This is a genomic window from Scytonema millei VB511283, assembly GCF_000817735.3.
Lineage (GTDB): Bacteria > Cyanobacteriota > Cyanobacteriia > Cyanobacteriales > Chroococcidiopsidaceae > Chroococcidiopsis > Chroococcidiopsis millei_B.
Map to the genome: position 1 here is coordinate 376,734 of NZ_JTJC03000001.1, position 115,343 is coordinate 492,076.

A 115,343-nucleotide genomic window follows, 5' to 3' on the forward strand; every position below is an offset into this window, starting at 1 on the left:
ATAATTCCTACTCCTACCATCAACCAATTCACGTTATTTATTTCTAGTCGTAGCATCAGCATTTTGGACAGAGTAGCTGTCAAAAACTGTGTTCCCCAAGCGATCGCCATCCCACTTAAAAAAATTAAACTCAAAGCGATTTTGAGCGGTGGAATGTCTGTGCTTTTTTGTTCTATAGCTGCTCTAGCAGTTAAATTTGCCCTTGCCAACGTTTCTGGCAAATTGACATATCTTAAAATAGCTGCCGCACCTAGCAATGAAAACGAACCAATCGCAAAAGCAAAAATAGTATTTAAATTTAACGCTAAATTGTGAGCAACTGGTCTAAAAGCTGTCAATAATCCGGCTACGAGAACTAACAAACTATTAGCTAGCACTAATCCCTCTGGAGGGGCATAATTTCTTAGTAAAGAGATAGCTGGGCTGCGAAATACTGTCATTGCTAAAGCCCAAGCTATCGATACCGCGATCGATACCCAACGAAATTCGCCTACACCCTTGCCAAAAATAACCACAGTTGGAATCGCTATGAAAAGAGTTGATGCTAGAACGATCCCTGCTGCTATGAGCGGAAAACGGCTACCAAACTGCTGTTTATCGCGATCGGACAAGCCTCCCATTAAGGGTTCTAGTACCATTGCCAATCCGTTTTCAACTACGAGTAGAGCAGTAGCAACTAGAGTTGGAAAGTTAAATTCTGTCAGCAATTTGGGCAAATACACGCTATAAATTAACCAAGTTAGCGCGATCGCTCCTTGCAATCCTGCCAATCCCCATACTTGCAACCACAATACTTGTACGGACAGCTCTTCCTCCTGTTTCTCCATGCTCTATATCCTTTGTGTCTCAGTCGTTAGATAAAATTCAACCACCTAAAATTCAACCACCTACAATATTTAAAGACACAAACTCACCAAAGCTTTTTCCGGCTAGATGCACTATTTTGTGGAAAAAATTTGGTAGCGATCGAGATTTTGATGCTCAATTGTTAAAGTCGATCTATCAACAAGGCTATTTCTCTTGTGGGCGATCGCAACTTTATTCTTTAGATATACCGTCTTCCCTCTTTTCTCTCATGGCTATAAAAAGTATTTCATTTAATGAATGAGTTGAATGTTTTTCCAAAAAATAACTTTCTAGAAAACTAAAAAGTAATAAATCGACTCATATTACTCAAATTATTGAACCGAAAATTGAAATTACTATCATTTACTTTAATTACAACTACCAACTACCAACTACCAACTACCAATCACCAATTACCAACTCATTGCTATCGCGGTAGCAATTGGTCTATTCTAGTAAAAGTGTTAAGTTTACGAAATTTTACATACTGCTCCCTGTGCGCTCATGCAATGTATAGTTAACCGCCGCGCTCAATTTTCCGCCAGCCATCGCTATTGGTTGCCAGAGCTGAGCGAAACAGAGAACCAGCAACAATTTGGCTTATGTTCCCGCTTTCCAGGTCACGGACACAACTACGTCTTGTTTGTTTCTCTTCTCGGAGAGTTAGATGAATATGGCATGGTGTTAAACCTGTCTGATGTCAAGCACGTAATAAAGCGAGAAGTGACTAGCCAGCTAGATTTTTCCTATCTCAATGACGTTTGGCAAGAATTTCAGCAAACACTGCCAACAACGGAAAATATCGCCCGTGTCATCTGGCAAAAGCTTGCCTCGCACTTACCGATAGTCAAAATTCAGTTATTTGAACATCCTCAACTTTGGGCAGAATATCAAGGAAATGGCATGGAAGCATACTTAACTATTAGCACTCATTTTAGCGCCGCTCATCGGTTAGCTCATCCCGATCTCAACCAACAAGAGAATACCGAAATTTACGGGAAATGCGCTCGTCCTAACGGTCACGGTCATAATTACCACTTAGAAGTGACTGTAAAGGGGGAAATTCACCCTCGTACGGGCATGATTGTAGATTTGAGTGCATTGAACCAAGCGATCGAAGATTTGGTTATTGAACCACTCGACCATACTTTTCTCAACAAAGATATTGCCTACTTTGCCAAAGTCGTGCCTACGGCAGAAAATATCGCCGTGTATATCTCAAATGTACTGCAACAGCCAGTGCGAGAGTTAGGTGCAGAACTACACAAGGTCAAGTTGATTGAAAGTCCAAATAATTCGTGCGAAGTCTACTGTACTTCAGATGATTCAATCAAGAGCGCGACTAGAGAGCCAGCGTTAGCCGAAGTTTAGAGAAGGCAGAAGGGAGAGGGTAGAAGGAAAAAGCCTTTCAGACACTGATAACTGACAACCGTTTACTGCTTCCAAGCTTGCGGTTGCTGAAAGGCATAGATGTCTGCAATGACTTGTACCCAACCATCAGCGACAGAGGCAAGGATGCGATCGCCTTTTTCTTTTGTCGCTATGGTTGGATCGCCTAAAATTCCTGTCTGCGTCAGATCGCGGGTTGCCCAAGCAAAAGGTAATTTCCCTTCCATTGAAAGCAGACTATTTTCAGGTAAGCCGTGAGGGTATTCTTTCACAGCGGCTTCCATTTTGACTTGTTCTGGTAAAATCGACAGCATCACACTGGTTTCAGCATCACCAGCATGGATACCAAACTCTTTCTCGCGATCGGAAAGTAACTCTCCGGCAATGTGAGGAACTCGCCAGGTAAAAAGTGGAAATACGAGAAAGTCTGCATATTTGACGTGCAAATCCCGTGCAGCAATTTCCATAATTTGAGGTTGTCCACCGTGGGAATTCATCAACACGAATTTGCGAAATCCGGCACGGTAAATACTTTCAGCAACTTCAATTAAAGTTGCAAGTAAAGTTGACACACTTAGGGTAATCGTGCCAGGAAAATGCCAATGTTCGTTCGATTTACCGTAGTACAAGGGTGGTAGAGCATAAGCGGGAATGCGATCGCTTAATTGAAACAAAGCCTTGCCTAAAACTGCCGTACCAATTGCAGCATCTACAATTAACGGTAAATGGGGACCGTGTTGTTCGATCGCTCCTACAGGTTGAATAATCACAACATTTTCTTTATCTGGCATCTTTTGAATGTCAGTCCAAGAAAGATAGGGAAAAAATCTGTTAGGGGGAATGTAACCGTGCATCAGTTGTCAGTTATCATTTATCAGTGAAGAATGGGGTGTAGGGTGTAGGGTGTAGGGTGTGGGGCGTAGGGGTTGAATTGTGACTTGTCTTCCTTGTCTTTCTTATGCCCTCACTCCTCACTCCTCGCTCCTCTAACCAGTAAATCTTCTGCTAAAGCGACTGCGCCCCAAAGTGGTGCTTTATCTCCCAAGGCGGCGGGGACGATCTCGAAGTGGACTTCGGGTAATGCGGTGGCTCGCGCTACACGATGGATAGCATTCCAAAAGCGATCGCCTGCTTTGGTGACGCTACCACCTAAAATAAACCGTTGGGGATTGATGAGGTTGGCGACGTTGCCAATCGTTACTCCCAAAGCCCAACCGGCTGTTTCTAATGCCTCGATCGCAATTTCATCTCCTTGGGTAGCGGCTTGACTGACTGTCAGTCCAGTAATCTCATCAAGGTTATCGTGACAAAGCGATCGCAGCACCTTACCTTTATCTGGATGTAGGTTTAACCGATCTCTAGTCTGTTGGGCGATGTAGGGACCCGAAGCTAGTCTTTCTACACATCCGCGCTTACCGCACAAACAAACAGGTCCAGCGGGATCGACGACGATATGCCCAATTTCCCCTGCCATTCCTTCTATTCCCCGCCAAGGGCGATCGTTGAGAATCCAGCCACCACCTACACCCGTGCTGACAGTGATATAGAGCAAACTGTTATAACCCATCCCCGCACCATAGCGATGTTCGCCCAAAGCTGCAACATTAGCATCGTTGTCCACACTGGCAGGAGCGCCAAATTCTCGCTCTAGGATCTCCTGTAAAGGCATATTCTCCCATCCGCTAACGTGGTGCGATAGTCTGACTGTACCGCTTGCAGCATCTACAGGTCCACCAAAGCTGACACCGATCGCCGATGGTTGTCTACCTGCTAACAGTTTCCGTGCCAAACTAAACATTATTTCTAGATCGGATTGAGCATGAGGATTTAGCGGCGAAAAAGCCTTTTTGTCACTCAGCTGGTGTTTTTCTCCTGAAGCTACCACCGCCGCCGCGTGTTTAGTTCCACCAAAATCTAGCGCCAGAATTAATTTCATTTAGTGGTAATTGGTAGTTGGTAGTTGGTAGTTGTTATTCTCCCCTGCCTCCCCTACTCCCTGCTCCCTACTCCCTCTTTATCGTTTCAATCTCAGCTGAACCGTCATCCTTGAGCCAAGCAATTTGTTGGATGCGGCGCTGGCGGGCGTAGGTGCGGATTTCCTCTGGTTGGCGATCGCCTAAGTCCATTTCGACTCGGATCGCTGGGGTATGGCGTAACTTTTCTGCATAGGCAAAAGCCGCCGCGTAAGCTGCTGGCGATCGAGCGACAACGAGCAGATCGCTCGCAGGTGTGGCTTGCGGTAAGCGATCGGCAGACAGCAAGGCTTGTTGTAAATCTTCCGTGTTCAGGACAAAGCCAATCCCCGGAATCGTTTTACCTTGGGGATGATACAGTCCTAAAAGTTGGTCGTAACGACCTCCTTGTCCTAAAATTTGCGGTTGAGCTATTGTATTGTCGATCGCTGCATTGCCGATGACTTCAAACACGATCCCCGTGTAATAGTCAAAGGTGCGAATCATGCTCAAATCTAGAATGACTGGAAAGTTTTGCGAGTTTTGGTTTGAGTCTACACTAAAGCATCGATTCAAAATCTCAACTAGCGATTTGAGTCGGTGTAAAGCTGCTTGTTGTGGTGCATCTAAACTTAATTTTGTGACTTTTTGCAATACATCTGCGGGATGTCCGCGCAAATCGAGCATCATTAAAGCTCTAGCTCGTAGATCTTCGCTTAAAGGTAGAGTTTCAAGCGTGACGCGATCGAGGTGAGCGATCGCCTGTCGAACGCGATCGCGTCCAGATGCGGGGAAAGGAGCCAATAGCGATTGGGTAATTTCCGCTTCGCCGAGAATCAGCTGCCAGTGGTGTAAGCCCAATTCATTCAAGCACTCAGCTAGGAGCAATAACACTTCAGCGTCAGCCAGTAATCCTTCGCTACCCAGCAACTCCACCCCAGTTTGATAAAACTCCAACTGGCGATTGTGGCTGCTATCGGGCGTGCGGCAAAAGACGTTAGCGTTGTAGTAGAGGCGTTGCGGAAAGGTCGCTCCTGCCATCCGAGTTACAGCAGTGCGAGCGATCGAGGCTGTCAATTCTGGACGCAACCCCAATTCTTCCTCGCGATCCTGAACTTGGATCACCGTCGATCGCTGAATTGCTCCTCCAGCCATCAGCGTATCTAACCGTTCGAGGGTTGAAGTAATGATGCGGTGATAGCCCCAACGATGAAATACCTGCTGCAACCGTTCTTCGACCCAGTGTTTCTGAGCCACATCTAAGGGTAATAAATCTCTTGCTCCCGCAGGCGATTGGTAGACCATTGATTTTTGTTTATTTTTTCTTGCCTCCAAATAGACCGCCAAACATTCCCCCACTTCCAGATGGTTCTGATGGTTTTTTCGACGCAGTTTTAGATGCAGTTTTATCAGAAGTGGCTGTTTGAGTGCCAGCTTTACTCGCCAGCCGATCTAACAGTTGTTTTCCTTCTAGGGCGATCGGATCTTTAGGGTCTAATTGTAGGGCTTTGTTAATATGTACCTTAGCCATAGTAGCCTGATTCTGCTTCAAATAAACCGTGCCAATTAAGCTATGACAGCGACTATTATTTGGCTCTAGTTTCAGCGCGTCTTTTAGCTCTACACTCGCTGGGGCGAAGAGATTCTTTTCCATCAAGGACTGGGCGCGACGAAGATAAGGTTCGGCTGGCGATGGAGGTGACTCTGGCTCAGTTGGGGGAGGCGAAGATGCTGTCGGTCGAGAATGTTGGCTGGGAACCACAGATGGCACAGTCGTTCTAGCAACCATAAACCCAGTACCACCTTTACGCCCTAAGTAGACTAGGTTTAATTCGCTGATTTGACTAATTGTAGGGATAATTCTTTCGAGAGATTCATACTGTTGTTTTGTCACTTCAGCGATCGCTTTTTGATATACCTGGTCGATATCTGTACTGTGTTGAAGTTGGATCGATCGTTCGTTTTTGAGCGAAATGCTAGTTGTATCCTGAGCTAACCGCTTGCCCATCTCCCGCAGCGTCACCATGTATTCAACACGACTGTAATCCTGGGATAATTTTTTATAAGCGGGATTGACAAGCTTGGACAAAATATGATTTGCCGCTTGTTTATCTGAAATACTTTTAGCCGTGCAAGTATCGGGATGCAAGCAGCGAGCAATAATCAGATAGCGTTTGCGAATTTCTTTAAAGTCGGCATCAATTGGAACGCCCAAAATTGCATGGCAATCTGTGAAGTCAAATAAAAATAATCCGCCATCAATCTTAAAAGACATATGTTTTTGTCTCACCTCTGCCTATTGCACGATCGCTGGAATGTGATATTAGCGTGGTTTGGTTATCACCACCGATCTAATAATTCCCAGATTGTGGCTAGGGATTATAATGACTCCAAGTTGATAGTGGTGGCACTTGAAGTAGTTCTTGGCTGAGACTTGGATGAATTAGTCCGTTTGTGGCTAAAATTCTGCCAGTTGCTAAGTCGATTGGGCTACCATCATAGGCACTGACTTGACCCCCTGCTGCTTTGAGAATGGCAATTCCAGCAGCAATATCCCATAGAGAAATTCCCCGTTCCCAGTAGCCATCAACGCGCCCGCTGGCAACATAAGCTAAGTCTAAAGCTGCTGCGCCGCTGCGTCTAACTCCTTGAGTCAGGTGAGTCAAATGACAGAATTCGGCATAGTTATTATCGGCTGTTTCGCGGCGATCGTAGGCGAAACCAGTTACCAGAAGACACTTACTCAGTTCGGCTGTGGTTGAAACGCTTATAGGTTTGCGGTTACAGGTCGCGATCGTCCCTTTTGCCCCTCGGAACAATTCATCACGATAAGGATCGAAAATGACTCCAACCTGTGGAACTCCAGCCACTAATAACCCAATGGAAATGGCGAAACAAGGATATTGATGCGCGAAATTTGTCGTTCCATCTAAAGGATCGATCGCCCAACAAAATTCGCTGTCTGCATTCCCCAGCTTGCCCGATTCTTCCGCTAGAATGGCATGGTCGGGAAAATGCCGCTGTAAGACTTCTAAAACTACTACTTCCGATGCTTTATCGGCAGCAGTGACTAAATCTCCACCCCGTCCTTTTTCTCTAACTTCTTCTAACTTACCTAAATAGCCCAGCAAAACTGCACCCGCAGATAAGGCGGCTTCTGTAGCAATATCTAGGAAGATTTGGAGTTGTCGATCGTTTGTCATTAGTAGTTGGTTGACGGTTAACGGTTGACAGTTGTTGGTTGATTCTTTTCCCCCTCAGCTTCCTCAGCTCTCTTTCCCCCGACTCCCGACCCCGCCATTTGCCGAAATTCAGCCGGGGTTTGCCGCATTGGTTGTTTCACATCCCACACGCCACGCCCGATAATTCTTGCCCAGGCTTGCGCTTTTTCCAAGCGATCGTCATACTTCCGATCGCGCGATCGCCCATCCCACAAAACGTATCCCTCTTTTAGGAGTTGCTCGTTCAACAATTTGCCATTTTGCCACACATAAGCCCACTGTCGCTCAAATTTATCTGGCTGTCCGTCAAGTTCTAAGGTAACTGTCTTCCCGTTGACCATTGCTTCTAACTGCTGTTTAGCTGCTTGTCCCCAAGGCTGTTGCTGGAGATCTGGGGCTTCAATTCCCGAAAGTCTCACCTTGAAAGCCTCCCCTCTACTTATCGCTTCTAGAGTTTGTCCGCTGACTACACGCACAACCTGCGCTTGCATTCCGTTATCGATCGCACGAGACTGACAACCCTGAATAAACAAGAGTGGGAGAAAAAGAAGGGAGACAAGGAAGACACGGGAGAAACTACTACTCACTAACTGATAACTGATAACTGATAACTGATGACTATTCTTCATCCAAAGGCAATCCTGCCCTAACTTTACCTTTGGCAAAATAACGCCCAAATTGCAGTTCGTAAACTTCATCTTCGTCTTGGGTTTCTACTTCCATGTCAGAACGGGCATAGCTGACACATAACAGAGCATAACCGCGATCGCGTAATTCTGGTGAAAGTCCCATTGCTTCTGGCTGATACACTTCTCCTGATAACACTCTGACAGCGCAAGTCGTACAAGCACCATTGCGACAAGAAAATGGTAATTCTACCCCTTGTTGTTCTGCCGAGCGCAAAATGTATTGGTCTGCGGGGACTTCGACAGTATGAATTGTACCGTTGGCGCGATCGTGTATCCGAATTGTGTGTGTCATGGGAAATTTTGAATTTTAGATTTTGGAGCCACTGCCTTGCGGAGGTTTCATCTGCTAAAGCGCGTGACACGATTTTAGATTGGTTTGAAAATATTCTTTTCTATTGTATGATGGGAGATCGCGACACCTGGAGAGGTGGCCGAGTGGTTGAAGGCGCAGCACTGGAAATGCTGTTTGGGGGCAACTTCAACGTGGGTTCGAATCCCACCCTCTCCGTTGAAATTTCATACGTCGATTAAAAGTAGGGGCGCACAACTGTGCGTCCCTACAAATTTACGTTCCACTAGAATTAATCTTTGGTATTACCGCATCAGCCTAGCTGACAACGCCCATTTCTTGTTGTGCTTTGGCTTTAGCAGCTTTGAAGTCGCTAGCCATTTGCTCGCTTTGGTCGCTACTGAGGTTGTTGCGAATTGCGGTAAACATGTCGAACTCTTCTTGACGAATGTGATCGCCAACAGCATCCATCAGTTGCTTAACTTTATCTTTGAACTGTGAATTAGAAGGATCGATCGCTTTAATCTCGTCTAATTTGGTTCTGAATTCAGCTTGCTCGCTGTAGAGTTCTTGAACTTTATCTTCTGGATAGAAAGCACGCACTCTAGGATAGACCACTTCCTCTTCGGCGATCGAATGAGCCAATAGATCTTTGTAGATTTGACCGAAGTACTCTTGGATCTTCTGAGGATTGTCACTCTGCAACAACTCAGTGAACAGTGTATTCACTTTGCTGTGATCTGCACGAATCAGATCTTGGACGTTCATATCCTTCTTATCAGAAGTTTGGGTAACGGCACTACCGACTACGCCAGAGAAAGCAGCAACCGCGTCTTGTACCCGCGCCCATAGCCCTTGATCTGCATCCTTACCAGTCAACTCACGAGTCCCAACTTGCTCTAATATTCCTTTGAGCTGTTCTTGGTGCGCTCTGTTTTCAAAGTTAACTGTATTTAAAGGACCGAACGCTATATCAACATCTGCACCTACGACTTGAGCAGCTTTGTGCAACATGATACCGGTCATTGCTTGTCCGTGTTTGAGCAGTTCGTGCTGAGCGAACTTATCATACAAAGACAATTCAGACCCTTGCATCATTTCCTTGGTCTTTTCGATTAGCTCCTGTGTAGCCTTTCTGGGTTCTCCCTGAATACCATATTGCACGATGACAGTCTCAATAACGCCCAAGTTCTTGCGATCGGAATCGAGCATTTCTTGCAGGCGCTTTTGAATTTCCGAATCGTTGATTTGTCCTAGCAGTGTCTCTTCGTTAGAAATTATTAACTCTTGTAGAGCTTTTACGTCAGCTAGTTTAACCGCAATAGCAGAACGCTTGGTATCGTCTAATGTTACGACCATCTTTTCCAGTTCCTCTCAATATTTTTGTATGTATCGGCTACATCTTTTAGGTTGTCACGCAGATTGCCCAATTCCATCTTTCTTTTGATGGATCGGTAGCATAGTTAGAAAAAACCAGTCAAAAGGTGGAAAAAGGCTCAGAGATACCTAATTAATTTGGCTTATAGGTGATATTTCTTGTCAGGCTTTTTGAAGTGAAAAAATTAAAATTTGTTTAAGGAAGATTTGTCTATTGGCTAAAAATCTACTGATGCCTTGATATAGGTTGACTCAACGTAGAATCTCCTCCACCACAAGACAGATACACAACGTTTGACAAATCGTTAGATTGACTCAAGAGGAGCAAACTAAGGGTATAAGATTCGGATGTCAGAACAACAAGGATTGGGAGAACAAGCGCTGAATAAAGCCGCAGAAATCGGGTTGTCTAGTCAACTCGATGAAGTAGAAAAGTTAAATGTAAACATTAAAACAGATCCGCTCAAAGCATTGCAAGGACAAGTAGACACGGTGGCGATCGCCGGTGAAGGAATGGTGATGCAAAAAGACCTGCGAGTAGAAAAGATGGATATGCAGGTGGATAGCGTTGCCATTAACCCCCTCAGCGCGGCAATGGGTAAAATCGAGCTGACTCAACCAACTCAAGGTAAGGCTCGCGTGGTTTTGACAGCAGCAGATATCAATCGTGCTTTCAACTCCGAGTACATCCGTCAGCAACTGCAAGCCACAAAAATTGATGTTAATGGGCAACAAATGACCGTAGTTCCCCAGCAGGTAGATTTCCAACTACCAGGTGAAGGAAAAGTGTCCTTGAATGCTAACGTCCGTTTGCAGGAAACTAACGAAACAAAGCAAGTGGCTTTTACTGCCGTACCGGAAGTTGCTTCCGGGGGACAAACTGTCACTTTACAAGATGTGCAATATGAAGACGAACAAGCACAATCTCCGGAGTTGACTAAGGCTTTAGTAGATGCAACCAGTGAAATTTTGAATCTGAGCAACTTTGACCTCGAAGGGATCTCTCTCCGTATCAAAAATTTACAGATCGAAGCAGGAAAGATCGCCCTAATTGCAGAGGCTAATGTCACACAAATTCCATCAGCATGACTTGTAATTCGAGGAATTAGGGGTTAGCACTAACCCCTAGCCCCTAACCCCTAACCCCTAACAACTCACTCCTATGGATACACAACAAAAAACAGGAACACCATATCCTGATATTCCCGCACTCGTAGAGAATGACGAGCGCGAATATCGCGACCCTGGTATTCCCAGCACAGTGGCAATAGTAGGTCATCCTCTGCATCCACTGCTTGTCACATTGCCAATCGCTTTTCTCGTTGGGTTAGCTGTAACTGACCTAGTTTATTGGTTGAATAAAGATCCCTTCTGGGCAAGAGCTTCTTTTTGGCTAGTGGTGGCTGGATTTGCTACTACCCTACCAGCAGCAGCTACGGGTTTAATGGATTTTTTGAGAATCGATCGCGTGCGTAAGCGCACAGCTGGTTTAGCGCATTTAGTTCTCAACATTACTATTATTGTCTTAACGGGGATTAACCTCTTACTCCGGCTTAACAATGTAGTAGGGGCTATCTTACCCACAGGCTTGACACTTTCACTCATTACCGCAACACTATTAGGGCTGTCCGGCTGGTATGGTGCAGAGCTAGTTTATCGACATAAAATTGCTGTAATTGGCAACACTAGCCGTTCAGAACCATAGCTAGTAAATTGCATTCCAGGGCTAAAGGTAAGTTAATACAGCGAGTCTAAACAATTTGTGAATTTTGCGTGTCGATGACTGACAGTTGACCGTTAACTGTCAGCCGTCAACTACCATAACAGTCGGTTCATGACTAAAATAGAATCGCTATATGTCAAATTAAATAACCTTTAGTCTTCAACTAAATGCGATCGCCCGCTACTCAAACTGCATACATAATTATTTCCTTGCTCGTCGTTACCACGATGGGCTTTCTTTTTAAGTTTTATACTGGCTTTGCCCAAGAGTGGTTTAATAATTACATAGCCGCAGTGTTTTACGAGATTTTCTGGTGTCTGCTAGCATTTTTATTTTGGCGCAGTAGCAATGCGATCGCTCGAATACCTATATGGGTTTTCACGATCACTTGTGGAATTGAATTTCTGCAATTGTGGCATCCTCCCCTACTAGAAAAAATCCGCTCCACTTTTATAGGAAGAACGCTACTCGGCTCCACCTTTTCTTTATGGGACTTTCCCCATTACGTACTGGGCTGTTTTTTAGGATGGCTGTGGTTGCAGCAATTAAAGGTAAAAGGACATGCAAAAAAGAGTTAAAGTTAAACCAAATTCCAAGCGACAGCAAGCATAGTCACCTTCCACCAAACGGTAAAATTAGGCGATCGCTGACAACTGATAACTAATAACTGTACGAGCGGGTTTAGCAAATAGATTAACCGCTTCAGTAAGTCACTCGGCGCTTCATGCGCGCCCAAACAATAACTGATAACTGTATTCCGTAGGATCGCGTAATCCTCTTAATATTACGGAAAATTAATAGAAAAATCAGTGAATTTAAGGATGCTCGCCTAACTGACACACAGTTAAATATAAAAGTTAAATATGTAAAACAGGAAACTTTGTAAGCTTTAACGCTATAAAAAGTTAGCCTCGCGCTAGAAACTACACGGAAGAATCACCCGATTTTTCATGCATAGGAGTATTTCTTAAATGGTTATCTCGTCCGACAATTTGCTCTTTTCTACTCACTCAAAACCAGGTACGCAAGCAGAATATTCCTTAAAGAAGAAGTATCCCCAAAAGCACGACCATTACAGCTTTGATGACTACTTCCAATTTCAACCGAACACGGGCATTGTCACCGATTGGCACGACCAGCGCCATCTATTTGCCACAGAAGACTTCATTGTAGGATTAATTGAGGGATTGGAAGAAGAAGTCGGTAGCGCTTCTACAGTCTTGATGTACAACATTGGTTTCGAGTGGGGAACCAGGGATGCCAAATTCTTTCAACAGTGGTTTGAGCGGGAATATGGCAAGAACGTCAAAGAAGTCAATTCCCTGTATATGCTAGAAGCATGGTGGTGGCCCTTCACCGCTCAAGGCTGGGGCAACTGGGAAGTCGATATGAGCGACCATAAAAACGGGTTCATGTTCGTCAACATCTTCGATTCTGCCGTAGCTAGAACGTTGGGCGATGTTGGTAAACCAGTTTGTCATATCTATGCGGGATTATTCGCTGGATTCTTCAGCGATCTTGTTAAAAAAACCTTGAGTTGCATTGAAATTCAGTGCTACTCAATGGGAGAAACATACTGTAAATTCCTCTTGGGTACAAAAGACCGAATTGATGCTGCTGCCTTCTGGCACAACGAGGGTGCTACAGCTCGCGATATTGAAAAGCGGCTGCGTCATGGAGAACGGTTAGGATGAGGAATCGAAATGTTTTGCTGTGCCAATCGGTACAGCAATTTTTGCACTCTTGTAACTGGGACGGACAAGAACTTGAGGATGCCGATTACCCGCAACATCAACTCAGCGAGGAATTTCTCTCTTCTTGGGAATGCCTGACAGTTCAACAATTCTTGCGGCTTTGTGGATGGGAAGGAGAACAACAGCCAGTCAAGAACGATTCGCCGATTCCAACGCCACTACAACATCAATCGCCGCAACAGCATTTTACTCCCATCGCCAATCCTCACGCAGCTTGGTTGCGGCTTTCAGTCAAAAAATTCTTCAGCCATTGCAATTGGCAAGGGCGACCAGTTGAGGATGTTAACTGGGGACAATTAGACCCCTATGCTCGGATGAAACAACGAGTTAAAGATTGTTTTGGGTATCTTCCTTGGGAAGGGAATCCAGAAATTGGAACTCTGCCTAGATCGGCAACTAAGCTACCTCCATCTTTAACTCCCGAACCGACCTTCTCAGACTTATCAGATCTATTCTAAAGCTGCAAATTTATGTACCCAGAAATCAGAGCCATACTTGATGATGCTGAAGAACGCTATCTTCGGCTAGAAGAAATTGTTGCTTTAAAGCATCATGTTTCCTCCCTTGCCCAACGCTTGCAAGTTTATGAATTGCTACGGGATAACGAAATTGCTATTTTTCAGCCGATCGCTGACCAACTGCTTGTAACTTTTCCCCAACACAAACAAGAAACCATCGAACGCGCCTTAAAAAATTGGCTGGGAACGCTACGTTACTGCGCGATGGCAATGTTGTTGAATAATCCCATGTTTCTCCAACATCGATTGCTGGAATGGCTGACGGACATCATTCAAGTTCACCAGACACAAGGCATTGATACAACTCTTTATCAGTTCCTCATAACTCGCTTGCCAGAAATTCTGGCTGAGGAACAAATGGCTTTGCTGCAACCGTTCCTAGCTCAAGTGGAACAAGCTGTCATGGGAACTTGTAGTGCAGCCACAGTGCCAGCATAAGCACCACTCGCCAGCATAACTCAATATTAAACAAGCAGAAGCAACAGACGAAATCATGATTACTGTCGCCGATTTAATCAAAGACGAACGCTTACCAGGAAATTATTTTGCCTTTGATGCCTACATTCAGGGTGATTTTGAATCAGGTTTACTGGAAAATCGCCACGGCGATCGCCTCATAGCAATTCCAGATACGCTCATTCAATCGATTTATGCCGCGCTTAACCAAGAAACAGGTCAAGCTTCCGGTGTAGTGCTTGCCAATTGCGGACGCTGGTGGGGCAAAAATTTCTACGCTCGGTTTGTCGAACAAGTTAGCAAGTACTACTCCAAGCCGATCAACGAAATGGAGATGGTTGAGTTTACCCAGTGTCTCAGACAGTGTTGGAAAGCTCATGGCTGGGGAACTTTTGAATTAGATTTGAGCTACTACCAACAAGGATTTTTGGTGGTGAAAACTCAGAATTCTCCCTACGCCAAGCAAGCACCTCAGAGCAAACGACCAGTGTGTCACTTTGAAGCAGGCATTCTCCGCGCTTTCTTCAGCCAACTGACAGGTCGAGAACTCCACTGTCTGCAAACAACCTGCGAATCGTTGGGAGCTGAGTACAATCACTTTGTTCTAGGTTTAGCACAACGAATCAAACCTGCTGAGGCTTGGTTAGAAGAACAGCAAGAGCATGAAATTATCATGCACCGACTTTGCAACAGTTCTAACCAATAAAGACACATCTAAATTGCATCAGAGCAATTGTCAGAAGTATTTAGATGTCAATGCCTCATTTTTGACTTTTGACTTTTAACTTTTGACTTTCTCAACGGTTAATTATTTACAATCGATAGACCGAAAAACATGGCAAAGACTGTCAGACTAGAACCAATCGGTGAAGAAACCTCCATTCAAACGAATGGCAACATCCTATCTGTTCTATTAAAAAACGAACTGAATGTGTTGCATGAGTGTGGCGGTCGAGGGATGTGCGCTACCTGCCATGTTTACATCAAAAGTGGCATGGAAGGCTTATCTTCACCCAGCCGACGCGAACGGCGTACCATTGAAGTGATTACTTCTGCTAACAATAATTCTCGCCTCGCTTGTCAAGCTTTAGTGATTGGTGAAGGTGTAGTCGTTGAATTACCTTCTGGTACGTATGTCAGTGCAATTGATGATATTGAGTCTCTCATCGGCACGCGGGCAGAACAAAATATCCTTCACCCTCTAGACGGTAGAATTCTCGTAGAAGCTGGTAAATTAGTCACTCGTTCGATGATTACTCAACTTCAAGATACTCGTACTGAGGTTGCTGAGTATCTGAATCATGCCAGCGATACCTAAGCGCCATACCATTTTAGATTTTAGATTTTGGATTGTAGAAATATTGCAGCTCGGTAATTTCAGCAATTCATACATAGCAAACCTAAAACTGAATGGTGTTATCACTAATTATTGCCCAGGAGTAGAAAAGTTTATGTTGAGTCAGTTAGCCCGCTTGACCGTAGAAGCGGACGGTCGCTACGCTACTTCAGAAGAACTCCAGTTTCTCAGAGATTACATTGAGTCTCTTGATTCTCGCGTCAGTACATATCAAAAAATTCAAGCTGCTGAGGCAGAAGTTCTCAGTCAGTTAGAGGCAAAGTGGGCTGCTAACGAGAATTTGTTTGGGCAAGGTAATAATAAGCTCAATGTTTCAACCTGCCAACGCGATCTGAAAAATATGATACGTTACACAGCCACAACTGTATTGAGTAGCGACCTCGATCGCTTGCGAGAAAGTTGTTTGCTTTGGTATCAAACTATCGTTCGTGCTTATAAATACGGACATATTGCTAACATCACTTATCCATTACTAAACGAGTTGATGAAACAGTTTCTATCTGCTGAAGAAGCAGCGCTTGCATCTCCAGTTTTAGGACTCAATCAAGTGATTTTGGGTAAAACATAACTGGTAGTTGGCAGTTGATAGTTACTAATGGCTAATTGTTCGTTGCTATTAGCTATTAGCCATTAACCATTACTCATTACCATCTAATTAATTGAAAATTCACAGTAAGTTACTATGCAAGATAATTTCACAGCACCAGCAAATAAATATCCTTGGTTAGAAAAGGTAGAAATCGCATCGGTAGTTGGTTCGATTGGCGGTGCGATCGCTTCTTTGATGCTAAATCAGGCAGCAGTTGCTGCAATTCCGCTCTCTGTCACTGTCGCACTCAATTTAACCAATCGGCGGATACTGTTAGATCATTTAAAACAACACAATCTAGCCACGATCGCTCAAGTACTACAAGAGCAGGTAAAAACTCAATCTAATCTGGAAAGACTGAGTGAAGAATTGGGAACATTTGAGCAACAAACAGAGAAAAAGCATGGTGAAGCTCAAGCTGGAATTAAGTTGTTAGACGAACATCTTCAGCTAACAAATAATAACTTGCAACAAACACGAGAAAACAGCGATCGCAGTCTTGCTCAACTCCAAGAGCAAGATGCAAACATTCAAAATCAGTTACAAACACAACTAGAAATGCTCAACCAGCAGCTAGAGCAGCTCCAGCAACAAACTAATATGCTGGTACAGGAGCAAAACAGCCGTTTGATGAACGAACAAGCTAAGATTGCCAGAACTGTAGATGCTTTGCGCGATATCGAGACTTGTACTCAAAGCTTGCGAATCAATCCAATTTCTGCCAATGCTTTCTTCAATCGTGGTTTGAGTTACCAACGCTTGGGCGATCGTGAAGCAGCAGTTGGTGATTTCACAGAAGCAATTCGAGTTAATCCTCAGTATGCAGAAGCTTTTCAAAGTCGCGGTCTTGCCCATGCCGATCTTGGCGATAAAAAAGCGGCAGTACGGGATTTACGCGAAGCCGCCAGACTATTCTTTGAGAGCGGTGAGATTGATAAATATCAAATTGCTCGCGACCTCGGTAAGAAGTTTCACGATTTAGATTCGCCTAGTGAAGCAGAAGCCCTCACAGAGGTGGCTTACGAAAGCTCAATGGCAGAATCGTTTGAAGACATTGCCTTAGAGTCTTTGTTCTCTTAATTTAGGTCACTTGAGAGGCGATCGCACGGTAACGAAATCCGGTATCGTTGCGATCGCCGCTAGCCATTAAGATATTTTTCACCCTAAAAATCATGAGTGAAACTTTACCAACTTCCTCCAAGTATCATGTTTTAAAACTAGTTGGACAAGGACAATTTGGACGAGTTTACTGTGCCATTGATAAAAAAAATGGTAAGACTGTAGCACTTAAAGAACTCGATCAACAACGTTTTCCCACGAAAAAGTTTCTACGAGAATTACACTTTTTATCTAGCTTACAGCATCCTAATATTATTTCTTTTCAAGGTATAGAGCATATAAAAAATGCAAGATTCCTAGTTATGGATTATTGCGAAGCTGGAACTTTGCGGAATTTCATGCAAAGCGATGACTTTAATCTCATTCACGGTTTGAAATTTATTACAGATATTCTTGCTGGACTAGAACACGCACACACTCGTGGCGTTGTTCACTGCGATATTAAGCCAGAAAATATTTTAATCAGTATAGGTTCTACTAGCTACTTAGCTCGGATTTCTGATTTTGGTTTAGCAAGAGTTTGTCAAGAAATTTCTACAGATAAAATTATTTGTACTGGTTCTCCTGCATATATGGCTCCAGAAAGATTTTACGGTAAATCTTCTCCAGCTTCAGATCTTTATGCCGTTGGAGTCATGCTGTACGAGTTGGTTTTGGGATTTCGTCCTTTTTCAGGAATGCCAGGAGAATTAATGACAGCCCACATGAATCAGGCTGTGGAAATTCCTAGCGCTGTTCCGCTCTTACTACGTTCGACAATCTCCACTGCCATGCAAAAATTCCCTAACAAGCGTTTTCCGTCAGCATCTGAGATGAAGAAGTCAGTTCAATTAGCAATAGAAGTAGAAAAAGTAACGTATGGTAATATTCCCCCTCTAAATCTACCTTCTAATATTCCTTCATTTTCTTATTTAAATAGTACGCAAGCTTAGCAAGCTAGTAAATTATCCAACTGCGATCGCTATATTTTCTATTTAAGAGTTTACTTATCTTTTTTGCAGCGTTACACAACCTTTACTATCAATTAATATCATGAGCTACTTAGTCAAGCCTGGGTTTTCAACTTGCTATTATATTCGGAAACTCCTACTTCAAAATGAAGATGAATTAAAAGCAATCTTGAGTCAAAAAACTGGTTTTTGCTTCAATACGCAAGAAACTTTAGAAAAGCTTCTAAGAGGAATTTATCTAGAAGAAACTATCGAGCAACTTTTACAAACTCTTTATGCCGATACCACTGAAATTTCTACTAAAGTTGAAAAACTAGAAGTTTTAGTAGCCAATCATCAAAGAATTTCTGTAGAAAGTCCCCATAACTATCAAGGATTAGGCGATATTAAACGCCAGATTTTATGGATTTTGGGTTTTAAGCGAGTAGCTGTCAAGATTGAAGATATAGTTCAAGCTCTGATTCAACTAAATGAATATAGTATCAATTACATAGGACGCACGTTGACTGTCAACACGTGGAAATCAACTCGTCCTGATTTTGAATGGCTCAATTTATTTGAGTTCGACCGTTTTGGCAAAATCACCTTTGCCGGACAAGGAAAGGATGTAGCCAATATCGAACAACTCAATTGGATACAAGAATGGATTGTTGGTTACGTCTGTCAAGTCGCTCAGTTCATCCGCGACTTTACAACTACAATTGAATATAAAAAAATTGGTGAATTACCCGAAGGAGTCTTGATTACTCAAGTTACTTCTTACTCTCACTGGGTTGCTGCAAAACCGCGGTCGGCGCAAGTTTGACAGCGATCGGTTATCAGTTATCAGCTGCCATCGACTAAGAAGCAAGTAAGAATGGTTTGGCTAGGACAAAACTAGCGATAGATTTAGCGTCTACTGATTGCCCGGCGAGAATGGCTTGTTCTAGTTCCTGGGGTGACATGAAGACAATTTCTAGATCTTCATCTGCATCTTGACTGGGAGGTACATCTAAGGGAACTAAATCTTGCGCTAAAAAACTATAAATAATTTCATCAGAATAACCAGGGGCGAGAAAAAACTGTCCTAGATTTTGCCATTTCTGAGCGCGATAACCTGTCTCTTCCTCAATTTCTCTTTGAATTGTTTCAAAAGGTGTTTCATTAGGCTCTACAGTCCCAGCCGGGAATTCTAAAATTCTGCCTTGTACGGCAAAGCGATATTGCCGCAATAGAATTAATTTACCTTCTGGAGTCACAGGGACAGCTAAAGCGCCTCCAGGATGGCGGACGCATTCCCAATCGCCTTCAACTTGGTTGGGTAAACGATAGCGATTGACTTCAAAGCTAAATTTACGCCCTTGGTAAAACAGGCGATGTTTGAGCAACTGTGGAGGTTCTTGCATCATATGAGGGAGTAGGGAGTGGCTGGTGGCTGGTGACTGGACTCTTTTCTAGTCACTAGTCACGAATAACTAGTCACTGATAACTGACTCCAGTACAGTCTACAGCTTGGAGTAGCGTGGCGATCGCTTTACCGGATACAGGATCGATCCAATTTGGGGCAATTTCTGCTAGTGGAACGAGAACAAAGGCGCGTTCTCTCATGCGGGGATGAGGAAGGGTAAGGCTAGGAGTGTCGAGAATGAGATCGTCGTACAACAACAAGTCAATGTCAAGCGTTCTCGCCCCCCAGCGTTCTTGGCGCACGCGCCCGAATTTTGCTTCGGTTATCAGTAGAATATCTAACAATGCCTGCGGTGACAGTTGAACTTGAAGCACTGCACAACCATTAATATAATCTGGCTGTGGTGGTCCTACTGCTTTTGTGCGATACCAGCTAGACTTTGACACAATTGCAATCTCAGGTAAATCTGACAAAGTTGCTAAAGCAGCCTCTACAATAGCCAAAGAATCACCAAGATTACTTCCCAGGGCGATCGCGCAATTAGTAATTGGTAGTTGGTAGTTGGTAGTTGGTAGTTGGTAGTTGGTCACTGATAACTGACAACTGATAACTGTTTAATAGTGTGTCACTTAAGACTCCATTCTTAAACAGGGATTAAAATATGCAAGACGGTTATAGCTTTGAAATGGGACTCGTAGTTGTTACGAGCGATCGCGTTGGTGTGATGGGATTTATCCGCTATTTTTAGGAGTGAACAACCAAAGCTGATGGAACCAGATTCAACAGGGCAAAGTTCATCTGGAAAATTTTCCGATCGCCACCAAAGTGGGCGATCTTCAGGTAGTTCCCAGACATCTTCTATTAAATCTCGCTACAAACCCCTCTACTTTCGGTTCTGGTTTTGGTTGCTTGTGGGTTTTGGCGGCGGGCTAGCAGCATTGAGTAGTGTTTGGTTATCTATAGAGAGTAGTCTACCACCTGCTGATGAGTTATCCGCTACCGTGCGGAGTCAAACGCTGACGATCGCGGCTGGGGATGGCACAATTTTACAGCAGCAAGGTCCAGCAACTAGAGAACCGTTGAAAATAGGGCAAATTCCCAAGCCTCTAGTTCAAGCTTTTATTGCTTCGGAAGACAGGCGCTTTTATCAACATCGCGGTTTCGATCGCCAGGGAATTGTCAGGGCAGTCTGGGCAAATTTGCGCTCTGCTAATTTAGTAGAAGGTGGTAGTACCATTACGCAACAACTGGCACGAATTCTTTTTTTAAACCAAGAGCGCAGTCTGTGGCGCAAGCTCAAAGAGATTCGTCTAGCGATGAAACTTGAAGAGAATTTGAGCAAAGACCAAATTTTAGAGCGTTATCTCAACTCAGTTTATTTGGGACAAGGGGCTTATGGGGTAGCAGACGCGGCTTGGGTTTATTTCAGCAAGTCAGTTAATCAGCTTACACTCTCTGAGATGGCGACAATTGCTGGACTAGCACCAGCACCCAATTTTTATTCTCCTACAGTGAATAAATCGGCAGCAATTGGGCGGCGCAACTTAGTATTGCAGCGGATGCAGGAGGATGGAGTCATTACTGCATCTGAGGCGATGGCAGCGAAAAATGCACCTTTAACAGTAAAAACAAGTTCTCCCAAACGGCTTCAAGCTAAAGCTTCCTACTTTACTACCTACATTCAACGAGAACTACCCAAATACGTTCCTGCGGATGTCCTTAAAGCAGGCGGGCTGACTGTAGAAACTAGCCTCAATCCTAAATGGCAGCAAGCAGCGGAAGCAGTTGTGTTAAAAACTGTAACCGAGAATGGAAAATGGCAAAGATTCGAGCAAGCCGCACTAGTAGCGATCGATCCTCGTAACGGCGAAGTGAGGGCAATGGTGGGGGGAACGGATTTCGGAAAACACCAGTTCAATCGCGCTACCCAAGCCCAAAGACAACCAGGATCGACATTCAAAGGATTTGTCTATACAGCTGCGATCGCTAGCGGTCTTTCTCCTTACAAACAATACCTCGACTCTCCCTTTAAAGTCGATGGTTACGAACCGAAAAACTTCAGCGAAAGGTTTCGGGGCGAAATGTCGATGCGGGATGCCCTCGCTGCTTCAATTAACGTAGTGGCAGTCAAGGTATTAATGGATGTAGGCTTCGATCCTACAATTAAACTCGCCCAATCGATGGGAATTAAATCGCCCTTAATCCCTGCCTATTCCCTAGCTTTAGGTTCGGCAGAAGTCAATTTGTTGGAATTGAGCAGCGCCTATGGTTCTTTAGCGACCGGGGGAATGCATACAGCAGCTCATGGCATCCGGCGAATTCGCGATCGCAGCGGTAATATTATCTACGATGCTAAGTTTACATCTCAGCGCGTTTTAGACCCAGATAGTGCGGCGATCGCCACTTGGATGTTAAGAAATGTCATCACTGCTGGAACTGGCGGTGCGGCAGCTTTGGCAGATCGTTCTGTCGCAGGTAAAACTGGTACATCAGACAAAGCTCGCGATTTATGGTTCGTCGGCTACATTCCCCAACTCGTTACCGGAGTTTGGTTAGGAAACGATAACAATCAACCCACAGCAGGTAGTAGCAGCACGGCAGCCTATGCCTGGAATCGGTTTATGGTGCAAGCCGTGGAAGGCATGGAAGTAGAGAAATTTGCTGCTTTACCCAACTTAGACAACCGCAAACCTAGTATTAAACGACAGCCAGTTAAACCCAGAAGAATATCGATTGGCAAAATCACCGACCAAAATAGCGAAGGTGGTTCTCTACGCCAAGGCGAAAACTCAGAAAATTACCAACCTACCCGCAGAAGACGCAGACGCGATCGACAAAGCCAAGAACTGCGTCACAGTCGCTGGCGATCGCGCTTGCAGCGTCAAACCCCCGCTGCCGACCCACAACGCTACAATCGACTCATGGATCGCTTGCGTCAAAATCGCATTCCTCGCCAACCAAGCCTATTTCCAAGCCAAGAAACCCCGACAGATCGGGAGTAGAGAGTCGGGAGTCGGGTTAAGAGAGCTGGGGGAGCTGGGGAGGCTGAGGGAGAAAAGAACCAATCAACTACCAACTACCACTCTTCACTGATAACTGATAACTGATAACCGATAACTGACGTTTAAGGAATTTGTAAGAGTCCAAAAAAACATGACGAGCTAGACTGAAGGGGAACTCTCCTTGGAAAGTGCAGAGCTTAGCGTAGAATCTTATGGCACAGCAAAGCTTTGGTGTGATTGGACTAGCGGTGATGGGTGAAAACCTTGCCCTAAATGTCGAGCGTAATGGTTTTCCCATCGCAGTTTACAATCGTACTCCCGAAAAAACCGATGCATTCATGGCGGAACGGGCGCAGGGCAAAAACGCCGTCGCTACCTACTCCTTAGAAGAATTTGTCAATGCCCTAGAACGCCCCCGCAAGATTTTGATCATGGTCAAAGCTGGTGCGCCAGTGGATGCCGTAATTCAGCAGCTCAAACCCTTGTTGGATGAAGGCGACATTATCATTGATGGCGGTAACTCGCTATATGAGGATACGGCACGACGCACCCGCGAATTAGAACCGGAAGGCTTCCGCTTCATCGGTATGGGTGTAAGCGGTGGCGAAGAAGGGGCATTGAATGGTCCTAGCTTAATGCCTGGGGGAACGAAAAGTTCCTACGAATATTTGTCACCGATTTTTAATAAAATTGCCGCTCAAGTAGAAGATGGTCCCTGTGTGACTTATATCGGTCCTGGGGGCGCGGGTCACTACGTCAAAATGGTTCACAATGGTATTGAGTACGGCGATATGCAGTTGATTGCCGAAGCCTATAGCCTTCTCAAAGATGGTTTGGGCTTGGATAATCGGCAACTGCACGAAATTTTTACCGAGTGGAATACTACTGACGAACTCAATTCCTACCTGATTGAGATTACCGCAGATATTTTCCGCTATATCGACCCCGACACTAAGAATCACTTGGTCGATATGATTCTCGATTCTGCCGGACAAAAAGGTACAGGGCGCTGGACGGTGCAAAGTGCTTTGGAGTTTGGGGTGTGTATTCCTACAATTACGGCAGCGGTAAACGCGCGCATTATGTCCTCGTACAAGCAAGAACGGGTAGCTGCATCCCAAATGCTACCTGGTCCTACAGGAACGTATCAGGGTGATGCGAAGGCATTCGTCAATATGGTGCGCGATGCATTGTATTGTTCTAAAATCTGCTCTTACGCTCAAGGAATGGCACTGTTGGCAACAGCTTCCAAAGAGTATGCTTACGACCTGAATTTGAGCGAAATGGCGCGAATTTGGAAAGGTGGCTGTATTATTCGCGCTGGATTTTTAGGTAAGATTCAGAGTGCTTTCATTGAAAATCCGAACTTACCCAACTTGCTATTGGCTCCAGAGTTTAAACAAACAATCCTCGATCGCCAAGATGCATGGCGGGAAGTTTTAGCAGCGGCGGCGAAACTCGGCATTCCCGTACCTGCGTTTAGTGCGTCGTTAGATTATTTTGACAGCTATCGACGCGATCGCTTGCCCCAAAACCTGACGCAAGCTCAACGCGACTATTTCGGCGCTCACACTTACGAACGTACTGACAAAGAAGGCTTCTTCCATACTGAGTGGACGAAGTTCTCCGAGGAATCGGTACAAACTTCTACCCCAGAACCGCTACAAGCGGATCAACCAACTACACCTCAACCAACAGGCAGCCGTTAGGAAAGATAAAGGGTGCGTTATCAACGCACCCTACAAGTATTTACTTAAAAACCAATCCTGATTTGCACGGAATTACGACGTGGATAGTAATATCGTCCGTGCTTGTAGCGGCGATGGTTTCTTCGACCATATCTGTATGGATCGTAAAAGCGATCGTACCCATACCAATCAGGACGATAAAGTCGATAGCGCGAACGGCGATGCCAATCGCGTCTGTAGCGTCGATGATAGTCGCGGTCGCGCCATCCAGAGGGAACGACAATAATTCCAGCGCGATCGCCGATCGTTACGCCAAAATCTACGTCAGTTTCGGCTTTAGCGGGTGCTGCGGTGCAGATTGTCAGTAATGCAGTCAGTGCGAGAATTTCAGCTTTCATTGCCACTCACCTCGAAAACCAGCGAGGATGAGAACGCGATTCAATTTATACTCTCAGTTTATCAGTTATCAGTTATCAGTTATCAGTGGTTAGTGGCTGGTGGCTAGAAAAGAGTCTAGTCACTAATCACCAGCCACCAACCACTCGCGATCGACCGTCAAGCGTCAACACATCCGTGTAGCGAGCGCGTTTACCGTCAACCGTCAACTGTCAACCAACAACGCTCGACCAAATATACAATAGATAAAATCTATCTTAGGGAAGATATAATGTATGTCCCTTGCTGCTGAGTTAGATGCGACTGAAGAAATTACTGTTATTAAAGTCAGGGGTGCGATCGCCCATGCAGTAGCGGGACGGTTGCGGGTGCGCTTGCTTCAACCAATTGAAGACATAGCTTATGCTCAATTGGAGCAACAAATTATGTCTTTGACATGTGTTGAAAGTGTCAGAGTCAATACTACAGTAGGATGTTTGACTATTACTTATGAGGTAAGTCAGTTTCCTGGTGCTGCTATTCCACCTGTGGAGTTACTAGCAGCGATCGCGCAGGTAAGCAGTCTACAAATCGATTTAGATACAAATACATCAAATAGTATTAATTTCGATCGCCAGCCCGACCCAGCTCAAATACAATTGAGAACATTCGGTGCAGCCTTGGTTGGTGGAGCGGTAGGAGATATGTTTGGCGGCGCTGTCGGTGCTACAGCGGGAGCAATCTTCATGGGACCCGCAGGCGCTATTTTAGGCGGTCAGATTGGTGTTTTTGTGGGTAGCATTATTGGCGCTCAAATTGGCGCTGAAACCGTGCAACAGGTTGACCAGTTTGTTTGGTTAGCTGATACTCAAGGAACTAAACTAACAGCAGAGCAAATTGCCCAAACTCTGCAAAAGAGAACCAGCGAAAAAATTGGCGAAACTACCGGACAAATTTTTGGCGCAGTTGCGGGGAAGGTGGTTTTAGGACCAACGGGAGCAATTTTTGGTTCAATTGTCGGTGGTGCTATTGGCGCTCAGCTAGGAGAAGACACGGCAAGTTCTGCAACTCTCCAGAAATCGCCAGCAACGACTCAGCAATGGTTGGTTAATACAACTCAAAAGTTTGTGGGTGAAACTGCCACAGCAACGGTAGGTGGGGCTGTTGGCAAGATAATACTTGGTTCTCCAGGGCAACAGATGGGTTTGCAGTTGGGCAAGCGGATTTCTAAAATAGTTGACTGGAATGCTACGACACACCAAGTTGTAAATATTACACCTACGCCACAGTTATCGGTAGAAAATCCTCAGAGCGATCGCTAACCCTGCTAGTTTTGTAAATTCAGCAGTAAGATTGGGGAGTCGATCGACTTTTTGACTGTGCTGGGCATTCTGATAGTTCTCCTATCTTCCTTTGTCTTATCGTTCCATAACATCACCGTTCGAGTTCTATTTGCAGAGCATCTCGTTCTCGGTTTATTTCTCTTGGGTGGATACGTCAAACCCGATTTGCCTAACTCGTTCTTACTGATGTTCATGCGAATGCTGCTGGTGGTTCCACTCATGGCATTTCTCGCACCCAAGTTGTACCCGTCTGCATGGAAAGAATGTATAAACTTATTTAACCGCGATCGCCGCGATGTTTTGGTGCAGGCATTTGGCTGTGGAGTATTGATGTTTGTCTATGTTGCTACGCTCTACGTTGCCATTGGTTTGATTCCAACTGGCATCGCCATGACGCTATTTTTCACCTATCCCATATTTACGGCACTACTAGCTTGGCAGTTTTTTGGCGATCGCCCGACGTTGTTTCGCTGGATCGTCATGGGCATCATTTTAGTAGGTAGCGCCTTGACCATTCCTCAATCTACACCGACTCAGAATAATTATGCAATTGCGATCGGTATTCTTGCCAGCGTCGGCTCTGGAGTCGTATATGCTCTTTATACGGTAATTGCTCAAAAATGTTTTGAAAAACTGCATCCAATTCCCTTCACTTGGATTAGTTTTGCTACCACACTACTGCTTTCTGGCGTGAGCTTGCTATTCTGGCAACTTCCCTATAACAATCTTGCCTGGACACCTCTATGGATTGGCGGGATATTTTCAGGATTAGTAAGTTTTCTCGGACACATTTTGAATAATATTGGTATTCGCGCGATTGGCGCAACAGCAGCCTCGATAATTGGCTCTAGTAGTCCGGCATTGACGGCATTAGTTGCTTGGATCGTAATTCACGAAACCTTAAATGCAATTCAGATTTTAGGTATTGGGATTGTTACTTTAGGTATTGCTTTACTGAGTGGAGAACGAGCTGTAATTAAGCGATCGCATCACCCTAATTGAAGCTCAAACATTATCAAAACTGTCAATAACCGAAAACCCTTCTGAATCTAATGTTCGATTGCCCAATCGCAGAGAAAAGAGCGTTTGCATTCCCGCCACATCAGCAGCTTTTAGTTCTGCTGTTACATCTGAAATAAAGAGAATTTGCCTTGGTAATATACCGATTGCCTGGGCAATTTTGCGATAACTTTCTGCTTCTTTTTTTGAGCCAGTTTCAGTATCGAAATAACCGCTCAAATACTGAGTTAAATCGCCTGCTTCAGAATATTGAAATAGCAATTTTTGTGCTTGAACGCTACCTGACGAAAAGATATATAATCGTTTACCTTCGCGAGTCCAACGTTCAAATGCAAGTTTAACATCAGGAAAAAGTTGCGATCGCAGAGTTCCATCTCGATAACCGCTTTCCCAAATTTTCCCTTGTAACGATTTGAGTCCAGTAGATTTGCGATCGCTTGCAATTAGGTAATGAATGTATGGTATGGCGGCGGTTGCCGAGTCATCTACCCATGCAGGTACAGTCAACCCCTGAGTAACATCGGCTGCGTACTCTTGCTGCAATCGTTTTAGATCTGCTTGTACTCCGCTGTCGCGATCGTGAGTTTGTAGAAATGATTCTACCTGCTTTTGAGCAAAGGGAAACAACACGCCGAAAACGTAATCAATCGGTGTCGTAGTGCCTTCAATGTCAAGTAAGATAATATCTGCACGAGCAGAATAGCGATCGGGCATAGTTACGCAAGACTCGTTATATGCATCAACGCGATCCAGTATACATACATGGAATAGAGATATGGCAGTCCTACCTAATTCATGAAACTCAAGCTTTTTTAGCTACTCCCTGCTATATTTGCTGACACACCCTTTTCGTTACAATGAGAATACCTGTTGCAATACTCCTCTATGAGTCAACCTGCTGCATCGATCAACATCAAACTCATTGACTCTCTGGCTCAAATTATCCTTTCCCTCACCGACGAGGAGCGCCAACTTCTAGCGCAAAAAATTCAACATTCACCGTTGTCTGATGAGGAGCATCAACATAAAAAAGAAGCTTTACAACGAGATATTACTTTGGGTGTGGAACAACTCAAAAACGGCGACTACACCGAGTATAATGATTCCTCACTACCCAACCTATTTGAAAATATCAAGAGACGTGGTAAGCAAAGACTTGGGCAGGAGCCAGCTCAGTGAATCGCTTCCGTCTTTCACAACAGGCAGAACAAGACTTGGAAGATATCTGGGCTTATCTAGCACAACAGGATGAACTTCTAGCGGACAAACAGATTGCCCAAATATTAGACCGATTTCCTATGTTGTCTCAATTTTCCAATATGGGTAAACAGCGTAACAATTTACTCCCTGGACTTCGGAGCTTTCCCGTTCAGCCCTACATCGTTTTTTATACTAAAATTGCGGATGGCATCGAAATTGTTAGAGTCTTGCACCAATCTAGAGATATTGACAGCCAGTTTTCGTAATTCGGCGATCGCATTAGTAGAGCGAGCAGCGCCTTCTACATTAATTGAATCAGTAACTTACTATAGGAGTGCGAATACCAGCCAGAGAAAAGTATGGTTGTTAAACATCAAGCCACTATTCCACGCTTAATTGAAGGTAGTATCGAGCAGTTACGAAAAAAAGGATTTCCTGAATGTAACACCGATGAAGAAATAGCAATGGCGATGAGAATTAGCGTCGAAAAACTGCGTTTTTTGGCTGGCGATCGCAACCTATCTTCTAATTCACTTTATTCCCGCTTCCAAATTTTCAAAAAAACAGGTGAAGCAAGAACGATTTCTGCACCAACACCTGAATTGAAAGCTGCTCAAAGATGGATTTTAAAGCAGATTCTAGAAAAAATAGAAATTCATGATGCAGCACATGGCTTTTGTCGCGATCGCTCTATTGTTACTAATGCTAGTCCTCATGTAGGTAAAGATGTAATAGTCAAGCTAGATCTACAAAACTTTTTTCAGTCAATTTTATATAAGCGTGTTAAAGAATTATTTTGCAGTTTTGGTTATTCTGAAACAGCGGCAACAATCTTTAGTTTAATTTGCACTGTCACAAAAATAGATATCAATGGAAAAAATAGCTGTAACGATATAGAAAAACGTCACTTACCTCAAGGTTCGCCAACTAGTCCTGCTATTTCAAATCTTGTGTGCGATCGCCTCGATACGCATTTAACTAAACTTGCTCATAATTTTGGATTTTGCTATACACGGTACGCCGACGATTTAACTTTTTCTAGTTTTGAGAAAACATCACGTCAAGTGAATAATTTAATTCATGGAAGCAAGTTAATCATTACTGAAGAAGGCTTTACAGTTAATCCTGATAAAATAAAAGTTTTGAGTAAATCCGTACAACAAGAAATAACAGGTATTATTGTCAATCAACAATTAAATTTATCTAGAAAAACGCTGAAAGCTTTTCGAGCCACTTTATATCAAATCGAACAAGAAGGTTTGTCGGGCAAAAAATGGGGTAATTCAAATAATTTAATTGCCGCAATTACTGGATTTGCCAACTATGTAGCAATGGTTAACCCCAGTAAAGGTGCAGAATTTCTAGCGTCAGTAGAACGGATTAAACAGAAATGCGATCGCTCCTAAGTTGTTAATAAAATATACGATTTGGGTAATTTCTCGCTTGCTACTCGCAGTTATTGTGTTAAATTTATACCGAGGTAGTCGTAAAGTTACAAAGCTGTAGTACGGGTTCTGCATACCCGACTGGTACGCTGACTCATAGTATAAGCGTATACCGCAAAGTACTTTAGCTATTTCACTGTTTGATTAGCTCAGTTGGTAAGAGCGCCTGCTGTATGCGGGATGTCGCAGGTTCAAATCCTGTATCAAACCCCCGAAAGTTAGCTCATTTGGTTAGAGCAATCGGTGTATCGCCGATTGGTAGCAGGTTCGATTCCTGTACTTTCTCCAAAATCCCCTCGTCCTGGGTACGGACACCTTGTTAGGGACAAGGCGGCTTCGCAAGAAGCAGTTAGCAGTGGGTTTTTCCCAATCAGCACTTAGTAGTGGGTTTTGCCTGGTACTAAATCAGTTGAGTTCGTGAATTACTCTGTCATGCAGGTGTTTTATTGCAGTCAAGGAGCCAGCGCAAATGTAATTCTCTCTAACTTGAGTATGTCCCTTCGTTTTCCCAATCCGTTTCTCTACGGAGACTCTGGAACTGGCAAACCGAACGGCGTATTTGAGCGTTGTTGACTTTGGTTGAATTACCTTCGGGTAGTTCTGGCAAGGTTACAGCAATCTTAATCCAGTTTTAGAGAATCTTTTGCCCGCACCGAGACTGTTAAACCCTGTATTGGCAGAGTAAAAAATATTTTTGTATTACATGTAGTATACTGAGGGTATTCTGCCAAGGGGTGTAAGCTCCTGGTTAGTAGCTAAAGCTGCCAAAAAGACGAATGTTCTTATCTAATCTTCTCCGACGGGTACAGTTGCCCAAATTATCTATTCAAATTTCTATGTGGAAAACCTTTTACATCAAACCTAACGAAATCGGAATTTTATATCACCGCAGCGATTTTAAAAAGATTTTGCAGCCAGGGACTTATACTTATTTTGGTCGCCATTGGCAAGTCAAAACTTATGACTTGAACCAACCAGAAACCAAAATAGAAAACTTAGAATTGTTACTCAGAACTCACGAAGCCGAGTTACAAGAGCATCTATTAATTATCAGAACAGCATTTAACCAAGCTGCTTTAGTACGCTGCGGTCAAAATTGGATAAGCGTCGCGCCAAATCAACTACGTGCTTTTTGGCGTGGATTTATTGAGGTAGAATCTCATATTTTCAATTTAGAAGAAAGTTTAGAACTCCCCGCCGAATTTGTCCAACAAATACGCAGCATAGCCTTAAACGGATTAAAAAAATTCCAAATTTCAGAATACGAAATTGGCTTGCTATACGTTCAAAATAACTTTGTTCGACCTCTCGAACAAGGGGAATATGCTTTTTGGACTGTAAATCGGGATGTTGCAGTCAGAACTCTCAGCCGAATCGTACCTAACCCAGACTTTCCCCTAGAAGACGTATTAATTGAAAAACATCCTGAGTTTGTCTCAGCTTACTGTGAAATCGTACAATTACAAGATCGACAAGTAGCAATTGTGCGGTATTTGGGTAAAGTTGTTGCTATTTTGTCACCCACAAGCCGCAAGTTGTTTTGGCAAGGTGTAGAAGTGGAAATTATTGATATTAGTAACGATGCCAAATTATCACCTAATTTAGTAGCAGAATTGCTAGCAGGGTCTAAAGACGTTTTATTACTGAGTCACAATAGTTTGCACGTTCGCGAAGTACCCGCGCAACATGTTGGTTTATTATATATAAATCAAGAATTTCAAGCGTTATTAGAGCCAGGAATTCATGCTTGGTGGTTATATGGACGCTCGTTTCAAACTGAAGTGATTGACATGCGTTTGCAAAATATCGAGGTATCTGGTCAAGATATTCTGTCGAAGGATAAAGTTCCTTTACGCTTGAATTTAACTGCTGGTTTTCGCATCCAAGATCCACTGAGAGCAAAAAATGGCTTGTCAGATATTTCTAGTTTCTTGTACAAAGAATTACAGTTTGCTTTACGTGCAGCAGTTGGTGAACAAACTTTGGATGCACTATTAGAAAATAAAGGTGCGATCGATCGCAGTGTTGCTGAATACATTCGCAGCAAAACCGTAGACTATGGAATTGAAGTTGATTCTGTCGGGGTGAAAGATATAATTTTACCTGGCGAGATTAAGACAATTTTGAGTAAAGTTGTAGAAGCAGAAAAAGCTGCTCAAGCAAACGTAGTTAGACGTAGAGAAGAAACCGCAGCTACCCGCAGCATGTTAAATACTGCAAAAGTGATGGAAGATAATCCTGTTGCTTTACGCTTGAAAGAATTGGAGGTATTAGAACGAATCGCTGAAAAGATCGATCGCATTCAAGTTAATGGTAGTTTAGATAGTATTTTGACCGAATTAATTCAGATTAATCGGCAATAGCCATATTGTTGTGGGTATTGTAGGGGCGGGTTCACCAAACATCTCCACACACATACGAGGAACTCCATAAACCCGCCCCCACTCGATCGATAATCGATCGCCAGAATTAATAATAAAATTTAGCAATTTTTTGGGCGATCGCACCCCATTTAGAATTTTGCGTCACAGCCGCCCAATAAGCAAACCCGCGAATTGCCATATTGTAGTCAACTGCTTTTACCTTACCAGTCCGTCCGGTTTCCTGCCCCGCAGTCCGAGTATTGCCCTTCGTACTAATTTCTCCTGAAGCTAAAACTCTAGTTTGCTGCCATGCCAAAGCTTTCTCAATCGCTGTTTTGACTTTTGGCGTGAGGGGATCGTCTGGAAAGTAAGTTACCCACCGCTGAGCATATACTACACCAACCATTTGATAACTACTGTCATGCCCGCCTTTTTCTGGATTAACGCCATTTGGACGCTGTAAAGCTAAGCCTTCTTGGAGTGACTGACGGGCATATTTCATCAACTCTGCATCCCCAGTTAATTTACTTGTCAACCCCAAGGCTACTGCAACTGCATATCGGCGATGAGTATAAGGTTGGTTCCGCTTCATTCCCTGTTTCCAGACATTTTGAGAAATCATCCAACGGGCAGCACGTCTAACCAAAGGCTTGTAACGCGATACTTGTGCTGCATACTTGTTGGCATGGGGAGATTGCTGAATGACTAGGAGAGTGTGAGAAACTGCTTGTACGAAGAACGAAGTACTGTGGAAAGGATCGCCTGTTCCCTTAAAACTGCCGTCCGCAGCTTGTTGTTTGAATCCCCAGTCAAACATTTTGAATCCCGCTTGGATAGCTTTAGGATCGTTGCTGACTAACCCACCGATCGTTAATCCTTCGCCATAGCGTTGCGCTTCAATATACCATTTATTTGTCCGGTGGCGTTCCCAGTCGATGTTGGCACTATGCGCGCCATTCGGTGATATTGCATTATATGACTTAGAAAGGCGACGATAGAGATAATTGCTAATGAGATTGGATGACTCGTAGCTAAAATCTGTACGTTTTTTGTTTGTTTGAGTCAGGGAAGTTGAAATCGGGCGTTTAGCAACATCAAATTGAGATATGCGATCGCGTGTATCTGCAACAATTAATGGAGAGGCGATCGCATTTTTTCCGATTGGTGCTGAGAATAGTAATAGAGTCGCCATTAATAAACTGCGTACTTTCACTTCCTACTCCCTACTTATTGCCTTGTCTAACTTGCTGAAAGCCTGTAGAATCCAACAGTAAAACAACTGCTCCAGGTAAACTTAACATCCAACCCAAGACTGTGATTGTGAGAGAAAGTAATAAAGCTTGTTCTACTGAAAGACCAATCCGACTAAATAAATAAGCCCATAATCCTTCTTTCAGTCCAATCCCACCTAGAGATATGGGTAGTAAAGTCACTACTACAATAATTGGAATAAAAACTAAGAGTTCCAAATAAGAAATTGGAATTTTTAACTGATGGGCAACTAAGTAATGATAGTAAACTATAGCTAACTGTAGTAATAGTGACAGCCCCATTGATAACAATAAAGCTTGGCGATGTTGGGCAAATGTGCGTAAGAGAATTTGAATTTTTGCAAACCGAGCCGCTACGTTACTTAAACGAAATTTAATCAGCCAAGGCTCTGCCCAAATTAATAACTTTGGACTTGCTATCAGTAAAACTGCTCCGACTAGCGAACCAACACAAGCTGCAAATAAGAGCAGAATATCCCAGCGTCCAATCAATTTAAAAGCAGGAACTAAACCGACGACTGCTAATCCAGAAAGAGCAGCGAGTCCGGTAAATCTTTCTAGAAAAACAGATACAAGTGCTACCTCTGAATCTTTAGTCGATTGCGCGACTCGATAAACTCGATAGACATCTCCGCCGAGTGCGCCTGGTAGGAAAATATTTAAAAACATTCCAGCAAAATAACTGCCGAGTAAATTGCTCATGGGTGCAGAATGTCCGCTAGACCATAAAACAACTTGCCAACGCCAACAACTTAATAATTGACAGCCCGTGTAGAATAGCAAAGCAAAGATAATAAAAGATGGAGATAGGTACTGAAATTGTACCCAGACTTGATAAAAGTCCATCCGAGTTAATACTAAAGATAGTACTCCTGCGCTAACAGTGACTTTGATTAGAAATATTGGTTTTATCTTCACTTAGTTACCTCAAACAATAATAATTAATAAGCTCCTAAATCTCCGCCTTGATACGGTACGTGTGGAAATACTCCATCTTCTGGTTTCCAGAGCCGTACCCGCGCTCCAAATGTTTCCATAATTGGTTGACCAAGGGTTTCTATGTAGTCGCGAAATACAGGTTCAAATCTGCCTTCTGTGTGGTTATCTACATGCAGCCAGACGCGCTTAGAATTTTCTAAAACATGACTCATTTGATCTAAATTACTAATTAATTTGCCACCACCCCAGCGATCGATTACCCGACCGTTATTCCAATAGAAAACATCGAAACGTATGTTGCCTGGAATGAAGTAATCTAGACCACCTAAACCAGTTGAAGCAGCAGCCGGAGAAGTCGAGATGACAACATCGCCTGGTTGTCTATGACTGCTAATATATGCAAATGCTTCATTGTTACGCCGAGTGAGTGCATCTTGATAGCTAGCTAAAACTCGATTTGGTTCTACGTTCAGGATTAAAAGTAAGACAATACTAGCGATCGCAATCCCTCTAGTCGGTAACGAATTCCTCGTAAATACCTCAAACTTGCTGGCTAAACTTTCGGCAATACAAGCAGCACTATAAACAGCAAGCAAAATAAATATTGGATAAATTTGATAGGTATACCTTGTGGCAATTTGATAAATCAAAATGGTTAGTAGGATCAGGTTGATCGATACGCTGTTAAACAAGAATAATGTTTTACCATCTCGCCGTTTGAGGAAGTAGATCCAACCTAAGAAAAAGAAGAAACTGTAAATAATATGCATTCGACTGGGACCCACAAAAAAATTGTTTGCCAGTCCTGAAATGCTAAAGAAATGAACTTTGAGATAAGCATCTGTACTGTCGGAAAGTGCTACCCAAGGAGTCAAGCAGCGAATTGAAAAGAAAACCAGGTCGTAAGCAATAATTCCCATCGAAACGATACTACTTACGACAATTTGCCAATCATCCGCCCAGCGAAAAGGTCGATAGAAAAATATAAATCCTACGAAAAAGCAAGGTAATAAAGTTACAGTTACCTCTTGATTTAAAATTGTTAGTGTCAGAGCAATGAAGAATCCATATTGATAAGCTCTACCACTGCGCTCGACAAATCCTTTGAGAAACAGCCAGAAACTTAAGATGCTCAGACATTGAACGACTTGGTAAAACCGAATAAAGCGCGAAAAATAGACTTGCGAAGGATCGAAGGCTAAGATTGCCGTGACGATGAGAGCCAGCCAAGCTTTTCCAGTAATTTTGCGGGTGAGGATAAAGACTAAAACTAAGGTGGCTGTACCCCAAAGTACCGATAAAAACCGAGCATTCACAACTGAGTCCCCGAAAAGCCGCAGCCACAGCGCCAGCATGTAGTGATAGGCTGGAGAGCGGGTATACCAAATACCAGATGTTGCTTGAGGCGCACCTGTACGCAGAATTCCCCTAGTTGCATCTAGAGAAGTATTTTCATCCGCATCGAGGTCTACGAAACCAAGGTTATAGGTTCTCACAATAAAACCGATCGCGACGATCGCACCCAGGATCAACCATTGATTCCATATAGGAGAATAGGCTTGATAAGCTGTTGCTAATCGATGGATGAAGTCGTGTCGCGTGCGGCTGGGAAGTAAGATAAACAAGGCGATCGCCCCAAACCCAAACAAAATTAAGCACATACTCGCTGGGGATACCCCAACGCTACCAACTAAACTCAAGCTGACAAAAGCAGTTAACCCCATAGGCAACCACAAGCCTAGGCAAGCTAGTTTTCTTTCCCGCCAACTCCATAACAGTGTCAGCAAAACGACGACTAAAAACCCTAGCAAGATGAGTGAATCGCTCTGTTGTTGAAAAAACAGCAGTCCCCGTTCTGCTTCTGCATAGCGGTGTTTGAGTAAACCAATCCCAATGAGAAACAGCGTTCCAGGTAATAATAGCTCTGCCCCAGCGCCTAAGCTATTCCACCAGCTATGGCGATCGTCCAGCCAAAACCTACCGAGGCTCCAGGCGCTAACTACAGCACAACCTACACCTGCTAATTGCCATAGCCAAAAGTGCCAGAGATAATCGGGATAATTGAGCAGATAAGCATCGCCCTCAAACGTGCGTTCCAACTTTTGTACGTCTGGCGAACCTAAAACCCGTGCTGCTTGTCCTTCACCCTCACCTTTGTACCAGCCAGATACAGGCTGTTCCAGAGTCTTCCAAGTGTTATTCGTGGCAATAGGTGCAATAACTGCGTGCGACTTAGTTTCTGCCCAGCCATCCAAGAAAAATCCCAGTGGATTGAAGGGAGCTGCCGCACCAAGTTGATGTATGGGTCGGGTTAAATGTACAGCCAGTGTATTGTTACCAGGGTGGAGAAAATTTGTCACCTCATACATATGTAAATCGTTATTACGATCGGCTTCGTAGCGGTTAACCAATAAACCGTTAATCAGCAAAGCATACTTCCCATCTCCCGCAAACCGAATGAAGGCACGGGAAAACTGATGTTGCGGTATCTGCCAATCACTTCTGAGCCACACTTCTCCTTGGGAACTTTCAATTCCGGTAATCCAATTGCCTTCTAGGAAGCGATCGAACAGTCTTGGGCTGAGGCGATTATAAGTTCCTTCTCGCACTGAACCAATTGTCCTAGCTGAAGACCAACTTTCATCAGGAAAATCGCGATCGAACCAAAGCAAACCATTGTGGGCTTCGTTGAGATTTGAGACTAGCCAAGGTGTTGTGCCTGTCGCCAGATCGATCGCGGGTGATGTAGATAATGGATATACAGCGCCCTCAACTACGACACGCGGATTTTGCCGACTTTTCTGTACCTCGATTGCGATCGTATTTCTCCCAGCTTGGAGGTGGCGAGTCAAGTCAACATAGGTCGTTAATTTCCAATCTTTAGCATTGGCAAGCTGAATCCAATCGTAGCCCCGCGAACGGTAAGCAACGCTATCATTCGCCCTTTGAAAATCCTCAGAGAATCGACTTCCTAAGCCCAGAGAATGATAGAGAATATTTCTGTCTCTAGCGATCGCCCGTCCGTTAACATAAAGAATGAAATCGTTGTCGGCACTCAACCGCAACCAGGCTGCTTCGGGAACGTCATTCAGGAAAAAAGACCGACGCGCATAAAAACGGTAAGTTGGCGCTTGGGGCGCAATCCACTGTGTTTGAGCAGACCAAGCAACGCGATCGGCAGCAGCAGGGCTTTTATCCCAAACAGAAAATCCCGATATGCCCAACAAAAAGCCCAAGATTATAACTAATCCGAGCGATAGCCAACGGTTTAAACGATTCATTCTTGAGCCTCGCCAGAATCCTTCCAAGCTTTGTTGTCAATAGATTGGCGATACTGCTCCCAGGCTTTTTCAATCTTGCCATCATGGTAGCTCGCCCAAGAGTTATGCAGATATGCTTGCCCCAGTAAAGCCAAATTGCTTTGCTGGGGATACTCTTGCGTCTCGATAATTTGTCGCGCCACCGATGCCGAGCGATCGAATTCACCATTAGCGGCTCTAGCCAACATTAAGTCATAAAGCGCTTCAATATGAGCCGGAAAAATCTGCAATGCCCGTTCAAAACGCTCTATTGCTAATCCCGTCTGGTGGTTTGTGGGGCTATTCGGACCATTAAAATAAGTCACTCCTTGATTTAAGATACTTGTCGTGAGATATTCCCTCACTAAAAAGTTTTGAGGTTGCGTTGCTAATGCATTTTGAAAATACTCTTCAGCGCGGATGAAATCTTTGCGTCGATAGCTTTCTAATCCCTTGACAAATGCGATCGCATCTGAATCTAGCTGGTTAGCATAAAATCCGGCTTCTGCCTCACGTCGCAGAAATTCCGTGTCGCCTTGCAAGGGAGGATAACAAGTTTTTAAAATCTTGCTAAGAGTAACCACTGGACGATACTGACCTTGAGCATATAGCGTATCTATGTGGCGATCGATGAAATTGGGTAAAAGCATTGAGACAACTAGTAAGGCGATCGCGACTCCCGCCCAAGGTAGAAACTTACCCATATCGGATATCAAAGCGTTAAAACTTCGCTCTGCTAATCCTAAATAAAATGCGATTAAACCAATGACTAAACCAGCAACAGTGGCACTCCAACCGCGACCAATGTAAGCAAAAAAATTATTACTATAACCAAATCCCTCAACCCAAATTAGATCCCAGGATGACATTTGAAAAAAGCGACTATCTTTAATAGAAAAAGAAGCGATTGATTTGAGTGGATCGGGTTGGCTTAATGTTATATTCTGTTTCCACTGAGACTGAATTTTCGGAAAATTTCTTTGAACGTGATGAGTCGCTTCTACCCCTTGTTTGTAATAAGCCGCACTCAAAAAAGCTACGGTAGGCGACCAGGTAGTAATAAAGTAAGGAAAAAGTAGCACGGCAACTAAGCCGCTCCAGAACAGCATTCGAGCGGCGCAACTGCGACTAAACCAGAGTGCGATCGCCCCAGCTAAAAGCGCAAACAATAAGGCGATCGCCCTACCTGCACTGGCGATAACAAGATTCGTGTCAAATGTCTTTAAAGCTGCGGCAGGTAAACTATACCAAGGGGATTTTACTCCCAGAAATAAAGCAAAAGACGCAACTAGAAAAGTCAGCCTCGTGCGCTCAAACCAATTATACCAAACCTTCCTTTTGACTTGAGATTGACCATCTATTACTGGTTCAGTCACAGGTAGTCTACCAGCCAAGATTGAGAAAATGGTATTCAAGTAATGGAGCAAATTATTCATAAGAAGTGAGTAGTGAGTAGTGAGTAGTGAGTAGGGTGTGGCTGGTGGCTAGTGGCTGGTGGCTGGAATCTACCCTAAGTTCTCCCTGTCCCCCTTGTCTTCCTTGTCCCCTTGTCTCCCTTGTCCTCAGTTTTGACTTTTGACTTCTGACTTTTGATTTTTGACTTCTAGGCGATCGCCTGGATTTATTCCTCTGGGAGAAAGTACGACCTGCTCCCCAGGCTCTAAACCTGAGAGGATCTCTCGTTGATTATCGAAGATTCTGCCCATCTTGACTGGTTTGACAACTGCTTGTCCTGCCTCGGCAATCATTACCATGCCTTCGCCACCAGATAAATGAATAACTGCACTTTCTGGAATTGCTAAATTCGCTTTGTCTTTATTAAACTGGACGTATCCCTGCAAGCCTGCTGCCATTTGCAGATCGTCAACGGCAATCCAGACGGAGTATGTATAACGGCGATCGATCCCACCTTTAGGACGCTTGCCCCCACTAGTTAAAATAGTTGGGTTGAGTCGAATCACTTTCCCTTGGAAGGTACGACCAGGATAAGACATTAAACGTACTGTTGCCAGATCTCCCACTTTAATCGCGTTGATTTGTGCTTGATCGATATAAGCCCTAATCGCAAAATCTTTAGATATACTGACTAATGGACGGCTAGCACGTACCCCTGCTAATTCACCGCGATCGATATTGACCCAACTAACTAAACCATCCATCGGTGCGTAAAGCACTGTATTGTGTAAATTTTTCAGAGCATTTTGTAATGCAATTTTGTCATTTTGCAGTTTCAGACGCGCATTGCCCAGCTCGTTATCAATCTCTTGTTGCGTATGTGCTAGTTCTTGCTGAGCGCCAAGCAAGTTTTGTTGCAAAGTTGTATAAAAGTCTTGGCTACCGTAGAGCTGAATTTGAGCGTTAATCGTTTGCCGTTTTGTAGAATCCAGGTCTTTCTTTCTCGCTAAATAACTATCTTGAATATCGTAGAGCTGAAATTTAGAAATAGCTCCTTCTTGGACTAATGAATTCATTTGTTGCAGTTTCTTTTGGGCGATCGCCAGCCGATGCTGACCGTCAACGACTTGGTCTTTGAGTTCTTTCTCAACTAAGGAATTCATATCTTGCACTTTAGTTGAGGCGATCGCTAATCGATGTTTGGCAAGTTCAACATCGGTTTTTAGCTTGGCTAATTTTACGGGCGCTGACTTTTGTAAGTTCAGCAAAGCCATTTCAGAAATAGCGGCATTGTTACGGGCAGCATCAACAGCATTTTTGTAAGGTTCTTGCTGGAACTGAACCAATGGCTGTCCTTTTTGTACTGACTGCCCTTCCTCAATGTAAACCTGTTCTACTGGTCCCGATACCTGCGGGCGCAGGTCGATCTTATGCAATGCTACCGACTCCCCAGGTGCAGCTACGTTATCCTCTAAAGTTTTTGGCGCTACAGGTATAGTTTTAACCGCGATCGCTTTACCCGTTAATCGTTGCAGTGCTGGATAACCAATGCTAGAAGCGTAGATTTTCGACTCTGGATTTTTGGTTGCTGGTACGAGTACGGCGATCGCTAGAACTGCCATAATTCCCAATGGCGCTGCTACTAGCGTCGTCAACACAGCACGAGACAAGAATGGATGAGAACGAATCATAATTTTACTGTTTGAGAGAGCGTCGGCGCGGTATGATCCAAGGCGGAGCTAAAGACCTCTTGCCACAGAGGAACGATCCGCGACCAGCCAAACCGGACTTGAACATCTTGTAAGCCTTGCCGTCCTAACTGTTGAGCCAGATTTGGGTCAGCTAGCACTTTCAAGATTGCTGCTGCCAATGCGTCAGGGTCTTTTTCTGGTACTAATAGACCAGTGACTCCAGAACGGATAACATCGCCAATACCACCCACTGCACTAGCAATTACAGGCTTTTCGTGGGCTAAGGCTTCTATCATCACGATTCCTAAACCTTCGGTATCGCCTTTGCTGTCTACAATGGCAGGCAGCACAAAGATATCGCAGGAAGCATATGCATCTGCCAATTCTTCTTTACTGACAAATCCGAGGAAGTCTACCACTTTATCTAAACCCAACGCATGACACTGAGATTTGATCTCTGTTTCTAGGATTCCCTTACCAACCACCCTTAAGCACACGGGCTGTTGTTTTAAAATCAGTGTCAAAGCTTCCAACAGATATCGCAATCCTTTACGTTCGTCCAGTCTGCCGACAAAAAGTAATTGAGGAATTGCCCCTGCTGGGCGTTGTTTGGGTGGTTTTGCTTCAATTGTTAAACCGTAAGGAATTACGGTGACTGCACCAGCATAAATTTTGCGTACCAATCCTAGCGTGAAAGAAGAATTGGCAGTGACGCTTTTGGCATGAGGCGTAAGCCAATGCAGAATTGAGGAGACAAAGCGGAATTTGTTTGCCAGTAGAAGTTCAGCTCCGTGAAAACTGAATACCATTGGAATGCCCAAAATCTTACTAGCGGGAAATGCCATCAATCCGTGCGGAAAAGCCCAGTGAACGTGAAGTAGGGCGGGTTTTTCTTTGCAACATACTAGAAATAACTGAATCGTCCCTAGAAGGATGTAAAGAGCCGCAGCGAGTAAATAAAGCGGCTGCTTTTGCAACTTAGTCGGCGCTCCATCGCGGACGAGATTTTCAAACCGTTTGATACAGTAACGAAAGCGATAAACTTTCACGCCATCTAGCATGTAGCTTTTACTACCTTCATAGGCTGGGGCAAAAACTGAGAATGTGGTTTCCGCAGATTGACAGCGTAAAATTGCTTCTCGCACAAAGGCTCCGTGATTGCCTTCTGCATTTTGAGGATATACCGAACTGATAACGAGAATGTGATTCATGAGCAGGGATAAGGGGTGGGTTTTGCTGACGGTTGATAGTTGACGGTTGACGGTTAACTGTCAACCGTCAACTATCAACTAATTAAGAATTACTCGCTACACGATCGCGGCTGACTTGCATATCAAATGCTTCTTTACCCGCACGAAACCCAACGTCAACTGCTTTGAACATGGCGGGAATGTATTGGAATGGTAAGAGCAAGCGATTTTCTACATGGAACCACCACCAAGTGCGGGAAAAGTTCATAGCAGATGTCACTAACCGCCCGCGCCCAAATTTGCTCTGACCAGAAAAGCGTGGATGCCAAGGAGTAGCAACCTCTGTAATGTTATATCCCCAACCTGCCAAGATTGCCAAAAGGTAGCGGTGGGTAACAACATCAAACGGAACTTTGGTGAGAATGTCACGGCGCACGAGTTTGATCCAATTCATGTCATGAATTTTCAAACCAAAGGACATCCGACAGGCAAGATTAGCAAATTTAGAAGCCATGACTTTACCGTCGCCGCGTTGCTGCCGCCATCCGGCAACGCCATCAACTCCTGGTACGCAAGCTTCTAATAATAAAGGTAAGTCAGTTTGAAAATCGGACTCTAGATCGGCTTGTCCCCAGAATATCCATTCTGTATCAACGTGGGTGATCGCAGTTTTCCATACTCCGGTAACACCCCGCTTTTGGGGATGCCGGATCGTTTTTAAATAAGCATATTGGCAACATAACTGTGTCAGAATTTGCGGAGTGCAGTCTGTGCTGCCGTCATCAATTAAAAGTACTGGTAGAGTAAAGCCTAGATTTTGAAAAGTGCGATCGAGTGTATGAAAAAGTTTTTCCAAATTACCTTCTTCATTCAAGCAAGGAATTACGATCGTGACTGAGTGACTCAAGGATGGAGGTGCGAGTAACATGCGGCGGCGAGGAATGTAAAAGTTTTGTTAAAAATCATCATGGCTTCGTAATGTATTGATTTAGTTCGGTAGAATTACTTGAATCTTTGTGTTTTTTGTTAAAGAATTTGTGAAGAGAAAGATTAGTTTGAAAAAACCTTAAAAAATAGTAAAAATTCTCTAGCGATCGCCATCAAATTTATGCCAATTTATGTACTTCCACTAAGAACGAGGTTGATTTTGAAGCACAAGTTTTTGACAAAAAAATTTACTTTTAGATAGAAGCCGTAATTCAACACATTTATTTCTCGATCGCAGTGTAAACACATAAGTGTAGTCTGCATACATCTCGGTAGAGATCGCGACTTCTTTTTTGTCAAGCGTGTAAATTGCACGATTCTATCGTCATTTCAGAAAAACGATCGGTAATTGTACTGAATTTTTGGTACAAATTAAACTCATCTATGCAGAATTCAGTCGCGCTCGAAGTATCTGTGTTGTCAACAAATTCCGTGTTTGTCTTCAGGTAGTTTACAACCATCTCGGGCAAGATAAATCTGTAGTAAATTTGACCTCTACCTCAAGACTGAAATTTGGCACTACTAAAAAGGAGATTTCGAGAAAATTTTATTTTGCTGCGGCTTCTCAGCTCAAATTTTGCCACGGTCTTGCTGAGAAAACCCCAGCTATGAGTTTTGTCTAACTGTGTAATTTGTCTAACGGTGTGAGACTAACCACTGTCGGGTTAGTTATTGAAGATCTGAACTTTGTGGAAATATGAACACTCAAACCAAACGGCTTTATCGCCAACTGCTCGTAGCTACCTTGTTAATGGGTGGCACTTTTAATATGACTGTACCTGTTCTGGCACAGTCTGTGCCGACTGCACCACTCACGGGTGCGGGGACGGAGATCAAAAACAAAGCGACTGCTACATATGAAGACCCTAGTAATCCTGGTACAATCAATGCAACTTCTAACGAAGTCATCATCACGGTAGCAGAGGTTGCAGGTATTGCCGTTACTGGAGCGACACCTGTTGACAGGAACGGTAGCAGTGTTTCCAATGGAGATATTTTAGACTTCGACTTCACGATTACTAACGTCGGTAACGATACCACTGCTATCTACATTCCAGGTAAGACAATCCTGAATACAGGAGGTCGTATTGTCGGTGGTCAAATTGGTAGCACCGCTGGAGCCAATAGCGTTTATATCGTCAGAATTAACGGAAACACGCTGACAACTCCAGTTGCCGTTCCTGATGCTGGCGTTCAATCAGATAATGCTACATTTATCGCTGCCATCCAAGGCGCGGGTTATGCTGCTTTTGATGGCTCGATTGATGTCAACCAAGAGATAGTAGTACGAGTTCCTGTCACAGTGACAGAAACCGTGGCGACTAATCCAATTAGCGTGCAATTCGGTAATACCGCTGACCCTGGAACTCAGAATCGCCAGAACATTCCATATGTAGTGGATGCTACTACGGATGATGACGTTCGTACTGCTGATATTACATCCGAACCAGCTCCTAGAAATTTAGGTCCTGCGAATGGAGAACGAGAAGCAGCAGCATTCCAATCGATTCCTTTAGGAACGCAGGTCACTACCCGCGCTCTAGCAACCGTACTCAAGACTCGCTCTTTATATACTCCAAATACTTCAGTACTCGATGACGACCAGATTCGTTATCGCTTAGACCTGCGCGTTGAAGGTTCTTACCCTAATAATGCCTCTATTGCTGTCGGTAATTTGGAAGGAACCGCTCTAGCTAACTCCATTGCGGGTGCAGGCGCTCCTACTGGAAATGTCATCCTCGTTTCCGATGTTATTCCTGCAAATACAGTCTTTGATGAAACATTCACACCAACAGCGCCTTCAGGCGGTTGGGTTGTAGTGTACAGCGAAACCGATCCGACTGCGCCTAATGCTACCGCTCTCAATGCTCAATGGTCTACAACTCCGCGTACCGCAGCTAACGCAGGCTTAGTGAAGCGAATTGGGATTGTTCGTACTGGATCGATGACTGCTGGATCTTCTACACTTACCGATACAAATGGCTTCCAGTTCCAGGTGAAGACAGCTACTGGCTTCGCTGGTGGTCAAATCCTGAATATTGCTCAATCCTTCGGTCATACCCAAGGAGATAGCGATCTTAACCGGATTATCTATGATGAATCCGGCGACCAATTCCCCAATAACTTTGAGGGTACTACGACTCCTTACGCTGACGGTGCAGGTGGCTTCGATCCTACTAATGATGATGGTATAGCTCTTGCTACTTACGGCAGTGACCCCAGCAGCCAAACTACAAACAACACTCAGAGTAACCAGGGTACGGGTGCTGATGGTGAGGTTAACCTATTTTCTATTGACCCACCTGGAAGCATTTTGACTGGACCGAGAGGAGTTCCAGGGGCAACAGGTCCAGGAGGCTCTACCCAGACTGACTACGTGAACCAGGCAATTTCGCCGCCAGTGGGTAAAAATCCTGCCGATACACTTACTGATGCCGAGACTGGCGATCTGGTCTTCAACAGCACAGTAAGAAACCCCAACTCGCTTGGACTTAACAACGTAGTTCTGAAGCCAATTCCCGCCGCACAAGCAGATTACGTAGCAGATAGCACGGCTGATAACCAGCAAGACCCCAATACTGGTTACGGTACAAACACAACCTTACCAGATGGTACGACCGTCAAGATCGAGTCTGGTGGACAAACAGCCATATATGAATGGGATAGCGGAACTAATACCTTTACCCTTCAGGCTGGTTCTTCTGTAGTCAAACTCACTACGCTCAACGGTCAAGTCAGCCTTGACTACACGGTGACAGTGAATCTTGGTGATGGTGCTGCTCAAAACGCTGCCTACCCAGTGGCGATCGTGGCGTTTGTCGATGAAGGTGGTAACAATGAATTTGACCGGAGTTCATCTGCTTCCACAGCTGAAAGTATCTTCAACATGAAGATTGTCAGAACGTACACGGGCTTCGTGAAGCTGACAAAAGAAGCGCGGATTTTGGATGATGCTGGTAATCAGATTACTGTAGATGCAAATAACAATCCGATTACCGATCCAGAAGGATTTACGACGAATCCAGCAAGACCCCAACCAGGTTGGAAGATCGAGTATCGGATTTCTTACGAAAACATCTCAACTCCTGCTTCTACTGGTGGTAGCGGTAGCGTCCAATTGAGTGCTAGCAACTTCAGGATCTTTGAAGATGGTACTGGCGATACAACAAATCCCAGAAATGGTACCTGGGCTGCAACTACATCCCACGTTCTGACGAAGGCAGTTGCGACACAAGGAACTGTCAGCTTCTACAATACTACGATCGATACAGCCAATCCTGGTTCTGGCGTACCTGAAGCCGAGATCAATAGCGGCTATGTCAACTTTATTGGTAGTTTAGCTCCGAATGGTACGGCAGGAACACCACAAGGTAATTTCAAGTTCCAGCGGCTAGTGAAATAGCTGAGGCGAATAGAATTCGCGGCTACACAGTCAAAGTCCGCGCAGACGGACTCAAGAAATTCAATGCTTTTGAATCCGTGCTTGTCTGGTTTTGCCTGTGTAGTTTCGCGAATTGTAGCCTCACGTGTTTTGCAATATTCCGATCTCTCTGTTAGAGCCGTGCCTTGAATGGGCAAATTAATTGATGGATTTGAATCATCAGGAGACTCTCACAATGAAACATTTGTCAATGTTTGGCTTAGCTATTGCCGTATTATTGTCTGCACCTTTAGGCGATCGCATCGTTAGCGCCCAACAACAGCCAAAAGCAACAGTTCAAAACATTCAATCTCAACGCCCTGTACAGTTAAATCTGATGGCAGAAAAGAAAGTCATGCAGAAAGATGCTCAGGGCAAGCCAAAAGTGTCTTGGCAAGCAATGCGGGGAAAAGTTACAGTTTTTCCAGGGGACGTGATTCGCTATACCGTGCGTGGTGCTAACAGTGGCGATCGCCCAGTCAAAAATCTCGTATTAACTCAACCGATTCCCAAACAGACGACGTATATTTTGAATTCTGTCACTGTCAATCATCCTGGGGTTGCGGTTACTTATAGCATCGATAATGGCAAAAGCTTCGTAGCAAAACCCATTGTAAAAGTCAAGTTGGCTGATGGTAAGGTTAAAACTGAGGCAGCACCAGCAGAACTCTACACTCACATTCGCTGGAAATTTGCCCAAGCGGTTGATTCTACCAAAATGCTTGGTGCGGCTTATCAAGTCAAGGTGAAATAAATTCGGAATTCGGAATTCGGAATTTTTACACGAGCATCGATCCCCCTAAATCCCCCTTCACAAGGGGGGACTGTGAAAGAGCGATCCCCCTAAATCCCCCTTCACAAGGGGGACTGTGAAAGAGCGATCCCCCTAAATCCCCCTTCACAAGGGGGACTGTGAAAGATTGAACCCCCCTTTTTAAGGGGGGCAGGGGGGATCTAAAACTCTACTAGGTTAAAACAATACTGCTCAAATTGCTTCTGAAATAAAAGCGATCGCCATTACACGATTGACCTAGTTCAACATTAGCTTGTCCTGCGATCGCGGGCAAACAAAACAATAATTCTCCGAACGCAAATGCAACCTCCGAACCGATTTTTTAATTATTGGTTGCGACCAATAGCAACAGCTCTTTTAGCTGGGGCTTTCTTAGAAACTTTACTAACTGGTCTTATTCAAGCAGGGGTAGCAGTTCAAATTACTAATCAAGCAACTTATAGCTATGAGTTTGTTAACGATAAATCGGATAATACACAATCAATTCAAACTATAACTAATCAAATTTCTACCTCAATTGGAGGATTGATCGATCCTTTAGGAAGAATAACAGGTTGCGCAGGTGAAACTTTGCCTGACTATACAGGATTTAGTATTGGTTTATACGAACCAAATCCTCAAGATTCAACTGGCACAGAAATTGCCGAACCTGCGGCTTTAACTCGTACAGAATCCCCAGATATTTCTGGTAATAATATCGCTAAGGGATTAGAGCCAAATACAGAAAATAGCAATCCTTTTTTCCTCACTAATGGCAAAGAAGGAACTTATAATTTCCTCCTCGACCCTCAGCGGGGTCAGTTGGATCGCGGTAAAACTTATATCTTATTAATCCGTCCCCCCAGTAAATCAATTTATGACGAGCGCCGCATCAAGCTAGTCATTGGATCGCGGGACGATAAAGTTGTTGCTTATACCGCTATCTCTTTGGATGGCAAACCAATTAGTGCTACTGACAATCGCACGTCTATTAATGGAACGATTGATATTGAAAATGCCGAACGGATCGGATTAGTCTTAGCCGTTTTGGATTTGAATACAAGCGTCTGTCAGGCGCAAGAAGTACAAGTTGTCAAAACAGGCGATCGCGCTACAGCCGAGCCTGGAGATACAGTTATCTATCGTCTCTCAGTCAAAAATCTCAGCAGCAGCCCGCTGAAAAATGTTGTCGTCACCGATACCTTACCTCTAGGTTTTACCTTTATACCTAAATCCGTGCGGGCAGAGTTGGGCAAATCTCCAGTGGCGATCGCATCAAGTCACGATGGCAGAACGATCTCTTTACGTGCAGAGGGAATAGAACTACCAAGTAACGCTACCAACGAGCAAGTCCTGAGTATAGCTTATGCCGCAGTCCTCACGACTGATGCAGTTCGCGGTACGGGTGAAAACTTGGCAAACGTAGCCGGACAGCGCATTGATAACAACCAAACAGTAAAAGATGGTCCCGCCGTTCACAGATTACGGATTAACCCAGGCATTTTGTCAGATTGCGGCACGCTGATCGGGCGAGTATTTGTAGATAAAAACTTTGATGGCGAACAGCAACCAGGAGAACCAGGAGTTCCCAATGCGGTGATTTTCATGGATGACGGCAACCGTATTACTACCGATCTTCAAGGACTATTTTCTGTTGCCAATGTCATTTCTGGTTATCGCACGGGAGTTTTAGATTTCAGTAGCGTCCCTGGCTACACCTTAGCTCCCAACCGCCGTTTTATCGAACGCAACAGTCAATCCCGCTTAGTGCATTTAGAACCGGGTGGCATGGCACGGATGAATTTTGCTGTGACTCCACTCGAAAAGGAGGCAAAGCCTAAATGACGTGGAGAACGCGATTTTTCAATGCCTTCCTGGTAGTCACTACAGTGAATGCGATCGGTTTGTTGATTCTGCCTAAAGTTGCTAGAACAGAACCACTGCCAACTCAAACAGAATTCGGCACTTACGTAGCAGCATTACCAATCGAACTGAGGCAAGTACAGCGATCGGTGACAGAAAAGCGCTGGCACGATTATATTACAGCATTACTTGCCCAACCTGAGACATCTGTACCCGTAGAGAATACACAGGAATTTGGTACTTACATAGCAGCATTACCGATTGAAGCCGTTGTAATACCACCTTCAGAAACAGATCGTCAATTACAACAATTGCTGGTGGCATTCCTGGCTTCACCTGAGACAGCAACAGTAACTACGCCAGCTTTCGGTAACGACATAGTTGCATTACCGATCGCCTTAGATGGAGAACAGACAGTCACGGATTTTCCCGAGGCTGAAGTTGCATTACTCTCCTTGCCAGAGACAACGCTACCAACTGCAACTGAAGCAGAAACTAACACTTCATCTGAGAACGTACCAACAGAAGCGATCGAACAAAATACGAATATCCCATCCCAGAGCGTACCGCAATCTGAGGCTGAACAGAAGTATGCTAACTACCTGATTGCATTACGGGAACAAGGTCAACCACCAAATTCGGAAAATACCGATTCTCAGACGACTGCCACTCCAACTTCAAGCGATCTAAAAATTCTTTCGCCGCAATCGAACGAAGTCTTGGACGTGCCAGCGACTACAGTGACCGTGCAGTCTCCCGCAAATCTTCCCGTGGAACTGTCAGTCAATGGCGAATTAGTTGATACATCTCTCATTGGTGGCACGGAAACAAACAACACGGCAAATTCCGTGACGCAGACATGGTACGGCGTACCACTCCACCAGGGAGAGAATAACCTCACAATTAAAATTAAGACTGGCGATCGCACTGGAGAATCAACGACAGTTAAAGTCTACGTGCGCGGGAATACCAAACAAATCACCGTCCAAACTCAAGAATCGCGAATTCCTGCTGATGGACGCTCGACAGCCACGATCCAAGGGCAGTTACTTGATGAGAAAGGTAATCGTGCCAACGAAGATGCGATCGTGACTCTTGATGCTAGTGCTGGAGAGTTTGTCGGTACGGATGCTAAGCCTGATCGCCAAGGGTTTCAAGTCCTGGCACGCAAAGGACAATACACGGCTGAGCTGCGATCGGGACTACAGGCTCAAACAGTCAGAGTTCGCGCTGAAGCTTTTCAGCTAGAAGCATATACCCAATTTCAATTTGAAACGAATCTGCGCTCTAGTCTAGTCACGGGTGTGGTTGACTTGCGTTTAGGTGCTAGAGGAACTGATTTTTACAAGAGTTTTCGCGACTTTTTGCCCCCCGACGAAGACAACCGTACCGAACTGAGTTTCCATACAGCAGTTTTTGCCACTGGTAGAATTGGCGAATGGTTGTTTACCGGAGCATATAACAGCGATCGCACGCTCAACCAAAAATGCGATGGCACTTCCGGTTTGTTTCGAGATTACCAAGTCTGCGATCGCAATTATCCCGTCTACGGCGATAGTTCTAAAGTTGAGGCTGTCACCCCTTCTCAAGATAGTTTGTATCTGCGCTTTGAGCGATCGGCATCCATTCCTGGGGCTGAGCCTGACTATGTGATGTGGGGTGACTACGATACAAAAGAGTTTGCTCGCTCGTCACAAGAATACACTGCGACTTCTCGCAACCTCCACGGGTTCAAAGCAAATTACAATCTAGGCGATTTTCAACTCTCAGTATTTTACGGCGATAACGTGGAAGGGTTCCAGCGCGACACGATCCCGCCTGATGGTACGAGCGGTTATTATTTTCTCTCGCGACGCTTGCTCATACCTGGAAGTGAAAACATCTCGATTGAAGTCGAAGAACTCAATCGTCCAGGTACGGTATTGTCGCGTCAACAACTCGTTAGAGGTACGGACTACGATATCGACTACGATCGCGGCACGTTGTTATTTCGCGAGCCAATTTTTCGTACGGCTGTCGATGACAACGGACAAGTTTTGGTGCGGCGAATCATTGCAACCTATCAGTACGAGAGCCAGGAAAAGGACAATCGCATCTACGGTGGTAGAGTCCAATACAACATCTCGCGACAGTTGGAAAATGAAAGTTGGCTCGGTGCAACTTATTTAAAAGAAGAACGTGGCATTCGCGACTTTGAACTTTACGGTGCAGACGCGCAAATTGCGATCGGTGACAAAATCCATTTAATTGCCGAATACGCTCACTCTCAAAACGATTCAGAAATGATGGGAGAAGTCAGCGGTTCGGCTTATCGGCTAGAAGCTGAGGGAGAGATCGCCCGAGGAATTCAAGGTCGAGCTTATTGGCGCTCTACCGATACAGGCTTTAGTAACAACGCTACAACTAGCTTTGTCCCCGGACAAACTCGTTATGGGGCGCAGGTTACAGGACAGGTTACGCCAAAAACTAACGTTCGGTTGCAATATGACCATGAAGATAATCGCGGCATAGCACCTCAACCATTAGATAATTTTACCGATCTATTCTCACCCCGTTTGGAAGCAATTCCAGGTAGTAAGGTTGACAACTCGCTAACGACAATTACAGCTGGAGTGCAACAGCAGATTGGTAAAGCCGACCTGACATTGGATTGGGTGCATCGGCATCGAGAAGACCGGATCGAACCGAATGCTTTGAGCGGTACTTCAGACCAATTGCGATCGCGTCTCAAGTTACCTTTAACTGAAACTCTCACTTTTTTAGCTCAAAACGAACTGACCATTTCTAATGAAGAGGATGCCGTTTATCCAGACCGCACGATTGTAGGTTTAGATTGGAAAGTTGCACAGGATTTGAGTATTCGCTTATCGCAACAGTTTTACAGTGGCAGCCAGAATGATGGTAACTCGATTACCAGTCTCGATTTTATCGGCGAACGCAAATTCGGTACGGATACCACTGTCAACGGGCGTTACTCCATTTTAAATGGAGGTGACGGAATGACAACACAGGGCGCGATCGGCATCAAGCAAGGTCTTACCATTGCCCCAGGATTAAAGCTGGATTTAGGATACGAGCGTGTCTTTGGTAATTTCTTCAGTCGAACTGGCGCAGGTAAGCAGTTCGTGCAACCCTTTACCACGGGACAAAGTGCCTCTTCGATTGGCGTTGACTCAGGTGATAACTACCACATTGGTTTAGCATACACGCCTAGCGACGATTTCAAAGCTAGCGCTCGTTACGAACATCGGAATTCTTCTGGTGGTTCCAATACAGTGATTTCCGCAGATGTAACGGGAAAAATTTCGCCAGCGCTGACAGGGTTAGTGCGCTACCAACAGGCGAATGCTTCTAACCAAAGACTTTCGGGGTTGGGAGATACAGCTAATTTGAAGGTAGGTTTAGCATATCGCGACCCGAATAACGATAAATTTAATGCTTTGTTACGTTACGAATATCGCAAAAATCCCTCCACAATTCCTGACACGATTTTATTTGGCAGCGGTACGGGTTCCAAAGACCATACTTTTGCCTTAGAAACTATTTACGCTCCTAATTGGCGATGGGAACTTTACGGCAAGTATGCAATTCGTCACAGCACATCTTACCTAGCTGAGGATTTAGTTAACTCTAGTACGATTAATCTCGGGCAATTACGGGCAACCTATCGCTTAAATAACAAAATCGATTTGGTAGGTGAAGCTCGTTGGATTAATCAACCTTCAGAAAATCACAGCGAGACGGGTTTTGTTGCTGAAGCAGGTTACTATCTGACACCAAATCTGCGGTTATCGGCAGGATATGCGTTTGGTCATGTGAATGATGATGATTTTAGCGGTTCGCGTTCTGCTGGCGGGGCTTATTTTGGCTTGACTGTGAAATTGAACGAATTGTTTGATGGGTTTGGGTTGCAAAAGCCCGTACCTGCACTGAAGAAAGCAGGGGAGCAGAAGAGCAGGGGAGCAGAGGGGCGATCGATCCCCCCAACTCCCCTTAAAAAGGGGGGCGAAAGTCGTTCGACTCCGCCGCAAGCAAATTCAGAGGCGATCGCTCCTAATACTGTTCCAGAAAGAAAGGAGGAAACAACTCAGGGTCAGTCACTTCTAGACAAAGAAACAACTTCAACTTCATCAGAATCTACAGAAGGTAAATAGTTATGAGAAAGGTTGAGTACGCGATCGCTCCAGGTATGTTAAAGGCTAAGGAAAGAGCGATCGCGACAATTTAATCAGGTTAGAGGAAGGATTGGCAACTATATTATTATGAATAAACCCGTACTGTTAAAAAAACTTGCTCCAATTAGCTTAACTGTTGTTGGAGTACTTTTATGTTATCCCCTGAAAGCAAATGCCACTCCCAACTTACAAATTAAGCCCATTTCCTGGGACATTATCGGTCTAGATAGTAATAAACCCGCTATTGAAGGACCAAATGTTTTTAATATTGGAGCGAGGGTCTGCAATCTCGGCACGTCTGCCGCTAAAGATTTACAAGCGAAGATTAATCTGGGTTCGGGAACGGGGAGTGCTTATATTTCACTTCTCGGTCTGAATACTCTGAATCTTAATTATTTACCTGCTGGAGGTACTGGCTCAACATTTCATAATATTGGCAATACTGGTCCAACTCCAGCTTACTGCGCGGATTTTTATTTCAACGTTGAGCTTCAGCGGATTCTAGCTGCTCACGGCACGTATAGAGAATACTATATTGAGGCGACTGGTAAAGATTTAATCGGGACTCAGCTAGCGACAATTACAACTCCTCAACCTCGCCGTCTGTACGTTGAACAATTAATCGAGCAGAATCGTAATAAGGTACTAACTTTCACAGGTACAACTACCGTACAATCGGGAGATATTGTAGATTATACGGTAACAGGTGAAACTGCACCTGGAGGCTACGAACAGTTAGTTTTTGCTACTAACTTTCCCAACACTGTTTTTCAAATTATCAAAGTTAATACTAATTACACAACACCTTCTCTTGCAACTAATAACTCTATTTATGGTGATGCTTGTGGTTGGGATTCAGATCCTAATTCTAGTTTTTACCGAACTTGCAATAATCCAAGTATTCCTGATGGTTATACAGGGGGAAAAGTTGGCGATAGCTTTACCGCAAAATACAAAGTAAAAATTATTAGTACTCAGAGTCAAACAATCGGTGTTTCCAGTTTAGTTTATGATAAATCTGGTAGCAGTTATCACTACAATACAACTTACAAAATCCCCCCCGACTATGATATTAATATTAATGTTACTCCTGCTGTTACGGCTGATTTAAGTTTAACTAAGACAGTCAATAAATTACTGCCTAGTGTAGGTGAGAATGTCACCTTTACCATTAACGTCAAAAACGATGGTCCTGACAACGCTACAAATGTCAAGGTTCAGGATATTTTACCTGCTGGACTAACCTACGTCTCCTCTAATGCTGCTGTCACCTTTGGCGCTACGACTCCTACCTATCTCAGCGTCAGCGATTACAACGGAGGTTTTTACACTTCTAGTACGGGGATGTGGGATATAGGTACAATTCCCAAAGGTGCTACGGCAACGCTTCAGATTGTAGCAACAGTCAATACTACTAATGCCATTACTAATACTGCTGAAGTCAACGCCAGCGACCAAACCGATCCAGATTCTACCCCCAATAACAATATCGTGACTGAAGACGATCGCGCCGCTGTAACTTTTAATCAAAGGGTATCCATTTCTGGTACGGTTTTTGAAGATGTCAACTATGGTGGTAGTGCAGGGCGAGACTATACCACTGCTAACAATTCAGCCACAGCCTCCGGCTTCGCTACAGGCGTAATTCGCCGCCCAAATGCGCGGGTTGAGTTATATAACTCGGCAGGCAATTTCTTGACTTCCACTCTCACCGATACTAACGGCGCTTACACCTTCACTAATCAACCGGGGAATGCAACTTACACGGTGCGCGTGGTTAACGGTACTGTAACCTCTGCCCGTTCTAGTTCGGGAGGTACGCTCATTCCGGTACAGACTTATCGTTCTGATGCCAGCACGGGAACTGTAACTGCGGTTGCGGATCGGGTGGGTGGAGAAAACCCAGTATTAGTTGATGCAGGTAATGGTAGTACGACCTTAGCCGCACTCACTACTGCTACAACCACTGCTCAATCGATCGCCCAAATTAATGCTGGTGCTAGTAATATTACAGGTGTAGACTTCGGCTTTAACTTTGACACCATAGTTAGTACGAGAGATTCCGGTCAGGGCAGCTTGCGCCAGTTCATTATTAACAGTAATGCTCTCCAAAATACGAGTCTGGCTCAAGTCGGAGTGCTTTCCGGTAGGGAAGAGAGTATCTTCATGCTTTCCGATGGTGCAGCTCATCCAGGCTTACGGGCGGGATTATCTAACCAATTTAGCGGTGGTGTAGCAACTATTAATCTAGTAACTGCTCTACCCGCGATCGCAAATGCAGTTGGCAGTACTAACGCTAACCGAACTAGTATTGATACCAGAACCCAAACTGCTCTGACTGGAGACACTAACGCACCTATATTTAACAACACGACTGGACCAGAAATTGTCCTCAACGTCGCTGCCGGTCCAGGGCTAGAAGTGCAAGCTAGCTTTACTTTTATCAAAAATATCGGTATTACTGGTGCCAACGGTACAAGTACGGCAGGTGTGGGAGTCTATTTCAATGGTGCGGGGGCAGTTAACTCACGGCTAGAAAATTCTACTATTTTTAGTCATGATAACTCAGGTGTAAAGTTTCAAAGTGCCACTAACGTTCACGTTAACTCGAACATCATTCGTAATAATGGCGTGACTGACCCTCTTGCTGATGGGGTCGAACTGATTGGCGCTAGTAGCAATAACGTCACTGAGAATATCATCATCAACAACCGAGGTTACGGGATCGATCTACATACTACTACCAACAACAACAACAACTTAAGTAGCAACCAGATCGCGAACAATGGCACGCCCGACGACACTCAGGATGCGGGAATTGGTATCCGCTTAGGTAGCAATAATCTGATCGGTCAAAATACGATCGCCAACAATCTCGGTGATGGTATTGTCGTTGCTTCGGGAACAGGCAACCAAATCACGGAAAACTCGATCTATAGTAACGGTGAACTTGGCATCGATTTGGGCGGTGGTAGCGAGGGTAATGGCGTGACGCTCAATGATAATGGTGATAGCGATACGGGTGCAAATGGTTTATTTAACTTTCCAGTTCTGGAGAGCGCTCAGCTTTCAGGTGGCAACTTAATAGTTAAAGGTTTTGCCCGCCCTGGCTCAAAAATTGAATTTTTTGTCAAACAACCCGATCCTTCAGGTTTTGGTGAAGGGCAAGAATATCTCGTGACGTTGATTGAAGATTCAGCAGACGATACCGATGCGACTACTGGCACTTATACTAGTCCGTTCAACGGTCTCAATCAAGGTACTGACACCACGAACCGTTTTGAATTTTCAATCCCGTTAAGCAGTCTACCTAACACAGTCACAACCGCTGACAAACTTACTGCAACTGCTACCTGTCTCACCAGCAGCAATTGCTCTAGCGCCCCAAATGGCAGCACTTCAGAATTCAGCGGTAATATTACCATTACTGGTAGCCCTCATCTATCGCTCGTCAAACGCATTACTGCTATCAAGGGCGTTCCTTTCTCCGGGTTTGATGGGATTGCTACCGATCCAAATAATAATGGCGATCTCGACGAGGACGTGAATTGGACTTTACCGCTTGATGACTACTTAAGCGGACGGATTGATGGCGGTTTTGTCCAACCAGGAGAAGAAGTCGAATACACGATTTACTATCTTTCTACTGGTTCGACTACAGCTCAAAATGTGTTGTTTTGCGATCGCGTTCCTGCGAATATGAGTTTTGTTACTACTGCGTTCGATAGCTATCCCGTGCAAGCATCTGGGGGGTTACAAGCAGTAGCGCGGGGGATTCTCTGGCAATATAACGGGATGACTGAATCGTTAACAAATGTCAGTGATGGAGATACGGCAATGTATTTTCCCCCAGGAGTTGAGCCGAGTAGTGTTTACCCTAATATTAATTGTCAGGGTAGCAATACCACGGGGGCGATCGTGGTTAATTTAGGCAATTTACCCAACGTGACTGCGCCTGGAATTCCTACAAATGCTTATGGATTTGTGCGGTTTAGGGCTAAACTCAACTAGTTCGATCTATGCCTATTATAGCGGTTTTCAATTGGGTGAAATATATGATTGGTAAGGGCGCACAGCTGTGCGCCCTTACCAACGTCATCTACGCAATCGAGAATTGCTATTAGTAGTTTTTTCCCTAGTAGCTAATTGCCTGTTAAATCTGGGAAGACTAAATACAGATTCCATAAGCCGATCCCCAGATATGAGTTACTGCTTGAATCCAGACTGCCAGAACCCCCAAAACTTAGATGGGAGAAAGTATTGTCTCGTCTGTGGCTCCAAGTTACTACTCAAAGACCAATATCAAGCAATTAAACCAATCGGCAATGGTGGTTTTGGACGCACCTTTTTGGCAGAAGATGCCAATCGTCTCAATGCCCTTTGCGTGATCAAACAGTTTTTTCCTCTGCCCCACATTCAAGGCAATATTGAGGCAATGGCAAAGGCTACTTTGTTGTTCAAGCAAGAAGCCAGACAGTTATTAGAACTAGGAGAGAAACATCCGCAAATTCCAACTTTATTCGCCTATTTTGAACAAGAACAACGCTTGTATCTGGTACAACAACATATTGACGGGCAAGATTTAGAAAAAGAATTAGAGCAGCAAGGAGCGTTTAACGAAGAACAAATTCGGGCGCTGATGAATAGTTTACTGCCCGTACTGCAATTTATTCACCATTGCGACGTGATTCATCGGGATATTAAACCGACAAATATTTTACGTCAAAAAGTTGATAACAAATTCGTCTTAATCGATTTCGGCGTGGCAAAACAACTTGCTGGGACAAGTATCTCTGCGGCTAGTACCAAACCAGGAACGGAAGGATATGCCCCCATCGAACAATTGCGCGGTGGTAGGGCGTTTCCCGCCAGCGATATTTACAGCTTGGGTGTCACCTGCATTCGCTTAATGACAAATGCAGAACTCGATGAAATTTACAATCCTTTAGAAGGCAACTGGATGTGGCGACCCTATTTGCAGCAAAGGGGTATTGATGTCTCAGAGCGATTAAGCAATATTCTCGATCGAATGCTGCAAGAATACGTCCAGCGTCGCTATCAATCGGCAGAAGAAGTACTCAAAGACCTCAGCGAACCAATTGTCGCACCAACAGCTATAGCATCAGCACCAGCGATCGCCGCCTCAGCAGCCACAGCACCACCACCGCCACCACCACCACCGCCACCACCACCGCCACCGCCAGTAGAAATTAAACATTGGCAGTGCGTGCATACCCTAACCGGACACTCGGGACAGATTCGAGCAGTTGCTATTAGTCCAGACGGACAGTTAGTCGCCAGCGGCAGTGCGGACAAAACAATTAACATCTGGGAGTTGGATAGCGGCAGTTTAGTTTACTGTCTGAGAGACCATAGCAACTGGGTGCGGGGATTGACTTTTAGTCCTGACGGCAAATCTCTCATCAGTTGTAGTGCTGATAAAACTGTCAAGATCTGGAATGTTAATAGTGGCAAACTGATTCAAACCCTAGCCGGACACGCAAATGGAGTCAGCGCGATCGCGACGAGTCGTGATGGTAAGGCGATCTTTAGCGGTAGTGACGATGGCACGGTGAAGTTGTGGGATTTATATACAGGTAATCTCATGTATACCTTGACAGGACACTCCGGTTATGTGTTATCAGTTGCCAATAGTCCAGATGGTAAAGTTTTAGCTGGAGGCTGCGGCGAAGTTATTCGGTTGTGGGACTTATACAAAGAAAAATGGATTGGCGATCTGACGGGACATTCTGGTTGGGTGCGATCGATTGTCTTTAGTAAAGATGGACGTACCATCGTCTCTGGCAGCGAAGACGGCACGATTAAGTTGTGGCATGATAGCAAGCTAACTCACACGCTAGAAGGTCATACTAGTCGTGTTAGCGGTGTAGCTTTGAGTCCGTTGGGAAGAATTATTGTCAGTGGTAGTGGCGATAAAACGCTCAAAGTTTGGCAATCTGAAAATGGTAAGTTTGTTAAAACTATTGGCAGCCATGATGATGCTATTTGGTCAATTGCTCTAAGTCCTGACGAACAGGCGATCGCTTCTGGGAGTGCTGACAACACTGTAAAAATCTGGCAATGTCACTAAACTAGGAGTTATGGAGACGCGACACGTTGTGTCTCTGCAACGTTTTTCCGTGCTATCCATGCCCAAAAAGCAAAAATTCCCCTATCTCGTTGGTTCCAAGTGGACTTCCCAGCAAAAAATGTTTGGCTGGAGGCACTTTCAAGTGGTCAATCGCAAAAATCAAGGCAAGTGGGTGTTTGCGGAAATGGTCGCCGCCTGCGATCCCGAGGCGCGATTTTGGATCAACGCAAATTCGCTCAAAGACCGTTCTCAGTGGCTGGCAGGCTGGCAATCTCTACAAGAGATGGCAGAATTAGAAACCGCTGATGTATAGAGGGTTTTTCCTAAATTTGGACGATGTGATTCGCTATACTCCAAAATGAGAGTAGAAGCATTCTTAGCCACTTGTTGGAATCCTGTTTATGACATCCTATGCAACCTCCTCGGCTAAAGCCGAAATGAGCGAATTGCGGCGACTCAAGGGTATACTGCCCCCAGAACTGCAAAGTTGGGTAACTGTCGAGGGAACGACGGAAGTTAACCCACCCCTGATTCGGAGTGAAGAAATTGGCAGCGATCAGGTGGAAATTCAAATCGACTTGATTAAGTGGGATGCGCTGGCGATCGATCAGCGGAATTTGCTTTTTTGGCATGAAGTGGCGCGAATTCAAAATGATACCATTCCCAAAGATGGTTGGGAAATGGCAGCACTAGCGATCGGTTTGGGTGGCGCGGTCGGCGAACTTTGGGTACAGGATGGTTTGTTATTGTTGCTAGCAGTGGCGCTATGCGGCGTGTCGGGATATCGGCTGTATCAAAAGAATAATGGCGAAAAGCAGGTCAAAGAGGCAATAGAGGCAGACGAAAAGGCGATCGCCTTGGCAACTCGTTTCGGTTACACTCTACCCAACGCCTACAAAAGTCTCGGCAGTGCTTTAAAAACCTTAATCGAGCAATCACCAGGCAAGCGACAAAAAGCGAAATACGAAGGTCGCTTGCAGGCACTCAAGCGTAGCGCTAACAAGGCAAAAGCCAAAACAAAAGCTGCACCAGATGACATGATGTAATTGTAGGGGTGCATAGCACCAGAAGAATTGATGTGACGGTAGGGGCGCAAGCTGTGCGCCCTTACAAGAATTACAATTGGTTCAGCATCTTATGAGTTTGGGGAATGACGCGGACTCGTTTGAGTTCTCGTTTCGTTAGCGCTTGCCAATGCAAGACTTGGGCGGGAGTGGGTGCTTGAATGGGAATGCCCCCGAACTGCTGGGATGGCGTGAGTGGGGTAGCGGGTTGTAGAAATACGGGAATTTCTGGATTGACGGATGCAACTAGTTTAGCTGCCGTGGCTAAATCTCGCTCGTCCGTTTGACTGGAAACGATCGCTTTGATAAATACTTCTACGCCTGCTTGGTGACAGGCTTGCAAAAATTCTGCGTGTTCGTTCCAGCGATCTTCGCCACTGACGCTGGGTAGTTTGATGTCCATGCCTACCGAGTCAAGGTAAGGTAGGATGAGTTGCAGTTGTTGCGGACGATGACCTCCGGTTTCGAGATAGATCGGAAGTCCAGTTGCACGACGGACTAGGGGCAGGAATTCTACTAGGAAAGGTGCGTGTAGTAATGGTTCGCCTCCCGTAAGGCTGATGCTGTCGTGTAAGCCTGGGGAGTTTTGCCGTTCTATCCAGGTTAACAGAGTATTAAGCTGTACGGGGTTGGTGTGGGTTTCAAAATCTCGCAATCCAGGCGATCGCTCGACGCAACAAGTTGATGGTACGCTCCAAGTATGAGCGCTATCGCAGAAATGGCAGCGTAAATCGCACAAGGCAAATCGGATAAAGATTTGCCGCGTTCCGACGTTTAATCCTTCGCCTTGAATGGCGGAGAAGATTTCGATCAGGCGGGCGGTTGTCATGTGTCAGGATGGGGCAGTAGCATCAAGTTAAGTTTTAAATTAGGTCTCGCCTAGACGCGCAGCGGCTTCTCGTAGAGTAGGCGTAAAGGCGCAAAGGTACAAAGAAGATGTATTTTGCCCTCACTCCTCGCTCCTCACTCCTCGCTCCTATTACTAGGCTTCGTTACAATGAAATTGGGAATTGAGTCGAGATTAAGTCTCTTATTGTGTTAGATCTCAACCATAGCTCGGAGTACACTACAGTAAAGCGCGAACGGGTTTTAAGCTGGCTGTCAGAACACGTACCGCAGTCCCGCATCGACCATATTCTTAGGGTAGAGCAGATGGCGGTAGAATTGGCTGAGCATCACCGTCAAAATGTGGAGAAGGCGGCGATGTCGGGGCTAATGCACGACTTGGCAAAATATTTTAAGCCCGCTAAGCTGCTGGAAATGGCGCGTGCTGAAGGGTTAGAGATCGATCCCGTGATGGAATTGCATCCTCACTTGTTACATGCTGATGTCAGCGCGATTGTCGCGAGAGATACTTTTGGGGTGCAAGATGAAGAAGTATTGCAGGGGATCGCCAATCATACTTTGGGCAGACCAGAAATGACGGAATTGAGCTGTATCGTGTTTTTAGCGGATAGCATTGAGCCAGGTAGAGGCGATACCCCTGAGTTAAAAGCTTTACGACAGATGAGTTATCAAAATTTATCTCAAGCTGTTTGGCGTACCTGCGATTATTCTTTAAAATTTTTAATAGAGACTCATTGTTTAATTCATCCCCGCACGATCGCGACTCGAAATTGGTTTCTGAACTGGGTAAAAAGCAAGCACCACTCTCCGCACATGCTTAAATGAAGAAATAGTTTCGCTCTGTCTGAAGTTGTACATTTGACAATTATTATGAGCATAGTTGCTCTTTTGTTTTAGATAATTGATTTGTAAAACATAGCTCGAAAAATGAGGTTTAATGTCTGAATATACCCAAGCAAATTCAATCTCTCAGTCCGCTTTTCTGAACTCTAGTAAAGTCAGTGCTACTCATGCCGATGAGAGTCGGGGATTAGCCTTGGCAATTGCAGAGGCTGCTGCCGATCGCAAAGCAGGCGATATTGTCCTGTTGCATGTCGCTGATGTTTCTTACTTAGCCGATTACTTCGCGATCGTCACTGGATATTCTAGGGTACAGGTAAGGGCGATCGCAGATGCAATTGAGGATAAAGTTGTCAAAGAATGGCACAGAAAGCTACTGCGGACGGAAGGCAAGAATGAAGGAACTTGGGTGTTACAAGACTATGGCGATGTCTTGGTTCATATTATGATGCCCAGCGAACGAGAGTTTTATAATTTAGAAGCATTCTGGGGTCATGCCGAACGGATCGATTTTCCAACCGCCAGCGGCGATGGGAGAATAACAAAATGATGGAATCACCTGTTTCTGTCTGTCCAGTTCCTGACGAACAACAACCGCTCAACGAGTACGAACAGCTCAAATCATCCGTTTTTTTTCGGACTGCCACTTTAGAATTACGGCAGTACGTTGGCAAACTACTGTGGGTTTGGGGTTGGTCGTGGATAGTGGCGGGACCGATTGCCGCTGCTAGTTTTCCACCCATCAAACACGCAACGCAATTCTTGCTATGCGGCACGCTCGGTGCGAGTCTGGGGGTAATCTTAGCAGTTGCCCGTATGTACCTCGGTTGGTCTTACGTGCGCGATCGCCTGATGAATCAGACGATCTTTTATGAGGAAACAGGTTGGTACGACGGTCAAAACTGGACGAAACCACTAGAAATTCTGACCCGCGATCGGCTCATTGTCAGCTACCAAGTTAAACCAATCCTGCAAAGACTCCGCCGCACTTTTGCGTGGCTGGGTTTCTTTCTCCTGTCTGGGGGCTTAATCTGGTATTTTTTATAAATCGGTAATGGGTAATTGGTAAGTCGTAAGTCGTAAGTCGTAAGTAAAAACATCACGCACCACATACCAATACCAACTACCAACTACCAAACTCCAAAAAGGTGATACATTCTAACCCATGACAAGGGGAAAAAGAACTCAAGCCGCAGAACTGGAAGTCCGGTTGCTGCGGGAAGGAATCGTTGAATCGATCCATCACGTCCAAGCAGTTGTATGTGACAACCGAGGACGGGTTTTATCTGTGGCTGGCAATGCGGAAACAGCAACTTTCGTGCGTTCTGCTCTCAAGCCATTTCAAGCACTAGGCGTGACAACAACAGGCACTTTAGAACGCTACAATCTCACAGATAGAGATTTAGCGATTATTTGTAGTTCGCACAAAGCCGCGATCGCCCAAGTGCGACAAGTCTTTAATATTCTTTGGCGAGCAGATATCGATCCCTCGGCATTGCAATGTCCCACACCTGCGGGCAAGCGCAGCCCCCTAGAATACAATTGTTCTGGCAAACATGCGGGAATGTTAGCGGTATGCCAGCAACGCCGCTGGGCGCTCAATAGCTATCTCCAACGCAACCATCCCGTACAGCAGTTAATTCTAACTAAAGTAGCTGAAATGCTACGGATGCCAGCCGAAGAGTTTATTTGCGCTCACGATGATTGCGGTGCGCCTACCTATTTCATGCAGTTGGGACAAATGGCAGCTTTATACGCCCAGCTTGCTTCTGGTAGCAGCTTGGATCTGGAACGGATCGTCCGTGCTATGACCTATCATCCCACCTTAATTGCAGGGGAAGGAGAATTCGACACGGAAATTATGCGTCTGACGCAAGGGGAACTCGTCAGTAAGGCGGGTGCAGAAGGCGTGCAGTGTATTGGTAGAGTCGGCGAGGGCATGGGATTGGCAATCAAGGCGATTGATGGCTCTAAACGCGCTAAACACGCTGTAGCAATTCACTTGCTCAAGCAAATGGGTTGGCTCAGTCCCTCAGCCGCAGAAACTCTCGCTGAAAGCTTTATGGAGTTTGGTAAATTCAAGCGCTTAGAAGTTTTAGGAGAATTGTCGCTGTTATAGTTGCAAATTACCAAAACTTATGGTTATACTAGAAAAGTTGACGCGGGATAGAGCAGCCTGGTAGCTCGTCGGGCTCAACAGGCAAGGTTAATTAAGTGCTTAGGAGTTAACCTTGTTATGGGCGGTACGTAAAGAAATTTGCGTGCGTTTACCTGTCAAATTCGGGGAAACCTTTAGCGCGGTAATCCCGAACCAAGCTCTCGCAAGAGAGAAGGTGTAGAGACTGGAAGGCAGGCATCCTAACGTTAAGTCGAGGATGAAGGGACAGTCCAGACCACAAACTGGTTAACTCAAAGTTAGTTAACTTAGGCAGCGAAAGCTGTAGATGGTAAGCATAACCCGAAGGTCAGTGGTTCAAATCCACTTCCCGCCACCAAATTAAAAGATAAAACCCTGCAATATAAGAAGTTGCAGGGTTTTGTTTTATGCTGTTGGAGCAGCTAGAAATTATTTAAATGGATACCAAGCTAAAAGGAGACATAGCAGAACAAGCAGCAGTTTTTCATGCTTTAAAACGAGGCTGGGGAGTTTTAAAACCTATTGGCGATCGGTTGCCATACGATCTAGTGTTTGATGTTAGTGGAGTTTTGATTAAAATTCAAGTTAAATATGCCTGGTTTGACACGCCTTCAGGCAATTACGTTGTAGATAATCGTCGGACAAAGACAAATCGAAGACTGATGCTTAGAGAAGCGTACAAGCAATCAGACTTTGATTTTGCTCTAGCCTATATAGAAAACCTTGACCTGTTTTATGTCTTTCCAGTAGATATATTTATTGGATATGGCAGCGAAATCCATTTAGTTGAAGCTGAGAAACGACAGAGAAAACCTCGTTCTACAAATTATCGCGATGCTTGGAAGTTAATATTACAGAAAGTTTTGCAATATGAAGCTGATGCGCAATCTCCTATCTCAGGTGAGGAAGCTGTTGTTAGTGAGATAGCGCCATTTGGAGTTCCCACTAATGAAATTTTTCTATGAAAGGATATATTAATCGTGCCAAAAACACCTAATTGAGTTTTCGGAGTAAATATTTATAATAAATTCATATTTGCAATAGCTTTATACTCTAGCTATGAGTTCTTTTGTTATAAAGGGATTACTAAATAAAGTAAACCTTTACGAAGGAAATAGTTTATGGCTAAAGAATCTAAAGAGTCAAAGAAAAATTCAGAACTAAAATGCCCAGTTCCAAAAGACTTCAGGGATAAAATAAATGAAGTCGGAGATGTAATTGTTCTCTTGAAATCCTTGAGGAAAATTCGATCGCGCTAGTTCGTTAGAAGCAAAAGCAAGTGTCGTTCCTCCCGTTTCCATCTCAGCATATTGTCCGCTTTCATGAATAAATCGTTGCTTTAAATTGAAGGCACGTTCGTAAAATGCAACAGCATGGGTAACATCCTTAACATAGAGAATCGTGTAGGAGAATTTCAATACTTTTGCTCCTCACTGAAAGAATGACTGAGGCAAGACTAGTACGTTTGCTCCATGCAGTCAAGTATCGCAGGTAACCAGTAGCTGGCACTCGACCGATCGCAAAGTATAGTAAACTCAGCACGTCCAGAGCCATTTAGAGTGCTATTTTATAGTGGGAAATCATTAGACTAGAGATGTTGCGAGTGTGGCTGGTATGTTGCAGCGTCCAATTTTAATCGGTGGTGTTGGTTTAGCCTTTGCGCTGTGGTTTTTGCAAGGGTGGCAAGAATCTTTAGCGCATCTGGGTGAGTTTAGCTTGATGGGTGCGATCGCTATTATCTTTTGCCTGTGGTTATTTGGGAAATATCGCCCTAAACAGCAGGTGCAAGATCTACCTGTCAATCGAGAAGCGGTAGAAAAAGCGATCGCTCAAGTACAAGTAGTAGTGGATCGACTGGAAACAGAAAATCATCCTACTCCAGAATTACGGGAAAAAATCACCAAGTTAGAGGCGCAGATCGATCGCCAAGAAATTAACTTAGCTATTACTGGTGGTAAGTCTGTCGGAAAGACGACATTATTACAAGTTTTAGAAACACAACCCCAAGAGCGAAAACTGTGTATTAGCGAGACAGCAGCTTTATTTAGCGAAGTCGAACAGACAGATACAGCAGCTTTGCAAAGTGCGATCGCATCCGATCTAATTTTATTTGTGACTGCTGGAGATTTAACTGATTCAGAATATCAAACTTTACAACAACTATTGGCAGCCCATCAGCGCCTAGTTTTGGTATTTAATAAACAAGACCAATATCTCCCAGACGATCGCGCTGTTGTTTTATACTCGCTTGGGCAAAAGATGCAGCCGATGCTAGCAGCAGAAGATGTTGTGGCGATCGCATCTGCACCTAATCCGTTGAAAGTACGCCAGCATCAAACTGATGGTGCGGTAGAGGAATGGCTAGAACAGCGTTTACCGGAAATTTCTTCTCTGACACAACGTCTAGAATATATTCTCCAGCAAGAAGCGCCACAGCTCGTATGGGCAACTACCAAACGCCAAGCTAAAGAATTGAAAGCAGAAGGAAAAGTTATTCTAGATCGAATTAGACGTGATCGCGCTCTCCCAGTTGTAGAACAATATCAGTGGATCGCCGCCGCCGCTGCTTTTGCTAACCCAGTTCCAGCTTTAGATTTACTCGCAACCGCAGCAATTAACGCTCAGTTGGTGATGGAATTAGGCGCAGTCTACCAGCAAAAATTCTCGTTTGAGCAAGCGCAAACTGTAGCGGGAACGATGGGGAGTTTGATGTTGAAACTAGGCTTGGTGGAACTTTCTACTAAAGCTATTAGTACAGTTTTAAAAACTAATGCTGTCACCTTTGTTGCAGGTGGAGCCGTGCAAGGAGTTAGCGCCGCCTATTTAACTCGCTTAGCTGGCTGTAGTCTGATCGAATACTTCCAACAACAAGAAGAGGCGATCGATTCAGCGTCAGGATTGAATTTGGATAAGTTGGGACAGACTTTACAAAATGTCTTCCAACAAAATCAGCAGGTGGCTTTCTTGCAAGGATTTGTTAAACAAGGTTTGGGACGGTTGTTACCACCTCAACCGCAATTGAATCAATCCTGACAGATTTGTTCATTTAATACACGATCTGTAGGGGCGCACAGCTGTGCGCCCCTATATGTTTATGCATTTGCTAGCGTTGGTTGCTGCACTTGCCAACCCAATTCCCTAGCGCGATCGCGGGCTTGTTTTGGTACGTCTTTTGCTACAAAATGTTGGTGAAGCATTTGCACGCTCAGCATGTGGTTGATAATTGCATCTAGTTTTGTCCGCTCTGAATCGGATGTGTTGCTGTCGGCGTGCTGTTGTAAAACTTGTTGCACGGCTGCATTATCTAATAATCCCGCTGCTTCGATCGCCTGTTGGGATAAATAATCATCGGCTAGCGATCGCATGGCTTTTTGTTTGGCTACATCCGTATGCGCTGGGGGAGCCATGAATGCAAACTTTTGGCGTTCGTAAAGGCCTTTGGGTAACAGTCCACGCATAGCTTCGCGCAAGACGAATTTATCTTTGCGCCCCCGAAAACGCATCAGTGGGGGTAACGTCACGGCAAATTCGACTAAATGATGGTCGAGGAATGGCGGACGCGCTTCCATTGAGTTTGCCATATCAACGCGATCGCCTGCCCAACCTAAGACTTGCGACTCGAACTGAGTTTTAATCCAGATATATTGCACTTTGTCAAGGGGGTGACGACCCTGAATTTGACTGCGATCGAGGACAGAGGCGATCGCGGCTCCTGGGGAATAATCGCGAGTTGCGGCACGTCGGTCTGAGTGCATTAAACTGGGGACAGAATGAGCCGCAGTTAACCACGACTGAAGACAGCTAGGTGTAAAACCAATTGCATCTGTCAGTGAGGGATCGTCTAAAGGTGTTTCTGCTAGCAAATTACCCTTAAATATACGATTGCTCGCCTGCAACCAGTCTTCTAAATCTGCTCTTTCGGCGGGAGATGCATCTTGCATTCCGTGCAAAATCATATCGAGTCGCAGTTGGGGATAGCCAGCGAATAATTCGTCCGAACCTTCTCCCGTTAAAACAACGCGATAGCCTGCATTGTGGACGTGTTCGCTCAGCAGCATCTTGGCAATTGTAAACGTATTGTAGATACTGCGTTCGGTATGCCAGATCGCACGGGCAAAATGCTCGTAGAGTTGTCCACCTTGTACTGTAACGATATCTTGGTCGGCTCCTACAGCCTGCGCCATTTCTTGCGAAATTGCCGTTTCGTCGTAATCGCGATCGTCAAAACCAACTGTAAATGCTTTTACGGGTGACTGTTGACACGCGGCGGCGACTCCCAAAATCGTACAAGAGTCAATTCCACCGGAAAGATAGCAAGCTACGGGTACGTCTGCTTCTAGTTTTAATTGGATTGATTCGATAAAGTAGCGACGCAGTTCTTCGATGTAAAATTCGTCTGGTTGCGAAGAGGCGCGATCGCTCAACAAGGGGAAATTCAAATCCCAATAGGTTTTAGTCTGCACCCTTAACTGTCCGTTTTGGCGCTCTACAATTACCATTTGTCCTGGTTGAACGGCGTGAACTCCTGCAAACGCACTCGTACCAGGAACCATTAATTGCATCAATTGGTGATACAAACCTTGAGAAGAAATCTGACGCTGCACGTCTGGGTGTGCGAAGACGACTTTAATTTCCGAACCAAAGACAAAACTTTCCGGTGTCTGCGCCCAGTATAAAGGTTTTACCCCAAAGCGATCGCGTACCAATGTCAGCCGATCTGCTGCTTTTTCGTAAAATGCAAAAGCAAACTCGCCGCGCAGATGCGGTAACGCACCTTCTAATCCATATCTATCTGCTAAGTGTAGTGTTAATTCTGTATCGCTCTTAGTGGCAAAGCGATAGCCGCGTGAAGTGAGGTCGGAACGCAGGCGCTTGTAATCGTAAAACTCGCCATTGTGGACGATTGTATGCTGACCGTCAGCCGAGACAAAAGGCTGTCGTCCGCGTTCGGGGTTGAGGTCAATAATAGCAAGACGAGCATGGGCAAAGCCAACGCCGCGATCTTCTACCACTTTCCAACCGCATCCATCGGGACCGCGATGACTTTGAATTGCAGCCATCGCTACCAAAACGTTTGGATCGATCGGACGGGACGGATCGCGATTCATTACGCCACCAATGCCACACATGGCTTGTCTCCTGTACTCCGTATACTGCACTCAAATGAGTCTTGGGATATCTTAAGTTTCGAGCGATCGCCTGTAATGTATCTTAGGGAACAGGAATGGAATTTGGTAGTTGGTAGTTGTTGGTTGACAGTTGACAGTTGACGGTTGATGGTAAACGCTTCGCTACAGGCACATGTTGACAGTTGACGGTTGACGGTTGACAGTTGTTGCTCCTATGCTTCATTCCCGACTCCCGACGAGCGACTCCCGACTCCCTATTCCACAAGATGACAAGCAACGTAATGTCCGCCGCCTGCGTCTCGAAATTCTGGTTCCTGCTGAGAACATACATCTATAGCTATGGGACAACGGGTGTGAAAGCGACAGCCAGAAGGCGGATTTGTGGGACTGGGAACGTCGCCTTGCAGGACAATGCGATCGCGTTTTGCTTCGATTTGCGGATCGGGAATTGGGATGGCTGAGAGTAAGGCGTGAGTGTACGGGTGTAAGGGATTTTCGTAGAGGGCAATGCGATCGGATATATGGCGGACAACGCTTAAGTCATGGGCAATAAATAAATAAGTTAACCCTAATTCTGATTGCAGAGATTGCATTAGGTTGACGATTTGGGCTTGAATGGAAACATCAAGCGTCGCGATCGGTTCGTCACAGATAATAAAATCGGGACGCACGGCTAAAGCGCGGGCAATGACTATTCGCTGGCGTTGTCCACCTGAAAATTCATGCGAGTAGCGATGGATAAATTCTGGAGTTAAACCCAGCATTTCTAATAAATGGATGACTTGCTGTTGTTTATCTCGTCCCGTAGCTAATCCAAAAATTTCTAGCGGTTCGCTAACAATATCGCCCACTGTCATGCGAGGATTGAGTGATGCGTAAGGATCTTGGAAAATCATTTGCATCTGCTGCCGAATTTGGCGCAGTGATTCTCCTGTAAGTTGCGTTAGCTCCGTATCTTCAAAGTAAACTTGACCGTGGGTAGGAGGAATCAGTTGTAAAATTGCTCTCCCAGTCGTGCTTTTGCCACAGCCAGACTCTCCGACAAGTCCTAAAGTTTCCCCTCGTTTAATATCAAAATTTAATTTATCTACAGCTTTGATCCAACCGACTTGTTTTTGGAGAATACCTTTGTGAATTGGAAAATAAACTTGTAAATCGCGAATTTTGCGTAACGTCGCGCTTTTTCTATCGGTTTGATTCCTACTGGTTTGAGATTGCACCATCGGTTTTCCTGCGGTGGCTACTAAACAACTATTTCAATGGGTTTTGTACGCGGATATTCTGTAGGGCGGGTTTACCAAGTCACTTTGTTATTTGTAGAGATTTCGGGTGAACCCGCCCCTACAATGTCTGAAATGGGTTCGATTTCTAATGCCAAATTCACTGCTTTTTGGCAATGTAAGGCAGTGGTGTCAAACAACGGTAAATTGGGAAAATCTGCTGGTTTGACTAATAATGCAATTTCCGTACATCCTAGCACCATACCTTGAGCGCCTCGATCGCCTAGATCTTGCATAATTTCGATATATATTTGGCGCGATTCATCCTGAATAATGCGATGAACCAGTTCGTCAAAGATAATAGTATCGATAATTTGACATTGGCGATCGCTCGGTGCAATCAATTCAATACCATGTAATTTGAAGCGATCGCGATAAAAATCTGCTTGCATTACAGGCTTAGTACCAAGTATGCCAACTCTTGTAATACCTTGCTGTTTAATTGCAGCTGCAGTGACATCGACAATATGAATTAAGGGAATCGCGATCGCGGCTTCAATTTGTGGTGCAACTCGATGTAGAGTATTCGTAGCCATGACGATAAAATCAGCACCACCTCGTTCTAGACCAAGTGCTTTATCAACCAGATAGTTTGCTGCATCGTCCCATTGTTCGCGCCGCACGAAAGCTTCAATATTGGCAAAGTTCACGCTAGAGATTAGCAATTCAGCGGCATTCCAACCACCACGCACTTGATTGATTCCGGCATTAATTAAGCGATAATATTCGGCTGTTGCCTGACTGCTCATTCCACCCAGGATACCGATAGTTTTCATGGGAATGACTGCGTGTGGCTGCTGTGCGCGATTCATGATTACATCACCTTAAACAGTTAATTCTACCCGCGTTACCCCTTGGCGTAACTGGCGCTGTCGCGCAATCCAAGACTGACGCACGGGGTAGCGCAACAATGGAGCTAGCTGACTGGCTCCCCATCTTACAAATGCACTTTTCTCTAGTAAGTCAGCCTGAGCCGCTTCCTGACCTTGAAGTTGCTGCACGCGAATAATCTCCGGCTCCCGTTCGGCTTGAATCTTTGGCAATGTTGCATCAATTGCCGTATGTTCTGCTGCTTCACGTAACAAGGGAACTAAATGATTTGCCGCAACAATGATATCCCGCAAAGCCATATTGATACCTTGAGCGCGGATGGGCGACATCGGATGAGCTGCATCGCCTAACAATAGTAAACCTGGCGCGTACCAGTGCAAACAGCGACCAACTACAACAGATAATAAAACGGGGCGATCGATCGTTTTGGCATTTTGACGGAAATGCTCTGCTAACCAAGGGGGTGAAGCAGAAGCAAGGATTTCAGACCAATCATCAACTTGCTTCCAGTTGATAGAATCATGTTCGCGCAGCGCCCAACCTAATTGTAAATTCCCTTCTGAAGAACGAAATAAACCAAATGCATGATGACCTTGCAAGATTGAATAAAAGATATTTTCCGACTCAAAACGCGGACTATCTGCTAATTTAAACCAAAGAATATCGAAGCTTTGAGACTTTTGCTCTAAAGACAAATTGGCTCGTTGCCGCACAATAGAATTACGACCATCAGCAGCAACAACTAAATCAGCATAAATTTCGCCGCTCCCCAACTTCACGCCAGAAATTCGTTCATCTCTCCACAGCAAATCTTGTACGGGAGCATTTTGCACGAACTCAAAATTAGTATAGGTGCTTGCCTCTTCGATGAGGGCTTCGAGTAGAGCTGGCTGTGAAACAAGAGTACAACGCTTACCACTTGGTTCTATTGGTTCGTCAACTCGAAATAGCGATCGCCCCTCAATTAAAAATTCCCATGCATCTAAAGTTTGATGCGGAATGCGTTCTAGCATAGAGGATAAGCCCATTTGCTCCAAAGCATCTAATCCGCTAGGCATTAGCCCTTCACCGCGAAAAGCTCGGCGAAAGTTACGAGATGCTTCAACCAGCTTGACTGTTATGCCGCGCTTCACTAGCAGTAGTGCCAGCGTTGCGCCAGTGGGTCCTGCTCCAACAATTACAATTTGATGGTCATTGGTCATTTGTGAGTGGTGTGTTGGTAGTTGGTAGTTCTTTCCCGACTCCTCTTCTTCCCTGCTACCTATTATTAAATGAGTGCGATCGCAATTGATTTAGAACGGCTATAGTGCCTCTGGGAGTGAGACGTATTGTTTGTATGATATCTCTCGTCTTGCTGTTACAGGCAATGATATGGCAGAAACAGTAATGGGATTTAAGTAACTAAGTGTCATCTTAAGCTAGTTAAAAGCTATCATATATTTTTCGATTCTGGAAAACATTAACCACGCCTATTAGAGAATTACTCTCATCTGAGGCTATAGCCTCAGATGCTGTGTCCGGTACGGCAGTATTGGAATTGGGAAAAACTCTTCAAGAACAAGGTAAAAGTCTTGTAATATTGAAGCCTTTAATAGAGCATTCTCAATCATTATTAGCTCTGTTATGTTCGCCAGAAATTCAAATGGTTGGAGCGGGATTACCATTCATATCAATTGCAATTACATTTTTGCGATTTTATCGTGAGAAAACACAGCAAGATCCCACTTTTGAAGATTGTGTAGCCTTGATTAGCCAAGCAGCATATTGGGAGAGTTTTAAGGAAATTAGAAATTTACCGGAATATAAAAGCAAGTTAGCTAACCTTGATGCTGTCTCTTCTTCTCACGAGTTAGTAGTCTCTTTACAAAAACTAGAAGAATTTGAATTAGATAACAAAGCACCTAAACAAGCATTTATATCTTTTCCTACTTCAGAATTATGTAAAGTCTTTAATCAAGTTCTATCTACTCGCTTGCAAGCATCTAGACTCAACCAAGATGAGATCTCGGTATTTACAGAGCGAGTTGCTTACAACAGTAGATTATACTTTTTTGAGGCGATCGGAGGAAGAGATAACTTTACTAATGCCAGATTAGATTTACTATACTCTTCTCAAGCGGTAGAATTACTAAAAAAATATAACAGTATAGAGCGATATCTGAAAGAAGAAGTTGCTTCAAAACCAAACGAAACTATTTTTAATGAAAAATTTACTTTTAAAGATATTTATGTACCGCTCAAAGCAAGAAGAGTAGATTCTAACAACAAAATTGATGAATCAAAAGAATCAGTTGATTTAGAAACTTGGGTAAAAAATCTTGTTGTCGATCGCGATTTAAATAAATTAACGCAGGTTATTTTTATTCAAGCAGGACCAGGACGAGGTAAAAGTGTGTTTTGCCGGACGTTTACTGACTGGGTAAGACAACATTTACATCCCATGTGGACACCAGTTTTGATTCGTTTACGGGATATTGATGAATTTCAGCTTAGTTTAGAAGAAACTTTACGCTCAAGAATAAAAACAGATTTTGCTCAAAATAATAATGGGCTTACTGATGATTATACCAGGTTTATATTTATTTTGGATGGGTTTGATGAGTTACGTATTGAACGTAGTAATAACCAAACTATAGAAAGATTCCTCAAACAAGTTGGTGGATTTCAGCTTGATTACGTCAATAAGCATCGCATAATAATTACAGGTAGAGCAATGGCTTTACATGGAATCGACCGCCTACCACATAATCTAGAACGGGTAGAAATTAGGGAACTAGATGTTGATTTACAAAATCAGTGGTTTACCAACTGGCAGAAGCATTTTAACACGGATAAAACTAAAGAGTTTCAAAAATTTATCCAAAATGAGCAGTGCTGTCCTCATCAAATACAAGAATTAGCAAAAGAGCCATTGCTGTTATATATGCTGACAGCCATGCATCGAGATAATACATTAGATATTAATAAATTTGGGCAAGCAACCGATACAAATGCAAAAATTTTGATTTATCAACAAGCATTAGAGTGGATACTAAAAAAACAACGTTCCGATCTTCGTCACTAACACGGATCTCAGATATGTAGACTTCGCTGGCGCAGATTTAAGCAATACTAACTTCTGTGGTGCAAACTTAACGGATATTTACTGGGATAAGAATACAAAGTGGGAGAATATTCTTGGGTTAGAAACAGCGATTAATATACCAGAAACATTAAAACAACAATTGGGATTAGAGTAGAGTCTGGTTGAGATAAGATTATCCTTCTCTTTCTTCCTTAGCGCCTTAGCGTCTTGGCGTGAAACAAAAAAAATTCTTCCTCCCTCAACTCAAAAACAACTCCTTGATCCCCGTACTGCCAATCTCAATTGCTAAAGCTGCCAACAAAAAGCCTAGAAGTTGAGTTATAATCACCTCACCTTCTGCACCAATCCATTTATCTACGAATGCTGACTGACGCACGATTAACCACGTCACGAACATCGCGGCAACAACTCCTACCACCACGCTAATATGAGCGTTGGGAGAATCAGACATTAATAACATCACAGTTGTAATCGTTCCTGGTCCTGCTAAAAGTGGTAAGGCAAGGGGAGTAATCGCTACATCCCTTTGCTGGTCTACCGTTGGCGTGTCTATGTCTCCATCGAGCATTTTCAACGCGATCAACAGCAGCAACAATCCACCAGCTACCCGCAGGGAACCCAGACTAATCTCCAAGTATCTTAAAATCCATTGACCACCAAAAGCAAACGCCAGCAATACCCCGGTTGCAACCAAACTCGCCCGATCTATCACGCTATTTCTTTGCTCTGGTTCCATTCCTTTAGTTAAGATCAGAAACACAGGTGCATTACCCAAAGCATCCGCTAGCACGAATACAGCTACAAAAGTTTTAATAAATACAGAAATATCCACATCAGTTATCAGTTATCAGTTATCAGTTACAGTGTACGGAGATTACATGTGACCTATGTACAACCACCAATTATCGAAGGTAGCGATCGCCAATACAAATTTTTTGAGTTCGGTAGAAATTTTAACACTTTCATAGCGATTAAAGATAATCTTAATCAAAGCCAGTGTAATACTTCGAGTGACTGATAACTGATAACTGATAACTGATAATTGAATTAATAAAAGCTTAAGAAGGGTAACATTTTTTTGTTTGGCTCTATACTGAAAAAAGTTAGAGCGATTTACTACTTTGAAAGTTAGAGCGATCGCGATCGTCCTTTAGAGAGAAAACAAACCATTCGGAAATTGAAAGAATTTAGTAGAACTTGAAATAATAGGGTAACAATTCATCATGGTTCAAGCACCCGCTCCCACAGCACAGAAAGGTTCATTGACTGCTGACGAGCTGCAAAAGATGAATGCTTACTGGCGTGCAGCTAACTATCTTTCAGTCGGACAAATCTATCTACTAGACAATCCACTCCTGAAAGAACCACTGAAGCTAGAACATATTAAACCACGATTGTTGGGACATTGGGGAACGACACCAGGCTTAAACTTTATTTACGTTCACCTCAATCGCGTTATCAAAAAATATGACCTCAGCACGATTTATATTGCTGGTCCCGGTCACGGTGGACCTGGCTTGGTTGCCAACACTTATTTAGAAGGGACGTATAGCGAATATTACCCTAATGTCTCTCAAGATACTGAGGGAATGAAGCAACTCTTCAAACAATTTTCCTTCCCTTACGGTATTCCCAGCCACGTTGCACCTGAAACTCCTGGTTCGATCCACGAAGGGGGTGAATTGGGTTACGCTGTTTCCCATGCATACGGTGCTGCATTTGACAACCCCGATTTGATTGTAGCGTGTGTCGTGGGTGATGGCGAAGCGGAGACGGGTGCTTTAGCAACGAGTTGGCATAGCAATAAATTCCTCAATCCCGTCCGAGATGGTGCAGTGTTACCAATTCTGCACCTAAATGGATACAAAATCGCCAATCCTACGGTGTTGGCGCGGATGAGTCATCAAGAGTTGGAAAGCTTGTTCGTCGGCTACGGTTACAAACCCTATTTCGTTGAAGGTTCCGATCCCGCTACCATGCACCAACTGATGGCGGCGACAATGGATCGGGTGGTAGAAGAAATTAAGGCGATTCAGCACGAAGCACGGACGAAAGGCTTTAACGATCGCCCCCAATATCCGATGATTATATTGCGATCGCCCAAAGGATGGACGGGACCGAAAGAAGTAGACGGCAAGAAAACAGAAGATTCCTGGCGATCGCACCAAGTCCCGTTTTCCGAAATGTCTGGCAAGCCAGAACACCTACAACTGCTAGAACAGTGGATGAAGAGTTACAAACCTGAAGAACTCTTCGATGCAGAAGGTAAGTTATTCCCAGAATTAGCCGCACTCGCACCCACCGGACAACAGCGTATGGGTGACAACCCCCATGCTAACGGCGGCGTTTTGTTGCGAGATCTGAAAATGCCAGATTTCCGCCACTATGCAGTAGAGGTAAAAAATCCAGGTACGACAACATCTGAGGCTACTCGCGTTTTGGGTAAGTTTCTGGCGGATATTCTGAGATTTAACGAAAAAAACCAGAATTTCCGAATTTTTGGACCCGACGAAACCGCATCTAACCGCTTAGGTGAAGTTTTCAAAACGACAGACCGGACGTGGACGGCGGAGATTTTACCGGAAGACGAACAACTATCGCCTGACGGTAGGGTAATGGAAATTTTGAGCGAACATACCTGTCAGGGATGGTTAGAAGGATACTTGCTAACCGGACGACATGGAATATTTTCCTGCTACGAAGCATTTATCCACATTATCGATTCGATGTTCAACCAACATGCCAAGTGGTTGAAAACAACTCGTCACATTACCTGGCGTAGACCTGTAGCCTCCCTCAATTACCTCTTGACTTCCCACGTCTGGCGACAAGATCACAACGGTTTTTCGCACCAAGACCCAGGTTTTATCGACCATGTAATGAACAAAAAGGCTGAGGTGATTCGGGTGTATTTACCCCCCGATGCTAATACTTTACTCTCAGTTGGCGATCACTGCTTGCGATCGCGCCATTACGTCAACGTCATCGTCGCCGGAAAACAACCAGCCTTGCAATATCTCGATATGGATGCAGCAGTCAAGCACTGTACCAAAGGAATCGGTATTTGGGAATGGGCGAGTAACGACAAAGATAGCGAACCCGATGTTGTCATGGCGTGTGCGGGGGATATTCCCACCCTAGAAACTTTAGCAGCAGTAGACATGATGCGGCTGCACTTTCCCGATTTGAAAGTCAGGGTGGTGAATGTGGTGGATTTGATGACAATGCAACCTAACACCGAACACCCCCACGGTTTGACAGATAAAGACTTTGACAGCATCTTTACCACCGATAAGCCGATTATTTTTGCTTTCCACGGCTATCCCTGGCTGATCCACCGCCTCACCTATCGCCGCACCAACCACCGCAACCTACACGTTCGCGGCTACAAGGAAGAGGGAACGACAACTACGCCATTTGATATGGTCGTCCTTAACGACTTAGACCGTTTCCATTTAGTCATGGATGCGATCGATCGCGTGCCTAAATTGGGATCTAAAGCAGCATATGTCAAGCAAATGCTGAAAGACAAACTAATCGAACATAAATGTTACGTCTCCGAGTACGGCGAAGACATGGCGGAAATTCGCAATTGGAAATGGCAGTATTACAGCGGTTCCCCAGCCGATAAAACTGCGATCGATACCCAACGCGATAATGCTAGTTCAACCCCATCTTTAGAAGGAGAAGAAGGCGCGGCGAGGAAATAATTCGGGAGTCGGGAGTCGAGAATTGTAGGGGCGGGTTCACCCGAAATTTCTGCTAGCAGCGAAGTTTTTTGGTAAACCCGCTCGTACAGGAGTCGGGAGTCGGGGATAGTATTTTGACTTTTAACTTTTGACTTTTGACTTCTCTTCCTTTGTAATCATTTTGACTTTTGCAGTAGTAAAAATCGGGCAAGGTTAATAGCAGGATACAGTTAATAGGAATTGAATATGCAAATACAGGAACCCCAGCTGCAAGGTCAAGACGTGGGGATGCAATGCGAAGACGATCGCACGGGGATTGGGGTTGAAACCCTGAAGCGAGCGTTTTTAGATAACTTATTTTACGTCCAAGGCAAGTTTCCTGCCCTTGCCACCAAACACGATTACTACATGGCACTTGCCTATACAGTACGCGATCGCCTCTTGCAACGCTGGGTCAATACAGCCGCAATTTACACCCAGGAAGGATCGCGTACTGTTGCCTATCTCTCGGCTGAGTTTTTGATGGGTCCGCATTTGGGTAATAACCTGATTAATTTGGGCATTTACAACCAAGTGCAGCAAGCCATGACCGAGTTGAAACTCGACCTGAAAGAATTGCTAGCAAAAGAAGAGGAACCAGGCTTGGGAAATGGGGGTTTGGGTCGCTTAGCTGCTTGTTACCTCGATTCCCTAGCCAGCTTGGAAATTCCTACTCTTGGCTATGGTATCCGCTACGAATTTGGCATTTTCGACCAAATTATCCGTAACGGCTGGCAGGTTGAGAAAACAGATAAATGGCTGCGCTATGGCAATCCTTGGGAAATTGCTCGTCCAGAATGGGCGGTTTCGGTGAAATTTGGCGGTCGTACCGAAGCACATAAAAATGCCCAAGGACGCTATCAGGTACGCTGGGTTCCTCACAAAGTTGTACTTGGCATTCCCTACGATACGCCGATTTTAGGTTACAAGGTCAACACGGCTAATACCTTGCGATTGTGGAAAGCCGAAGCACCAGAATCTTTTGATTTTGAAGCCTTTAATCGCGGCAATTACTACGGTGCGGTGGATCAGAAAGTTACCTCGGAAAACTTAACCAAGGTACTTTATCCTAATGATGAAACTTACGAAGGCAAACAACTACGTCTAGAACAGCAGTATTTCTTCGTTTCCTGCGCCTTGCAAGATATGCTGCGCATCATGTTACGGCAGAAATTGCCCTTAGAACAGTTCCACGAAAAATTCGCCGTTCAGCTAAATGATACCCATCCCGCGATCGCAGTTGCCGAATTGATGCGATTGTTGTTGGACGAACACGAAATGGACTGGGAACCCGCTTGGGAAATTACCCAGAAAACTTTTGGTTACACCAACCATACTCTACTACCAGAAGCTTTAGAAAAGTGGTCGCTGAAGTTATTTAGTAGCCTTCTCCCCCGTCATTTAGAAATCATTTACGAAATTAATTGGCGCTTTTTAGAACAGGTACGGCATAAATTTGGTACGGATGAAGGACGGATTGGACGGCTATCTTTAATTGACGAAAACGATGGTAAATTCGTCCGTATGGCACACCTCGCCTGCGTTGGCAGCCACAGAATTAATGGAGTAGCAGAACTCCACAGCGAATTGTTGAAAAAAACCACGCTGTTAGACTTTTACGAGTTTTTCCCCGAAAAATTCACCAACGTTACAAATGGCGTTACCCCTCGTCGCTGGATTGTCTTGAGTAATCCTAAATTGGCAAATCTGATTACCAGTTGTATTGGCGACAGTTGGATCAAGCATTTAGAAGACGTACAGCAAATAGAAACCTTCGCTCAAGATCCAGGGTTTCAAAAAGAATGGCAGCAGATCAAGCGCGAAAACAAAGTTAACGTTGCTTCCATTCTTCTCGATCGCACGGGTGTTAAAGTCGATCCCGACTCGCTATTTGACATTCAAGTCAAGCGCATTCACCAATATAAGCGCCAACATTTGAACATCTTGCACGCAATTACGCTTTACAACCAAATCAAGCAAAATCCCAATCTAGATATTACCCCCCGTACCTTAATCTTTGCTGGCAAAGCCGCCCCCGGTTATTACATCGCCAAGTTGATAATTAAACTGATCGACTCCGTGGCTGATGTAGTCAACAAAGACCCCGATATCGGCGATCGCCTTAAAGTTGTCTTTTTACCAGATTACAACGTCAAAAATAGCCAACCCATCTATCCCGCCGCCGACCTTTCCGAACAAATCTCTACCGCAGGCAAAGAAGCATCCGGCACTGGTAACATGAAATTTGCCATGAATGGGGCATTGACAATAGGCACTCTCGACGGGGCAAACATCGAGATCCGCAATGCTGTGGGAGCAGAAAATTTCTTTCTCTTTGGCTTGACAACAGAGGACGTTGGTGCTTTAAGATTAACCGGATATCGCCCTTGGGAATATTACGAAGCAAATCCCCAACTGAAACAAGCAATCGACCAAATCGCTTCTGGATACTTTTCTCATGGCGATCGCCGCTTATTCAAACCACTGGTAGACTTGTTACTTGACAAAGACCCCTTCATGCTAATGGCAGATTATCAACCATACATCGATTGCCAACAGCAAGTATCTCAGACATACCGCGATCGCGATCGGTGGTTGCAAATGTCAATTTTAAATACAGCCCGCATGGGTAAATTTTCCTCAGACCGTGCCATCCGCGAATACTGCCAGCAGATCTGGAAAGTGAAACCCGTTCCGGTACAATTGGCAGCAGCAAAAACTGGCGATGGTTGGTTTGAGACAGATGACAGATGACAGTTGACAGTCAGCCGTCAGCCGTCAGCCGTCAGCCGTCAACTATTTCCTACATGACGAATGACAAACTTATGTTAAAAATCGGCATTAATGGTTTTGGTCGAATTGGACGATTAGTAGCGCGGGTAGCAGCGCACAACCCACAAGTGGAGATTGTCGGGATTAACGATCTCGTTCCCCCCGATAATCTTGCCTATTTGTTTAAATACGACTCCACCCACGGCACTTATAGCGGTCGGGTGGATGCGAAAGAAGATGGAATCGTCATCGACGGCAAGTTCGTCCCTTGTACGGCGATCAAAAATCCGGCTGAGTTACCTTGGGGCAGTTTGGGTGCAGATTATGTGGTAGAGTCCACAGGCTTGTTTACCACCTATGACGGGGCATCAAATCACCTCAAGGCAGGGGCAAAACGGGTAGTCATTTCTGCTCCTACTAAAGACCCAGATAAGGTTCCAACGCTGTTGGTGGGTGTGAACCACGAAAAATTCGATCCCCAAAAAGATGCGATCGTCTCTAATGCTAGCTGTACCACTAACTGTCTGGCTCCGATTGCCAAAGTCATCGACGATAAATTCGGATTGACAGAAGGCTTAATGACCACCGTACACGCTATGACCGCTACCCAACCTACTGTAGATGGTCCGAGTAAAAAAGACTGGCGCGGCGGACGCGGGGCAGCCCAAAATATCATTCCTTCCTCCACTGGGGCGGCGAAAGCTGTAGCGTTGGTTTTGCCTCAACTCAAGGGTAAGCTAACAGGAATGGCATTTCGCGTACCAACTCCTGATGTTTCCGTCGTCGATTTGACCTTTAAGACAGAAAAAGCCACCAGCTACAAAGAGATCTGTGCGGCAATGAAAGAAGCCTCCGAAAATGGCTTAGCAGGCATTCTCGGCTACACCGAAGATGAAGTCGTCTCAATGGATTTTCGCAGCGATCGCCGTTCTAGTATCTTTGATGCTGGTGCGGGTATCGAGTTGAATTCTAACTTTTTCAAAGTCGTTTCCTGGTATGACAACGAGTGGGGTTACTCCTGTCGCGTTCTCGATCTGATGCTTTACATGGCACACAAAGAAGGCGTATTAACAGGCGATCGCCCTTTGGTTGCTGCTTCTTAGCGGTAGTTGGTAGTTGGTAGTTGTAATTACCTATTACCAATTACCCATTACCAATTACCCATTACCAATCAAAACATGAGTCTCAAACTCTACCTACTGCGCCACGGTGAAACAGAATACAGTCGCACGGGAGGTTTTTGTGGCGAGCTTGACCCAGAACTGACTCCAGAAGGGATGTTGATGGCAAAGGCGTTTGCCCAAACTTATCGTTCACTACCTTGGACGGCGGTTTATGTCAGTCCGATGAAACGCACGATCGCGACTGCAAAACCTCTATGTGATGCGATCGCGATGGATATGCAATTGCGTGACGGACTGAAGGAAATTCGCTATGGCAAATGGGAAGGGCAAACGCTGGAATTTGTCAAGCAACATTATGAAGAAGATTACGTCCGGTGGTTGACGGAACCAGCTTGGAATCCGCCGACTGAAGGTGAAACTGGTGTCCAAATTGCCAGCCGCGCCATGCCTGTCATTTCTGAAATTGAAGCTAAATGTCCTACGGGCAATGTTTTAGTTGTTTCTCACAAAGCCACAATTAGGATTATTCTTTGTAGCTTATTAGGAATCGATGTCGGACGTTATCGCGATCGCATTACTGCTTTAGCTGCTTCTGTTAGCATTATCAAATTTGACGTACATGGTCCTTTACTGGAGGTGTTGGGCGATCGCTATCATCTAGATGCAGAATTACGTAATTTACCAGGAACGTAATAATCGACAAATATATCTATAAATATCTCATTTTCGCTCTGGATATTTTACCTAAACTGAGATCTGAAACATTCGCGATCGCTCTTTCTCTGCAATTTTTGTATTCAAGTCAATATAAACGTTCCATAACTTTTTTATCTGCTCCCTGCTCCCTACTTCCTACTCCCTGCTCCCTACTTTAAAACTTCAAAATTCACCCAAAATCAAACCCAAATAGAGCTTATGCAAACTATTTATCTCGATGGGACTTACCTTGAACATAATCCATCGTATGGTGTTGAAGACTCTCCTTGGAAAGCCCAGCAAATTCTGAGTATAATTCGGAAAAATAAGTTAAATCCTGGTTCTATTTGTGAAATTGGCTGCGGTGCTGGAGAGATTTTGAGACAACTACAGTTATCCTTACCAGAGCATGTCAGATTTCAAGGATATGATATCTCACCTCAAGCAATCCAACTTTCTCAACAGCGTCAAAATCAAAATTTATCTTTTGCCTGTGAGGATATAACTAAAACAGAAATCGATCCTTTCGATATTTTGCTTTGTATTGACGTGTTCGAGCATGTAGAAGACTATTTAAATTTTTTGAGACAGTTAAGACCTAAATCTAAATATAAAATTTTTCATATTCCTCTCGACATGTCAGCTCAATTTGTACTGCGAGCTGAACCGATCCTATGGATGCGAGAAAACGTCGGTCATATACACTATTTTATGAAAGATACAGCTCTTTGGGCTTTGAAAGATGCTGGCTACAAGATTTTAGATTATTGCTACACTGCCGAGCATGTCGATCGCCCGAAATCCTTTAAAGCTCGATCGCTAAGTCTACCGCGGAAAATTTTATATGCGATCGCCCCAGACGTTACAGTGCGGCTACTAGGAGGATACTCGCTGTTAGTTCTAGCAGAATCTTAGAGCTGTATATATCTTTAGATACTCAACAAATTGCTGTCGAAAATTTAGAATCTGAGTGGAATTTAAGTCGGAAAACTGATAACTGATAACTGTTAACTGATAACTGACTTATGAAAATCCTCGTACTCAACGCTGGATCGAGCAGCCAAAAAAGTTGTCTCTACGAAATTGGGGGAGATGGGATTCTAGAGCAGCCAGTTGAGCCACTGTGGGAAGCAACCATAGACTGGACGGGAAAATCGGAAGTCGGCTTACTAAAAGTCAAAACCGCTCGTGGAGCATCGATAAAAACAGAAATTCCTATCAAAGAACGGCAGCACGCGATCGCCCAAATGCTCGATACTTTAATGCAAGGCAAGACACAGATCGTTTCCGATTTAGCTGAAATTCAACTTGTCGGACACCGTGTCGTTCACGGCGGACAGCATTACTCTCAGCCGACTCGCATCACTCCCGAAGTGAAAGCAGCGATAAAAGAACTAGCAAACCTTGCACCCGCACACAATCCCGTCAATTTAGAGGGAATTGAGGCGATCGAGCAGACTTTACCACAAGTATCGCAAGTCGCAGTATTCGACACTGCTTTTCACAGTTCCATTCCCCCAGGTGCAGCCGTTTACCCCATCCCTTACGAGTTGTGCGAACAAGGAATTCGTCGTTACGGTTTTCACGGAATCAGTCATGAATACGTGTCCCGTCGCGCTGCTTATTTGTTAAGCAAAGATCTCAGTTCCCTCAAACTGATTACCTGTCACTTAGGGAATGGTTGCTCTTTAGCCGCAATCCGCGATGGGATCTGCATCAACACGACGATGGGATTTACACCTCTAGAAGGATTGATGATGGGGACGCGATCGGGTTCTATCGATCCCAGCATTCTCCTTTATCTATTGCGACAGGGGTACGATACCGAGAAGTTAGACGAGATGCTCAATAAACGATCGGGACTGAAAGGCGTTTCTGGTATTAGTGGGGATATGCGCCAAATCAGCCAAGCGATCGCCGAGGGAAACGATCGCGCTAAATTAGCATTTGACATTTACATTCATCGCTTGCGATCGCACATTGGTTCGATGCTAGCTTCCTTATCAGGATTAAATGCGCTTGTCTTCACTGCTGGCGTAGGAGAAAATCACGCTCAAACCAGACAAGCTACCTGTGAAGCGTTTGAATTTCTGGGATTGAAACTCGATCCCAGCAAAAATCAAGCCTCTCCCAAAGATGCAGACATCGCCACCTCTGATTCACAGATCCGCGTTTTAGTCGTTCAAACCCAAGAAGATTGGGCGATCGCTCAATCTTGCTGGCGCTTAAACAGTGACCAGTTTAACAGTGACCAGTGACCGTAATAAAGAAATCTTGGTAACTGATAACTGACAACTGACAACTGACTCACTGCATCTTCTCGATATAATCCAACACCATCTCATAATTAGCCATTCTGCCTTGGGTGAGGAAGAGATTTGCGGCAGCACGAAAATCTGACAACGCACCCATGCGATCGCCTAAATTTAACCTCATAAAGCCACGATTGCCATAAGCTCTACCATTCTCAGGATTCATCACTACTGCTTCGTCGTAGCTTTGAATGGCTCCTACATAATCCCCACCATCAGCCCTAGCTGCTGCTTGCTTCATGAAGTCTTCAGCAGTCATCGCTTCTTCAACAACTTTCATGTTTATTCCTCGCAGGTTTGCAGCTAAAAAATTTCTTTGCTATGTTGAAGAATCTACAACAAAGTGACGCAAAAAATTAAGTAGCTAGAAACAAAAATCTATCATTCTAGCTCAAAGAAAGTTTGTTCTTCTCGATACAATTTCTTCAAGTTTGAGCGCAAAGTAACCTAGTCTCGGCGATCGCCAAGTTTTATCAAAGGAAATCGCTTCATTTTTTTGCAATCAAAAGCTACACAAAACGATTTTAATTAATTATTTTTAATAAAACTTAAATAAAAAGTAGGGTGAGCATTGCCCACCCTACTAGGAAAATTTGCTAAGTCAAATTAGCTAACTTCAGCTTTTTGGCGAAAGCACCAAACTAACAACGTACCGCCAACCGAAAGTTTTACAACTTCTAGCAGCCAGTAACCCGCGTGCAGTTGATTCATCACAGAAGGAATTTCTTGAACGGACTCAAATACATTCAGCGGCATCCCCACAGCACACATATTAGGAGTGAGAAAATAGGTATTAATCAGGGCGATCGCTAGCAACAGCGAAGATAAAATTGCGGCTTTCCAAGCCAAATTAGCATGATATAATTGCGATTTGCCGAGTGCTAAAACCCCTGTCAATACCAAAGCAGCAGAAAGTAATTCAATTCGATTGAAATTCCAGAACATGAAATAGCCTGCTGATGTAAATCCAGGTTGAGTCATCATCCCAGACACATACAAACTAGGCATAATTACCCAGTCTAAAAGCAAGCTACCACCAAGCCAAAGCCCTAAAGTCAAGATGACAACAGTATGCCAAATGGGTCGCTTCAATTGAGTGGTTGATGCAACAGTCATATCAAATCCCCTAATTGAATTAGTTATCGGTTGTCAGTTATCAGTTATCAGTGACTGGCGATCGGCTACCAATTACCTAATGACCAATTACCGATCGCCGATTACTTTTAGCTTAGCTAATTAGTAGTGAACTAAATGTGAATTATGTTTGAACTCTAAGTTGAGAATTAATAAGAAGAAACTTTTTTTCAGCTTTAAAATAAGAAATATTACAATGAAATTGGTGGTTGGTAGTTGGTAGTTGTGCCCCTGCTTCCCTGCTCTTTTCCCCCGACTCCCGATTTCCGACTCCCGACTCCCTGATTTACAGATAGATAGTATGGTAAGACAAACGATCGGATGGTTGGGAACCGCGATCGCGGTAGGCTTGGGTTTAGGTGGAATAGTTCCCTCAACCGTACAAGCCGTGAAACTGGGAGACGGTTCAGTTGCTTTCGTACAACCGCCAGATCTACTGGAAGCAACAACCACTTTTGATAGCGTCAGCGTGTGGGGCGCAACTTACTACTTCACGATCGCCATTCCCAAAGCAGCCAGCGAACCCTTACAACGGGTGACGATTCATCAAAAGGAAGGCGCAGACAATATTCGCTATAGGCTCGATGATACCCGCGCTTTTGAAGGAACCCGCCGCGATCGCGGTGACAAAATTCAATTAGGCGAAGTCACCCACGATCGAGAAACGCGAACGGTAACAGTCAATTTCGATCCCCCAATTCCCCCTGGTAGAGCAATTACTATTGGTCTCAGACCGAGAGCGAATCCCACAACTTCAGGAGTTTACCTATTTGGTGTCACAGCTTTTCCACCAGGGGAAAAAGTCCGCAGTCAATTCATGGGCTTCGGTCGGTTACATTTTTACAACAACGGTGGTAGTAGAGACATTTTTTGAATCAGAAGAGAGTGACTAGTGGCTAGTGACTAGTGACTAGAATTGCTCCCTCAGCTCCCTGCTCCCTCTAATGCCGATGATGGTAGCGGCTGAAGTTGGGACCGTAGGTTGCTAGTAAGTTTTGTGGAGATAGGGCAATTTCGGGCGTACCCGTGCAAATTAGGCTTTGGTTGAGACAGAGAACGCGATCGCAGTGACGGTTGACCATATCTAAATCGTGAGAGATCTGCAATACCGTCCAATTCTCCTGTTGTTTGAGTTCGTTTAATAAGTTGTAAAAGTCGGCTGCACCTTGCGCGTCTACACCAGCAAAAGCTTCATCCAAGATTAATAGCTGCCGTGGCATGACCAAACAATACGCTAGCAGCACCCGTTTCAATTCACCTCCACTGAGGCTACCAATTGGCTGTCGGCGCAGATGATACCCATCAACTCGTTTTAATGCTCGATCGATCGCTGCCTTTTTGCCCTCCGGTCGAGAATGCATTGAGTTTACTGTAGGGGCGCACAGTTGTGCGCCCCTAACCTGTTGCCCCTCTACGTATCCCAACCCAACTAATTCGCTGACAGAGATCGGAAAACTGCGATCGAAGACAAAATTTTGCGGCATGTAGCCGATCTGATGGCACAATCTCCCTAAGCGTTCTAAGGGGCGACCGAACATTTCTATTGTCCCCGCCGCACGGGGAATTATCCCCAATAATGCTTGTACGAGGGTACTTTTCCCCGCGCCGTTGGGACCGACAATTGCCGTATCCGTCCCTGCAATTAGCTCAAAGGAAACGTCTCGGATGGCGAGATAGTTACCTTGGTAAACGGCTAAGTCTTCTACTTTCAGAATCGGGTATTTGTTACTAGTTACTGCTGAATGATTCACAATTAATTACTGACAACCCGCTTCCAACGATTTAAGATTGGCTTTCATTGCCGTGAAATAATATTGGGGATTCGTCTGTCCTGTCTCTAAAGGATCTAGAGGTCTGAAAGTCAGGTTTAAATCTTGAGAAAGATTTTTTAGCAACCTATTATCTGTGCCTGGTTCGCCAAACACCGCTTTGACATTGTATTTTTTCACTGCTGCGATCGCCCTTTGAATATCCTGGGGCGACAATTGGTCTTCGGGAATCTCTACTACTGCTACTTGTTTGAGTTTGTAGCGTTGTGCCAAATAAGGATAGGCATCGTGGAAGGTAACAAACGTACAGTTAGGATATTTTTGTAACCTTTGCCTAAACTCGCGATCGAGTGCCTGCAACTGTTGGATGTAGTTGGCAGCATTAGCAGTGTAAGTCGCTTTACTTTGCGGATCGGCAGCAATTAAGCCATCCCGAATGTTATTGACTTGTTGTTGCGCCAAGACAGGATCGAGCCAGACGTGAGGATTACCCTCAGCGTGTTCGTGTTCGTGTCCGTGTTCTGCTTCTGAAGTCGTTTCTTCCACTGGGGAAATTTCTGTTACAGGTTTTATTCCCTGACTTGCCTCGACTTGTTTCAACTTGGAGTTACCAGCATTTTTTATCGTATCTTCCAGAAATTCTTCCAAGCCCAAACCGTTTTTGACTAAAACATCAGCCGTGGCGATCGCCTGTACGTTAGCTGGTGTTGCTTGGTATTCGTGTACTTCCGTACCAGGCGGAACTAAAATTTCTACTTGCGCCTCCTCTCCCGCTACTGCTTTGGTAAACCAGTACATCGGTAAAAATGTCGTCACTACCTTTGACCGATCCGACGGCGAAGCCACTGTCTCCACTTGAGGTGCAGGTGGCGGCGAACTCGCTTGGTTATTGCAGCCTGTAACAATTGATGACAGTAGGAGTGACATCAAGGGTAGGCTGAGTTGCCATCCAGCCCAATATCTCAAGTAGCAGCGGCTCACAATTGTTCTCCTGGGATTGGCTAAAGGGTTGCGTTTGATAGCGTTTTTCAATTGGGTAAAATACACGTCCGTAGGGGGCGCACAGCCGTGCGCCCCCTACCCGTGTCACGCACACAATCGAAAATTGCTATGAACCAGAAGTCTATTTTACAACTACAATGAGAATCAATATCATCTTCTTCTGTCTCGATCTCAATAGCGAGTCGCGATTTGGTGTATATTGCGATTCAGTAGCAATTACGAACAGCGATCGCAACCCCCTTAAGATAGAAAATTTAAATAAAAAATTGGTGCAAAAATCTAACCAAAGTCGCTAGTTTTCTGTCAAACTATTGAGAAAAAGTTGCACGCTCTTGCTGTCAGCTCTGTCAGCTGTTGTCATGACTTCACAGTTACTATGACATGTTTGCTACGACACAGTTGTCATGACTTCGCAGCAGCGAGAAAGCAACATCTTGGTGTGAGGAAAGTAAATGATGAATAAAAGCTTGTGGCGATCGCTTTTGGCTAGTCCGGTAGTTTTTGCAACAATATTAGCTTGTAGCCCGTTGTTCCCTGCCGCAGCGAATCCAAAGACTAGCAATACTATGGCGCAGGTGACTTCAGTTTCCCAACTATCAGACGTGCAGCCGACTGACTGGGCTTTTCAGGCACTGCAATCTTTGGTCGAGCGTTACGGTTGTATCGCAGGTTATCCTGATGGCACGTATCGCGGCAACCGAGCCTTAACGAGATACGAGTTCGCGGCGGGATTAAATGCTTGTTTGGATCGGGTGAATGAGTTGATTGCTACGGCAACAACAGACTTAGTGACCAAAGAAGACTTAGCTACCCTACAAAAGTTGCAAGAAGAGTTTGGCACAGAACTTGCTACCTTACGCGGTCGAGTCGATAGCTTGGAAGCAGCGACAGCCGAATTAGAAGCAAATCAGTTCTCTACCACCACAAAATTGAGTGGAGCCGTAATTGCCGCTGTGTCGGATGTTTTTAGCGGCGATACTGCTGATGGTGGCGAGGTTGAAGACAATACTATCTTTACAAACAGAGCCAGAATAGAATTCAACACTAGCTTTACCGGACAAGACTCGCTGTATACTCTGATGTCTGCTGGGAACTTGCGGGGATATGCGGGGATTACAGGTACGAATGAGGGCGAACTTTCTTTCGTCCGCGCCCAAGGTGACGACCAACCCGACAATGACTTCGCCCTAGAAACTCTAGAATATACTTTTCCTCTAGGCGATCGCACGGAAGTTTTACTAGGTATATATGGCGCTGCATTTTACGACTTTGCTGACACTGTGACCGTGTTTGATGGTGATGGCGATTCAGGATCGCTCTCAGCATATGGTACGCGCAACCCTCTCTACAACCAAGTTTTCGGTTCTGGTTTAGGTATTAAGCACGAATTTGGCGACAGTTTTGAAGTCAGCTTAGGCTACTTAGCAGAAGATGGTAGTGCGAACAATCCTAGTGATGGCAGTGGATTATTTAACGGTCCTTACGGTGCGTTCGGTCAACTCTTATTCAAAGGAGGCGATCGCTTCAAACTCGGTTTAACCTACGTCCATGCCTACAATGCTTCTGATACCTTTACAGGTAGCGCTGGCGCTAACCCCAGAAGCTTCATCGCCGACGAACTGGGTATCGACGCACCAACTTCTACCGATACCTATGGCGTACAGCTTTCTTGGCAAGTCACCGATGGGATTGTCATTGGTGGTTGGGCTGGTTACAATAACACTCGCCTGCTTTCCTCGGTAGGCGGACAATTAGACCGAGGCACTTTAGATATTTGGAACTATGCCGTTACCCTTGGTTTCCCAGATTTAGGGAAAGAAGGCAGTTTACTAGGTTTTATGTTTGGCATGGAACCAAAAGTCACCGAGTCTACTATCGACCAAATCGCTGAAGATGACGATAATTCCTTCCATATTGAAGGATTCTATCAATATCAACTTACTGATAATATTGCTGTCACTCCGGGCGTAATTTGGATCACCTCACCTGGGTTTAACAACGATAACGACGATGCTATCATCGGCGCACTTCGGACGACGTTTAGTTTCTAAATCGTTGACAGTTGACAGTTGACGGCTGACGGTTAACTGTCAACTGTTAACCGTCAACTATCTATCCAACGTGCAGCATCTTTCGCGTGATATGTCAAGATTAAGTCTGACCCAGCCCGTTTAAAACTCGTTAGAGTTTCCATCACGACTCGCTGTTCGTCAATCCAGCCATTGAGGGCGGCGGCTTTCACCATCGAATACTCGCCGGAGACGTTGTAGGCGGCTACAGGTAAATTGGTAGCTTCCTTCACTCGCCAGATAATGTCCATATATGCCAAAGCAGGCTTCACCATTAGCATATCTGCGCCTTCAGCAATATCGAGTTCGACTTCTTTAATCGCTTCGCGGGCGTTCCCCGGGTCCATTTGATACGTGCGGCGATCGCCAAATTGAGGTGTAGAATCGGCAGCATCGCGGAAGGGACCGTAATAAGCTGAGGCATATTTTGCCGCATAGGATAAAATTGGCGTGTCTTGGAATCCGGCTGCATCCAAGGCTTCGCGGATCGCTTGCACGAATCCGTCCATCATTCCTGAAGGTGCAATGATATCAGCCCCAGCTTTCGCTTGAGACACTGCTGTTTTCTGGAGTAATTCTAAGGTCGGATCGTTCAAAACCCGTCCTGTCAGATCGCCTGTTTCTAAATAGCCGCAGTGACCGTGACTGGTATACTCGCACAAGCAGGTGTCGGCAATCACAATTAAATCTGGTACTGCTTCTTTGACAGCAGTTGCAGCTTTCTGGACGATCCCGCAATCGTGCCAAGCTCCAGTGGCATCGGTATCTTTATCTTCAGGAATGCCAAATAAAATAATCGACGGGATACCTAGATCGTAAACTTCTTTGGCTTCTTCCACAATTTTGTCTACCGATAACTGATAGACTCCAGGCATCGACTTGACTTCTTTGGCAAATGCTTCACCAGGGACGGCAAAAAGAGGATAAATTAAATCGTTTTTAGATAAAACCGTTTCCCGCACCATCCGGCGCAGTTGGGGATGAGTTCTTAAGCGGCGAGGGCGATGAATTGGAAACATGACGTTATGATATGACGGCTGAAAAAGATGTAGCGCTTAGATCTTGAAGTATATTACGCCGCGATCGCCCTACTGACAGAACGGGCAACTGTTGTTAAAAATATTAAGGATATTAAACGAACTCTATGCGATCGCAGCTTGTTTCAATCTATTAGAAGCGATCGCCGCCGTCATCTTTTGTACCACATCTCGACAGCGCCAATAACTAGCATGAGCATCGCCACCATTAATTAACAAAGATACAGGAGTTTGGCGAAAAGGCAGCATCAGCAGATCGGTCAGATCGTTATCTTTGGTGACAACATCTTCAATTTCAACTAAACCACTACCTACCACCTCTTGCATTACCTCTTTCAACGTCCAAGCAAACGGATCGCTAGGGTGAATGAAATTGTACCAAGGTAAAGGCTGTTGTCCGCGCTCTCTATACAAGGTTTGCAGTAACTCTTGTAAATTCTTGGCAATATCGTAAGAACCGATTCCTGTAGTATCAGGTACGAGATCGATCAGATTGAATAAAGCAATGGGAGAACCCAGGGTGTGAATGCTAGCCAGGCGGATACCCCGTTCGCGTTCTGGTTCTACACCAAAAATCCGTTGGCGGATCGTGCGGACGCGATCGCAACCAGGTATGGTAGGAAGATCCCAACGTCCTGCAAACAGAATGTCGAATAAAATCACCGTACCCCAACTGTGAGCGACTAGGTGCAGGCGATCGTCTGGCTGGGGTTGTGAGGGTAAATTCGCTTCTATTTGCCGTGCCAATTCCTCAACAACTTTAGCACCAACATGACGGTTGATATATAGTGTTGCATCCCCAATAAACTGCATCAGTTGCTTGGAGCGAAAATTGCGAAACCACAGGCGATCCCACTGGCTAGAGGCGCGAAACTTATCCAGACGTTTTTGTTGCTCGTCAAATAAAGTATCGCCCCAGTAAAGGGGGATATATTTAGGATTAAGCGTTGGTGTATGAGATGCGATCGCGCGATCGAGCAACTTAATCAGATCGTTGGCATAGCTTGGCTGCGCCTGCTGTTCGCGAGTATTAACACCATGAATGAACAGAATATAGTCAGTAGCCATTGACGCACCTGTAATTTCAAGCTCTCTGACTATTGCTTCAGGCGCTATGCTGCAAATTCAGGAAAAAAATATTTTTGGCAATTAATCTTTGTCAGCAATTTATAACAACCGCGCAATGAAAGGGTAACGAAAAGGCTTGTCAGGATCGTTGAAGACTTGAACAATAGCCAAGATTGTCAACCCCCAATGGATCAAATATCCCAGTCCTGCAAGAGGAAATAGTAAACCAAAGCTGATTGTCATCAATACTAAGATGATGATTCCCCAAAACCAAACATTGAAGTGGAAGTTAATTGCTTCTTTGGCGTTTTCCTTGACGATTGGATCGTCGGAGACAAACAAGACAGCGATGGGGATACCAACAGATACCAGAGTGGTACTGAAAAAGATCGCTCCGTGGCTAATTGCCGATAGCAGTTTCCGCTTGTCAGGGTCGTACATACAAACACATTCCTCAGTTGCAGATTGTTATCCTAAATAAAGGTAAATTAGATTCTGCTAGACTCTGGTTTTTACTTCCTGTTACATCCTACAGCTAAGCTTCAATGATCTCCAACGACCTACAAGCAGATTTACAAACAGAAGTGGAGCGGCGACGTAATTTCGCCATCATTTCCCACCCAGACGCAGGTAAAACTACACTAACAGAAAAGTTATTGCTGTACGGGGGAGCGATTCACGAAGCGGGAGCTGTTAAAGCGCGACGAGCGCAACGTAAAGCAACGTCTGACTGGATGGCAATGGAGCAGCAGCGGGGAATTTCCATCACCTCAACAGTCTTGCAGTTTGAATATCACAACGCTCAGATCAACTTGCTAGATACGCCAGGACACCAAGACTTTAGCGAAGACACCTATCGTACCCTGGCAGCGGCAGATAATGCGGTGATGTTGATTGACGCTGCGAAAGGCTTGGAACCGCAGACGCGCAAATTATTTGAAGTCTGTAAACTGCGATTGCTGCCCATTTTTACCTTTGTGAATAAACTCGACCGTCCTGGGAGAGAACCACTATCGCTGTTGGATGAAATTGAGAAAGAATTAGGGTTGCAGACTTACGCAGTTAATTGGCCTATTGGTATGGGCGATCGCTTTAAGGGAGTTTTCGACCGTCGCACGCAGGAGATCCACTTATTTGAACGGACGGCTCACGGTAGCAAAGCGGCGGCGGATACGATAGTTAATTTGGGCGATCCGCGCATCGAGCAATTGTTGGAACAAGACCTCTACTACCAACTGAAAGAGGATATAGAACTTTTAGAAGAAGTGGGATCGGAACTAGATTTAGATCTCGTCCACCAAGGCAAAATGACTCCGGTATTCTTTGGTAGCGCCATGACAAATTTTGGCGTGGAGTTGTTTTTAAATGCCTTTTTGGATTACGCCCTCAAACCCTATGCCCGTGTTAGCAGTATGGGCGAAGTCGCTCCTTCCTATCCAGAGTTTTCGGGTTTCGTGTTCAAGCTTCAGGCAAATATGGATCCGAAACACCGCGATCGCGTGGCGTTTATTCGCGTCTGTACGGGAAAATTTGAAAAAGACATGACGGTGAACCATGCCCGGACTGGTAAAACGATCCGTTTGTCAAGACCCCAAAAACTATTTGCTCAAGACCGTGAATCGATTGACGTAGCCTATCCCGGCGATGTAATTGGTTTGAACAATCCAGGCATGTTTGCGATCGGCGACACGATCTATACGGGACAAAAGCTAGAGTACGAAGGTATTCCTTCTTTCTCTCCCGAGCTGTATGCCGTGATGAGAAACCCCAACCCTTCTAAATTTAAGCAATTTCAAAAAGGCGTTTCCGAGTTGCGGGAAGAAGGCGCAGTCCAGATCATGTATTCAGTGGACGAGTCTAAGCGCGATCCAATTTTAGCAGCAGTCGGACAATTGCAATTTGAAGTAGTACAGTTCCGGTTGCAAAACGAATACGGCGTAGAGACGCTACTAGACTTATTGCCTTATACCGTTACTCGTTGGGTAGTAGATGGTTGGGAAGCTTTGGAAAAAGTAGGGCGAATTTTTAACACCATGACAGTGAAAGATTCCCTCAATCGTCCCGTTTTGCTATTTCGTAACGAATGGAATTGCCAGCAACTTGAAGCAGACCATCCAGATTTGAAGTTGAGTAAAATTGCTCCTTTAACTTCTGTAACAACAGATAATTGAGGAGCGAGGAGCGAGGAGTGAGGGATTTTGAGGACAATATTCCCTACACCCCACACCTCATTCTTCACTGATAACTGACAACTGCATAGCGATCGCATCTGCTCCCTATAGAAAGATTGTTGTCCAATTCAATCTTTCTAACAGGAGTTTAATTATGAAAGCGATCGCAACTCCCCAAACCGCAGTTCAACCAACTCAACGACAATTCAATCCATCTCAACAACAAAAAAGCAAATTAGTTGCTCAATGGTTTCGCATTGATGGCAAATTAGTTTGTAAATGGTTCAAAATTTAACAATTACAACTTTCTGCTTAATTCCGAATTCCGAATTCCGAATTCCGAATTCTTACGTCCATGCCCGAAAGAAGGTATTATCTTCCCAAATAGCAGCTGTGCGTTGTTCGATCGCCGCTAATTCCTGTTGAGATAAAGGTTGAAAAGCTTGAGCCACTTTAACATTATCTTCTAATTGAGCGATCGTTTCTGCTGCGACAACACAACAATGCACTCCTGGTTGAGACATAGCGTATCCTAATGCTTGATTCATTCCATCTAATCCACCAGGTTTAAATAAGCGACCGTAAGCTGGAACTTTCATTGCTATGACACCAACATTTTTCTCCCTTGCCACGGGTAAAACCACAGGAAGAAAGGGACGCGGATGGTGTTTATCTGCTGCATTGACGGGAATTAAAGTCGTGTCAAATGAGTAGCGGCGCAAACCTTCAGCAATAATATTAGGATCGTGGTGTCCGGTAATGCCTGTAAAGCGAATAAGTTTTTGGGCTTTTGCTTCTTCGACAGCTTGAATTGCGCCATTTTTACCGAAAATAGTCTCTAAATCTTCAGTAAAAGAGACATGATGCATTTGCCATAAATCTAACCGATCTGTATTTAAGCGTTTGAGCGATCGCTCTAATTCACGCCATGCACCATCTCGATCTCTAGCATCAGTTTTACTAGCAAGAAATATATTTTTCCGGTAAGAAGGCAAGACTTTGCCAAAATAATCTTCACTCGGACCGTAATTAGCAGCAGTATCAAAATAACGAATACCTAATGCGATCGCTTTTTCAATCATTGCGACTGCATCTTTTTCTTTTCCCTGCCAAGATAGAGGCGTTTGTCCTGCTCCCCCCAAGCCGAAAATTGGAACTTTAACCTCTGTGCGTCCCAGAACCCTTTCTGGCATCTTGCCTGTCGATTTAGCCGCTGTATTTTGTGCCGTAGACTGAGCGCTATCAGTTTGATTTTGTTGTAACGCCGTGCTACCAATAATTCCACCTGCTACAGCCGCACCAGTAAGCAGAAAATTGCGCCGAGTGGTCTTATCTGTCATTATTAGCTCCTTAAATTTTCAGCAAGACACTGAGGCAACGAATATCTCTTCGTATGGTAGCAAAGTAAAACTTCTAAAAATGGCACAATCAAAATAGATAAAATTTGACTGGAATGCCACCTTCTCCGATTTATACCCAGCAACCCTGGACAGAAACCTACAGCGAAATTATTGATGTCCGTTCCCCGAGCGAATATGCAGAGGATTGTATTCCTGGTGCGATCAATCTTCCAGTACTAGATGATACCGAACGTGCTGAAGTGGGAACGATTTATAAACAAATCAATCCTTTCAATGCGCGTAAAATTGGTGCATCACTAGTAGCTAAAAATATTTCTCAGCATCTCCAACAGCATTTTGCCGATAAAGGCAAAGATTACCGTCCGTTAGTCTATTGCTGGCGCGGCGGACAACGTTCTAATAGTATGGCGGCGGTGCTCGCACAAATTGGTTGGCGAGTTACCGTTTTAGAAGGTGGATATAAAACTTATCGCACCTACGTGCGGCAGCAGTTAGAACAACTCCCAACTCAATTTACCTATAAAGTCTTATGCGGTTTTACAGGTAGCGGTAAAACGCTGATTTTACGTAGGTTACAACAGCGTGGCATCCAAGTTTTAGATTTAGAGGCGATCGCCAACCATCGCGGTTCTTTACTTGGTGAAGAATGGCAACTACAACCGACTCCTCAACCTTCACAGAAGTACTTTGAATCATTGCTTTTACAGCAATTACAGAAATTCAAGCGCGATCGAGTTGTATGGGTAGAATCAGAAAGTAACAAAATTGGAAAAATTTATTTACCTCTACCTCTATGGCAGAAAATGAAGCAATCTCAGTGTATAGAAATTCAGATGCCTATAGATAGTAGAGTTACATTTCTTTTAAAAGAGTATCCATATTTAGAGACTCATTCTGAGTTTCTAAAAACTAAACTAGAAAAATTGAAGCCCAGATATGGAAAACAAAAATTAAAGTATTGGTTTCAGTTAATCGATGCTAGAAAAGGAGAAGATATCGTTAAAGAACTACTTCTTTTTCACTACGATCCAACTTATTCTTGCTCTATAAAAAGAGATTACACCAATATAGAAAAGTCTTTGTTCATGCCAGATATATCCGATATCAATATCGAGCGTATTCTCAATCGTTTGATCTCAATATCTGAATGCTAATCTCTTCATACCATTTCTTTAAAACTACGCCACAGAAGATCCCCCCAACCCCCCTTATCAAGGGGGGCTAGGGGGGATCGAATCTAGTGCAATAATAAACAGAATTGGTATTACTCCCTTTCATAGCAATTCTCGATTGCGTGTATGACATATGCATGATATTTATAGGGGCGCACAGCTGTGCGCCCCTACAGATCGCGTGTTTTACTCAAGATTCACGCCTTTAGCACTGATAAAAAAACCCCTCACCGGAGTGAGAGGTCAGCTTAACCTAGAACATTTAAATCGCTACAGCGATCGCACCTGCTAAAGCGGCAAAGAATGCCGAAACTGTTGCCGTACCAAACAGCCACCAAGCAGCTGAAGCCGCCGCCTTGCGCGTCTCTTCCGCTTGTTTTTCTGCCTGTTCTTTCACTTGTTCCAAGCGCTTCTGTGCTTCGTGTTGGATGCGTTCTGCTCTTTGCAGCACGTTGTTACGCGCCGACTCAATGCGATCGATAATTCGATTCGCATCTGCCTCCGAAATATCCTCGCGAGAACTCAAAATCGCTACATAAGTATCTCGATTAAACGAAGATAGCCGTCCGCGCAAAGCATCAAACCCAGCTTGCGGGTCGTCAAATAACTTGCGCATATCCCGCTGAATGCTGTCGTAATTCAACTCTGGGCGATCGAGCGAATTGAGGTAGCTGCGAATGCGATCGAATACGCTGTCGATCGCATCTTGAATCCGCCGTTGAATTGCTCGTACCTGATCGACAAAGTTATCGCGTACGGCTAATATCTGATCGACAGTTCTAGCTGCTTCCGCATCGGACATATCTCCCCTCATCTTCAACAATTCGATTAAAGTCTCGCGATCGAAGTGAGACAAGCGATCGCTCAAACTCTCAATTCCCACTTTCGGATCGCGTAACAACAAAGACAGATCTCGCTTAATCCCTTCTGGATTGAGTTCGTCTTTACCTGTATGGCGCAGGTAATCTTCCAAATAAGTTTGGAAACTCTGAACTCTTTGTTGCGTGCGAGTTGCTAGACGACGGGGCGCTTTAATAATATCCCGAATCGAAGTTTGCATTTGATCGACAATTTGATTGACTTGCTCCTCGCTCAAATCGCGCCGCTGGCTCAATAACTTCACCAAAGTTTCTCGATCTACGTGAGACAAGCGCCTTCTGAGGGCAGCCGATCCCTCTTTCGGATTGGCAAACAAGCGCTGAAAGTCGCGCTGAATTCCTTCTGGATTCAACTCTTCTCTACCAGTGTTGCGCAGGTAATCGGCGATCGCATTTGTCACCGAGTCGTATTGTTCCTTTGCTTTACCCACCAAAACTTGCGGTGCAACCCGCACGTTGTGCCAAGACCCTTCAACTTGGTTAATAACTTGGTTGACTTGTTCTTCGCTCAAGTCTTGTCGCTGGCTCAACAATTTAACGAGGGTATCGCGATCGAAGCGAGACAACCGCGCCCGTAGTGCTGCCATTCCCGCTTGCGGATCGTCTAGTAGAGTTTTGAGTTCTGCCTCAATTGCGTAGGGATTTAATTCATCTTTACCAGTGTTGCGCAGGTAAGATTCTAAGTTTAGCCACAGGGTTTCAGCTTGATATTTTGCCTGGTCTGCTAGTCCTTTAGACTCAACTAAGACTTTTTCGCGCTGTGCCTCCAATCGATCTAAAATTGGCTCTACCTCTTCTGGGGTAATATCGTTACGTTGCAATAGCACTTGTCGCAACGAGTCCCGATCCCACCTAGCTAGACGCAAACCGAGAGTTTCGTAATCGGTATCCGAGTCTTCTAATAAGGGCTTGAAGTCGCGCTCAATTCCTTCTGGAGTTAAGTTTGCTTTACTCGTTGTCAGTAGATAACTCTCTACACGGTGTTGCAGTTCTTGGACGGCTTCCCTTTCTTCAATCCCTCTCACTGTTGTCAAGACATCTTGACGAATCAGTTCCAAGCGATCTGCTATAGTTTGAATTTGAGCTTGGGTCAGCATTCCCTTTTGTTGCAGCAATCGGGCAAAATCATTACGAGAAAGTTGCTCGACCTGTTGCCGTACTGCCCGTGGATCGGCTGCCGGATCGTAGAGAATATCGCGGAATTCCCGATCCATTCTGTCTTGACTTAACTGCCAAGTATAAGTGTTGAGCAGGTAGTTTTCTACATCCGCCCTAATGGTCGTGTAGGGAACTTCAGCAGATTTCATCCCTGTTTGAGTGGCAACCTTATCTACTCCCTCGGTGACTTTATCTCTTGCCGTGAGGAGCGATCGCAAGATCTTCTCCACATCTAAATCTGATAGATCGGCGCGTCCCATCACCATTCCCATCAGGGTGTTGATTCCCGTTTGCAGCGTTTGCTGTACTGGACCTGCGGTGGCTTTGTCGGCTTGGTCTGCTTGTCTTTGGTCGGCTTGCTTAGACGATCGCATTTCTTCTGTGAGTCGATCGATCTTGGCGTTCAACTCATCCGTCTTAGTTTGTCCAGGCTGCACGGACTTGAGATATTCGATCAACTCATCCATGCGATCGCGCTTGGGTTGCTGTTTTCCGACCACATCTCGCCAGACGCTTTCTAACTGATCGGCAATTTTATTGACATCGCGTTTCGATAAGTCGGTACGGCTGCTGACGAGATCGATAAACTTTTGGCGATCGATATTCCGCAAGTCATCGGTTCCGGCAAGATCTGCCAGTTGCGGATCGCGTAAAATTGTCTCAAATTCTCTTCTAATCTTTGTCGTGTCTATTTCTGGCGGACGCAGCATGTCTATATAATCTTCCAGGTTCTCGCGAATTGTGGTCGGGTCGATCGCGCTACCTAACTCTCGCCGTACTGCCGCAGCTGCTGCTTCTGCTGTCTGTACGACTTGCTGATTGACAGCTTTTGCTCCGATCGCAGCGGTAGCCGTTCCCATAATTGCTTGAAAACCCGAGGTTGCCGTATTCACGACGGAACCAACCAAGGAACCGACTGTGGTGGAACTAACCCACACCAGCAGTAAAAAGTAAGCTCCCCAAATCACTAGACCGAGAACTGCTCCCAGTCCTACATCTACACTCAGCAAGCTTAAACTAACGGCAAGAAAGCTAGCGATGAATAAAGCAATGCTGACAGTTATTAACGTCCAAATACCTACTGCCGTACCAATTTTACGGATCGTTCCCCCCACACTCCCAGATTCGCTGCTACCTGAATCTGAGTCTGATTGCCGTCCTAAATAGGAAATCCCAGCAGCCACAGAGAGGTTTGTTAATACAAGTTGTACGGCAAAGGCAAGAATCACTCCTGATATTAAAGCAACAAAAAATCTCGGACCCGAAAATACAAACGCTGCCTCTGCTGGTGTCGTCACACCCCCATCTGGTGGAGTTAACTGTGCCAGCCAGGAGAAAGGTTTGTATAGTCCCAGTAAAATTTCTGGATTCTGAAACATGGTTTGTCCTTCTTGTGTGCTGTGCTGAGCGTCTAAATACAATGTGAGGAGGAAATTTAGGAGCTAAAAATACTATTTAACCCCGTAGCTTAAAAATGCTGCATTTAACAGCGTCAAACATCCACCCCAAGTCTGAAAGCTCTGCCTGTAGTGGGATGAATTCAGATTTACTTCTGAGGCGAGGAAATGTATTCAGCAGCGTTTATGTAAGTCAAGATACTAATTACAAGTTGTTAACAATACCAAGCGATCGCTTCATCGCGATTTACACCGTCTATTGATAGAATTCCTCTAAGAAAATTCACTTCATATTAGTCCTAGAGAAGTGCTGCTAGTTTGTACCTCTAGACAGAAAGCAAAAATTAAATTCCCATTTAAATTAAAGATATGTGAAGCGGAATTTATTCGGAGCAAAAAATGGAAACTCGTGAAACTCGTCCAGCTACAGATGTACCACCAGTCGCTAAAGCATATAACGGTGTAGATCGAAATGCATTCATCTTTGGGTTGAATCCTCAAGCTGAGCTGTGGAACGGACGCTTGGCAATGATTGGATTTCTCGCTTATTTGATTTGGGATTTAGCAGGCTATAGCGTTCTGCGCGACGTACTGCATCTGATTGGATACTAGATAAATCAAACCTCCCTTTTACCGGGGGGGGCGATCTAAAAATCTTGCCTTTTTGCAAATATTCAATATGACAGTCTCTCTTTTAAAACGGATTTAGGAGGGACTGTTATGTTTTTTACAAAACTTGTTTTACAACACTTTCGGTAAGCGAAACCAAAACTGGGCTCCGCCTTTAGAATTGGTTTTGTAGCCGATACTTCCACCCCATTGCTCTACTGTAATTCTACAGAAATACAGTCCTAAACCGATTCTTCCCGGACTATTTTTACCTTGTGAAAATTTTTGAAATAAAGTTGTCGCAACTTCTGGTTCTATGCCAGAACCCATGTCGTCAACTGTAATCGCAATGAAATCTCCTTCTTCTGCGATTCCGATTGTCACCACAGAGTTCGGTGGACTGTGCCTGTAGGCGTTTTCCACCAAATTGGTTATTGTTCGCTCCAAACGTGACTTTTCTCCTACAACTTTCCATTCTCTAGTTTTATCAACATCGATTTGTAGGCGCAGATCGATCTGATTGAGAAAGAAAACTGGCGATAAAGCATTCACAACTTCTAAAACACAAGCTAGCGCATCTGGTGCTTGTTGCAGATCGATTCTCAAACCTTCCAATGACTCAACTTCAGCTGCAAAAGCATCTAAAATTTCTCGAATTAATGTCTCTTGTTTTTGACACTGCTTTTTACCAATATTTAAGTATTCTTGCGCTTTAGAATTGAGGTTTTGGAGTGAGAGTAGCTCGAAACAATACTTGATTCCCGTTAACTGTCCGGCTAGATCGTGAACGATACAATGAATCAAGACTTCTTTTTTTTGAATTTCTTTTAACAAATTGTAGTAATTTAAACTGTTTTCTCTAGCTTTTTGGAGTAAAAACTGATGCTCTTTATAATTAGAAGCAATTAATAATATTTTTTTCTGATTTAGACAAACTGCTGAAGCTTCTAAATAGAACTCTTGTCCTGATAAGTCTGTTTCAGTCCACAGTCCAGATTTAATTCTTCCCAATTTATTTTTCTGCCAAAAAGCTTCTGCGTCAACCAAAAAATTATCGAGTACGGGAAACTTCAGTCCCGGCATCAAATGTTGTTGTAAGTCAGTATCGGCATAAAGTTCTACGAACCAGACAGGTGCAGTACCGATGAGCTTGAATGAATCATACTCCAATCGTTCTAGAACAACGACATTTAGTGCCGCAAATAGCTCATCTATGATACTTTCCTCACTCATGCCACTAAAAACGTAAAGATAGGTATTGGTTCGCTAGCAATGCCTTTAAATATAGTATGACTTCTCATGAAGTGAATTTGCATCTCACCAATGCGATCGTATGTGTTGCGATCGATCGCGATCGCGTTGGGAGTTGCTTGAAACCCCATCTGTTCTACAATTGCCATGCGATCGCCTACCGCAATCAAAGTTTTTTGATTCTGACTACCAGCAATACCCACAATCAGGGAACCAGAAACAATACTGATACCAACACTAAAAGCAATGCATTTATCAACTTGCCGCACCTGACTCATCCCTCGTACTGTCTCTACAACTCGGATCGCTGCTTCAGTCGCGCGTACCGCAGGCGAACCAGTCACCGGAAGTATGCCAAACAAACTTGTCACGGCATCCCCAAAACTTTTACTCACTATCCCACCTCGATCTAGTAACGGCTGCACGATCGCGGAAATATATGAGTTGACAGTGGCGATCGCTTCTGCTGGCGGGTAATCTTCAATCGAAGAGTTGAGGCTGCAAATCTTAGCTAAAAGAATAGTCACATCTCGGCGATCGCCTTTCTCTAATGCTGCTACTAATTCCTGCGATAAGTTAGCTGCAATGCGATCGTGTAAGCTTTGTTCTAGCAATCGAGAATGATGTTGGCGAATTAAACTCAAATCGTTGCCTTGTTGCTGAAGGATGCTGTACTGATGCTCGTATCGTCTTGCATCCAATAATAGTATCCAGTCGCCTTCAGCCGCAGCAAAAATGTGAACCTCGGCAGCAACTCCCGATTCCATTTTTATGCAAGGTAAGATAATCGGTAAATTCTGAAAAGGTAGTAATCCCGCTAAAAATAAAATCTTTTTTTCAACAACTTCTCCACGTTCGAGATGATGAAAACCATACAATGATAATTGACCTCCCCAGCTCACTAAATAGCCATCCTTTACTAAAAAGTAAGCCGGACAACGACTTTCAAAAATTAACTCTTGAAAGTACTTGACTATAGATTTAGGGAGGTGAGACATCCATTGCCTCCAGCATTTGTTGTGTGAGTTTGGCAAAGGCTTCTTCTACACCTGTAGCTGTTTTAGCACTAGTCTCGATCGCCGTCCAGTTTTTTTGTAAAAGACTATCCACTACTGAATCCTCTATTTCCCAATCTGCTGTTAAATCTGATTTATTCAATACCAATATAAAGGGAACTTTACCGAGAGTTTCTTCTACCCTTTGTTGTAAAGATAATGCTTTATCTAAAGTATAGCGACGAGTTCCATCTACGACTAGAAGATAACCAGATGCACCTCTTAAATAAGACATCTGCAATTTCTGAAACTCGTCTTCACCGTGAATATCCCACAGAATTAGATTGACTTCTCGATCGGCAATTTTAACTAGTTTTTTATCAATTTTGACTCCTACGGTGGAATGGTATATTTCTGAGTAAATACTTTTAACAAATTGCGATACTAAACTCGTTTTCCCCGTAGCAAACGCACCAACCATACATACTTTTTTTTGAATCATATCTCAAACAGCAAATTTTTTCTAGGGTGCATCCGTTAAAAATACCTTAAAAGAAACGCGACGATTCATTTCTGGATTGTTTTGGCTGACATCTTGTTGCCAAGGTTCTTGCGCTCCCACACCAATTGTCGTTAAATCGGACGATCTTATTCCTCGCGAAACCAAGACTAATGAAATTTGCTTTGCTCTAGCTTTACTGAGATCCATATTATGCTCTGTCGAACCATCGCTATCTGCGTGTCCTTTAAGTTCGATTCGTACGTTCTTTTGCAAAATTGGAGCCATCTTTGTAAGCTTTTGAATAGCTGCAACAATCTTATTTAATTTTTGTTGCTGATTTGGCAAAAGTTGCGAGCGATCGTTAATAAATAAGAGATTCTCTCTTTCTAATTCAGTTTTAGTTTTGAGCAATTCTTGGAGTTCAATTGTAGTTAGATGCTCTGTCTGTAACTGCGTCACTCCAGGAAGATTAGGCGCAATTTTTTTTGCTTGAGCAATCCACTGTCGCGGTGCAGTACCAGTCATATAAAGAATACCGTCGCGATCGACTTTCAAACTCGTAGTTTCTGGTGGTTGTAATAATTTTTTCGCTCTTTTAGTCACAAATTGCGGATCGAGCGAGATGTAAGGTTCCCAACGGCTGACAACATTCTTAGGGTCGATTTCTGCATCTGAAATTAATTGAATCGGATCGACAGCCAAAGGATCGCGCAATCCCGATATATAATATTTGCCAAAATGTTTTTCAGCACTAACGACAACTATTCCTGCTTGTGAGTTTAATGTATTTAAATATGCCTGCCATTTTTGTCGAGCTTGAAAAGACATAAAACTCCACCATCCCAGCGTACACAAGAGTCCGCTTATCAATAATAATAAGAGCGGTGAAGGTTTATCTGGCGTGCTTTGATACTGGGCTTGAAGGCAATTTTCTAAATAAGGTTTACTAGCTTCAAATGGAGTATCGTCGCCGCGAAAGTTTAAAAGTGGCTCGCGAAATTTCTTGTGAATTGTTTCTAGGGTAGCTTGAAAGTTTTCTCTTAATTCTTTAGGTGCATTACCTCGAATTATGCCTGCTAAAATTGCTTGGGGACCTTGCTCGATCCAAATCGTCAATTCGCCAAATTCTAGCGCGTCCAACCGATCTTGTTGCTTAACCTTAAACGAGTCTTGCACGAAATCTTGAATTGCTTTTAACATAGCTGCAACCAGATCTGCATCTTGTGTTGCGGTCAGATCTACTGCCAAGCTATGCAATAACAGTCCAGTGTGACGATGAATCAAAAAAACTTCTTCTACGCGATAAACTAGCGTTCGTAGCAAGACAACTTCGGCAAAAGACTTACCAGTTTGCATTGCTTCTAAGCGCCAGCGAAAACTTCTTGGAGTTAAGCTATGGTCGAGTGCTTGATTAAAAGTCGCAACAAAAGTTTTCAGCGCTGCCATTGCAGCTTTGCGGCTAGCAGGTCCGATGATGGGAAACAAAGCATCGGACAGCGTATTCAAGTCTCTTTTGACCGAGGTTTGAATTGCTTGTTCTACAGTTGGTACAGCGGCTTGAGTCAGTTGGTCGTCTTGTAATGACCTGAGAATAATCGCTTCTGGCAAAATCCGACTCACATCTTCGACTCGGAGTTGCGATTTATCGAGTTTTGCTTGGAGTTCGGGACCGAAAAGTAAATCCCGTAATTCGGCGATCGCTTCCTCTTCGGTAGTAAAATTCTTGTGGGGTGGTGGTTGCGATCGCGCTGTTGGTGTCTGTGGCTGTCCATCCAAGACTAACTGACGCAGTTGGTCTAATATTTCTACTTCAGCAGCAGTGAGATGGGTGTCTTGCGATCGATCCAACAGACTCTCTAGTTCAGTCAGTGCCTCAACTTCAGAGCTTGAAGTTCTGTCAGTAGATTGGCGACCAGAAGAGTCAGTCATTTGCCGATCGTTTCCTAATATCCCCCATACTTACATTGAATTGTATAGCCACCTGTAGTCAAGAGGACACGAAACACCGACAAATCTTATACAACTATTGAAGGAGTCATATGATTTTAACCACAGCCAGCTTAGTTGGCGACCAGCGCATCGTGCAGCATCTCGGGATTGTCAGTGGCGAAGCGATTCTAGGGGCAAATATTTTTCGCGATTTCTTTGCCGGAATTCGGGATATTGTCGGTGGTCGATCTGCTGGTTACGAGCGATCGCTCCGAGAAGCGAAAGATACTGCTATGCGTGAGATGATTCAGCAAGCTCAAGCTCTCGGTGCTAATGCGGTAATTGGCATTGACATCGATTACGAAACCATTGGTGTTGGCAATGGGGGTAGTATGTTGATGGTGGCAGTCAGCGGTACTGCTGTTGTGTGCCAGCGATCGTCTCGATAACTTTCTTTCATTAATTTTCCTTAAATGGAGCTAAGCGGATTCGAACCGCTGACCCCCTCAATGCCATTGAGGTGCTCTACCAACTGAGCTATAACCCCGCGCAAGTGCGTTTTTTATTATGCCTTAAATCTCTCTTTGCTGTCAATCTGCACTATTCAGTTATTTTAAGCATTAATATCCGCGGGCTAAGTAGCTCATGCAGTTCCCCATCAAAAAATAGACAACTAACATGGCTGCGGCACTAGCTGCCACTAACACCCCTGCCAGCATCATCGAAAATTCTTTCTTCGCAAACGCCTCTTCCATCAGGTGCAGCGACCAAGCTACTAAAGCTACGTCGAAAATGAGAATAACTGTCAGCATTTTTTAAGATATTTTAAAACATATTTCATATATCTTAACTAATTCTCAGGAACCTGGTCTTAATTAGAGGTTAAGTTTTTCTTGCTACAGAAATTTGGTAAGTTTATAGTACCGATTAGATCTAATTAAGACGAATGGGGCAATTGCGATCGCTCAAATAGGATTTAATTTGTCCTACACTCAGCTGACCGTAATGCAGCAACGAAGCTAACAAAGCAGCTTCAGCTTTCCCCTCAGTCAAAGCAGTGTAGATATGCTCGCAGTTCCCCGCACCACCAGAGGCGATAACTGGGATTTCTACAGATGAGGCGATCGCGCCAGTTAATTCTATGTCATACCCTGCTTGAGTGCCATCGGCATCCATACTCGTTACCAACAACTCCCCAGCACCTCTTCGGGCAACTTCCTGCGCCCATTGCAGAGCATCTATACCAGTGTTCTCCCGTCCACCACGAATGTAAACGTCCCAGCCAGGATTGTTGACATCCTGCCTTCTTCGTGCATCAATAGCCACTACTATACACTGATTGCCAAAGCGATCGCTGGCACGATTAATTAGGTCTGGGTCCTTAACTGCGGCGGAATTAATGCTAACTTTATCTGCACCCGCTCTTAACAAATTTTTAATTTGTTCTAAGGATTGGATGCCCCCGCCGACAGTGAGAGGAATAAACACTTGTTCGGCAGTACGATAAACCACATCAAAAATAATGTCACGGTCTTCGTGGGTAGCTGTGATATCCAGAAATACCAACTCATCCGCCCCAGCTTCGTTATATACTTTTGCCAACTCCACCGGATCGCCTGCATCTTGCAAATTAACAAAGTTTACCCCCTTCACAACCCGCCCCGCCTTTACGTCCAAGCAAGGCAAAATTCTTTTAGCTAACATGGTGCTGCATCTGAATGACTCCAGAGATTATACATATATAAGTGGTAGTTGGTAGTTGACGGTTGACGGTTGACGGTTGACGGTTGACGGTTGACGGTAAACGCGCTTTGCTACACTCCGTGAAGACGGTTGACGGTTGACGGTTGACGCTCCTCTGCTCCTCTGCCCCTCTGCTCCCCTACTCCTCTGTTCCCTGCTCCTCTGCTCTCTTCAACCCCTCACTCCTCACTCCTCACTCCTCACCCCCTCGTTATGGCAATTATCTCCTCTAAACAACCGTCAGAACCTTCTAAGCCTGCAAAAAAGCAACAGAAGAAACCTCAACCTCAGCCTGTTGTAGAGGATTTGTTGCAACCGCAGGCAACTGTGGAGGAACAAGGCAAACAAGAACAAAGCTTGCGCCCCCATACCTTTGCCGATTACATCGGGCAAAAAGATTTGAAGGAGGTGCTATCAATTGCGATTCAAGCCGCTAAGGCTAGAGGAGAAACTTTAGACCATTTATTATTGTATGGTCCGCCTGGATTGGGTAAAACCACAATGGCGCTCATTTTAGCAGGAGAAATGGGCGTAGATTGCAAAATTACCAGCGCCCCAGCTTTGGAAAGACCGAGGGATATTATGGGTCTGCTGGTAAGTCTCAAACCAGGAGATATTCTATTTATTGATGAGATTCATCGCCTGTCGCGGATGGCAGAGGAAATTTTGTATCCGGCGATGGAAGATTATCGTCTGGATATTACGATCGGTAAAGGAGCCAGTGCCAAAACTCGCAGTATTACGCTACCTAAATATACCTTAGTAGGAGCGACAACCCGCGCCGGGGCGCTATCTTCGCCATTACGCGATCGCTTCGGTTCGGTGCAGCGGTTGCGGTTTTATGAACCAGCGGAATTGTGTCAAATTGTGTTGCGGACGGCTGAGTTATTGCAAACACCAATTAGCGATGACGGGGCGTTAGAACTTGCCAAGCGATCGCGAGGTACGCCGCGTATTGCCAACCGCCTGCTCAAACGAGTACGAGACTATGCCGAAGTCAAGGCAGCAGGGACGATTACGCAAAATGTAGCCGCAACAGCTCTAGAATTATATCAGGTAGACCCTTGCGGTCTAGATTGGACAGACCGAAAAATGCTGAGCGTGACGATCGAACAATTTAATGGTGGACCCGTGGGTATTGAAACTTTAGCAGCGGCGACGGGTGAAGATATCCAAACAATTGAGGAAGTCTACGAACCATATCTGATGCAAATAGGTTACTTACAACGGACTCCTAGAGGTCGCGTCGCTACTGTTGCAGCATACAAGCATTTAGGTTTGAAACCACCCAACGAACAACTCTCGTTACTATCGCGGTCAGATTCATGATTTACAATCCCAGTTGGACGCACTTTAATCCAGACAAGATTGAATTTGTTAGTACCAATCTGCGCGTCTGCGTGCTGACACTTTTACTCAGTGCGCTATTCATAGTGGGATGGGTAGAACCAGCAGTTGCCCAGCAATCACCGCTACCAAATCTGAGTGCAGAACAGTTACAAAATTTAGAGAAATTGGCGAATGAAGCTTTCTCTTTAACTGAGAAAGGCAACTTTCCCCAAGCTGAATCTTATTGGACGCAGATTATTGAAGAATTTCCCACAAATGCGGCAGCTTGGAGTAACAGAGGTAATTCGAGAGTTAGCCAAAATAAATTAAATGAAGCGATCGCCGATTATAACAAAGCGATTGAACTTGCCCCAGGCGTGACCGATCCTTTCTTAAATCGGGGTGCGGCTTTGGAGGGTTTAGGAAAATGGTCAGAAGCGATCGCTGACTATAATCATATTTTAGAAATCGATCCTAACGATGCGATGGCATACAATAATCGCGGGAATGCTGAAGCAGGTTTGGGACAATGGGAAAAGGCGATCGCCGATTACAAAAAATCTGCCGATACTGCCCCTAATTTTGCTTTTGCCCGTGCCAATTATGCCCTAGCTTTATATCAAGATGGTCAAAAAGATAAAGCTTTGCGCGAACTGCGAAATATTATTCGCAAATATCCTCAATTTGCCGATGTCCGCGCTGCTTTGACTGCTACGCTTTGGGAACAGGGAAATAAGGGAGAAGCAGAAAGTAACTGGGTAGCTGCTGTAGGCTTAGACCCGCGTTATAAAGACATTAACTGGGTCACAAATATTCGTCGTTGGCCCCCCACTATGGTTGCAGCTTTAGAAAAGTTTCAACAGCTTAAATAAGATCCGTTGTTAATGTCCGCTACCATGAGGAGCAAATCTATATTTACCCAACTTTTTATAGACTATTTACCTCCTGAAGTGCAAGGAAAAATAAAGATTTATCTGAATTTGCACGATAGCAACCCTTGGCAAGCAAGTAATGACATGACATAGCAAGTATATTTTTTCCCTTGTTGTATACCGCATTCCAAAGTGCGCGAAAACATAGGTAATTTGTTAAAATGACACGCAGAGGCTCGATACTAAAAACACTAAGTTTATGTCAATTATGATTTCTCTTAGTCCAGAAGTGGAAGCGCAGCTGCGGGAAAAAGCAGCACAACAAGGACAAGATGTAAGTATTGTCGCGGCTGAATTGATAACTGACATTTTAAAATGGGAGTTGCAAGACTCTGAAGCAGCTATTGTAGGTATTCAGCGTGGTTTAGATGAATTTGAAGCGGGACGTTCCCGTTCATTTCATGAGTTTGCTGAAGAACAACGCCGTAAATACAATCTGCAAAACGATTCGTGAGTTATCGTATAACATCATCTGAGAAAGCAAGCCAGTGGTATGAAGGGTTACTGAGAGTAATTGAATCTTTATCAGAAATGCCTAAGCGTTGTTCGCTTGCAAGAGAAGATCGGTATTTTAGTCAAGAAATTCGTCAACTTCTCTACGGTAAAGGTCGTAATTCTTATCGTATTCTTTTCACTATTATTGAAAATAATGAAGCGGCTACAGTTCGGATTCTTCACATCCGACACGCAGCACAGCAGACTATAGGAGAAGGCTAAAAACATATAGGGGCGCACAGTTGTACGCCCCTACAAACTTATTGTAAATCGATACCTACGCCATTGGTAAAGAAGGGCGATCGCTCATCAAAGCTTTGGTACTAGATTCACCTGCGCGTTGAATCTGGCGCGTCATGCGAATCGTACAAAGAGTGACTGCACTCCACTGTCCTAATAGTGCCAAAAAGATGGTTGTATTGCTGGCTTTTTCTAACGCAAACCAAGCAAAGGGAGTAAACAACCACAAACCAGGAATTTGTTGTGGTGCAATTGATAGCACGGTGAGAATGGCTGTGGGTAATAAAATGACCGCACCCAAAGCCCCTGCAATCCACAAACCTTGCTTTTGCGCCCGCATAAATGTTAAAAGTTGGGCGATCGCAGCACAGATCAGTAACAAATTACCACCAATAACCATACTCAAGAAAGCAGGTTGTTTGTCAATCGGTTGTAAGACAAAGGTAATCCAAAGAGTTAGAGTTGTAGCAACAATTCCTAAGTTTAGGGCGATCGCGAGTATAGCTGGGCTTTTTTCTCCCCACATCAAATCTTTTACTAGCGAAGAACTCAAGAACTTTTGACGATTGCTAACTCTTTCCCGTCGATATCTTGCCCAATCTTGCAAGACTTGACGCTGTGGCGTGAGAGTGACAATCAAACAGATAAACAATACCAAGTTATAGACAAGCAATTCTTGAAAGTTATGTCCGAGATTGGTTGAATATCGATATTTAGGTGTTGTAGCAGCAAATGCAACTAAGATCGCCTCCAAACTCGCAACCATCAAGTAACTTTGGCTCTTGCTAAAAATGGTTTTGCTAGGATTATGGAACCGACGCTGCAAAGCTTGCCAAATCCAGTATGTTCCTACGCCAAAGTTGAGAACTGCCAAACCCAACGTCGCCCATAACGCATCGCCTATGGGCAGATAAAATAATTCTAAATCTGCCGTGCTAAGCAGCGACAAACTATAGTTTTCTAATTCAGTTGCCTTAGCGATTTGCTCAAAAATCAGAAATGGTGAAAACAAATTTAGCCAGTCTGATGGTGTATGAAGTACAGGTTTGGCAGTGGCAATAAACAGGCACACAAATGCTGCCCCACTACCTAACCATGCTTGAAATCCACCTAGCCAAGCACTCACTAAACCAAATAGTAAAGCAGCACTGAAAAAGAAAATACAGCTAGCAATTACGAGTCCGTAAAAACTGAAAATTAAACTTAGAGGAACGTGCGCTCCAATCCCGGCGATTAAATGTAGCGGTACAGCCAGACCTACCACAATATACAGCAAACTTGGTACACCCAGTAGTTTACCAATTAAAATACTTTTAGCTGATTGAGGGCTGAGGCGAATAAAATTGAGTGTGTCTCGACGTTCTTCATTAGCTAAGTCACTAATCAGCGTGTAAGTGCCTGCTAAAATGAGGGCAAAAACACCAAACTTACTGACAGTGTAAAATACATCCCACCACCACATCTGCCAATTAATCAAAAGATTTCCCGCAGCATCCGTGAGACATTCAGGTATAGAATATTCCCACTGCTCACCAGTACATAAAGGATGGCGAGTTGGCATTGACCAACCTTGACTAGCAGATGGTAATTTTGCTTGAAATATGCGGAATAAGAAAAATTGTCCCAGTAAAGAAATAACTGTCGAAATAACTAAATTGCGCGGTTTAAATCTCCCTTTAATCTCCCGCAACAACTGAGGATTTTTATCCCCCAATTTGTCTATCCAACTTAATCTCATAAGAATAAATCTCCAAATTAATGAGTAGTGGGAAGTGGTGAGTGGTGAGTAGTGAGTCTCCTAAACTTACGACTTACGACTTACGACTTACGACTTCATCAAGACGCTTGCTGGTGTCCTAGTTTGAGGAAAATTGTTTCTAAGTCTTCCTGAGTACAATGAAATTCAGATAAAGGAACGCCAGCTGCAACCAGCGATCGCAATAAATCCGCACAGTCTTCCTGATTTCCAGTAAAATCTATCTGCACCCGCTGTCCTCCTGATAACACCTCCCATCCCGCTACGAGGGCATGATTATTCAATTCTGCTGTTAATCTTTCGATTTCTCCCAAGGTTGTTAAGAAAATTTGCTGGCGGGCAAGTCGCTGATATAACTGACTCAAGGTTGTACTTTCGACCAGAAAGCCCAACTCCATAATGCCCACGGAAGTGCATAACTCTGCTAAGTCGCTTAAAACATGGGATGAAATCAAAATTGTCATTCCCGCTTCTTGTAATACCCTAATAATTTCCCGAAATTGCCTTCGGGCGATTGGGTCAAGCCCCGAAACGGGTTCGTCTAATAGTAATACAATCGGTTCGTGGATGATTGTTCTTGCCAAACTCAGGCGTTGCTTCATCCCCCGCGACAGGGTAGCAATTAAACTGCGGCGTTTTTGACTGAGTTGGACGAGTTCCAACACTTCGCGCAGGCGTTGACTGCGGCGCGGTTCTTTCAACTTGTACAGCCGCGCAAAATAGTCTAAGTAGTCCCAAACGGTGAGATCGTCGTAGAGGGGAAAGTCGTCGGGTAAATATCCCAGGCGTTGCTTGAGGATAGAATTATCGCGATCGCCCACTAAGCGATCGCCATTAATGTATATTTCTCCCTTAGTTGGTTCCTCGGCTGCTGCTAACATCCGTATTAGCGTTGTTTTACCTGCACCGTTCGGTCCAATTAAGCCGTAGACTTCCCCAGCCTGAACTTGTAAATCGACATCGTTCACCGCAATGTGGCGATCGAATTGTTTCGTCAGCCCACAAGTGCGAATTGCCAGTTCGTTGAGCATGGGTGCTAAGTTTGGGAGACAAGGGTGAGTCAGCGTCAAGAACGTAACTTCATTATCGGATAGCTTAGCTTGCTTGGATCGGTTTTGTCAGTAGGGTTATATGCCGATTGCGGTTGACAGTTGACAGTAAACGCTACACTACCCCTTCGGGGAAGCAAGCTACGTGAAGACAGTTGACAGTTGTTGGTTGTGAGATTGCTATTTTCATGCGGCGAGACTCAATCTTTTACCAACTATTTCAACAATCTCCAAATTTAGTATTTGAACTATTGACAAATCCTCCATTTAATGACGGAAATTATCGATTTGATTCAGTCGCAGTCAAAGAACCCAAGTTTGAAATTAACGATGTATTTTTACTACTAGGAAATGAAGCTACTGGAGTGGTGTATTTCTGCGAGTAGAGGACGCAAGATATTTACTTGAGCGATACCTTCGGTAAGCTTCGCTAACGCGCCAACAGAAATCTCAACTATTAAGCCGCGCCATAATATAGTTGGTGACGGCAATCATGGTTTATAGATTTGAACGATTAAGCCGAACAGAGGTAGAAGCCATGCTAGGGATAACATTAAAACAAACGCGAGTATATCGAGAAATCAAGGAAGAAGCAACAGTTAATCTCGTTGTTCGACAGTTAACTAAATGGTTTGGAGAAATTTCTGAGGAAATGCGTCGGTAGGTTTCTAGTTTACCATTACCTGTTCTGGAAGATTTGAGCGAAGCTTTGTTAGATTTACCAGCGTGACCGATTTACAGGCTTGGTTGGAGGCAAGAACAAATTAATCTAGTGGCTGGCAAAATTGCAATGCAAAAGTTCTTAACTGCCACAATTTTGATGTGAATAGAATTGACGCAACCGAACTGAGAAAAGTAACAAAATTAATAGACGAATAGAATGTGTTTAGGGTGTCTTGACTAGGGACTTCTCAATATCATTCAATACCGCATGAGCTGACAGAAAATCAAAGCCATACCAAGTATGGAAATCAACAAAATATACTTGATTGCGTTGCACAGCTTCAATCTTTGACCATAGAGGTTTGCGTTGAAGGTACTCAAAAGTAGAGCGATCGTTTTTTCTGTATATTCCAATAAACAAGAGATCGCTATCAATTTCGGCTAAACTTTCTTCAGAAATTGGTAATGTTAGCTGATTAGATAATTTATCCGACAACAATTCAAGATCGTTCAATATTGCACCAGCAAAAGAATCTTTGAGAGCAAGATATAGTCCACTACCAACGTATATGAATGATGCATGAAATGACTGGTAGTCCTACAGAAGTAATGATTTATTGTAGGCATGAATAAAGTACCAAATT

General features: G+C 44.5%; 105 protein-coding genes, 4 tRNA genes and 3 pseudogenes (2 of these 112 cut by a window edge). 62 read left to right on the top strand and 50 right to left on the bottom strand.

The genetic code is table 11. The features are described from left to right. A protein-coding gene (locus QH73_RS01725; protein ID WP_039714989.1) for an MFS transporter crosses the window boundary here: on the bottom strand, positions 1–827 show its 5' portion. 391 nt of this gene lie to the left of the window's left edge; 827 of the gene's 1,218 nt are visible here — the first part of the coding sequence; its start codon is at positions 825–827; its stop codon lies off the left edge, out of view. Positions 828–841: 14 nt separating this feature from the next. Between QH73_RS01725 and QH73_RS01730 the strand changes: the two genes are divergently transcribed. Together QH73_RS01730 and QH73_RS01735 are read left to right on the top strand one after the other, a co-directional pair. Further along, positions 842–1,108: a hypothetical protein gene (locus tag QH73_RS01730; RefSeq protein ID WP_132866479.1), complete on the top strand. Its 267-nt coding sequence runs from the start codon at positions 842–844 to the stop codon at positions 1,106–1,108. Positions 1,109–1,350: 242 nt separating this feature from the next. After that, positions 1,351–2,217 carry a 6-carboxytetrahydropterin synthase gene (locus tag QH73_RS01735; protein ID WP_039714990.1) on the top strand — a complete coding sequence of 289 codons (867 nt, stop codon included), beginning with the start codon at positions 1,351–1,353 and terminating at the stop codon, positions 2,215–2,217. Between the two features lie 62 nt (positions 2,218–2,279). On the opposite strand, the gene QH73_RS01740 is transcribed toward QH73_RS01735, so the two are convergent. From QH73_RS01740 to QH73_RS01770, 7 genes are all read right to left on the bottom strand, one after another. Then, positions 2,280–3,089 (bottom strand): creatininase family protein, encoded by an 810-nt coding sequence (locus QH73_RS01740; RefSeq protein WP_039714991.1) that lies wholly within the window; start codon positions 3,087–3,089, stop codon positions 2,280–2,282. 110 nt (positions 3,090–3,199) lie between these two features. Beyond that, positions 3,200–4,171: an ROK family protein gene (locus QH73_RS01745; RefSeq protein WP_039714992.1), complete on the bottom strand. Its 972-nt coding sequence runs from the start codon at positions 4,169–4,171 to the stop codon at positions 3,200–3,202. A gap of 67 nt (positions 4,172–4,238) precedes the next feature. Next, a complete protein-coding gene (locus QH73_RS01750; protein ID WP_039714993.1) occupies positions 4,239–5,492 on the bottom strand; it encodes an ATP phosphoribosyltransferase regulatory subunit in 1,254 nt (417 codons plus the stop codon). Between the two features lie 10 nt (positions 5,493–5,502). Beyond that, a complete protein-coding gene (locus QH73_RS01755) occupies positions 5,503–6,462 on the bottom strand; it encodes a J domain-containing protein (protein ID WP_039714994.1) in 960 nt (319 codons plus the stop codon). Between the two features lie 97 nt (positions 6,463–6,559). Then, on the bottom strand, positions 6,560–7,390 hold the full coding sequence (locus QH73_RS01760; protein ID WP_039714995.1) for an inositol monophosphatase family protein: 831 nt from the start codon (positions 7,388–7,390) through the stop codon (positions 6,560–6,562). 17 nt (positions 7,391–7,407) lie between these two features. Then, positions 7,408–8,037 carry a thermonuclease family protein gene (locus QH73_RS01765; protein WP_063777326.1) on the bottom strand — a complete coding sequence of 210 codons (630 nt, stop codon included), beginning with the start codon at positions 8,035–8,037 and terminating at the stop codon, positions 7,408–7,410. Next, the gene (locus QH73_RS01770) at positions 8,027–8,389 is read right to left on the bottom strand and encodes a 2Fe-2S iron-sulfur cluster-binding protein (RefSeq protein WP_039714996.1); all 363 of its coding nucleotides are present in this window, start codon (positions 8,387–8,389) and stop codon (positions 8,027–8,029) included. Before QH73_RS01770 ends, QH73_RS01765 begins: the two co-directional genes overlap by 11 nt. 129 nt (positions 8,390–8,518) lie before the next feature. Between QH73_RS01770 and QH73_RS01775 the strand changes: the two genes are divergently transcribed. Next, positions 8,519–8,605, top strand: a tRNA-Ser gene (locus QH73_RS01775). Positions 8,606–8,704: 99 nt separating this feature from the next. On the opposite strand, the gene QH73_RS01780 is transcribed toward QH73_RS01775, so the two are convergent. After that, positions 8,705–9,745 carry a hemerythrin domain-containing protein gene (locus QH73_RS01780; RefSeq protein ID WP_039714997.1) on the bottom strand — a complete coding sequence of 347 codons (1,041 nt, stop codon included), beginning with the start codon at positions 9,743–9,745 and terminating at the stop codon, positions 8,705–8,707. Between the two features lie 366 nt (positions 9,746–10,111). Between QH73_RS01780 and QH73_RS01785 the strand changes: the two genes are divergently transcribed. From QH73_RS01785 to QH73_RS01795, 3 genes are all read left to right on the top strand, one after another. Beyond that, entirely contained in the window at positions 10,112–10,852 is a 741-nt protein-coding gene (locus tag QH73_RS01785; RefSeq protein WP_039714998.1) for an LmeA family phospholipid-binding protein, read from the top strand. 73 nt (positions 10,853–10,925) lie between these two features. After that, on the top strand, positions 10,926–11,468 hold the full coding sequence (locus QH73_RS01790) for a DUF2231 domain-containing protein (protein WP_039714999.1): 543 nt from the start codon (positions 10,926–10,928) through the stop codon (positions 11,466–11,468). Positions 11,469–11,653: 185 nt separating this feature from the next. Next, on the top strand, positions 11,654–12,064 hold the full coding sequence (locus QH73_RS01795; protein WP_039715000.1) for a ribosomal maturation YjgA family protein: 411 nt from the start codon (positions 11,654–11,656) through the stop codon (positions 12,062–12,064). Positions 12,065–12,066: 2 nt separating this feature from the next. Here QH73_RS01795 and QH73_RS27980 read toward each other — a convergent pair whose 3' ends face one another. Next, positions 12,067–12,222: a hypothetical protein gene (locus tag QH73_RS27980; RefSeq protein WP_236146870.1), complete on the bottom strand. Its 156-nt coding sequence runs from the start codon at positions 12,220–12,222 to the stop codon at positions 12,067–12,069. A 235-nt stretch (positions 12,223–12,457) separates the two neighbouring features. On the opposite strand from QH73_RS27980, the gene QH73_RS01800 reads away from it, so the two are divergent. The 9 genes from QH73_RS01800 to QH73_RS01840 all read left to right on the top strand — a co-directional run bounded on the left by QH73_RS01800 (position 12,458) and on the right by QH73_RS01840 (position 19,034). Continuing rightward, complete coding sequence (locus QH73_RS01800; protein ID WP_039715001.1) at positions 12,458–13,180, top strand: V4R domain-containing protein; 723 nt, start codon at positions 12,458–12,460, stop codon at positions 13,178–13,180. After that, the gene (locus QH73_RS01805; RefSeq protein ID WP_039715002.1) at positions 13,177–13,698 is read left to right on the top strand and encodes a hypothetical protein; all 522 of its coding nucleotides are present in this window, start codon (positions 13,177–13,179) and stop codon (positions 13,696–13,698) included. The genes QH73_RS01800 and QH73_RS01805 overlap by 4 nt, the downstream gene beginning before the upstream one ends. A 12-nt stretch (positions 13,699–13,710) precedes the next feature. Further along, a complete protein-coding gene (locus tag QH73_RS01810) occupies positions 13,711–14,196 on the top strand; it encodes a bilin-binding protein (RefSeq protein ID WP_039715003.1) in 486 nt (161 codons plus the stop codon). A 55-nt stretch (positions 14,197–14,251) separates the two neighbouring features. Beyond that, positions 14,252–14,920: a V4R domain-containing protein gene (locus QH73_RS01815; RefSeq protein WP_039715004.1), complete on the top strand. Its 669-nt coding sequence runs from the start codon at positions 14,252–14,254 to the stop codon at positions 14,918–14,920. 129 nt (positions 14,921–15,049) lie between these two features. After that, on the top strand, positions 15,050–15,532 hold the full coding sequence (locus QH73_RS01820; protein WP_039715005.1) for a 2Fe-2S iron-sulfur cluster-binding protein: 483 nt from the start codon (positions 15,050–15,052) through the stop codon (positions 15,530–15,532). Further along, positions 15,516–16,139 carry a bilin-binding protein gene (locus QH73_RS01825; protein WP_201277922.1) on the top strand — a complete coding sequence of 208 codons (624 nt, stop codon included), beginning with the start codon at positions 15,516–15,518 and terminating at the stop codon, positions 16,137–16,139. The genes QH73_RS01820 and QH73_RS01825 overlap by 17 nt, the downstream gene beginning before the upstream one ends. A 114-nt stretch (positions 16,140–16,253) precedes the next feature. After that, a complete protein-coding gene (locus QH73_RS01830) occupies positions 16,254–17,240 on the top strand; it encodes a tetratricopeptide repeat protein (RefSeq protein WP_052289954.1) in 987 nt (328 codons plus the stop codon). A 92-nt stretch (positions 17,241–17,332) separates the two neighbouring features. Continuing rightward, complete coding sequence (locus QH73_RS01835) at positions 17,333–18,211, top strand: serine/threonine-protein kinase (protein WP_039715007.1); 879 nt, start codon at positions 17,333–17,335, stop codon at positions 18,209–18,211. A 100-nt stretch (positions 18,212–18,311) separates the two neighbouring features. Then, positions 18,312–19,034, top strand: coding sequence for a hypothetical protein (locus tag QH73_RS01840; RefSeq protein ID WP_039715008.1), 723 nt, complete (start codon positions 18,312–18,314; stop codon positions 19,032–19,034). A gap of 34 nt (positions 19,035–19,068) precedes the next feature. Here the strand turns inward: QH73_RS01840 and QH73_RS01845 are convergent, their stop codons facing one another. Then, positions 19,069–19,617, bottom strand: coding sequence for an NUDIX hydrolase (locus QH73_RS01845; RefSeq protein ID WP_039715009.1), 549 nt, complete (start codon positions 19,615–19,617; stop codon positions 19,069–19,071). A 70-nt stretch (positions 19,618–19,687) separates the two neighbouring features. Further along, a complete protein-coding gene (folK, locus tag QH73_RS01850; protein WP_309476428.1) occupies positions 19,688–20,206 on the bottom strand; it encodes a 2-amino-4-hydroxy-6-hydroxymethyldihydropteridine diphosphokinase in 519 nt (172 codons plus the stop codon). Between the two features lie 177 nt (positions 20,207–20,383). Here folK and QH73_RS01855 point away from each other — a divergent pair, with 177 nt between their 5' ends. Both QH73_RS01855 and gnd read left to right on the top strand, forming a co-directional pair. Further along, a complete protein-coding gene (locus QH73_RS01855; protein ID WP_052289955.1) occupies positions 20,384–22,618 on the top strand; it encodes a transglycosylase domain-containing protein in 2,235 nt (744 codons plus the stop codon). A 212-nt stretch (positions 22,619–22,830) separates the two neighbouring features. After that, positions 22,831–24,327, top strand: a complete 1,497-nt coding sequence (gene gnd / locus QH73_RS01860; RefSeq protein WP_039715010.1) for an NADP-dependent phosphogluconate dehydrogenase — start codon at positions 22,831–22,833, stop codon at positions 24,325–24,327. 44 nt (positions 24,328–24,371) lie between these two features. Here gnd and QH73_RS01865 read toward each other — a convergent pair whose 3' ends face one another. Beyond that, complete coding sequence (locus tag QH73_RS01865) at positions 24,372–24,704, bottom strand: hypothetical protein (protein WP_132866481.1); 333 nt, start codon at positions 24,702–24,704, stop codon at positions 24,372–24,374. Between the two features lie 273 nt (positions 24,705–24,977). Between QH73_RS01865 and QH73_RS01870 the strand changes: the two genes are divergently transcribed. Then, positions 24,978–26,003: a hypothetical protein gene (locus QH73_RS01870; protein WP_052289956.1), complete on the top strand. Its 1,026-nt coding sequence runs from the start codon at positions 24,978–24,980 to the stop codon at positions 26,001–26,003. A 57-nt stretch (positions 26,004–26,060) separates the two neighbouring features. Beyond that, a complete protein-coding gene (locus QH73_RS01875; protein ID WP_039717318.1) occupies positions 26,061–27,026 on the top strand; it encodes a DMT family transporter in 966 nt (321 codons plus the stop codon). A gap of 3 nt (positions 27,027–27,029) precedes the next feature. On the opposite strand, the gene mtnC is transcribed toward QH73_RS01875, so the two are convergent. Next, entirely contained in the window at positions 27,030–27,758 is a 729-nt protein-coding gene (mtnC, locus tag QH73_RS01880) for an acireductone synthase (protein WP_039715012.1), read from the bottom strand. Positions 27,759–27,929: 171 nt separating this feature from the next. Here mtnC and QH73_RS01885 point away from each other — a divergent pair, with 171 nt between their 5' ends. The 7 genes from QH73_RS01885 to QH73_RS01915 all read left to right on the top strand — a co-directional run bounded on the left by QH73_RS01885 (position 27,930) and on the right by QH73_RS01915 (position 32,052). Then, entirely contained in the window at positions 27,930–28,223 is a 294-nt protein-coding gene (locus QH73_RS01885) for a hypothetical protein (RefSeq protein ID WP_039715013.1), read from the top strand. Next, complete coding sequence (locus QH73_RS01890) at positions 28,220–28,510, top strand: type II toxin-antitoxin system RelE/ParE family toxin (protein ID WP_039715014.1); 291 nt, start codon at positions 28,220–28,222, stop codon at positions 28,508–28,510. The genes QH73_RS01885 and QH73_RS01890 overlap by 4 nt, the downstream gene beginning before the upstream one ends. 93 nt (positions 28,511–28,603) lie before the next feature. Further along, positions 28,604–29,650, top strand: coding sequence for a reverse transcriptase family protein (locus tag QH73_RS01895; RefSeq protein ID WP_039715015.1), 1,047 nt, complete (start codon positions 28,604–28,606; stop codon positions 29,648–29,650). Between the two features lie 177 nt (positions 29,651–29,827). Beyond that, positions 29,828–29,899, top strand: a tRNA-Tyr gene (locus QH73_RS01900). A 2-nt stretch (positions 29,900–29,901) separates the two neighbouring features. Continuing rightward, positions 29,902–29,975 (top strand) — tRNA-Ile (locus tag QH73_RS01905). Positions 29,976–30,106: 131 nt separating this feature from the next. Then, positions 30,107–30,262, top strand: coding sequence for a hypothetical protein (locus QH73_RS01910; protein ID WP_165587600.1), 156 nt, complete (start codon positions 30,107–30,109; stop codon positions 30,260–30,262). A 263-nt stretch (positions 30,263–30,525) separates the two neighbouring features. Continuing rightward, positions 30,526–32,052: a slipin family protein gene (locus tag QH73_RS01915; RefSeq protein WP_039715016.1), complete on the top strand. Its 1,527-nt coding sequence runs from the start codon at positions 30,526–30,528 to the stop codon at positions 32,050–32,052. 106 nt (positions 32,053–32,158) lie between these two features. Here the strand turns inward: QH73_RS01915 and QH73_RS01920 are convergent, their stop codons facing one another. The 7 genes from QH73_RS01920 to QH73_RS01950 all read right to left on the bottom strand — a co-directional run bounded on the left by QH73_RS01920 (position 32,159) and on the right by QH73_RS01950 (position 42,765). After that, positions 32,159–33,265, bottom strand: a complete 1,107-nt coding sequence (locus QH73_RS01920) for a hypothetical protein (protein ID WP_039715017.1) — start codon at positions 33,263–33,265, stop codon at positions 32,159–32,161. A 10-nt stretch (positions 33,266–33,275) separates the two neighbouring features. Further along, entirely contained in the window at positions 33,276–34,241 is a 966-nt protein-coding gene (locus QH73_RS01925; protein ID WP_039715018.1) for a lysylphosphatidylglycerol synthase transmembrane domain-containing protein, read from the bottom strand. Positions 34,242–34,264: 23 nt separating this feature from the next. Beyond that, positions 34,265–37,543, bottom strand: coding sequence for a glycosyltransferase family 39 protein (locus tag QH73_RS01930; protein ID WP_039715019.1), 3,279 nt, complete (start codon positions 37,541–37,543; stop codon positions 34,265–34,267). After that, positions 37,540–38,997, bottom strand: a complete 1,458-nt coding sequence (locus QH73_RS01935; protein ID WP_039715020.1) for a tetratricopeptide repeat protein — start codon at positions 38,995–38,997, stop codon at positions 37,540–37,542. The genes QH73_RS01930 and QH73_RS01935 overlap by 4 nt, the downstream gene beginning before the upstream one ends. A gap of 126 nt (positions 38,998–39,123) precedes the next feature. Beyond that, on the bottom strand, positions 39,124–40,647 hold the full coding sequence (locus tag QH73_RS01940; protein WP_039715021.1) for an efflux RND transporter periplasmic adaptor subunit: 1,524 nt from the start codon (positions 40,645–40,647) through the stop codon (positions 39,124–39,126). Continuing rightward, positions 40,644–41,858, bottom strand: a complete 1,215-nt coding sequence (locus QH73_RS01945) for a glycosyltransferase family 4 protein (protein WP_039715022.1) — start codon at positions 41,856–41,858, stop codon at positions 40,644–40,646. The genes QH73_RS01940 and QH73_RS01945 overlap by 4 nt, the downstream gene beginning before the upstream one ends. A gap of 82 nt (positions 41,859–41,940) precedes the next feature. Beyond that, the gene (locus QH73_RS01950; RefSeq protein WP_039715023.1) at positions 41,941–42,765 is read right to left on the bottom strand and encodes a glycosyltransferase family 2 protein; all 825 of its coding nucleotides are present in this window, start codon (positions 42,763–42,765) and stop codon (positions 41,941–41,943) included. A gap of 756 nt (positions 42,766–43,521) precedes the next feature. On the opposite strand from QH73_RS01950, the gene QH73_RS01955 reads away from it, so the two are divergent. From QH73_RS01955 to QH73_RS01990, 8 genes are all read left to right on the top strand, one after another. Next, positions 43,522–46,227: a beta strand repeat-containing protein gene (locus tag QH73_RS01955; RefSeq protein WP_039715024.1), complete on the top strand. Its 2,706-nt coding sequence runs from the start codon at positions 43,522–43,524 to the stop codon at positions 46,225–46,227. A gap of 214 nt (positions 46,228–46,441) precedes the next feature. Beyond that, positions 46,442–46,999: a DUF11 domain-containing protein gene (locus tag QH73_RS01960; RefSeq protein ID WP_039717319.1), complete on the top strand. Its 558-nt coding sequence runs from the start codon at positions 46,442–46,444 to the stop codon at positions 46,997–46,999. Positions 47,000–47,338: 339 nt separating this feature from the next. Continuing rightward, complete coding sequence (locus QH73_RS01965) at positions 47,339–48,862, top strand: DUF11 domain-containing protein (protein ID WP_039715025.1); 1,524 nt, start codon at positions 47,339–47,341, stop codon at positions 48,860–48,862. Further along, positions 48,859–53,034 (top strand): hypothetical protein, encoded by a 4,176-nt coding sequence (locus tag QH73_RS01970; RefSeq protein ID WP_039715026.1) that lies wholly within the window; start codon positions 48,859–48,861, stop codon positions 53,032–53,034. The genes QH73_RS01965 and QH73_RS01970 overlap by 4 nt, the downstream gene beginning before the upstream one ends. Before the next feature lie 108 nt (positions 53,035–53,142). Continuing rightward, complete coding sequence (locus QH73_RS01975; RefSeq protein ID WP_039715027.1) at positions 53,143–57,066, top strand: right-handed parallel beta-helix repeat-containing protein; 3,924 nt, start codon at positions 53,143–53,145, stop codon at positions 57,064–57,066. Between the two features lie 190 nt (positions 57,067–57,256). Continuing rightward, the gene (locus QH73_RS01980; RefSeq protein WP_039715028.1) at positions 57,257–59,146 is read left to right on the top strand and encodes a serine/threonine-protein kinase; all 1,890 of its coding nucleotides are present in this window, start codon (positions 57,257–57,259) and stop codon (positions 59,144–59,146) included. A 58-nt stretch (positions 59,147–59,204) separates the two neighbouring features. Continuing rightward, positions 59,205–59,459: a TIGR02450 family Trp-rich protein gene (locus tag QH73_RS01985; protein WP_039717320.1), complete on the top strand. Its 255-nt coding sequence runs from the start codon at positions 59,205–59,207 to the stop codon at positions 59,457–59,459. 88 nt (positions 59,460–59,547) lie between these two features. Next, the gene (locus tag QH73_RS01990) at positions 59,548–60,192 is read left to right on the top strand and encodes a DUF3318 domain-containing protein (RefSeq protein WP_039715029.1); all 645 of its coding nucleotides are present in this window, start codon (positions 59,548–59,550) and stop codon (positions 60,190–60,192) included. A gap of 70 nt (positions 60,193–60,262) precedes the next feature. Here the strand turns inward: QH73_RS01990 and QH73_RS01995 are convergent, their stop codons facing one another. Continuing rightward, a complete protein-coding gene (locus QH73_RS01995; RefSeq protein ID WP_039715030.1) occupies positions 60,263–61,039 on the bottom strand; it encodes a 7-carboxy-7-deazaguanine synthase QueE in 777 nt (258 codons plus the stop codon). Positions 61,040–61,245: 206 nt separating this feature from the next. On the opposite strand from QH73_RS01995, the gene yqeK reads away from it, so the two are divergent. From yqeK to QH73_RS02020, 5 genes are all read left to right on the top strand, one after another. Next, positions 61,246–61,881 carry a bis(5'-nucleosyl)-tetraphosphatase (symmetrical) YqeK gene (yqeK, locus tag QH73_RS02000; RefSeq protein WP_052289957.1) on the top strand — a complete coding sequence of 212 codons (636 nt, stop codon included), beginning with the start codon at positions 61,246–61,248 and terminating at the stop codon, positions 61,879–61,881. A 112-nt stretch (positions 61,882–61,993) separates the two neighbouring features. Then, on the top strand, positions 61,994–62,446 hold the full coding sequence (rsfS, locus tag QH73_RS02005) for a ribosome silencing factor (RefSeq protein ID WP_039715031.1): 453 nt from the start codon (positions 61,994–61,996) through the stop codon (positions 62,444–62,446). Beyond that, positions 62,443–62,943, top strand: a complete 501-nt coding sequence (locus QH73_RS02010) for a CGLD27 family protein (RefSeq protein WP_039715032.1) — start codon at positions 62,443–62,445, stop codon at positions 62,941–62,943. Before rsfS ends, QH73_RS02010 begins: the two co-directional genes overlap by 4 nt. Positions 62,944–63,061: 118 nt before the next feature. Then, positions 63,062–64,015: an asparaginase gene (locus tag QH73_RS02015; RefSeq protein ID WP_015152486.1), complete on the top strand. Its 954-nt coding sequence runs from the start codon at positions 63,062–63,064 to the stop codon at positions 64,013–64,015. A 455-nt stretch (positions 64,016–64,470) separates the two neighbouring features. Continuing rightward, complete coding sequence (locus QH73_RS02020; protein ID WP_052289958.1) at positions 64,471–64,998, top strand: group I intron-associated PD-(D/E)XK endonuclease; 528 nt, start codon at positions 64,471–64,473, stop codon at positions 64,996–64,998. Between the two features lie 195 nt (positions 64,999–65,193). Here QH73_RS02020 and QH73_RS02025 read toward each other — a convergent pair whose 3' ends face one another. Together QH73_RS02025 and QH73_RS02030 are read right to left on the bottom strand one after the other, a co-directional pair. Next, positions 65,194–65,451 carry a VOC family protein gene (locus tag QH73_RS02025; RefSeq protein WP_052289959.1) on the bottom strand — a complete coding sequence of 86 codons (258 nt, stop codon included), beginning with the start codon at positions 65,449–65,451 and terminating at the stop codon, positions 65,194–65,196. Then, positions 65,420–65,587, bottom strand: a complete 168-nt coding sequence (locus QH73_RS02030) for a hypothetical protein (RefSeq protein WP_165587601.1) — start codon at positions 65,585–65,587, stop codon at positions 65,420–65,422. Before QH73_RS02030 ends, QH73_RS02025 begins: the two co-directional genes overlap by 32 nt. A 51-nt stretch (positions 65,588–65,638) precedes the next feature. On the opposite strand from QH73_RS02030, the gene QH73_RS02035 reads away from it, so the two are divergent. After that, entirely contained in the window at positions 65,639–67,066 is a 1,428-nt protein-coding gene (locus tag QH73_RS02035) for a slr1306 family protein (RefSeq protein WP_132866484.1), read from the top strand. A 59-nt stretch (positions 67,067–67,125) separates the two neighbouring features. Here QH73_RS02035 and asnB read toward each other — a convergent pair whose 3' ends face one another. From asnB to QH73_RS02060, 5 genes are all read right to left on the bottom strand, one after another. Further along, the gene (gene asnB, locus QH73_RS02040; protein WP_201277924.1) at positions 67,126–69,192 is read right to left on the bottom strand and encodes an asparagine synthase (glutamine-hydrolyzing); all 2,067 of its coding nucleotides are present in this window, start codon (positions 69,190–69,192) and stop codon (positions 67,126–67,128) included. Between the two features lie 52 nt (positions 69,193–69,244). Continuing rightward, entirely contained in the window at positions 69,245–69,439 is a 195-nt protein-coding gene (locus QH73_RS02045) for a hypothetical protein (protein ID WP_132866487.1), read from the bottom strand. Beyond that, entirely contained in the window at positions 69,417–70,385 is a 969-nt protein-coding gene (locus QH73_RS02050; protein WP_052289960.1) for an ABC transporter ATP-binding protein, read from the bottom strand. The genes QH73_RS02045 and QH73_RS02050 overlap by 23 nt, the downstream gene beginning before the upstream one ends. Positions 70,386–70,456: 71 nt before the next feature. Next, positions 70,457–71,254, bottom strand: coding sequence for an aspartate/glutamate racemase family protein (locus tag QH73_RS02055; protein WP_052289961.1), 798 nt, complete (start codon positions 71,252–71,254; stop codon positions 70,457–70,459). Between the two features lie 12 nt (positions 71,255–71,266). After that, positions 71,267–72,475, bottom strand: coding sequence for an FAD-dependent monooxygenase (locus QH73_RS02060; protein ID WP_039715035.1), 1,209 nt, complete (start codon positions 72,473–72,475; stop codon positions 71,267–71,269). Positions 72,476–72,786: 311 nt separating this feature from the next. Here QH73_RS02060 and QH73_RS02065 point away from each other — a divergent pair, with 311 nt between their 5' ends. Together QH73_RS02065 and QH73_RS29300 are read left to right on the top strand one after the other, a co-directional pair. Continuing rightward, on the top strand, positions 72,787–74,337 hold the full coding sequence (locus QH73_RS02065) for an NACHT domain-containing protein (RefSeq protein WP_132866490.1): 1,551 nt from the start codon (positions 72,787–72,789) through the stop codon (positions 74,335–74,337). Next, complete coding sequence (locus QH73_RS29300; RefSeq protein WP_132866752.1) at positions 74,324–74,512, top strand: pentapeptide repeat-containing protein; 189 nt, start codon at positions 74,324–74,326, stop codon at positions 74,510–74,512. Before QH73_RS02065 ends, QH73_RS29300 begins: the two co-directional genes overlap by 14 nt. An 84-nt stretch (positions 74,513–74,596) precedes the next feature. Here the strand turns inward: QH73_RS29300 and QH73_RS02075 are convergent, their stop codons facing one another. Then, positions 74,597–75,190: a MarC family protein gene (locus tag QH73_RS02075; protein ID WP_039715036.1), complete on the bottom strand. Its 594-nt coding sequence runs from the start codon at positions 75,188–75,190 to the stop codon at positions 74,597–74,599. 391 nt (positions 75,191–75,581) lie between these two features. On the opposite strand from QH73_RS02075, the pseudogene QH73_RS02080 reads away from it, so the two are divergent. The 6 genes and pseudogenes from QH73_RS02080 to QH73_RS02105 all read left to right on the top strand — a co-directional run. After that, positions 75,582–77,966 (top strand): annotated as a pseudogene (locus QH73_RS02080) (phosphoketolase family protein); the annotation flags it as partial. A 327-nt stretch (positions 77,967–78,293) separates the two neighbouring features. Continuing rightward, positions 78,294–80,840, top strand: a complete 2,547-nt coding sequence (locus QH73_RS02085; protein WP_052289963.1) for a glycogen/starch/alpha-glucan phosphorylase — start codon at positions 78,294–78,296, stop codon at positions 80,838–80,840. Positions 80,841–80,911: 71 nt separating this feature from the next. After that, complete coding sequence (gap, locus tag QH73_RS02090; protein WP_039717327.1) at positions 80,912–81,961, top strand: type I glyceraldehyde-3-phosphate dehydrogenase; 1,050 nt, start codon at positions 80,912–80,914, stop codon at positions 81,959–81,961. Positions 81,962–82,036: 75 nt separating this feature from the next. Then, complete coding sequence (locus QH73_RS02095; RefSeq protein ID WP_039715038.1) at positions 82,037–82,675, top strand: histidine phosphatase family protein; 639 nt, start codon at positions 82,037–82,039, stop codon at positions 82,673–82,675. Positions 82,676–82,897: 222 nt separating this feature from the next. Next, positions 82,898–83,593, top strand: coding sequence for a class I SAM-dependent methyltransferase (locus tag QH73_RS02100; protein WP_039715039.1), 696 nt, complete (start codon positions 82,898–82,900; stop codon positions 83,591–83,593). Positions 83,594–83,703: 110 nt separating this feature from the next. Further along, on the top strand, positions 83,704–84,936 hold the full coding sequence (locus QH73_RS02105; protein WP_039715040.1) for an acetate kinase: 1,233 nt from the start codon (positions 83,704–83,706) through the stop codon (positions 84,934–84,936). A 49-nt stretch (positions 84,937–84,985) separates the two neighbouring features. On the opposite strand, the gene QH73_RS02110 is transcribed toward QH73_RS02105, so the two are convergent. Continuing rightward, positions 84,986–85,270: a tetratricopeptide repeat protein gene (locus QH73_RS02110; RefSeq protein ID WP_052289964.1), complete on the bottom strand. Its 285-nt coding sequence runs from the start codon at positions 85,268–85,270 to the stop codon at positions 84,986–84,988. 326 nt (positions 85,271–85,596) lie between these two features. Beyond that, the gene (locus tag QH73_RS02115) at positions 85,597–86,106 is read right to left on the bottom strand and encodes a hypothetical protein (RefSeq protein WP_039715041.1); all 510 of its coding nucleotides are present in this window, start codon (positions 86,104–86,106) and stop codon (positions 85,597–85,599) included. On the opposite strand from QH73_RS02115, the gene QH73_RS02120 reads away from it, so the two are divergent. Together QH73_RS02120 and QH73_RS02125 are read left to right on the top strand one after the other, a co-directional pair. Next, positions 86,087–86,230, top strand: a complete 144-nt coding sequence (locus tag QH73_RS02120) for a hypothetical protein (protein WP_165587602.1) — start codon at positions 86,087–86,089, stop codon at positions 86,228–86,230. The two genes, QH73_RS02115 and QH73_RS02120, sit on opposite strands and share 20 nt — an antisense overlap. Before the next feature lie 195 nt (positions 86,231–86,425). Then, complete coding sequence (locus tag QH73_RS02125; RefSeq protein ID WP_039715042.1) at positions 86,426–86,998, top strand: DUF2808 domain-containing protein; 573 nt, start codon at positions 86,426–86,428, stop codon at positions 86,996–86,998. A 67-nt stretch (positions 86,999–87,065) separates the two neighbouring features. Here QH73_RS02125 and QH73_RS02130 read toward each other — a convergent pair whose 3' ends face one another. Together QH73_RS02130 and QH73_RS02135 are read right to left on the bottom strand one after the other, a co-directional pair. Then, positions 87,066–87,875 carry a metal ABC transporter ATP-binding protein gene (locus QH73_RS02130; protein ID WP_039715043.1) on the bottom strand — a complete coding sequence of 270 codons (810 nt, stop codon included), beginning with the start codon at positions 87,873–87,875 and terminating at the stop codon, positions 87,066–87,068. Between the two features lie 6 nt (positions 87,876–87,881). Continuing rightward, positions 87,882–88,820 (bottom strand): metal ABC transporter solute-binding protein, Zn/Mn family, encoded by a 939-nt coding sequence (locus QH73_RS02135; protein WP_052289965.1) that lies wholly within the window; start codon positions 88,818–88,820, stop codon positions 87,882–87,884. A 530-nt stretch (positions 88,821–89,350) separates the two neighbouring features. Here QH73_RS02135 and QH73_RS02140 point away from each other — a divergent pair. Beyond that, positions 89,351–90,946, top strand: coding sequence for an iron uptake porin (locus QH73_RS02140; protein WP_039715044.1), 1,596 nt, complete (start codon positions 89,351–89,353; stop codon positions 90,944–90,946). Between the two features lie 53 nt (positions 90,947–90,999). Here QH73_RS02140 and hemB read toward each other — a convergent pair whose 3' ends face one another. The 3 genes from hemB to QH73_RS02155 all read right to left on the bottom strand — a co-directional run bounded on the left by hemB (position 91,000) and on the right by QH73_RS02155 (position 93,510). Next, entirely contained in the window at positions 91,000–91,983 is a 984-nt protein-coding gene (gene hemB / locus QH73_RS02145; RefSeq protein WP_039715045.1) for a porphobilinogen synthase, read from the bottom strand. Positions 91,984–92,106: 123 nt separating this feature from the next. Further along, complete coding sequence (locus QH73_RS02150; protein WP_039715046.1) at positions 92,107–93,069, bottom strand: hypothetical protein; 963 nt, start codon at positions 93,067–93,069, stop codon at positions 92,107–92,109. Positions 93,070–93,168: 99 nt separating this feature from the next. After that, complete coding sequence (locus QH73_RS02155) at positions 93,169–93,510, bottom strand: DUF4870 domain-containing protein (protein ID WP_039715047.1); 342 nt, start codon at positions 93,508–93,510, stop codon at positions 93,169–93,171. A gap of 104 nt (positions 93,511–93,614) precedes the next feature. On the opposite strand from QH73_RS02155, the gene prfC reads away from it, so the two are divergent. After that, positions 93,615–95,240 carry a peptide chain release factor 3 gene (gene prfC / locus QH73_RS02160; RefSeq protein WP_132866494.1) on the top strand — a complete coding sequence of 542 codons (1,626 nt, stop codon included), beginning with the start codon at positions 93,615–93,617 and terminating at the stop codon, positions 95,238–95,240. 154 nt (positions 95,241–95,394) lie between these two features. Beyond that, positions 95,395–95,535, top strand: a complete 141-nt coding sequence (locus QH73_RS02165; protein WP_165587603.1) for a hypothetical protein — start codon at positions 95,395–95,397, stop codon at positions 95,533–95,535. A gap of 52 nt (positions 95,536–95,587) precedes the next feature. Here QH73_RS02165 and QH73_RS02170 read toward each other — a convergent pair whose 3' ends face one another. Beyond that, positions 95,588–96,580 (bottom strand): aldo/keto reductase, encoded by a 993-nt coding sequence (locus tag QH73_RS02170; RefSeq protein WP_039715048.1) that lies wholly within the window; start codon positions 96,578–96,580, stop codon positions 95,588–95,590. A 113-nt stretch (positions 96,581–96,693) separates the two neighbouring features. Here QH73_RS02170 and mnmH point away from each other — a divergent pair, with 113 nt between their 5' ends. Next, the gene (gene mnmH, locus QH73_RS02175) at positions 96,694–97,755 is read left to right on the top strand and encodes a tRNA 2-selenouridine(34) synthase MnmH (protein WP_039715049.1); all 1,062 of its coding nucleotides are present in this window, start codon (positions 96,694–96,696) and stop codon (positions 97,753–97,755) included. A gap of 151 nt (positions 97,756–97,906) precedes the next feature. Further along, a complete protein-coding gene (locus tag QH73_RS02180; protein ID WP_165587604.1) occupies positions 97,907–98,065 on the top strand; it encodes a hypothetical protein in 159 nt (52 codons plus the stop codon). Here QH73_RS02180 and QH73_RS02185 read toward each other — a convergent pair. Continuing rightward, a complete protein-coding gene (locus QH73_RS02185; protein WP_039717331.1) occupies positions 98,036–101,188 on the bottom strand; it encodes a hypothetical protein in 3,153 nt (1,050 codons plus the stop codon). The genes QH73_RS02180 and QH73_RS02185 overlap by 30 nt on opposite strands. Positions 101,189–101,605: 417 nt before the next feature. Here QH73_RS02185 and QH73_RS02190 point away from each other — a divergent pair, with 417 nt between their 5' ends. Next, a complete protein-coding gene (locus QH73_RS02190; RefSeq protein ID WP_039715050.1) occupies positions 101,606–101,818 on the top strand; it encodes a chlorophyll a/b-binding protein in 213 nt (70 codons plus the stop codon). Positions 101,819–101,947: 129 nt separating this feature from the next. Here QH73_RS02190 and QH73_RS02195 read toward each other — a convergent pair whose 3' ends face one another. The 4 genes from QH73_RS02195 to QH73_RS02210 are packed head-to-tail and all read right to left on the bottom strand — an operon-like array spanning position 101,948 to position 106,492. Continuing rightward, complete coding sequence (locus QH73_RS02195) at positions 101,948–103,048, bottom strand: sensor histidine kinase (protein ID WP_039715051.1); 1,101 nt, start codon at positions 103,046–103,048, stop codon at positions 101,948–101,950. Next, positions 103,045–104,064 carry an adenylate/guanylate cyclase domain-containing protein gene (locus tag QH73_RS02200; protein WP_052289966.1) on the bottom strand — a complete coding sequence of 340 codons (1,020 nt, stop codon included), beginning with the start codon at positions 104,062–104,064 and terminating at the stop codon, positions 103,045–103,047. The genes QH73_RS02195 and QH73_RS02200 overlap by 4 nt, the downstream gene beginning before the upstream one ends. Next, a complete protein-coding gene (locus tag QH73_RS02205; RefSeq protein WP_039715052.1) occupies positions 104,048–104,563 on the bottom strand; it encodes a Rab family GTPase in 516 nt (171 codons plus the stop codon). Before QH73_RS02205 ends, QH73_RS02200 begins: the two co-directional genes overlap by 17 nt. Before the next feature lie 21 nt (positions 104,564–104,584). Further along, a complete protein-coding gene (locus tag QH73_RS02210) occupies positions 104,585–106,492 on the bottom strand; it encodes an OmpA family protein (protein ID WP_039715053.1) in 1,908 nt (635 codons plus the stop codon). A 110-nt stretch (positions 106,493–106,602) separates the two neighbouring features. Between QH73_RS02210 and QH73_RS02215 the strand changes: the two genes are divergently transcribed. Continuing rightward, on the top strand, positions 106,603–106,941 hold the full coding sequence (locus QH73_RS02215) for a heavy metal-binding domain-containing protein (RefSeq protein ID WP_039715054.1): 339 nt from the start codon (positions 106,603–106,605) through the stop codon (positions 106,939–106,941). 25 nt (positions 106,942–106,966) lie between these two features. Here QH73_RS02215 and QH73_RS02220 read toward each other — a convergent pair. From QH73_RS02220 to hisF, 3 genes are all read right to left on the bottom strand, one after another. Beyond that, positions 106,967–107,039 (bottom strand) — tRNA-Ala (locus QH73_RS02220). Between the two features lie 73 nt (positions 107,040–107,112). Continuing rightward, on the bottom strand, positions 107,113–107,304 hold the full coding sequence (locus QH73_RS02225) for a hypothetical protein (protein ID WP_015152522.1): 192 nt from the start codon (positions 107,302–107,304) through the stop codon (positions 107,113–107,115). 121 nt (positions 107,305–107,425) lie between these two features. After that, positions 107,426–108,196: an imidazole glycerol phosphate synthase subunit HisF gene (gene hisF / locus QH73_RS02230; RefSeq protein WP_039715055.1), complete on the bottom strand. Its 771-nt coding sequence runs from the start codon at positions 108,194–108,196 to the stop codon at positions 107,426–107,428. Between the two features lie 252 nt (positions 108,197–108,448). Here hisF and ruvB point away from each other — a divergent pair, with 252 nt between their 5' ends. From ruvB to QH73_RS02250, 4 genes are all read left to right on the top strand, one after another. After that, on the top strand, positions 108,449–109,564 hold the full coding sequence (gene ruvB / locus QH73_RS02235) for a Holliday junction branch migration DNA helicase RuvB (protein WP_039715056.1): 1,116 nt from the start codon (positions 108,449–108,451) through the stop codon (positions 109,562–109,564). Positions 109,565–109,623: 59 nt separating this feature from the next. Continuing rightward, positions 109,624–110,436 (top strand): tetratricopeptide repeat protein, encoded by an 813-nt coding sequence (locus QH73_RS02240; RefSeq protein WP_039717333.1) that lies wholly within the window; start codon positions 109,624–109,626, stop codon positions 110,434–110,436. A gap of 259 nt (positions 110,437–110,695) precedes the next feature. Beyond that, the gene (locus QH73_RS02245; protein ID WP_039715057.1) at positions 110,696–110,950 is read left to right on the top strand and encodes a hypothetical protein; all 255 of its coding nucleotides are present in this window, start codon (positions 110,696–110,698) and stop codon (positions 110,948–110,950) included. Next, the gene (locus QH73_RS02250) at positions 110,947–111,213 is read left to right on the top strand and encodes a type II toxin-antitoxin system RelE/ParE family toxin (protein WP_309476429.1); all 267 of its coding nucleotides are present in this window, start codon (positions 110,947–110,949) and stop codon (positions 111,211–111,213) included. Before QH73_RS02245 ends, QH73_RS02250 begins: the two co-directional genes overlap by 4 nt. A 55-nt stretch (positions 111,214–111,268) precedes the next feature. On the opposite strand, the gene QH73_RS02255 is transcribed toward QH73_RS02250, so the two are convergent. Further along, positions 111,269–112,969 carry an ABC transporter permease gene (locus tag QH73_RS02255; RefSeq protein ID WP_039715058.1) on the bottom strand — a complete coding sequence of 567 codons (1,701 nt, stop codon included), beginning with the start codon at positions 112,967–112,969 and terminating at the stop codon, positions 111,269–111,271. 98 nt (positions 112,970–113,067) lie between these two features. After that, positions 113,068–114,018, bottom strand: coding sequence for an ABC transporter ATP-binding protein (locus QH73_RS02260; RefSeq protein ID WP_039715059.1), 951 nt, complete (start codon positions 114,016–114,018; stop codon positions 113,068–113,070). A 206-nt stretch (positions 114,019–114,224) separates the two neighbouring features. Here QH73_RS02260 and QH73_RS29370 point away from each other — a divergent pair. Beyond that, a pseudogene (locus tag QH73_RS29370) lies at positions 114,225–114,804 on the top strand (DUF2887 domain-containing protein). Positions 114,805–114,922: 118 nt separating this feature from the next. Here QH73_RS29370 and QH73_RS02270 read toward each other — a convergent pair. Together QH73_RS02270 and QH73_RS27985 are read right to left on the bottom strand one after the other, a co-directional pair. Next, complete coding sequence (locus QH73_RS02270) at positions 114,923–115,213, bottom strand: TroA family protein (RefSeq protein ID WP_052289968.1); 291 nt, start codon at positions 115,211–115,213, stop codon at positions 114,923–114,925. Positions 115,214–115,297: 84 nt separating this feature from the next. Next, a pseudogene (locus tag QH73_RS27985) lies at positions 115,298–115,343 on the bottom strand (IS1 family transposase) (its annotated part continues 562 nt past the right edge of the window); the annotation flags it as partial.

Excerpts from the sequence above, each read along its gene's own strand:
- QH73_RS02115 (WP_039715041.1), bottom strand. The coding sequence starts at position 86,106 with ATGACTGTTGCATCAACCACTCAATTGAAGCGACCCATTTGGCATACT.
- QH73_RS01760 (WP_039714995.1), bottom strand. The coding sequence starts at position 7,390 with ATGACAAACGATCGACAACTCCAAATCTTCCTAGATATTGCTACAGAA.
- QH73_RS01755 (WP_039714994.1), bottom strand. The coding sequence starts at position 6,462 with ATGTCTTTTAAGATTGATGGCGGATTATTTTTATTTGACTTCACAGAT.
- QH73_RS01790 (WP_039714999.1), top strand. The coding sequence starts at position 10,926 with ATGGATACACAACAAAAAACAGGAACACCATATCCTGATATTCCCGCA.
- QH73_RS01810 (WP_039715003.1), top strand. The coding sequence starts at position 13,711 with ATGTACCCAGAAATCAGAGCCATACTTGATGATGCTGAAGAACGCTAT.
- QH73_RS01805 (WP_039715002.1), top strand. The coding sequence starts at position 13,177 with ATGAGGAATCGAAATGTTTTGCTGTGCCAATCGGTACAGCAATTTTTG.
- QH73_RS02260 (WP_039715059.1), bottom strand. The coding sequence starts at position 114,018 with ATGCTCAACGAACTGGCAATTCGCACTTGTGGGCTGACGAAACAATTC.
- QH73_RS02060 (WP_039715035.1), bottom strand. The coding sequence starts at position 72,475 with ATGACCAATGACCATCAAATTGTAATTGTTGGAGCAGGACCCACTGGC.
- QH73_RS01740 (WP_039714991.1), bottom strand. The coding sequence starts at position 3,089 with ATGCACGGTTACATTCCCCCTAACAGATTTTTTCCCTATCTTTCTTGG.
- QH73_RS01940 (WP_039715021.1), bottom strand. The coding sequence starts at position 40,647 with ATGATTCGTTCTCATCCATTCTTGTCTCGTGCTGTGTTGACGACGCTA.
- QH73_RS02085 (WP_052289963.1), top strand. The coding sequence starts at position 78,294 with ATGCAAATACAGGAACCCCAGCTGCAAGGTCAAGACGTGGGGATGCAA.
- QH73_RS01985 (WP_039717320.1), top strand. The coding sequence starts at position 59,205 with ATGCCCAAAAAGCAAAAATTCCCCTATCTCGTTGGTTCCAAGTGGACT.
- QH73_RS01815 (WP_039715004.1), top strand. The coding sequence starts at position 14,252 with ATGATTACTGTCGCCGATTTAATCAAAGACGAACGCTTACCAGGAAAT.
- QH73_RS01800 (WP_039715001.1), top strand. The coding sequence starts at position 12,458 with ATGGTTATCTCGTCCGACAATTTGCTCTTTTCTACTCACTCAAAACCA.
- QH73_RS02140 (WP_039715044.1), top strand. The coding sequence starts at position 89,351 with ATGAATAAAAGCTTGTGGCGATCGCTTTTGGCTAGTCCGGTAGTTTTT.
- QH73_RS01795 (WP_039715000.1), top strand. The coding sequence starts at position 11,654 with ATGCGATCGCCCGCTACTCAAACTGCATACATAATTATTTCCTTGCTC.
- QH73_RS02245 (WP_039715057.1), top strand. The coding sequence starts at position 110,696 with ATGTCAATTATGATTTCTCTTAGTCCAGAAGTGGAAGCGCAGCTGCGG.
- QH73_RS01895 (WP_039715015.1), top strand. The coding sequence starts at position 28,604 with ATGGTTGTTAAACATCAAGCCACTATTCCACGCTTAATTGAAGGTAGT.
- QH73_RS02050 (WP_052289960.1), bottom strand. The coding sequence starts at position 70,385 with ATGGTGCAATCTCAAACCAGTAGGAATCAAACCGATAGAAAAAGCGCG.
- QH73_RS02100 (WP_039715039.1), top strand. The coding sequence starts at position 82,898 with ATGCAAACTATTTATCTCGATGGGACTTACCTTGAACATAATCCATCG.
- QH73_RS01975 (WP_039715027.1), top strand. The coding sequence starts at position 53,143 with ATGAATAAACCCGTACTGTTAAAAAAACTTGCTCCAATTAGCTTAACT.
- QH73_RS02125 (WP_039715042.1), top strand. The coding sequence starts at position 86,426 with ATGGTAAGACAAACGATCGGATGGTTGGGAACCGCGATCGCGGTAGGC.
- prfC (WP_132866494.1), top strand. The coding sequence starts at position 93,615 with ATGATCTCCAACGACCTACAAGCAGATTTACAAACAGAAGTGGAGCGG.
- QH73_RS01960 (WP_039717319.1), top strand. The coding sequence starts at position 46,442 with ATGAAACATTTGTCAATGTTTGGCTTAGCTATTGCCGTATTATTGTCT.
- QH73_RS01955 (WP_039715024.1), top strand. The coding sequence starts at position 43,522 with ATGAACACTCAAACCAAACGGCTTTATCGCCAACTGCTCGTAGCTACC.
- QH73_RS01870 (WP_052289956.1), top strand. The coding sequence starts at position 24,978 with ATGTCCCTTGCTGCTGAGTTAGATGCGACTGAAGAAATTACTGTTATT.
- QH73_RS02015 (WP_015152486.1), top strand. The coding sequence starts at position 63,062 with ATGACAAGGGGAAAAAGAACTCAAGCCGCAGAACTGGAAGTCCGGTTG.
- QH73_RS02095 (WP_039715038.1), top strand. The coding sequence starts at position 82,037 with ATGAGTCTCAAACTCTACCTACTGCGCCACGGTGAAACAGAATACAGT.
- gap (WP_039717327.1), top strand. The coding sequence starts at position 80,912 with ATGTTAAAAATCGGCATTAATGGTTTTGGTCGAATTGGACGATTAGTA.
- gnd (WP_039715010.1), top strand. The coding sequence starts at position 22,831 with ATGGCACAGCAAAGCTTTGGTGTGATTGGACTAGCGGTGATGGGTGAA.
- QH73_RS02205 (WP_039715052.1), bottom strand. The coding sequence starts at position 104,563 with ATGATTCAAAAAAAAGTATGTATGGTTGGTGCGTTTGCTACGGGGAAA.
- QH73_RS02055 (WP_052289961.1), bottom strand. The coding sequence starts at position 71,254 with ATGAATCGCGCACAGCAGCCACACGCAGTCATTCCCATGAAAACTATC.
- QH73_RS02225 (WP_015152522.1), bottom strand. The coding sequence starts at position 107,304 with ATGCTGACAGTTATTCTCATTTTCGACGTAGCTTTAGTAGCTTGGTCG.
- QH73_RS01965 (WP_039715025.1), top strand. The coding sequence starts at position 47,339 with ATGCAACCTCCGAACCGATTTTTTAATTATTGGTTGCGACCAATAGCA.
- hemB (WP_039715045.1), bottom strand. The coding sequence starts at position 91,983 with ATGTTTCCAATTCATCGCCCTCGCCGCTTAAGAACTCATCCCCAACTG.
- QH73_RS01840 (WP_039715008.1), top strand. The coding sequence starts at position 18,312 with ATGAGCTACTTAGTCAAGCCTGGGTTTTCAACTTGCTATTATATTCGG.
- QH73_RS01785 (WP_039714998.1), top strand. The coding sequence starts at position 10,112 with ATGTCAGAACAACAAGGATTGGGAGAACAAGCGCTGAATAAAGCCGCA.
- QH73_RS02180 (WP_165587604.1), top strand. The coding sequence starts at position 97,907 with ATGCATGATATTTATAGGGGCGCACAGCTGTGCGCCCCTACAGATCGC.
- QH73_RS01835 (WP_039715007.1), top strand. The coding sequence starts at position 17,333 with ATGAGTGAAACTTTACCAACTTCCTCCAAGTATCATGTTTTAAAACTA.
- QH73_RS01745 (WP_039714992.1), bottom strand. The coding sequence starts at position 4,171 with ATGAAATTAATTCTGGCGCTAGATTTTGGTGGAACTAAACACGCGGCG.
- QH73_RS01990 (WP_039715029.1), top strand. The coding sequence starts at position 59,548 with ATGACATCCTATGCAACCTCCTCGGCTAAAGCCGAAATGAGCGAATTG.
- QH73_RS01820 (WP_039715005.1), top strand. The coding sequence starts at position 15,050 with ATGGCAAAGACTGTCAGACTAGAACCAATCGGTGAAGAAACCTCCATT.
- rsfS (WP_039715031.1), top strand. The coding sequence starts at position 61,994 with ATGTCTGAATATACCCAAGCAAATTCAATCTCTCAGTCCGCTTTTCTG.
- QH73_RS02020 (WP_052289958.1), top strand. The coding sequence starts at position 64,471 with ATGGATACCAAGCTAAAAGGAGACATAGCAGAACAAGCAGCAGTTTTT.
- QH73_RS02255 (WP_039715058.1), bottom strand. The coding sequence starts at position 112,969 with ATGAGATTAAGTTGGATAGACAAATTGGGGGATAAAAATCCTCAGTTG.
- QH73_RS01885 (WP_039715013.1), top strand. The coding sequence starts at position 27,930 with ATGAGTCAACCTGCTGCATCGATCAACATCAAACTCATTGACTCTCTG.
- QH73_RS01865 (WP_132866481.1), bottom strand. The coding sequence starts at position 24,704 with ATGAAAGCTGAAATTCTCGCACTGACTGCATTACTGACAATCTGCACC.
- QH73_RS02170 (WP_039715048.1), bottom strand. The coding sequence starts at position 96,580 with ATGACAGATAAGACCACTCGGCGCAATTTTCTGCTTACTGGTGCGGCT.
- QH73_RS01845 (WP_039715009.1), bottom strand. The coding sequence starts at position 19,617 with ATGATGCAAGAACCTCCACAGTTGCTCAAACATCGCCTGTTTTACCAA.
- QH73_RS02105 (WP_039715040.1), top strand. The coding sequence starts at position 83,704 with ATGAAAATCCTCGTACTCAACGCTGGATCGAGCAGCCAAAAAAGTTGT.
- QH73_RS01770 (WP_039714996.1), bottom strand. The coding sequence starts at position 8,389 with ATGACACACACAATTCGGATACACGATCGCGCCAACGGTACAATTCAT.
- QH73_RS02210 (WP_039715053.1), bottom strand. The coding sequence starts at position 106,492 with ATGACTGACTCTTCTGGTCGCCAATCTACTGACAGAACTTCAAGCTCT.
- mnmH (WP_039715049.1), top strand. The coding sequence starts at position 96,694 with ATGCCACCTTCTCCGATTTATACCCAGCAACCCTGGACAGAAACCTAC.
- QH73_RS01855 (WP_052289955.1), top strand. The coding sequence starts at position 20,384 with ATGGAACCAGATTCAACAGGGCAAAGTTCATCTGGAAAATTTTCCGAT.
- QH73_RS01970 (WP_039715026.1), top strand. The coding sequence starts at position 48,859 with ATGACGTGGAGAACGCGATTTTTCAATGCCTTCCTGGTAGTCACTACA.
- QH73_RS01750 (WP_039714993.1), bottom strand. The coding sequence starts at position 5,492 with ATGGTCTACCAATCGCCTGCGGGAGCAAGAGATTTATTACCCTTAGAT.
- QH73_RS01950 (WP_039715023.1), bottom strand. The coding sequence starts at position 42,765 with ATGTTACTCGCACCTCCATCCTTGAGTCACTCAGTCACGATCGTAATT.
- QH73_RS02135 (WP_052289965.1), bottom strand. The coding sequence starts at position 88,820 with ATGTCACTCCTACTGTCATCAATTGTTACAGGCTGCAATAACCAAGCG.
- QH73_RS02110 (WP_052289964.1), bottom strand. The coding sequence starts at position 85,270 with ATGAAAGTTGTTGAAGAAGCGATGACTGCTGAAGACTTCATGAAGCAA.
- QH73_RS02200 (WP_052289966.1), bottom strand. The coding sequence starts at position 104,064 with ATGTCTCACCTCCCTAAATCTATAGTCAAGTACTTTCAAGAGTTAATT.
- QH73_RS02185 (WP_039717331.1), bottom strand. The coding sequence starts at position 101,188 with ATGTTTCAGAATCCAGAAATTTTACTGGGACTATACAAACCTTTCTCC.
- QH73_RS02010 (WP_039715032.1), top strand. The coding sequence starts at position 62,443 with ATGATGGAATCACCTGTTTCTGTCTGTCCAGTTCCTGACGAACAACAA.
- QH73_RS01980 (WP_039715028.1), top strand. The coding sequence starts at position 57,257 with ATGAGTTACTGCTTGAATCCAGACTGCCAGAACCCCCAAAACTTAGAT.
- QH73_RS02030 (WP_165587601.1), bottom strand. The coding sequence starts at position 65,587 with ATGGCTCTGGACGTGCTGAGTTTACTATACTTTGCGATCGGTCGAGTG.
- QH73_RS01825 (WP_201277922.1), top strand. The coding sequence starts at position 15,516 with ATGCCAGCGATACCTAAGCGCCATACCATTTTAGATTTTAGATTTTGG.
- QH73_RS01935 (WP_039715020.1), bottom strand. The coding sequence starts at position 38,997 with ATGAATAATTTGCTCCATTACTTGAATACCATTTTCTCAATCTTGGCT.
- QH73_RS02195 (WP_039715051.1), bottom strand. The coding sequence starts at position 103,048 with ATGAGTGAGGAAAGTATCATAGATGAGCTATTTGCGGCACTAAATGTC.
- QH73_RS01915 (WP_039715016.1), top strand. The coding sequence starts at position 30,526 with ATGTGGAAAACCTTTTACATCAAACCTAACGAAATCGGAATTTTATAT.
- mtnC (WP_039715012.1), bottom strand. The coding sequence starts at position 27,758 with ATGCCCGATCGCTATTCTGCTCGTGCAGATATTATCTTACTTGACATT.
- hisF (WP_039715055.1), bottom strand. The coding sequence starts at position 108,196 with ATGTTAGCTAAAAGAATTTTGCCTTGCTTGGACGTAAAGGCGGGGCGG.
- QH73_RS02150 (WP_039715046.1), bottom strand. The coding sequence starts at position 93,069 with ATGGCTACTGACTATATTCTGTTCATTCATGGTGTTAATACTCGCGAA.
- QH73_RS01995 (WP_039715030.1), bottom strand. The coding sequence starts at position 61,039 with ATGACAACCGCCCGCCTGATCGAAATCTTCTCCGCCATTCAAGGCGAA.
- QH73_RS01780 (WP_039714997.1), bottom strand. The coding sequence starts at position 9,745 with ATGGTCGTAACATTAGACGATACCAAGCGTTCTGCTATTGCGGTTAAA.
- QH73_RS01765 (WP_063777326.1), bottom strand. The coding sequence starts at position 8,037 with ATGAAGAATAGTCATCAGTTATCAGTTATCAGTTATCAGTTAGTGAGT.
- QH73_RS01830 (WP_052289954.1), top strand. The coding sequence starts at position 16,254 with ATGCAAGATAATTTCACAGCACCAGCAAATAAATATCCTTGGTTAGAA.
- QH73_RS01735 (WP_039714990.1), top strand. The coding sequence starts at position 1,351 with ATGCAATGTATAGTTAACCGCCGCGCTCAATTTTCCGCCAGCCATCGC.
- QH73_RS02215 (WP_039715054.1), top strand. The coding sequence starts at position 106,603 with ATGATTTTAACCACAGCCAGCTTAGTTGGCGACCAGCGCATCGTGCAG.
- QH73_RS02155 (WP_039715047.1), bottom strand. The coding sequence starts at position 93,510 with ATGTACGACCCTGACAAGCGGAAACTGCTATCGGCAATTAGCCACGGA.
- QH73_RS02190 (WP_039715050.1), top strand. The coding sequence starts at position 101,606 with ATGGAAACTCGTGAAACTCGTCCAGCTACAGATGTACCACCAGTCGCT.
- QH73_RS01930 (WP_039715019.1), bottom strand. The coding sequence starts at position 37,543 with ATGAATCGTTTAAACCGTTGGCTATCGCTCGGATTAGTTATAATCTTG.
- QH73_RS02165 (WP_165587603.1), top strand. The coding sequence starts at position 95,395 with ATGAAAGCGATCGCAACTCCCCAAACCGCAGTTCAACCAACTCAACGA.
- QH73_RS01945 (WP_039715022.1), bottom strand. The coding sequence starts at position 41,858 with ATGAATCACATTCTCGTTATCAGTTCGGTATATCCTCAAAATGCAGAA.
- ruvB (WP_039715056.1), top strand. The coding sequence starts at position 108,449 with ATGGCAATTATCTCCTCTAAACAACCGTCAGAACCTTCTAAGCCTGCA.